The organism is Paraburkholderia adhaesiva (genome assembly GCF_021390575.1).
GTDB classification, from domain to species: domain Bacteria; phylum Pseudomonadota; class Gammaproteobacteria; order Burkholderiales; family Burkholderiaceae; genus Paraburkholderia; species Paraburkholderia adhaesiva.
Window position 1 is genome coordinate 2,118,496 of the sequence record NZ_JAJEJQ010000001.1, and the last position, 115,343, is coordinate 2,233,838.

Sequence of the window (115,343 nt, forward strand, 5' to 3'; positions counted from 1 at the left end):
ATCCGAAGACGCAATGCCTTTCTCGTCTCATGGATCATTTTATGGCGTGAATTCGGAAGACGTAACCCGTCTGCGCTCAGTACGACACCGGTCACAATTTTGGGTTTATGTGCCGAAAAGGTCTTGGATTTATCATCCTTCGTCGAAAGACCATGCTTTCGAACTACCCCACGCACCTGGTACAGCAATGCCTTAGTAGCACGCTCACCCGAGATTACAATGTCGTCGACATAGCATGTCATCTGGCAACCGTGAGACACCGCAAGATCATGAATTTGCTGGAACATCTCTTCGTGCGAGAAAAATGCCAGTGATCCACTCAGGTAACTTCCAGTCGGAAGATGTTTTCCTTTGAAGCAGGACAACGTCGCGAGCAGGTACGCGACATCGGGCGAGCATTCGAAGCGCCGGTGGAACAGGTCATACACCGCGCTGAACTTGGTGCTCGGATAGAACTTAGAAATATCCGTCTTGATGAGAGGAACCCGACCGCAGTGAGCCCCTGTATTCGAGATATACGACTCGCCCTTGACGGATCGGACGTACGAGGGGGCAGCCAATCGGGCCAGCAGCGTGGCGATTTTTTTATGTACAACGCTAAGTGCCCCCTGCGGATGCTGAATAGTCCGCCCCTTGTCGTTGACGAATACATGGTAGCTACCCTCACCGACAAGCGAATCAACGTCAGCAAGATCAAAAGCCAATAACTCAGCAGCCCGCTTCCTCGACGAAAGTCGAAAAAAAGGGGACTGCCGAAAGTCATATCTCTCCTTAGTTGCCATGCGTGAGAGCTTCCTTGTCAGCGACCCATTCAAGCAGTCGCAGTATCTTGTCCGCCGCCTTGACTCTGAGTCTCCCGCCAGGCCCTTGAGCTTCCAGATGTTCGGAAAAAAGCATGATGGACGAAACCGGGATCTTGAAAATCTCCGAATACTGCTTCAGTAGCTCAACGCTCGGCGCCTTCAGCCCTGACTCGATCTCGCTGAGGTAGGAGTTCGATATCCCTAGCCGCTTGGCAAGCTCGGTCTGCGATAACTGATGGAATGCGCGAATGAGCTTTAGCGCGCGATTCAACATGCCATAGCTCCTTCTAAAAATAGGGGGCGCTAGCTACGCCAGTGATCATAGACGCGCGCTGCCAAGTCAATCACCCGTAGGACTGCTACGGCGAACCGTAGCGTCTTCGGGTTGATCAGCGCGGACGCGATCCGACCAGCTAGCCCCCGCCGTTTGGAGGTCTTGATGCCCATGGATCGGCTCCTTCAGTTACGCCATCGCACCACGCAATGGCTCTCGCACGTAACTGAAACGGAACAAACGGCGGTACTACCCCCTACCCAAGAAGAGTGCACGCTGCTCGCAGGCGTGCACTCTCGCGCCACACGGGACACAGTACGACGTGCCGGACACATGCGCCGCGAAACAGCAGAACCTTTCGGCTCCACGACCCGTTGGGCCAAAACAGCAACGAGATTATTCCGAACCCTCAATCGCCAGCATAGCACAGCCTTCGCATAGCGCAACATATTTTCGCAAATAGCGAAATTCAGGCTCGTAAGCGTAAGCACTAAGTTGTTTGTTTGGTAGATTCTTGACTGCCTCACCTCATCATGCCCCTATATAGGGGCATGATGAGGTGAGGCAGTCAAGGGCTGCATAGATTTATGCAAATTTTTCTCGTGTATCGTGAAGATGGATGATTTTTGTATTCCGTCTTGTAGAAGATGTCGTCGAGTTAAGGTCCTGCATTCCTCTTGGAAAGAGCATAAATTTATCCGTATAATTCTCCTCATATGGGAACTTCGCCAAATTTTCTATTCAGAAAACTTCTGCCTGAGCTTCCGCGCGGCACTCCGCTCGGAACAGCCTGGCTGCTTGAGCATGGGCTAACGGCGAAGCAAACTGCCCGCCTGGCAGAGGACGGGTGGCTCACCCGTCTCGGGCATGGTGTGTATTTGCTGCCCGGCGACAAACTGGATCGCGATGCGTCTCTAGCCTGGCTCGCAAAAGATGTCCCTGGCTTGCATGTGGCGGCCAAGACCGCATTGGCATGGCGTGGCGTGCGGCATAACCTCCCGGCCCGTGAAACGCTGACGCTGTGGGGTAATCATCCTGCAAAGCTACCCATATGGTTTACAGCGGCGTTTCCGGCCCATTACCAGAGTACCCATATATTCGACGACGCAATGCCGCCGGATCTTGGCCTAGCTCCGCTACCTGCTGGTCGTAGCGATGTCCTTGTATCTACCACTGAACGTGCCATGCTCGAGCTCCTTAACGACGTGGGCAAGCGTCAGGGGCTGGAGGAGACGGGGCATCTCGTCGAAAGCATCCGTTCTCCACGCCTGCAGATCCTGGAAGAACTGTTTACCCACCTGAACCGCATCAAGGTCGTTCGCCTGGCCTGCCAGCTTGCAGACGAACTGGATCTGCCATGGAAGTCGCTGGCGTTGCATCACAGCGAGCGCCTAGGGGGCGGGCGGCGCTGGGTATCGGTTGGCAAAAGCGGTGAGCGCCTTAATTTAAAGCGTCCAACATGAACAACGAGTACATCAATACAGTGCAGCTTCTGCTGCTCGTCGCACCGGCAATTTTTGAGTCGCCGTGCTTTGCCATGAAGGGCGGCACGGCCCTCAATCTATTTGTGCAAAGCATGCCCAGACTGTCGGTCGATATCGATGTCGTTTTTGTGCCGTACCAACTGCCACGCGACGAGGCGCTACAGCGCATTGCGGATGAGCTGGCCGCCGCGAAGGCGAGACTGGAAGCGCTTGGCCTGCGGGCTGATCTGCGGAAGACCAAAGACGGAAACGAAGCCAAGTTGTTCGTCTCAAACGGCGAGCACGAAGTTAAGATCGAGGTGAACTTTGTCTTCCGGGGTACGGCACTGCCACCGGTTCGTACGTCGCTGACTGAAGATGCTCAGAAGATGTTCGCGGCCAATATCGACGTGCCAATACTGGCAACCCCGGAGTTGTACGGTAGCAAGTTAGTCGCCGCGTTGGATCGCCAGCATCCACGAGACCTGTTCGACGTTCAGTTGATGTTCGCGCGGTTCGGGTTGCCGCCTGAATTCCTCGACTGCTTTGTCATCTATTTGGCAGGCCATAACCGGCCCGCGCATGAGGTGCTGTTTCCCAACGAGCAGGACATTGACGCCGTGTTTGAAGCGGAGTTCGTCGGCATGACGAATGTGCCAGTGACGCTGGACGAGCTGAAGGCGACCAGAAAGAAACTGATGGCCGAATTGCCGAGAGCCTTGTCCGAGCAACAGCGGGGTTTCCTGTTGTCGTTGGTTCAGGCGAAGCCGGACTGGGACCTGCTGCCGTTCGGGCATGTCAGAGAGCTGCCAGCAATCCAGTGGAAATTGATGAATCTGGCCCGGTTGCAGAAGAACCGGGTGAAGTTCCAGCAGCAGCACGACGAACTGTTCGAGCGCCTCGCGCGCCTCGGCTGATGGCCATGTGTCCGGCCAACGTCGCGTGGACTGGGCGGGCTCCGCCTGAATTCCGCCCGAGATGACAAATTCCCGAAAAATGTTACCTGTTACCTACAGTGTTACCTAAACCGGAAAAATCCAAGGAAGCGGGCAAATCGATCTAAAAACAAAAAACCCGCACAGCCTTACGCCATGCGGGTTTCCGTTTTTTCATGCGTGGTCGGAGCGATAGGATTCGAACCTACGACCCTCTGATCCCAAATCAGATGCGCTACCAGGCTGCGCTACGCTCCGACGAATCAGTGATTATATTGGGTGACACCCACTTCCGTCAAATCGGGCCACCGCGCCTTGCTGCGAACAGCCCGCGCGTGCACCATGCGAGGACCCGCCGTCCCCATTGAAGGAGTCATAGATGGACCTCATCCTCTGGCGCCACGCCGAAGCCGAAGAGATGGCCGCCAGCGACCTCGCCCGCCAGCTCACCACACGCGGCCGCAAGCAGGCGCAGAACGTCGCGAAATGGCTGCGCGCGCGCCTGCCCGATGACGCCCTCATCCTCGCAAGCCCGGCCACCCGTACGATCCAGACCGTCGAAACACTCACCGACCAGTACCGCGTCGTGCGCGAACTCGCCCCCAACGCGAGCGTCGACGACGTTCTCAAAGCCGCCGGCTGGCCCGGCGGCCTCGCACCGACGGTGGTAATTGTCGGCCACCAGCCCGTGCTCGGCGAAATCGCCGCGCAGCTCCTCTCGAGTGGCCAGGATCAGCGCAGTTGGGCGCTGAAGAAAGGCGCGCTGGTCTGGATCGCCAGCCGCGATCGCAACGGCAACGGACAGGCCGTACTCCACGCCGCGATCACACCCGATCTCGCCTGATACCTTCTGCTCCGGCGTGCGCCCGAACCACGCCCCTCTGGGGCGCCCATGTGCGCAACCTGGTCCTACGTACGCCTTACGTCGCGTCATCGAATCGTCATTGCGTTGCCATGGTGATGTAACGAGCCGTTACTACATTGGCCGGAAAAGTTTCATTACCATCCGACCAGGACGCACCATGCGAGATCTGCCGACGCACACCCTGCCGCTCGCCTCGACGTTGTTCGAGTCGAACCGGCGTCTGCCGCGCGCCGAAGAAACGATCACCGCGCAGCATCGCCTGCAGGTGACCTGGGCGCGCAGCGACGAAGAGCTGCGCGAAGCGCAGCGCCTGCGCCACCGTGTGTTCGCCGAAGAAATGGGCGCGCGCCTCTCCGGCCCCGCGGGCCTCGATGTCGACGCGTTCGACGGCTACTGCGATCACTTGCTCGTCCGCGACCTCGACACGCTCAAGGTCGTCGGTACCTATCGCGTGCTGCCGCCGCACGAGGCACTGCGCATCGGCCGCCTCTACGCCGAGAGCGAATTCGACGTCTCGCGCCTCGCGCATCTGCGTCCGAAGATGGTCGAAGTGGGCCGTTCGTGTGTGCATCCCGATTTCCGCAGTGGCTCGGTGATCATGTCTCTGTGGGGTGGCCTCGGTTCGTACATGACGTACAACGGCTACGAAACGATGCTCGGCTGCGCGAGCGTGTCGATGGCCGACGGCGGCCACTACGCGGCGAACCTCTACGCATCGCTCGGCGCGAATGCGCTCACGGCGCCCGAATATCGTGCGTTCCCGCACACGCCTCTGCCCGTCGAAGAACTGCGCACGGGCGCTAGCGCCGTGCCGCCGCCACTCGTCAAGGGCTATCTGCGTCTCGGCGCAAAGATTTGCGGCGCGCCCGCCTGGGACCCCGATTTCAATACCGCCGATTTCCTCACGCTGTTCCGCCTCTCCGAAATCAACGAGCGCTACGCGCGTCACTTCCTCGGCGACGCCGTCGCGCGTTAAGTCCCGCGACGAAGTACGTAAAACAAAACGCCCGGCGAACAGCCGGGCGTTTTGTTTTGAAGTTTTGAACTACCGAGGCAACTCCACCTTCATTCAGTCATCCGAATAAACCACACGATACGGAATGCCGACTTTCCCCCACTCCGCCGCTTCCTGAATGAGGTTGTAGTCGGTGAGCGGATTGTTCTGGACCCACGCGTTGGGCAGGCGCACCTCGTAGCCGCTACCCTCGTGCGCGACCGAAATCTCGGGCAGGCCGATGTCGGCGCGGCGGCGGCTAAGCAGTCCCGCGAGGCGCAGGCAGAACAGTAGCGGCCATTCAACGTCGCGCGCCTGCGAGAGCTTCCCGAGTTTGCCCACGTGACCGAGCACGAGCGCGGCGAGCCGCGACTGGTCGGTGCGCGAGAAACCCGGCATGTCGGCGTTGCTCGCGATATAGGCCGAATGCTTGTGATACGCGCTATGCGAGATCGAAAGCCCGATTTCATGCAGCGACGCCGCCCAGCCGAGGAACATGCGGTTTTCCTCGCGGCGTTCTTCGTCGCTCTCTTCCCCGGACGCGCAGAGCTGGTCGTAGAACCCCATGGCCAGCTCGCCGATCCGCCCTGCCTGCGCACGATCGACGCCGTAGCGGCGCATGAAGCCCTCGACGGTCACCGTGCGCATGTCCTCGTGCTGCGAACGCCCGAGCAGGTCGTACAGGACGCCGAGGCGCAGCGCGGCGTCGGTGGTGTCGGCATAGTCGACGCCCAGCTCGTCGAACACCGCGATCATGATCGCGAGGCCGCCCGCGAGCACCGGCACGCGGTCCGGCTTGAGCGCGATGAGCTTCAGGCGATTCACGTTCTCGGCCTTGATCAGGGCCCGCTTGAGCCGCTCGAGCCCGCCGCGCGTAATGCCGTGCGTGACGCCCGAATCGTTGAACCCGTTCGCCTCGACGAGCTCCGCAAGCGCGCGCGCCGTGCCCGACGAACCGATCACCTGCTCCCAGCCGGTTTTGCGGTAGTCGGAGGAAATAATCTGGATTTCGCGCGTGGCCGCGAGTTCGGCCTGGCGCATCGTGTACTCATCGACGTTGCCGGCGGGAAAGAACTGGCGGCTGTGGCTCACACAGCCGATATAGAGGCTTTCCATACGGATCGGCGTGTAGTGCGCGCCGATGATGAACTCCGTCGAGCCACCACCGATATCGACGACGAGCCGCTTGCCAGCGCTCGCCGGCACCGAATGAGCCGCGCCCGCGTAAATGAGGCGCGCCTCTTCGCGGCCCGCGATGACTTCGATCGGAAAACCAAGCGAGGCTTCGGCCTCGCCGAGAAATTCGCGCGCATTCTTCGCGACACGCAGCGCGTTCGTCGCGACCGCGCGCACATGATCGGGATGGAAATCGCGAAGGCGTTCGCCGAATCGTTTGAGCGCGTCCCAGCCGCGCACCTGCGAAGCGCGGTCGAGCATTTTGTCTTTCGAAAGCCCTGCGGCGAGGCGTACCGGTTCGCGCAGCGCGTCAACCGGATAGATCTGGCTACCGGCTTCGGTTTCTTCGACCCGGCCAACGATAAGACGAAAGCTGTTCGAACCGAGATCGACGGCGGCAATCAGGTGCGGATTGGTGAGCATCGAGGGAGCAGGCTCCATGCGAGCGAGCGCTGCCATCCGGGCGGCGGCCGCGCTGTTGAAATGTGTCATTTTAAGCGCTCCCGCTTTCACGATGTCGCTCCTCGCGCGCGTCACCTTGAACCACTGTGCATGATCGCCACGAGAGTTGTCGTTTTCGTGATAATGGAGCGTAGAATTAATGACACACCGAATGTCACAATAATTTCATACTACTGTGCGAATTTCCGAGCGTCCGTTCGAAATACATCCTGACATTCAGTTTTCATCACCGATGTCCATCCGCTACCCTTTACTCAATCGCGAGCTGGGCATTCTGGGATTCAACGAGCGCGTGCTCGCGCAGGCGGCTGACCCCGCCGTCCCGCTGCTCGAACGTTTGCGCTTCATTTGCATTACCAGCAGCAATCTCGACGAGTTCTTTGAAATCCGCATGGCCGGGCTTCAGGAGCAGATGCGTGATAACCCTGGCGCGCTCTCGCCCGATGGCATGTCGCTACAGCACGTCTACGACCTCGTGGTCGAGCGTGCGCAGCGTCTCGTGCATCGCCAGTACGTCATGCTGCACGAGACCGTGCTGCCCGCCCTCGAACAGGAAGACATTTTTTTCCACGGTACCGACGACTGGAACGAGGCCCAGACCGCCTGGGCGCGCAAGTACTTCGTCGACGAACTGCTGCCCGTCCTCACGCCAATCGGACTCGATCCCGCGCACCCATTTCCGCGCGTGCTTAACAAGAGCCTGAATTTTGTCGTCGAGCTCGAGGGCAAGGATGCCTTCGGCCGGCAGGCCGTCATGGGCATCGTCCAGGCTCCGCGCGCGCTGCCGCGACTCGTGCGCATGCCGCAGGAGTTGTCAGGCTTCCAGTATGGCTTCGTGCTGCTGGGGGCGCTGTTGCAGCGCTTCGTCGGCGAGCTGTTTCCCAACCTCGTCGTGCGCAGCTGCAACCAGTTCCGTATCACGCGAAACAGCGAACTCTTCGTCGATGAGGACGAAATCACGAATCTGCGCGTTGCGCTGCAAGGTGAATTGCCGGCGCGACACCTCGGCAACGCGGTGCGGCTCGAAGTGTCCGCCGCGACGCCGGCGCATATCGTGAAGCGTCTGCTCGACGAGAGCGGGCTCAGCGAAAAGGACTGCTATTACGTCGACGGCCCCGTGAATCTCGTGCGCCTCATGCACTTGCCCGAGCTGGTGGACCGCCCCGAGCTGAAATTCGTGCCGCACGTTCCGACCATTCCGGCACGCGTTGCAGCGGGCAGCAACATGTTCGACGTGATCGATCAGGGCGATGTTCTGCTGCACCATCCGTACGAAAGCTTCCAGCCTGTGCTGGAACTGCTCCTGCAGGCTGCGAATGATCCGAGCGTCGTCGCGATCAAGCAGACCATCTACCGCACGGGCACCGACTCACCGCTGATGGACGCGCTCATGCAGGCCGCGCGCAACGGCAAGGAAGTCACCGTGGTGGTGGAACTGCTCGCGCGCTTCGACGAAGAAACGAACATCAACTGGGCCTCACAACTGGAAGCAGTGGGCGCGCACGTGGTCTACGGCGTGGTCGGCCACAAGTGCCACGCGAAGATGATGCTGATCGTGCGCCGCGTGCCGGTGAACGGCCGCACGGTGCTGCGCCGCTACGTCCACCTCGGCACGGGCAACTATCACCCGCGTACCGCACGTCTCTACAGCGACTTCGGGTTGATGACGTCCAAGCCGACGATCTGCGAAGACGTGCATCACGTGTTCCAGCAATTGACCGGCATCGGCGGCGAACTGCAACTTCACGAACTGTGGCAGTCGCCGTTCACGCTGCACCCGAAGGTCATCGAGTCGATCCGGGCCGAAGCCGAAGCTGCGCGCGCTGGCAAGAAGGCGCGCATCGTCGCGAAGATGAACGCGCTGCTCGAACCCACCGTGATCGACGAGCTTTACGAGGCGTCACAGGCTGGCGTGAAGATCGACCTGATCGTGCGCGGCGTCTGCTCGCTGCAGCCGGGCGTGCCAGGGCTCTCCGAGAACATCACGGTGCGCTCGATCGTCGGCCGCTTCCTCGAGCATCACCGGATCTACTACTTCTACGCGGGCGGCGAGGAAAAAGTCTATCTGTCGAGCGCCGACTGGATGGATCGCAACCTGTTCCGGCGCGTCGAGGTGGCCTTCCCGATCGACGACCGGCGCCTCAAGCGTCGCGTGATCGCCGAAGGCCTTTCGACCTTCCTCGGCGACAATCAGGCGGCGTGGCTCATGCAGAGCGACGGCCACTATCGCCGCCGCCGCGCGGGCAAGGCGATACGCAATGCACAGATGAGCCTGCTGTCGAAGTTCTGTCCGTGATTGCGCCGCGCCGCTTCGCGCGGCGATCGAAGCTCGAAGCTCGAAGCAAACAAAAAGGCCGCGCAGATTTGCGCGGCCTTTTTCTTGCCCTCGCCGTCCGTCGACGATTAAGCCGGCGTCGGCTGCCGGCGCGCCGTGCGCGCGGCCGGGAATCGCACCGTGAACGTGCTGCCCCGCCCTTCCTCGCTCTTCACGTCGAGCACCGCGTCGTGGCGCTGCAGCACGTGCTTGACGATCGCGAGGCCGAGGCCCGTTCCACCCGTGTCGCGCGAACGGCTGCGATCGACGCGATAGAAGCGCTCCGTGAGGCGCGGTATGTCGGCCGCCGGAATACCCAGCCCGCTGTCCGTCACCGAGAACACCGCGCAATTGTTTTCGGCGCGCCACGACAGATGCACGGTCCCGCCTTCGGGGGTGTAGCGCACTGCGTTGGTCGCAAGATTGCCGAGCGCGCTCAACACCTCCGTCTCCGAGCCAGTCACGCTCAGGCTGTCGTCAAAGTCCGCCGTGATGCGATGATGTCCGCCGGAGAGATTCTCGGCGTCTTCGCGCACGTGACACAGCACCGCCCGCATATCGACCATCTGGTTGCTCTGGACTCGCGCCTCGCCTTCGAGCTGCGCGAGCACCAGCAGATCCGTCACGATGTGGCGCATGCGTGAGGCCTGCTGCTCCATCAGTTCGAGGTAGCGTGCGCGCTCGCTTTCGGACAGCGGCAGTTCCCGCATCGTCTCCAGAAAACCCGATAGCACCGTGAGCGGCGTCTTCAGTTCGTGCGAGACGTTCGCGACGAAGTCGCGGCGCATGGCGTCGGTTCGCTCGAGTTCGGTGATGTCCTGAGTCAGCACGAGCTTGCGGTTGTCGCCGTACGGAAACACCTGGACCGAAATGACGTTCTGCCGGCTGCTGCCCATGCCACGCATGATCAGCATCTCTTCGTAACGGTTCGAATTCAGGTAGCGCACGAAGTCGGGCTGGCGCACGAGGTGCGTGATGTGCTGGCGCAAATCGCGCCTCGCGTCGAGCCCGAAGTGCTGTTCGGAAATCGCGTTGCACCACTCGATCTGGTCGTGATCGTCGAGCATGGCGACGCCGTTGGGCGACGCCTGGATCGCCTGGATGAAACGCGAGTGCTGCTGCTCGACCTGGCGCACCTGGGCGTGCCAGCGCTTCGCAAGCTTGTGCAGACGATAGTAGATTTCGCCCCATACGCCGGGGGCGCTCGGCACCTCGCCGTAGACCGGCGCATCAAGCAGATGCCATAGGCGCTGCTTGTGAAACGTACTGAAGAAGAGCTGCACGAGCAGTATGCAGACAGCCAGCGCCAGCGCAAACTTCACGCCGAACAGCGCACCGATTCCCGCGCACACGAGCGCGAGCAGTACAAGCGAAACAATGGAGCGCGCCCAGATGATGTTCATGTTCCTGCTTGTCGAAGATAACCCGTCCGAACCAGGCGCGACATGGACCTGTTAGCGACGCGCGGGCGGCCCGGAATCCACCCGGAGGCGCGCCGCGGCATGCGGCGCGCTTGAGTGCAACGGTGCGTCAGGCGCTCTTGGCGAGACGATAGCCGCTACCGCGCACGGTCTCGATCATAGCATCGCACCCCGCCGGCTTAAGCGCGGCACGCAGACGCTTGATGTGCACATCCACAGTCCGCTCTTCGACGAACACGTGGTCTCCCCAGACCTGATCGAGCAGTTGCGTGCGGCTGTGCACGCGCTCCGGGTGAGTCATGAAGAAGTGCAGCAGGCGGAACTCGGTCGGACCGAGGTCGAGCTTGATCTCATTTCCCTGCGCATGCGCGGCCACGCGGTGCGTGGCGGGATCGAGCTTGAGACCGTTGATTGCGACGACGTCCTCGGTGAGCTGCGGCGCGCGGCGACGCAACACCGCCTTGATGCGCGCCATCAGCTCCTTCGGCGAAAACGGCTTCGTCACGTAATCGTCCGCGCCGATTTCGAGGCCGAGCACCTTGTCCTGCTCGTCGCCGCGGGCGGTCAGCATGATGATCGGAATATGCTTCGTGCGCTCGTTGTTGCGCAGATCGCGCGCGAACGAAACACCCGACTTGCCCGGCAGCATCCAGTCGAGCAGGATGAGATCGGGCAGCACGTCGCTGATGAGATTCTGCGCCTGCTCCGCGTTATACGCGCGGATCGGACAATGACCCGCGTGCTGCAGATTCACCGAAATCAGCTCGGAGATGGCGGGCTCGTCTTCGATGACAAGAATGCTGCTAGGCATCGGCACCTCTTGATCTTATAAGCGGGTAATTAGCTCAGCGCTTCGCGTTCGAGCGCGTCGCGCGACTTGTGGCGCACGTCGGTGCCCTTCACGATGTAAATGATGAACTCGGCGATGTTCTTCGAATGATCGCCGATCCGCTCGATCGCCTTCGCGATGAACAGATAGTCGAGCCCGACCGAAATCGTGCGCGGATCTTCCATCATGTACGTCACGAGCTTGCGAACGAATGCGCGGAATTCTTCGTCGATCGCCTTGTCGTCGCGCACGATCTGCGCGGCGGCCACGGTGTCGAGACGCGCGAATGCATCGAGCGCGCGGCGCAGGATCGAGACGGCCATCTCGCCGGAGACCTTGATCTCGGCGATGTTCACACTGCGCGACGCGCCGTCTTCCATCAGGCGCTTCGTGCGCTTGGCGATTTTTTCGGCTTCGTCGCCGGCGCGCTCCAGGTTCGTGATGGTCTTCGAAATCGCGAGCAGGAGGCGCAGGTCACGCGCGGCCGGCTGGCGACGCGCGATGATGTTGCTGCACTCCTCATCGATCTCGACTTCCATCGTGTTGAGGCGGTCTTCGGTCACGATCACGCGATCGGCGGCAGCTGCGTCGAAATCGTTCAACGCCTGCATCGCCGTGATGATCTGCGATTCGACGACGCCCCCCATTTCGAGGACCTTCGACGACACGAGGTTCAGATCGGCGTCGAACTGGCTGGACAGATGTTTGTCGGACATGTCGGGCTCCCTGCAACAATCAGCCGAAGCGGCCAGTGATGTAGTCTTCCGTTTCCTTGCGGACCGGCTTGATGAAGATCTTCTCGGTATCGCCGAATTCGATCAGCTCGCCGAGGTACATATATGCAGTGTAGTCCGAGCAACGCGCAGCCTGCTGCATGTTGTGGGTAACGATCACCACCGTGTAGTCGCTCTTGAGTTCCGCGATCAGCTCTTCGATTCGGCCCGTCGAAATCGGGTCGAGCGCCGAGCACGGCTCGTCGAGCAGCAGCACTTCCGGACGGATCGCGATGCCGCGCGCAATGCACAGACGTTGCTGCTGGCCGCCCGAGAGGCCGTAGCCGCTCTGGCCGAGCTTGTCCTTCACCTCGTTCCAGAGCGCCGCCTTCGTGAGCGCCCACTCGACGCGGTCATCCATTTCCGGCCGCGACAGCTTCTCGAACATTTTCACACCGAACGCGATGTTGTCATAAATCGACATCGGGAACGGGGTCGGCTTCTGGAACACCATGCCGATGCGCGCGCGCAACAGCGAAATATCGCGCTTCGAGGTCAGCAGGTTTTCGCCGTCCATGACAATCTGGCCCTCGGCGCGCTGCTCCGGATAGAGCGCGTACATCTGGTTGAACGTACGCAGCAGCGTGGACTTGCCACAGCCCGACGGGCCGATGAAGGCCGTCACCTTGCCTTCGGGAATGTGCAGGTTGATGTTCTTCAGGGCGTGGTACTTGCCGTAGAAGAAGTTCAGATCCTTCACCTCGATCTTCGGCGTGCCGAGCGCCTGCACGTTGGCACTCTGGGCGGGATCCACAGGTTGAAAACCCGGGGCGGACGATGCCCGGCCGGCCGGGTTGATTTGACTTTCTGCCATGTTCATCGGATGACTCCGCCCTTACTTATTCGAAAATACCGTGCGCGCGAGGATGTTCAACCCCAGCACGCCCAGCGTAATCAGGAAAACACCGGCCCACGCGAGCGACTGCCACTGCGCAAACGGGCTCATCGCGAACTTGAAGATCGTGACCGGGAGGTTCCCGATCGGTTGATTCATGTCCACCGTGAAGAACTGGTTCGACAGCGCCGTGAAAAGCAGCGGTGCCGTCTCGCCTGCGATACGGGCAATCGCGAGCAGCACACCCGTCACGATGCCCGCGACCGACGCCTTCAGCGTGATCGACAGGATCATCTTCCATTTCGGCGTGCCGAGCGCAATGGCCGCTTCGCGCAGCGCATTCGGCACGAGCTTCAGCATGTTTTCGGTCGTGCGGATCACGATCGGAATCTGCAGGAGCGCGAGTGCAATTGCGCCCGCCCACCCGCTGAAGTGCCCCATATGGGCGACGATGAGCGCGTAGACGAACAAGCCCACGACGATCGACGGCGCCGACAGCAGGATGTCGTTGATAAAACGCGTCACGGATGCGAGCCAGCTGCGCTGGCCGTATTCCGCGAGATAGATGCCCGCCATGATGCCGATCGGCGTCCCGACGAACGTCGCGACACCGACGAGCATCAGGCTGCCGACGATCGCGTTGGCTAGACCGCCGCCGTCGGTATTGGGCGGCGGCGTCGACTGCGTGAACAGCTCCACCGAGAGACCACCGATACCGAGCGAAAGCGTCGTATAGAGAATCCACACGAGCCAGAGGAGGCCGAACGCCATCGCGGCGAGCGACAACGTCAGGGCAATCGCGTTGGTCACGCGGCGGCGGTGCTGCAGCCTGCCGCGCATCTTTTCCAGTTCTGGGCCGTAAATGGCGCCCGGAATCTTCATCAGCGGCTCGCTCATCGTGCGCCCTCCGATTTTTCGAGGCGCAGCAGAAGCAGCTTCGAGATCGAGAGCACGATGAACGTGATCACGAACAGGATGAGGCCGAGTTCCATCAGCGCGGCGGTGTGCAGGCCAGGACTTGCTTCGGCGAACTCGTTTGCGAGCGCCGAAGTAATGCTGTTGCCGGGCGAGAAGAGCGATACGTTGTCGAGCAGGTTCGTATTGCCGATCACGAACGTGACGGCCATCGTCTCACCGAGCGCGCGACCCAGACCGAGCATGATGCCGCCGATCACACCGGTCTTCGTGAACGGCAGAACGATTTTCCACATGACTTCCCACGTCGTGCAGCCAATGCCGTAGGCCGACTCCTTGAGCAGCACGGGCGTGACTTCGAACACGTCGCGCATGACCGAAGCGATGTACGGAATGATCATGATCGCGAGAATCACGCCCGCGCACAGGATGCCGATACCGATCGGCGGCCCCGCCACCAGCGCGCCGATGATCGGCATACCGCCGAGCACCGCCTGCAACGGCTTCTGGAACCACTGCGCGAAGATGGGCGCGAACACGAGCAAGCCCCACATGCCGTACACGATCGACGGAATGGCGGCCAGCAATTCAATGGCGATGCCGAGCGGACGACGCAGCCACGCCGGCGAAAGCTCGGTGAGAAAGAGCGCAATGCCGAAGCTCACAGGCACAGCGATGATGAGTGCGATGATCGAGGTGGCGACCGTGCCATAGATGGGCACGAGCGCGCCGAACTGATCGCTGGGCGGATCCCAGTCGGCAGTCCAGAGGAATGCGAGGCCGAACTTCTGGATCGACGGCATCGACTCGACGATCAGCGACACGATGATGCCGCCGAGCAGCAGCAACGTGACGATGGCGGCAAGGCGCGTAAGGCTGCCGAAAATGACGTCGCCTGCCGGACTCGGCGCTTTCTGCTGCGCTTCGCTGCCGGGCGGATTCGATACGAGCGGGGCGTCGGACATGGTGACCAGTTTCAAGATGCCGTTCGCCCAAAGGGCTCGCGGCGGTCATGCAGTCTGAGACTGCAAACCGCCCGCCTGCCGGTCTTGCAACCGAACGACGGGCGGCGGATCTCACACTAACGAACGAACGGGCCGCGCGCTCAACGCGCGACGGCCCCGTTTTGCCAGCTTCAGCCTTTCTTATTCTGCGAGAGACTTACCAGCGGCGTCCTTCACCTTCTCTTTCCACTGCGTCTTGATTTCGCTCACGACAGCCGGCGGCAGCGTGATGTAGTCGAGATTGTCAGCTGCAGCGGAGCCGTTCTTGAACGCCCAGTCGAAGAACTTCAGCGTTTCCTTGCCCTCATCCGCCTTGTCCTGCGCGGTGTGCAGCAACACGAAGGTCGCACCGACGACCGGCCATGCCTGCTTGCCCGGCTCGTTGGTCAGGATCTGGTAGAACGACTTCTTCCAGTCTGCGCCGGCAGCGGCGGCCTTGAACGTGTCGGTATCCGGCTGAACGACAGTGCCCGACTCATTCTTCATGGCAGTGTAGACCATGTGGTTTTGCTTGGCGTATGCCCATTCGACATAGCCGATCGCGCCCGGCAGACGCTGCACGAAGGCTGCGACGCCGTCGTTGCCCTTACCACCCGTGCCGGTCGGCCAGTTCACGGTCGTGCCTTCGCCAACCTTGGTCTTCCACTCGGGGTTGACCTTCGAGAGGTAGTTCGTCCAGATGAAGCTGGTGCCCGAACCATCGGCGCGGCGAACCACGGCGATGTCGAGATCCGGCAGCTTGACCTTCGGGTTCAGGGCGACGATGGCCGGATCATTCCACTTCTTGATCTTGCCGAGATAGATGTCGCCGAGCACTTCGCCCGACAGCACGAGTTCACCAGCCTTCACGCCCGGCACGTTGATTGCCGGCACCACACCACCGACCACCGTCGGGAACTGGAAAAGACCTTGCTTGGCCAGTTCGTCGTCCTTCAGCGGAGCGTCGGAGCCCGCGAAGTCAACCGTCTTGGCGACGATCTGCTTGATACCGCCCGACGAGCCGATACCTTGATAGTTCACCTTGCCGCCGCCCGACTTTTGATAGGCGTCCGCCCATTTCGTGTAGATCGGTGCTGCGAAGGTGCTGCCCGCTCCAGTGATGTCGGCGGCTTGCGCTGCGATCGCGAAGAGCGCGCCAGCAACGCCAGCGAACACGGTGTGCATCAATTTCATGTGGCCTCCAGGTCCAGGGTGTATGCCGTTAAACGACACCGCGAAGCTTAGGGGCTCTCTGTGACAGTACCGTGACTATTCATGAAACAGCTGTGACAGTCTGATTACGGCTGAAAGGCTTGGAGGAATGAATGAACGATACGCTTGCTTCATAGCCGTTGCGGCGCGCGTGGCAAGCGTTTGCGAAACGTTCGGAAGGGCGTGACGGGATTCGGGCGGCGTGAAAAAGCGCGGCCCAGGCGGACCGCGCTTTGCCATTTTCGAAAGCGTGCGGAAAGGAACCTGAGGATCCCCTCGAATCGCAGGGCGATTCAGTTCAACGCAGGCGAAACCCGCACGCCAGGGGCGCACCGCCGCGCCCGCAGGGCTCGCCTTTCGGCTGACTCAGGCGATCGAGCGTGTGACGGTCTCGGCGATCGCTTCTGCGTGGTGAACGGCATCGCGCTCCTCGCGGGCCTCGACCATTACGCGCAGCACCGGCTCCGTGCCCGAGGCACGAATCAGCACGCGGCCCTTGCCCTCGAGTTCCGCCTCGGCCTTGGCGATCGCCTGTTGAATGGCCGGTTGGCCCTTCCAGTCGGCGCCCTGCGCGATACGCACGTTGATCAACTTCTGCGGGAACAGCGTCACGCCGTCGAGCAGTTCGGCAAGCGTGAGTCCGCTGCGCTTCATCGCCGCGAGCACGAGCAGCGCCGAGACAATGCCGTCGCCGGTCGTGTGCCGGTCGAGCGAGAGGATGTGCCCGGAGCCCTCGGCGCCGAGCGCCCAGCCGTGCTCGCGCAGCCGTTCGAGCACATAACGGTCGCCAACGGCCGCGCGCACGAACTTCACGCCGAGACGCTCGATGGCCTGTTCGACCGCGAGGTTCGTCATCAGCGTACCGACCGCGCCTTCCACCTTCCCCTCGGTCGCGATACGGTCCTTCACGAGGATGTAAAGCAGTTGGTCACCGTTGAAGAGGCGGCCTTTCGCGTCGACTACCTGAAGGCGGTCGGCGTCGCCGTCCAGCGCGATGCCGACATCGGCATGATTCGCCCGCACGGCGCGCACGAGCGCGTCCGGCGCGGTCGCGCCGACACCGTCGTTGATGTTGAAGCCGTTCGGCGAAACGCCGATTGGAATCACGTCCGCGCCCAGCTCATGAAACACATGCGGCGCGATATCGTAAGCAGCGCCATTGGCGCAATCAACGACGAGCTTCAACCCACGCAGGTTGTAGGGCTGCGGGAACGTGCTTTTGCAGAACTCGATGTAGCGGCCGCGCGCGTCATCGAGACGCCGCGCCCGGCCGAGTTGCTCGGACGGCGCGCAGTCGAGCGCCAGTTCCAACTGTTCCTCGATCTGTGATTCGACCTCGTCGGGCAGCTTGTTGCCGTCGGCTGAAAAGAATTTGATCCCGTTGTCGTAGAACGGATTGTGCGACGCGCTGATCACGACGCCCGCAGCAAGCCGCAACGCGCGCGTGAGGTAGGCGATGCCGGGCGTGGTCATCGGGCCCGCCAGCATGACGTCGATACCGGCCGCCGAAAGCCCGGCTTCCAGCGACGCTTCCAGCATGTAGCCGGAGATGCGCGTGTCCTTGCCGATGAGCACCGCGGGACGCGGGCCCGAATCCGTTGCGGAACCCGCAAGGACCTTGCCGGCCGCGTAGCCGAGGCGCAGCACGAAATCCGGCGTGATCGGCGCCGAGCCAACCTTGCCGCGAACCCCATCCGTTCCGAAATAACGACGGCCCATCTTCCGATTCCTTTCCTGGAGTGTTCTGTTCAGTTCTGCGCTGAAGCCGCCTCGCCGCGCCCAGCGTCGCGCACGGCGGCCCATATTTTCAGTGCATCCACGGTCTGTGCAACATCGTGCACGCGAATGATTGCGGCGCCCCGCTCCGCCGCGCACACAGCGGCAGCCAGGCTCGCTGCGACGCGCTCCGGCGCGGGCCGGTTCACGAGCGCACCGAGCATCGACTTGCGCGACATGCCGGCCAGCACCGGATACGGCGCGGCGCCTTGCGGTACGTGCGGCGCCGTCTCGGCCAGATGGGCGAGCAGCGCATAGTTATGCTCGATCACGGCCTTGCCGAAGCCAAAACCCGGATCGACGCTAATGCGCGCACGCGCCACGCCTGCCGCTTCGAGTTCCGCAACGCGCGCATCGAGAAATGCCCTGACTTCGCCCACCACGTCCGTGTAATCCGGTGTGCCTACCTGCATCGTCTGCGGCTCGCCGTGCATATGCATCACGCACAACCCGCAATTGCTCGAGCGCACAGCGTCGATGGCACCCGGCATCCGGAAGCCCCAGATGTCGTTGACCATGTCCGCGCCGGCAGCAATCGCCTGACGCATGACCTCCGGCTTGTACGTATCGACCGACAACGGGACGTTCGCCTCGCGCAACTGCTCGATTAGCGGAATCACGCGCGCCAGTTCTTCGTCGACAGGCACCGGCGGCGCACCAGGCCGCGTAGACTCGCCGCCGATATCGAGGATGTCCGCGCCGTCGAGCAGCATCTGCTCGGCGCGCCGCAGCGCATCGCCAAACTCGGCATAACGACCGCCGTCCGAAAACGAATCGGGCGTGATGTTCAGGATGCCCATGACCAGCGGGCGCTCGAACGTCAGCGTGAAACGACCGCACTGTAGCGGCTCTGGAAGCAGATTACCCTGCGAGATCAAATTGGGCACGTGAAACAAGGTCAGAAGTGTAACGAAAAACCGTCGCCAGAAATGGAGGCGGGCCGATGTGAACTCACACCGGCCCGCAACTTGATTTGATTCAGGACAAAGGCGTTCAGGCCGGCGCAGTCGCGCTGCCAGGTTTCACCTCAGTACCCGCGCTGCCCCCCGACGACGACGCGTCACCCGCCGACGGCGTGCTCTTGGGCGAACGAGGCGGACGACCCTCCATGATGTCGTTGATCTGGTCGGCGTCGATCGTTTCCCACTCCATCAGAGCAGCGGTCATCGCCTCGACCTTGTCGCGATTCTCGTCGAGCATGCGCTTAGCGAGGCTGTACTGCTCGTCTAGCACGCGGCGGATTTCCGCATCGACCTTCTGCTGCGTCGCTTCCGAAATGGCGCGCGTGAAGCCCTTGCCAAACGGACTGCTGCCATCGTCGTCTTCCACGTAGACCATCGGCCCGAGCGCGTCGGTCATGCCGAATCGTGCCACCATCGCGCGGGCCGTCTGCGTCGCCTTGTTGAAGTCGTCCGAAGCGCCAGTGCTGATGAGATTCAGGAACAGCTCTTCTGCAACGCGGCCGCCGAACAGGATGGCCAGACGGTCAAGCAGATAATCCTTCGAATACGTTTCGTTGTCGTGCTCCGGCAACTGCCAGGTCACGCCCAGCGCGCGACCGCGCGGAATGATCGTAACCTTGTGGACCGGATCGGCCTTCGGCAACAGCTTCGCGATCACGGCGTGGCCCGACTCGTGGTACGCCGTGGCGCGCTTCGCTTCTTCGCGGATGACCGCCGACTTGCGCTCCGGACCCATGAAGATCTTGTCCTTCGCGTCCTCGAAATCCTGCATCTCGACGATGCGCTTGCCGCGACGTGCTGCGAACAGCGCCGCTTCGTTCACGAGGTTCGCCAGATCGGCGCCCGAGAAACCAGGCGTGCCACGCGCGATCACCGCTGCGTCGACGTCGTTGGCGATCGGCACCTTGCGCAGGTGCACCTTCATGATCTGTTCGCGGCCGCGGATGTCCGGCAAGCCCACATAGACCTGGCGGTCGAAACGGCCCGGGCGCAGCAGCGCCTTGTCCAGCACGTCCGAACGGTTCGTCGCAGCGATCACGATCACACCCGAGTTCGCCTCGAAGCCGTCCATCTCGACAAGCATCTGATTCAGCGTCTGCTCGCGCTCGTCGTTGCCGCCGCCCATGCCGGCGCCGCGATGGCGGCCGACAGCGTCGATTTCGTCGATGAACACGATGCACGGCGCATGCTTCTTGGCCTGTTCGAACATGTCGCGCACGCGGGCCGCGCCCACGCCGACGAACATTTCAACGAAGTCCGAACCCGAGATGCTGAAGAAAGGCACCTTCGCTTCGCCCGCGATCGCACGCGCGAGCAGCGTCTTGCCGGTACCCGGAGGGCCGACGAGCAGCACGCCGCGCGGGATACGCCCGCCGAGCTTCTGGAATTTTTGCGGATCGCGCAGGAAGTCGACGAGTTCGGAGACCTCTTCCTTGGCTTCGTCGCAGCCTGCGACGTCGGAGAAGTTGACCGCGTTGTTATTCTCGTCGATCAGGCGGGCGCGCGATTTACCAAAGGAGAACGCCCCGCCTTTGCCGCCCCCCTGCATCTGCCTCATCATGTAGAACCAGAACACGATGATGAGTATCGTCGGTCCGAGGTAGTACAGCGCCGAGACGAGCGCGTTCGGTTCTTCGTCAGCCTTGCCGCTCACCTGCACGCCGTATTTCATCAGGTCGCCGACCATCCAGATGTCGCCGGGCGACACGATCTGGTATTTCTGGCCATCCGCTGGAGTGACCGTGAGGTTCCGCCCCTGCACCACGACGCTCTTGACCTTGCCGTTCCGCGCGTCGTCCATGAACTGCGAATACGAGACGCCTTCCTGGACACGGGGCTTGTCGAACTGCTTGAACACCGTAAACAGCACCAGTGCGATAACCAGCCACACTGCTGCCTTCGAAAACATGTTGTTGTTCAAAGCACCACTCCTTCACTCATAGACGGGCGCCTACATTTGCCTTGCGACACCACCAAAGCATTCTAATCCAGTACGCAGGCACCCGCCATAATCAATCTCTACCGCGGGAATAGCCTCGGGGCCTTATCAGGTGGCCCTTCCAGCGGCCTTTCAACACCCTCTGCCGGCAGTTTTCTACCCTGCCCTGCGTACACCGGAACCGATCACCGCTTCAACGCGGCCGCTTCAGTTGTTTACCCAATATAAACGTTTCGGCCGATTTGTCCCGCGAAGCCTTCGGCTTGCGGGCAGCCACAACTTTGAACTGATTCTTGAATTTCTCGACGATCTGGCTGTAACCACTACCGTGAAAACATTTTACTAAAAGGGCGCCATCTGGTTTCAGATGATTCTGCGAGAACTCGAGTGCGAGATCGCACACGTGTTCGATCCGCGCGGCATCGGCTGACGCCACGCCCGACAGATTGGGAGCCATGTCCGAAATTACAAGATCGACCGGACGTCCGCCAACACGTTCTTCGAGTTGCGCAAGCACGTCGTCCTCGCGGAAGTCGCCCTGGATGAACTGAACGTCGGCGATCGGCTCCATGGGCAGCAGGTCGAGGGCAATGACCGTGCCGTCGATGCCACCCTCCCGCTCGGCGTCGCGTTTCGTGCCCTGCGCGAGCTTATTGCGCACGTACTGGCTCCAGCTGCCCGGCGCCGCGCCGAGATCGACGATCACCATGCCAGGGCGGATCAGCTTGTCCTGCTCGTCGATTTCCTTCAGCTTGTACGCAGCGCGGGCGCGATACCCCTCCCGCTGCGCCATTTTCACGTACGGATCGTTAATATGGTCGTGCAGCCACGACTGGTTGAAGCGGTTTTTTGCCATTAAAGGTGAACTCTTGCTGCGTCATTGCGCGCTTTTAGCGGATAATACGCGCTTTATTCGTGCGGCCGTCGCGGCCCGTCCGGCTCATCTACGCCGGTTCGCGCCTCGCGTTTTGCCGTTCTCCACGGTTTTTTCCGTTGTTCCGATGCGCTATGCGACGGGTGAGCTGTCAAAAACGCTCATTCCGGCCCGCTGGGCGCCGTCATTCTAGTCGACTCTTCATACTCCATGCCCGCCCTTACTCTTACTGCCGAACAGCGCTCCGAACTCCGCTCCGCCGCTCATGCGCTCAAGCCAGTTGTGCTCATCGGCGCAGAGGGCTTGACCGACGCCGTCCTCAAGGAAATCAAGGTTCACCTTGCCGCGCACCAACTCATCAAGGTTCGCGTGTTCGGTGACGAGCGCGAGGAACGGATCGCCATCTATGAAGACATCTGCGACCGCCTGAATGCCGCGCCGATTCAGCACATCGGCAAACTGCTCGTGATCTGGAAGCCCGAAGAAGACGCGCCGAAGACCACGACTGCACGCGCCGGTGCGCGCGGCACGGTCAAGCGTCCGGCCGGCGACGTGCCGAGCGCGGGCGAAGCCGGCAAGCGCGGCGCGTCACCCCGCGTCGTCAGGGTCGTCAAGCCGAGCGAAAACCCGATGCGCCGTCCGAAGCCGCAAGCGCTGGTCGTCAAGGGTAACGAGCGTGTCACGCAAGGCGGCAACATCAAGCGCGCCAAAAAGCGCCAGACGAGCAGCAAGCGCGCCCATCAAGGCTCGAAGTAAGCGCCACTATCGTGCGCCGCCCGGCCCTGCCTGCGGCGCACACTTCCGGTTTCAACTGGAAAAATAGCGGATGCGCGGCAGACGGGCCCGCGCTTCAGCGCGGTGCGCCCTGCGACGCTACGCCGCGCGCGGCGGCCATGCGGTGGACAGCACCCACACGAGCGCGATGCCCAGCGAACTCCCAATCAGATAAAACACGCTCGACACGCCGTGCAGCATGCCAAAACGGCTCGCGTACGGCGAAGTCGCAATGTCCATGCCGGCGCTCATGGCCTGCATGCGTAGTGCGTTCATGGACGGCTGCAGGGCGAAATAGCCGATCAGCACGCACAACACCATCCCGAGCACCAGCCAGCGCAGCCGTCGATATTGCGCGGCGCCGCTCCGCGCGAGCACGTTAGACAGAACGAGCATCAACACACCGCACGCGAGACCGCCCCATCCAACGATGTGAAAGAGCCGCGCGGCAATCGAACCAGCCGTTGTGCGTTCAAGCGAGGCAAACAGCACCGGCGCGACCACGTAGCCGACCGTCAGCTGGCTACCCACCCACAGCATGGCCAGCAGGCTGAAAAGTCGGTGTGCAAGCGGGGAGACTGGATTCACGTCGGCGTACCCGTCAAACGTACCGAACTTCGATGACTTCGTACTCGCGCACGCCGCTCGGTGCCTGCACCGCGGCGACGTCGCCTTCCGACTTGCCGATCAGCGCGCGCGCAATCGGCGAGCTGACCGAAATCAGACCGTGTTCGAGATCGGCCTCGTCGTCGCCGACGATCTGATAAGTGACCGTCTTGCCCGATTCAAGATCTTCGAGGTCGACTGTCGTGCCAAACACGATGCGACCGTCCGCTTCCAGCGTGGCGGGATCGATAACCTGCGCCGCTGCGAGCTTCGACTCGATTTCTGCGATGCGGCCTTCGATAAAGCCCTGCTTTTCCTTCGCGGCGTCGTATTCCGCGTTTTCCGACAGGTCACCCTGCGCACGCGCTTCGGAGATGGAATTGATGACCGCCGGCCGCTCGACGGATTTCAGGCGCTGCAGTTCTTCACGCAATTGATCTGCGCCACGCCGGGTCAGGGGGATCGTGCTCATAGACAACTCAATTAGCCCAAATGGCCACGGAGGCCATAAAAAAAATCACCGCGGTTAAGTGCATCCCTGGAGGGCGCCGGCGCTGATAAATGCGCCGGACTTCGAACCCTGTGGGACGCCGCTCAACCGCGGCAGCTAGCGGGGAATTCCCGCCTCGTGAGGGGTTAGACAGCTAGTCGAACCCTTAGTTTAGGCGAGCGTGGAGGCCTTGTAAATCATAGACTTCCAGGTTCTTCAGGTAGCGCAGACCCTCGACGGCGGCCCGCGCACCCGACATCGTCGTGTAGTAAGTGACCTTGTTAGCCTGTGCGCTCATGCGGATCGAACGCGAATCGGCGATCGCCGCGCGCGTTTCGTCCACGGTCGTGAAAACGAGCGAAATTTCGCCGTTCTTGATCATGTCGACGACGTGCGGACGGCCGTCTTTCACCTTGTTGACGACCTTCACCGGCACACCGGCCGCCTCGATCGCGGCGGCCGTGCCGCGCGTCGCGACAAGGCCGTAACCGAGTTCGTGCAGCATGCGTGCGACTTCAACGGCCTTCGGCTTGTCGGCGTCCATCACGGTGATGAACACGGTGCCCGATTCCGGCAGGCGCGAGCCGGCAGCAAGCTGCGACTTGAAGAGCGCTTCGCCGAATGTCTGCCCCACACCCATCACTTCGCCGGTCGAACGCATTTCGGGTCCGAGCACCGGATCGACGGTCGGGAACTTGATGAACGGGAACACCGCTTCCTTCACGCTGAAGTACGGCGGCTCGACTTCCTTCGTCACGCCCTGCTGTGCGAGCTTCTGACCGACCATTGCGCGCGCCGCGATTTTCGCGAGCGGCAGGCTCGTGGCCTTCGACACGTACGGCACCGTACGCGAAGCACGCGGATTCACTTCAAGCACGTAGATGACGTCCTTCTTCGAGCCATCATCCTGCGGAACCTGCTGGATCGCGAACTGCACGTTCATCAGGCCGACCACGTTCAGCGCCTTGGCCATCGCGCCGGTCTGACGCTTGAGCTCGGCGATGGTTTCCTTCGACAGCGAGTACGGCGGCAGCGAACACGCCGAGTCGCCCGAGTGCACGCCCGCCTGCTCGATGTGCTCCATCACGCCGCCGATGAACACCGCTTCACCGTCGGAGATGCAGTCCACGTCGCATTCGATTGCGTCGTTCAGGAAGCGGTCGAGCAGCACCGGCGAATCGTTGCTGACCTTCACGGCTTCGCGCATGTAGCGCTCGAGGTCGCGCGGCTCGTGGACGATCTCCATCGCGCGACCGCCCAGCACGTACGACGGACGCACGACCAGCGGGTAGCCGATTTCGTCGGCGAGCTTGAGCGCTTCGTCTTCGGCGCGCGCGGTGCGGTTCGGCGGCTGGCGCAGGCCGAGGTCCTGCAGCAGCTTCTGGAAGCGCTCGCGGTCTTCGGCTGCGTCGATCATGTCCGGCGACGTACCGACGATCGGCACACCGTTCGCTTCGAGGTCGAGCGCGAGCTTCAGCGGCGTCTGGCCGCCGTACTGCACGATCACGCCCACCGGCTTTTCGAGGTCGACGATTTCGAGCACGTCTTCGAGCGTGACCGGCTCAAAGTACAGACGATCGGACGTGTCGTAGTCGGTCGAAACGGTTTCGGGGTTGCAGTTGACCATGATCGTTTCGTAGCCGTCTTCGCGCATCGCGAGAGCAGCGTGCACGCAGCAGTAGTCGAATTCGATACCCTGGCCGATCCGGTTCGGGCCACCGCCCAGCACCATGATCTTCTTGTTGTTCGTCGGATTCGCCTCGCACTCGTCCTCATAAGTCGAGTACATGTAGGCGGTCTTCGTCGCGAACTCGGCCGCGCAAGTGTCCACACGCTTGTAGACCGGGCGAACGTTCAGTTCGATACGACGCTTGCGGACATCGGCGGCGTTGCTGCCGAGCAGCTTCGCGAGACGACGGTCCGAGAAGCCGCTCTGCTTCAGGTAGCGCAGCTCGTCCTTCGACAGGCTTGCGAGCGTGCGGCCCTTCATAGCCGCTTCCTTCTTGATGATCTCTTCGATCTGCGCGAGGAACCACGGGTCGATCGCCGTTTCCTCGAAGATCTCTTCGCGCGTCATGCCGACGCGGAATGCATCGCCCACGTACCAGATGCGGTCCGGACCGGCTTCGCCGATCTCGCGGATGATCTCGTCGCGGCTCGTGGTCTTCTCGTCGAGACCGTCAACGCCGACTTCGAGGCCGCGCAGCGCCTTCTGGAACGATTCCTGGAACGTACGGCCGATCGCCATGACCTCGCCCACCGACTTCATCTGCGTGGTGAGGCGCGGGTCGGCTTCGCGGAACTTCTCGAACGCGAAACGCGGGATCTTCGTGACGACGTAATCGATCGTCGGCTCGAACGACGCCGGGGTCTGGCCGCCGGTGATTTCGTTCTTCAGCTCGTCGAGCGTGTAGCCGACGGCGAGCTTCGCCGCGACCTTCGCGATCGGGAAGCCAGTGGCCTTCGACGCTAGCGCCGACGAACGCGACACACGCGGATTCATCTCGATCACGATCATGCGGCCCGTGCGCGGATCGATCGAAAACTGCACGTTCGAACCGCCGGTATCGACGCCGATCTCGCGCAGCACGGCGAGCGATGCGTCACGCAGGATCTGGTATTCCTTGTCGGTCAGGGTCTGCGCGGGCGCCACGGTAATCGAGTCACCGGTGTGGATGCCCATCGGGTCGAGGTTTTCGATCGAGCAGACGATGATGCAGTTGTCCGCCTTGTCGCGGACCACTTCCATCTCGTACTCCTTCCAGCCGAGCAGCGATTCTTCAATCAGCAGCTCGCGCGTGGGCGAGAGGTCGAGACCGCGCTTGCAGATCTCTTCGAATTCTTCGCGGTTATACGCGATGCCGCCACCCGAGCCGCCGAGCGTGAATGACGGACGGATCACGACCGGATAACCGCCCGTGCCGACGGCCGCTGCGATTTCGGCGTGGACCTTGGTCGCCTCTTCCATCGAGTGCGCGACACCCGATTTCGCCGAGCCCAGGCCGATCTTCGTCATCGCGTCCTTGAACTTCTGGCGGTCTTCGGCCTTGTCGATCGCTTCCGGCGATGCCCCGATCAGCTCGACGTTGTACTTCGTCAGCACGCCGTGGTGATGCAGATCGAGCGCGCAGTTCAGCGCGGTCTGTCCGCCCATCGTCGGCAGGATCGCGTCGGGGCGCTCCTTCTCGATGATGCGCTCCACCACTTCCCACGTGATCGGCTCGATGTAGGTGACGTCGGCCGTGTTCGGGTCGGTCATGATCGTCGCCGGATTACTGTTGACGAGGATGACCTTGTAGCCTTCTTCGCGCAGCGCCTTGCATGCCTGCGCGCCCGAATAATCGAACTCGCACGCCTGGCCGATGATGATCGGACCCGCGCCGATGATGAGAATGCTCTTGATGTCTGTCCGCTTGGGCATAACGCTCTCGCTAAATATTCCTGTGTCTTGTGTCCGGTGGGCGACGGGGTGATCACTAACCGCGCCAGTTGCGCACTTCACCCGTTCACCGCTCACCGCCGGACGCGCGCGTGGGCCGTTGTTCCTGCACCCTCGCGGCTCGCTGCGCGTCCTTTCCTGCTCGTCCCTGCTGTTCTGCGCCGCGCCCTTACGCCGCCGCGCTGCGCTTGCCGCCCTTCGCGCTGTCCATGAGCGCGGTGAAGCGGTCGAACAGATAGCCGATGTCGTGCGGACCCGGCGATGCTTCCGGGTGACCCTGGAAGCAGAATGCGGGCTTGTCGGTCAACTCGAAGCCCTGAAGCGTGCCGTCGAAGAGCGAGACGTGCGTGACGCGCGCATTGGCGGGCAGCGTGGCGGCATCGACTGCAAAACCGTGGTTCTGCGACGTGATGACCACGCGGCCGTCGCCGAGGTCCTTCACCGGATGGTTCGCGCCGTGATGGCCGGTCTTCATCTTCATGGTCTTCGCGCCGACCGCGAGGCCCATGATCTGGTGACCAAGGCAGATACCGAACGTCGGGATGCCGCGCGCGATGAATTCCTGCGCCGCCTTGATCGCGTAGTCGCACGGCTCGGGGTCGCCGGGGCCGTTCGAGAGAAACACGCCGTCCGGGTTCAGCGCGAGCGCGTCCGCAGCCGTGGCCTGTGCGGGTAGCACGGTGACGTGGCAGCCGCGCTCGGCCAGCATGCGCAGGATGTTCTGCTTCACGCCGTAGTCGAACGCGACGACCTTGTACTTCGGCGCGGTCTGCTTGCCGTAGCCGTCGCCGAGACGCCATTCGGTGGTCGTCCACTCGTACGACTTGTCCGTCGAAACGACCTTCGCGAGGTCCATGCCCGCGAGACCCGGGAACGAGCGGGCGAGTTCGATTGCCTTCGCTTCGTCATCGGAGCCTGCGAGAATTGCGCCGTTCTGCGCACCCTTGTCGCGCAGGATACGCGTGAGCTTGCGCGTGTCGATGCCGGCGATGGCCACGACGCCTTCGTCGCGCAGATAGTCGCCGAGCGTGCGCTCCATGCGGAAATTCGACGCGAGCACCGGCAGATCGCGGATGATCAGCCCGGCGGCATGGACTTTCGTGGCTTCGACGTCTTCGGCGTTGACGCCGACGTTGCCGATGTGCGGATACGTCAGGGTGACGATCTGGCGAGCGTAGCTCGGGTCTGTCAGAATTTCCTGATAGCCGGTGATGGCCGTGTTGAACACGACTTCACCAATCGTATGACCCGGCGCGCCGATGGAATAGCCACGAAAGACCGTGCCGTCGGCGAGCGCGAGCAGAGCGGGAGAGAAAGACGGCAACACGGGAGACTCCTTGGGGGAACACCCAGTGCCGACCTGTTTATCCGACCTGTATCCTGCGGCGGCTGCTGCGTCGGCATCACGCCTTTTCAGGGCAAGATGCGCGCGCGGCTCGCTCGCTGTCGTCGCATTTTGCGGCGGGTTCTATCTGCGGCGTGCCGGACTGGTTTCGCACACCGCACACAAGGTGTCGGGGCGGGATTCAGTCGGCGCCGGCGTCCAGAAGCGCAATGCGCGGGCGGCGGATGAACGGATGGGGGAAGGTAGGCGCTAGGGTGCGGGTTGATAAGCTCAAACCTTGAAATTATAGCCCGAAAGTGCCCTTTTCTTCAAATTTCACGACAACTTATCCGGGCTGGCGCCCGCCGGCTCGCCTCAACCAACCGGCGCAACGCCCTTTCCACTATAGCCGCAAGCCATCAGACCACAAGGCATTGGCCTGGCCCCGAGACCCTCACGACCGCTCCCCTGGCGAGCCCGGTTAGCGCGTCGTTGCCGGGAGGTGAACGCAAATGAAAACGCCGCCACCCGGTGGGCGACGGCGTATGAAGTAAAACGACGAGTGATCGGAGCGAACTGCCACGCGCTGCCCCCGCAACGCATGTTGTCACCCTTCGCAAGCCGCTATTTTGTTTTCTGCTTTTGCGTTTGGGTGACGGCCTTCTGGCGGCTTGCCGTCACCTTCAACGCCTTGGTGGGCGCGGCGCTCGACGATTTTGCCTTGACCGGATCGGAAACCTTGACAACCTCGGCGCGCACACGACCATGCTTCTTATCGTAGCGCGACTTTGAACCCGTGTCTGCAACGTGGGTGCCAATGCGCTGGACGGTGCCACCTGAAGCATTCGTCGCGATCCGTTCAGCCGCTGGTTCGCTCGGCATCGCCTTGCCCACCGGCACATGCAGCACAAGAACCTGTCCCGGCGTGACGAGATCGCGATGCGTCTTGTTCCACGCCTTCAACTGGCCAACCGATACGCCGTAACGGCTCGCCACCACTTCCATCGACTGCTTGCGGCGCACGCGGATCAGCATCTTGCGCGTGTCGGGCACGTCCGGCTCCATCGCGAGCACCGCGCTTTCTGCAACGTTGGCGCTGATGTCTTCGTCGTCATCGTCCTCTGTGCGCGGCACCACGAGCGTCGAGCCAGCCTTCAGGCGCATACCCACCGGAATCTTGTTCACCGACATCAGCGTGTCCGCGTCCACGCCGATCTTCTGGGCGATCGCCGCGGGCGTCGTACGGGCGTCCGTCGTGTATACCGTCCACGACGACAGTTGCCCGTTGAACGACTTCAGGTTGCGCTCGAACGCGCTGGCGTTGTCGAACGGCAGCAGGATCTGCGGCTGCGTCGCGCCGAGAATCACCGGCTTCTTGAACGACGGATTGAGTGAACGGAACTCGTCGGAGGTCATATTCGCGAGTTTCGCGGCGACGTCCACGTCGATATCGCGCGAGGTGGTGACCGTGACGAAATACGGGTGATTCGGGATCGTCGGCAACGTGAGACCGTACTGCGTCGGATTCATCACGATGTTCTTGACGGCCTGCAGCTTGGGCACGTAGTTACGTGTCTCGTTGGGCATGCGCAGGCTCTGGTAGTCGGTCGGCAGACCAGCAGCCTGGTTGCGCGCGATCGCGCGCTGCACGTTACCCTCGCCCCAGTTATACGCAGCCAGCGCGAGATACCAGTCGCCGAACATATCGTGCAGACGCGAGAGGTAGTCGAGCGCGGCGCTCGTCGAGGCGAGCACGTCGCGGCGCTCGTCCTGCCACATGTTCTGCTTGAGCTTGTAGGTGCGCCCCGTGCCCGGCACGAACTGCCACATGCCCGCCGCCTTCGCGACGGACAGTGCCTGCGGGTTGTACGCGGATTCGATGAACGGCAGCAGCGCCAACTCGGTCGGCATGTGGCGCGCTTCGAGTTCTTCGACGATGTGGTACAGGTACTTCTGCGAACGCTCCGTCATGCGCGCGACGTAGTCGGGACGCTGGGCGTACCAGTTGGCGTTCATGTCGACGAGGTCGGTCTGCAGATCGGGCATCTGGAAGCCGCGGCGGATACGGCCCCACAGGTCGGCGTCCTGGCTGGTGAGCTGACTGACCGAGCCGTTGTCGATGTCGATCGTTTCCTTTGCGGCGGAAGTCCTGCGGAGTTGGTCGGCTGCTGCCTGAGGATCTGCTGGGGCGAGGGAACTGGCAGGATTACTCGCAGATGGTCCCCCGCCCGCGCATGCGGCGAGCATCAGGACCAGCAGCGTACTAAAGATAAATCGCATGAACGTCTACTTCCGCAAGGCTGGAATTTGCAGCCGATGGTACGGAAGCTGCGTGTTCCCGTCAATCTAAAAAAATCGAAAAAGTCATGAAAATCCGCAAGTTGGGTGCGGTTCCATACTTTTGGGATGAGCTTGCCCCTTGACCGGGTTGGGTTAGCGAAACCTGTTCTTCCATTCGCGCATCAGCGTAAAGGCTGCCAGCCGGTCCGGCACTGTTTCGTGCAACTGCTCAGCAAGCGTCGCCTGGACGGACGGGTCGCCCGCGCGCAAGAATGGATTCACGGCGCGTTCGTGCGCAATCGTGGTCGGCAGCGTCGGCACTCCGCGCTCGCGAAGCGCCGCAGCGTCGCGGCTCCAGTCGTGCAACGCGGCGTTGCCCGGATCGCAGGCCAGCGCGAAGCGGATATTCGATAGCGTGTACTCGTGCGCGCAATGGACTTGCGTGTTGCCTGGCAGCGCCGCGAGCGAGTCGAGCGACGCCAGCATCTGCGCAGGCGTGCCCTCGAAGAGGCGGCCGCAGCCGCACGCGAATAGCGTGTCGCCGCAGAAGATGTGTGGCGTGCCGGCGGAATCGGCGGCCTGGAAGTAAGCGATATGCCCGCGCGTGTGGCCGGGCACGTCGATGACAGTGAAGTCGAGCGCGGGCGCGTCCAGATGCACACGCTCGCCGCCCGCAACGCGCGTGACGAACGGGTCGAGCGGCCCGAGCGCTTCACTGGCGGGGCCGTACACCGGCACGCCCTGGCCGTTCAGCAGATCGGCCACTCCGCCGACGTGGTCCTTGTGGTGATGGGTGAGTAAAATAGCGGCAAGCCGCCAGCCGCGCTTCGCCAGATACGCACGTACCGGCGCGGCGTCGCCCGGATCAACGGCGATTGCATTACGGCCATCCGACACGACCCAGATGTAGTTGTCGTCAAAAGCCGGAACGGGTACGTATTCGTACGAAAGCGGACTATTCATTGGGGCGTCGTATTCTTCGACATGTCTGACCGAACGATTATAGACTGGCCCGCCTGGACCGATTCGCCGACCGGCAAGTACGTCCTCGAGTGGGAACAGGAGCAGCTCGACCGCGTGGTGTCGAATATATTCGGTTACCACGCGCTGCAGCTCGGCATGCCGCAGCTCGACGCGCTGCGCGAGAACCGCATGTCGTGCCGCGGCCTCGTGCTCGATGCCGCCAGCGCCGCGAGCGCGCCGTACACGGTGCCGTCCGCCCACGCGGATGACGTCCGCCGCTTCGCGGCGACGAATAGCATCGCGAACCCCGCGCGTCATGCACCCGAGGGCCGCAGCACTGTCTGGTGCGACCTGCTCGACCTGCCGTTCGAGGCACAGAGCGTCGACCTTATCGTGATGCCGCACACGCTCGAATTCACGAGCGACCCCCACCGGCTCCTGCGTGAAGCCGAGCGCGTGCTGATGCCCGAGGGGCAATTGCTGATCGTCGGCTTCAATTCGCTGTCGCTCTGGGGCGCACGGCAGTCAGCGAGCAAGCTGATTGGCCAGCCGTTCCTGCCGGCGCGTCAGGACCTCATCGCGTTCACGCGATTGAAGGACTGGATCAAGCTGCTTGGTTTCGAGCTTGAACGCGGACGTTTCGGCTGCTATCGTCCGCCGCTCGCCACCGACAAGTGGCTCGCGCGTTCCGCTTTTATGGAGGCCGCCGGCGACCGCTGGTGGCCAATCTTCGGCGCCGTCTATATGGTTACGGCGATCAAACGCGTCCAGGGCATGCGCCTCGTGGGCCCGCTGAAGGTCAAAAAACCCGTGCTGGCGCCAAGCTTGAAAGCCGCCGCCACCACACCCTCCCCTACACGCAACAAGGACACATGACTGCTCCCGACTACGTCGAAATCTTTACTGACGGCGCCTGCAAGGGCAATCCGGGCCCCGGCGGCTGGGGCGCACTGCTGCGCTTTGGCGCACAGGAAAAAGAACTGTTCGGCGGCGAGGCCGTCACGACCAACAACCGCATGGAACTGATGGGCGTGATCGCCGCGCTGGAGGCGCTCAAGCGCCCGTGCCGCGTGGTCGTCCATACCGATTCGCAATACGTTCAGAAAGGCATCAGCGAGTGGATCCACGGCTGGAAGAAAAAAAACTGGATGACGGCCGCGAAGACGCCAGTCAAGAACGATGACCTGTGGAAGCGACTCGACGCGCTCGTCGCGCAGCACGACGTCGAATGGCGCTGGGTGAAAGGCCACGCAGGACACCCGGAGAACGAGCGCGCCGACGCACTCGCGAACCGTGGCGTCGCCTCGCTCGCCGAACTTTGAGCACGCCGCGCCTTCTTTTTGTAGCAACCTGATTTATCCGACATGCGCCAGATCATTCTCGATACCGAAACTACCGGCCTGAACGCCCGCACCGGCGACCGCATCATCGAAATCGGCTGCGTCGAGCTAGTGAACCGCCGGCTCACTGGCAACAACCTGCACTTCTACGTGAATCCGGAACGCGACAGCGATCCAGGCGCGCTTGCCGTGCACGGCCTCACGACCGAGTTCCTCTCGGACAAGCCGAAGTTCGCTGAAATCGCCAACGAGATCCTGGACTTCGTCACGGGCGCGGACATCATCATTCACAACGCGCCGTTCGACATCGGCTTCCTCGACGCCGAGCTTGCGCTGCTCGGCAAGCCGTCGTTCAAGGAGCACTGCGGCGAGGTCATCGACACGCTGGTGCAGGCCAAGCAGATCTTCCCGGGCAAGCGCAATTCACTCGACGCGCTGTGCGATCGCTTCGGTATTAGCAACGCGCACCGCACGCTGCACGGCGCGCTGCTCGACTCGGAACTGCTCGCGGAGGTGTATCTCGCGATGACGCGCGGCCAGGAAAGCCTCGTCATCGACATGCTTGGAGAGACTGCCGCAACGGGCGACGTCACCGCGCCGCGCATGCAGATCGAGACGCTCGCCCTGCCCGTGATCACAGCTAACGCAGAAGAACTCGCCGCGCACGACGCGGTGCTCGACGGCCTCGACAAGGCGGTCAAGGGCACGAGCGTGTGGCGCGCGCAGCCGACAGCGGAAGGCACGTAAGCATTCGTCGCAGCAGTTGGTACGCAAACCACTTAAAAAGGGCTTTACAAGCCTCGAAAAGTCAGTCATAATTCAAAGCTCTTCGGGTGGTTAGCTCAGCGGTAGAGCACTGCCTTCACACGGCAGGGGTCACTGGTTCGATCCCAGTACTACCCACCAGATTTATGGTGTTGGTAAAGACAAGCACCGAAGCGGAAAATCAAAGGCTTACGTTGAAAGACGTAAGCCTTTTTCCGTTTACGCGCGCCGCTACCGGACCTGCACTTTATCGTACGGACGGCCCGGTACGAAAAACCGTCGCGCCCGGAACCCTGGTGCAAGGAACGCGCCGCGCCTACTCGCCCACCTACGGTCGCGAGCACGGCCTAGATTCCATGCCCGGAACCCTCCGAACACGAAGCCGCGCCCACTACTATCACCCGCGTATTCGCCACGCGTGTTGATCGACTCGTTCGCCTTGTACAATTTGAGACAATTCCCAAACACAAGAAGGAATTGCGATGAACGTAGATACGTGGGCTGTTGTCCTTGCTACATTCTTCGGGCCTATCACCGCCCTGCTCATGACACGTTGGCGCGATGGGATTGCGGCGAAATACAACCGCCGCATGTTCGTGTTTCGCGCGCTTATGGCTACTCGAAAGCTCGGCATATCCCCTGACCATGTGAACGCGCTAAACCTGATAGAAGTCGATTTCTACAAGTGCGAGGAAGTGGAGAAGGCATGGAAGACGTATCTCGACCATCTGAACACACGCTTCCCGCAAGACGATGAACCCGCAGCCCAAGTGTGGGGAAAGACAAAGGAGCGGCGCTTGGCCCAACTTCTATTCCAAATATCGAAGGTTTTGAAATTCGACATGTCTGAACTCGATCTGTTCGAGGGCGGCTATGCTCCGGAAGGATGGGCGCACAGAGATTCGCTTTCCAATGATGTGTTGGAATACTTTCGCGCTATGTCGAGAGGTAAGAAAGAGTTTCCGCTTTGGATAAATGGCATCACGCCGCAAGCTCAACAAGCCAAGCTGAACGTAGAGCCGAACGTCCCAGCGCCACAGCAATAGCCTAGTGCAAGGAAAAGCCGCGCCTACTCCCGGTCGAGAGTCCAGCGCGGCCCATAAGAAGTCGTGCGCAGCGGCCTATCCAGCATTGAACATCTTGCCCAGCGCCATTCCCCGGCAATCATCTGCAAGCCGCCATTGCGGATCGCTCGGCCGTTTCAGCCACAAGTCGCGCCACGCGTTACGGCTGCTGTTCGCGATGGTGTTGGCGAGGCTCCCAGGTGTGGTCGGCTCGCCTTGCACAGCGTCGCCCCCCTTCACTGACACGCAGGGGATTCCCCCTTTGGGGAATCCAGCAGCACTCACGCAGTGATTCGTTACACCATGGATGATGGTCGTCGATCGACCAGCCAGCGAAGTCAGCGGTTGCGTCGGCATCAGCCCGCAGCACCTCCCATGCGATCCCGGTGCCCGCAACGACCGGCGACCTGGCGTGAGAGATCGTCTCGATGATCGGAGCGACCGCGTCGCGGTACGCGCTACCCGCACACCCAAGCGTCGTGACCGCATCGAGCGAAAGCCCCCCGCTCTGACAGACTGCCGGCCCCACGGCCCGCCAACGGCGTCCACCACAAATTCGCGAAATGTTGTAGTCAGGCGACAACTGCGCGAATTCTTAACAGATTTTTATTCACCGGAAATATCATCGCCGCGTTACCCAGCGCGCGTGTCCTTACCGACCGAGCGGGTTCCAGACCCAAGCCGTCGCATAACGACGGCTATAACTAATCTTGGGGATACCATGAAAAAGACCACCGTCGCCATCGGCGCCGCCCTGCTTGCCCTTTCGGCCCAGTCTGCCTTCGCGCAGAGCTCGGTCACGCTGTACGGCATCGTTGACACTGCCGTGCGCTTCCAGACGAACGCTGACCCCGAAAACAACAACCTGGTGTCAATGCTCGAAGGTCCGATCACCGGCAGCCGCTGGGGCCTCAAGGGTACGGAAGATCTGGGTGGCGGCCTGGCAGCAGTCTTCCGCCTCGAGAATGGTTTCAACTTGTTCAATGGCGCGATGAGTAGCGCGAACACGCTGTTCAACCGGATGGCTTATGTCGGTCTGAAGAGCCAGTACGGTACGGTGACGCTCGGTAACCAGAATTCGCCGTTCTTCGACGAAATGGGTGACACGTTTGACCCGCTGACGGTTGCCAATTACTGGCAGGATAGCTGGATGTACAACGGGATCGGCAGCCACCTGCGTGTCCAGAACTCGGTCAAGTACGCGAACTCGTTCGGCGGCCTGAACGTGAAAGCGATTTACGGCTTCGGCAACCAGGCCGGCAGCGTCGGTTCGCTGAGCACGTACGGCTTCACCGCGTCGTATGCGTTCGGTCCGCTGCAAGCTCTGGTCGGCTGGCAGCAGAGCGACATCGCAAGCCAGATCCTGGGCCAAAACAAGGAAGGCAGGAAGCAGAATCAGGTAAACGTGGGCGTGGTTTACACGGTCGTACCGACGGTTCGCCTGCTCGCCGGCTGGATGCGTACGCAGGATAATTCCGGCACGACTGATGTAAACATGCAGCAACTCAGCACCCTGACGTCGTCTGATCTGAGCACGAATCGTATCGACAACTTCTTCTACATCGGCTCGACCTGGCAAGCCACCGCCCCGCTCTTGATCACCGCCGCTGGCTACTACGGCCGCGCGACCAACGCAGCACTGGGCAACGCCACGTTCGGCGGCGGCCACAACTATTCGGCCACGCTGCTGGCCGAGTACTCGCTGTCCAAGCGCACCGAAGTCTATGGTACGGTCGACTACACGCGCGGTACGGGCGCATACACCATCGACTATCCGGGTCGCAACAACCAGACCGGCGTTGCTGTCGGCCTGCGCAACATCTTCTGATGATGCTGCCCGGCCACGTGCCGGGACCGCTAATTCAGCACAAAACCGCATGCGTGAAAGCGCATGCGGTTTTTTTGTCTTCAGCAGCAACACCGATTCGCGAAGGCCTGGTGCCGCGAACGTGTCTAACGTCGGGACGCCGCGCCCCGAAACGCCTTGAGCGCTACTTCTGCACGGCCGCAGGACGCTGCGCGCTCATCCAGCCGTCGATATCATCGAGCACCTGCTTTTCAATACCGAAAAATCCATGCGGTGAGCGCCCGCCACAGTTGTCGGTACCATCGTTCGAATCCTCGGCGATGAACGTCATGCCGTAACGATGGGCCAGGTGCTCTCCGCCTGAAAATAGCGCCACCGGGCAGCTGTCATTGCGATTCGAAACGACCAGTGCCTTCTTCGGATCGGCGTTGCCAAAGCTGAGCACGGATATGCCCGGCTGACTTCTACTCGCGATAGTGACTGGAGAAGTGAGCACATAAAGATCGGCAAGGCCCGCGTCGTTTGCGAGTACGCTGCCGACCGTCACCGTTCCACGGCTCGTTCCGGTCAACACCACCAGGGCTCGCGGAAAACGCTTGCGCAGTTCAGCGACGACAGCTCGCTGATCGGCGAGGCTGTCACGGCTCAGGCGGTATTGGTCGTCCCCTCCGTCGGCGTGGTCGGAAGGCATGTCGACAAGCGCCACGGCGTAGCCCTTGTCGATCCAGTAGCGCGCCGTCCGGATCAGGAAGTTGCCGCCATAGGCGGTGGCACCCGTCGAGTCGAGCTTGAGCGCCCCACTACCGCCGCTATATAGCGCCACGGCGAACGGCGGATTCTCAACCGGCGATTCGATGAAGATGCCCTGCGTCACGCCTGCCCGCGTTGGGAGCGTCACGAAGGCGCCATGTTCGAGTGGAGCCGCGTATGCGTGCGCGGCGATGAACATCGCCGCCATCGCGCAGCAGATGCGTTTCATTAGTGACGCTCCGTGAAATGGTGGGCAGCAGACGTACAGCGATACCCGATGCGAACGCCGACCCGTATTCGCATGATCCGAAACCGAGGTGCGTGAACGTGTCCGAATGGCCCGTAGAATTCCGGCCCCGCACCGCACGATATTTCAACACACATCGATTCGCTGCGCCGAGTTACTCATGTCGGCTTGCCATCGTTCCGCCGAACCGCGTCTTGTCTTTCTGAACCCGTCACTACGGGGTATCCAGATGAGCCTGCATGCGGCGCCGCCCCGTCGGCAAGTCATATTTCATCGGCGTGCAAAGTGTGAATACCGTCAATCAACTGACGACCCCGATCGTCGATCGTTTCGTCATGGAAGACCAGCAGATCGCGCAGCGCGGCCGAAAGTGTCGCGACGGCATGCGGCGTCGAGGGTAGAAATGGCCACACGTGCAGGAGATACACGAGAGGAATGAGTTCGCGGCGCTCACACCAGTGGTCGAACAACGCGATGCAAAGATCATCGACTTGCCGACGCACGCGGAAATCGACGGCAATACAAAGCGAATTCGCGTCACCTCGGGCGTATGTGACTTCGTGGCCGTTTCGGCTGCTGGGGATGATTTTCATTTTTTTCGCCTCAAGGTAGCTATCTGATCCACGCATGCAGGCACTCCAGGGTCGACGTCATCGCGCGTTCCGGCGGGGCGATACTCGCCTGACACTACGCCACACCGAACACATTTATCTCCTCGTACAAACTCTCCTTCGCAGCAGCCGATTGTTCGATCAGCGACGTATCGCGTTGCATCGTTCGGTCGAGTTTCGCGGTTGCGACGTTGACCTCATCAGGTGCATCGGACTGCTTATGCATCGCAGATCAGTTCGGTCCTGTCGAAGCCGCAGACCTCGACGCTTGCCGCGTTGCCAGAAGCCATGCAGCCTCGCTCGTCGGCCACCAAGATGATCGTCGTGCCAACCTTGCATTCAAGCTCACGCTACGCATGTGGCAGATTGTCACGCATGGTTGAGTCATTGCCGTCCGGACGGTCATCGACGTAACTACCGCTCGCTATTTAATAGCCTATAAATGCGGATTAAGTTAAGGGAAAAGTCAGACGAAAACGTTTGTCTTTTTGAACGCGTGATGTCCATCAATCGAGAGCGAGCGGTTCTCATCGCGGAAACGCTCGTTTAACGAAGTGGCAACGCCCGCACGCTGACGATTGCTGCTGGAAGCTGAAATGCATACAGCATCAAGCACGATGGTCGAATGGCCGAGCTATGAACCGCACTGCGGCGCCGGTTATACGCGCGTGCGGCCTTTAAGAAGCGGCGGTGATTTAACCGCCAGGAGCCCCAAGTCGTGTTGATGTCCGGTGGCTCCAGCGTCACGAGGCGTTCAATACGACATTCGCTTGCGGTATCGCTTCACAGCGCGACGACACTTTCCAGCACGCGGAGCCACCAACAAGAGTGCGGCAGGAATAAAGCGGCTCCGGTCGCAATACGCACACGAGTCAATTTCGCCTCAGCGGAATTGCTCCCGCGTTCTTGTATTTGTTCCGACGGCATTCACATAACAGGCCGCGTCACACGGGCGCGTCCAGCCCGATCCCGCGTGCCATCCCGGAGGCCGCGAACACCATCACGATCAGCAACACGGTCTGCCACGCCCCGATCCGCGCGTACTTCGTGGCCCCAGTCAGATCAGGAACGTCGCCGCGTCGCACAGCGAGCCGCCAGCGCAGCAGCGCCATCATCGGCGCGATTTCCAGTAGCAGGATCAGCACAAGCGCGGCCATCTTCACGTGAAAGAACGGCTCGTGAAAGTAGTACGTCGCCCCCTTCTCGAAGCCACCGAACGCGCGCATCACCCCTGTCACGATCAGCACGAGCGCAGAGAGACCCCAGCCGCTGTCAGCGCTGAAGATGCTGGGAAGGTCTTCGGTGGACGTGCAGCGGCGCAGGCCGCGAGAGCGTCGCAGGATCGACGCGAGCGCGAAACCGAACGCGAGCAGGTGAACGGAGGCAAGCAACCAGCTGGAAACCATCGCGACTCCTTCGGTTGAGCGACGGGATCGGCCAGGCGTCGCGCGACGCGCCACGCGACGACCCGTTACTACGCCATCATGCCTGCTTGAGCGCAGCGTCGAGTGCGCGAGCGGCCACGCGATCGCCATCGGTGGCGAGCCGGACACTGAACACCGTGTGGCGGTTATGACCAGCCGCGGCGGGCGAATCCCACAGCAAGTCGATCTTCGTCCACCGCATAGTGGCGCCCTTCTCCGACTTCCAGTCCGCGGTACCACCGGGACGTGCCGGTTCCTCGACAGGCGACCGCCCGACGTTGTCGGTACTTACACCGACGTCGGTCTGCAACGGCGGCGGCAGGAGCGCCGCCGGCGCAGCCGCAACCGGGTGCGCGTCCTGCGGCCAACGCACGGACAGTTCGCGCGCGTCGTACTGGCCGACCTTGCGGCTTTCCAGCCAGACGATGGTGGTGCGCGTGGCCGAATCGAGCGAAACCGCATAGCGGCCGATCGCAAAACGCCGGGCAGCGATGTTGGTCCGCCAGAGAGCGCGCGGACGGCAGATCCAGATGACAGCGCCGTAGAGCGCCGGCGCGACGACGAGCCATCCGTTGGTCGCCACGACGGCGTGGGCCGCCCGCCGCCAGCCCGCGGACCAGACAAACACCCCGATAGACCAGAGCGCGAACAGGCAGCCGAGCAGGCCGAAAAAGCGCAGCGCCTGGCGCAGCCACTGCGGTAACGGATGGAACGGCCGCTCCACGCGCGCCCGGGCGCCTGGCAGGACGATCAGCAGAAACAGGAAGACGAGATTGATGCACGCCCAGGGCGACGAAGCCATGCCGGTAAGCGCGGAGATGAAGTTCATCTCCGCCATCGAATAGAGCCACCGCGCGAGGAGCACCAGACCGATCGCGCGCAAGGCGAACATCGTCCCGGCGCCGGGTACGGCGGCCGTGGGCGTCGGTCGGGTTCTTGCCAAGGCTCTTCTCCTCACGTCGTGGGCGCCGCCGGATTTGCGGCACGGCCATTATAGGGACATTGCCGCCCGCCCTCACGCTGATCCGCAAAGCCGCACGCACATAAGACAACGCCCCGGTGCGCAGGCACCGGGGCGTTGCAGGGAAACCGAACGGGCAGCCTGAGGTGCCCGACGTCAGACGGACTTAGCCGGCCGCAACTTCACGCAGCACAGTGCGGCGCTTCTGACGCAGCAGTTCCTCATAGACCGCAACGTAATTCGTCGCCATCACCTTCGACGTGAAGCGCGCTTCGAACGCTGCGCGGACCTTCTCGCGCGGCAGCGACGACAGACGCTTGATCGCGGCGACCGCGCTGATTTCGTCTTCGACGACGAAGCCCGACACGCCATTCTCGATGACTTCCGGCACCGAGCCGCGGTTGAACGCGACAACCGGCGTGCCGCAGGCCATCGCCTCGATCATCACGAGGCCGAACGGCTCCGGCCAGTCGATCGGGAACACCAGCGCGTGCGCGTTGCCGAGGAATTCGGCCTTCTCGCTTTCGCCGATTTCGCCGATGTACTCGACGTGCGGCAGCGCCATCAGCGGACGGATGACTTCTTCGTAATAGGCGCGGTCAGCCTTGTCGATCTTGGCCGCGACCTTGAGCTTCATGCCAGCCTGACCAGCGATGCGGATCGCTTTGTCGAGGCCCTTCTCCGGCGAAACACGGCCGAGGAATGCGAGGTACTCGGGCTTGACGTTCGGAATCGGCTTGAGCACGTTTTCCGGCAGACCGTGGTAGACGGTCTTCAGCCAGTTGGCCTGCTGGAGCGGGAGGCGCTGGTTGTCCGAAATCGAGACGACCGGCACGTCGCTGAACGCGTTGAAAATCGGCTGCAGTTCCGGCAGGTCGAGACGGCCGTGCATCGTCGTGACGAACGGCACTTCCTGACGCTGGAACAGCGAGAACGGGTAGTAGTCGATGTGGAAGTGCAGCACGTCGAATTCGTCCGCGCGGCGGCGAACTTCTTCGAGCAGCAGCATGTGCGGAGCCATCACATCGCGGATCGTCGGGTCGAGACGCAGGGCCTGCGGCCAGAACGCTTCGAGCTTCGCCGAGGTAATCGAATCGCCGCTCGCGAACAGCGTGACATCGTGGCCCTGCGCGACCAGCGCTTCGGTCAGGTTGGAGACCACCCGTTCCGTGCCGCCGTACAGCTTGGGAGGAACCGCCTCGTGCAAGGGAGCGATTTGAGCGATTCGCATAGTGGTGAACTCCTTCCTCGTAATAAATCGGGCAAAGTACTGCAGGTTTGACAATCGACCCTCACCGGCGCCGGCACCCTTGCCGTTCGCCTCCAGAGGCTCTGTTACCGCAAATCACGCCGGCTTTGCCGGCGCGCTAGCCGTCGCTGGGTCAGATTGACGAAACGGCACTAGCGAGTAAACGCGCAGGGTTCGCGGTCGTTGACACAAAAGCTGTCAGATTCCCTACGTTTTCCGAGACGGCATTATCCGGGCCCACAGCCTCTACCGGTCAGAACATTTCAAATGCTTTACGTTGTTACAAGCCGGTAACACTCGGCAACCCTCTGTTTTAAAACGCAGTTTTAAATTAGGGGATCGAACGCGGGTCCGGCAGTCCGGCCACGGCACATCAATTGCGAGCGCAGCCGTCGCCCCAATCACCCCGGGCCGGCCATGCGTGGCACCGCAATGAATGGAACCTGTAATTGTATCTCTAAAACAGTCGCTGTATGGCGTTTACCCTTGGCTGCAACAGCTTGTCGCCTATGCCTGTCTAGCGCGGTGGTGTCGCGATATGATGCGCGTCCCATGGCCCTGGGCGATGCGCCTTACGCAAGGGGTGTTTACAATGCGTGATAGTTCTCCTTTGTTGGCGTTTGCTCGCCTGCTCTCTACTTTTTTCACCCTGGACGGATTCGTTCCGTCAGACCGACCACCGATCAATTGGAACATCTGACCATCGCCCAGCGTAACGCCCACAACGCAAAGCTCGCGAGCTATGCGCGGCGGCCGCTTGCGTTCCTGTTTCGTTACATCCGGCGCCACCCGCTTGCGCACTCCATCGTGCTCGCGAGCGTGTTCGCGGCCGTCGGCTGCGCGCTCGCTTCGCAGTACGCCATCAAGCACCTGATCGACGTGCTCGGCGAGGGACGCCACCACCCCGGGCCGCTGTGGACCGCGTTCGCGCTGCTCGTCGGCCTGATCGCCGCCGATAACCTCCTCTGGCGGGTGGGCGGCTGGTTCGCTGCGCACACGTTCGTGGCCGTGACAGGCGATCTTCGGCGCGACCTGTTCCAGTACCTGAGCGGCCACTCGCCCAGCTACTACGCGGAAAAACAGCCTGGCACGCTCGCCAGTCGCATCACCGCAACCTCGAACGCCGTCTACACCGCCGAGAACACCACGGCGTGGAACGTGCTACCGCCATGTATCGCCGTGGCGGGCGCAATCGTCATGATCATCACCGTGAACCCGATGATGGCGGGGGGCCTCCTGCTCTGTTCGGCGATCCTCTCGGTGATCCTCTTCAAGCTCGCCGGGCGCGGCTCGTCGCGCCACCACACGTTCGCGACGAAGGCCGCTTCCGTGGACGGCGAGCTGGTCGACGTGATCGGCAACATGGCGCTGGTGCGCGCGTTCGGCATGACGTTCCGGGAGCAGAAGCGCTTTCGCGCGACCGTGAAGGCAGAGATGGACGCCCGCCGCGACAGCCTGCTCTACCTCGAAAGGCTGCGTCTCCTGCACGCCGTGATTACCGCGATGCTTTCGGCGGGACTGCTCGGCTGGGCGCTCTGGCTCTGGGACCAGGGCCGCGCCACTTCCGGTGACATCGTGCTCGTCAGCTCGCTCGGCTTCACGATCCTGCACGGCACGCGCGACCTCGCTGTCGCGCTCGTGGACGTCACGCAGCACGTCGCGCGTCTCGCGGAAGCCGTCCAGACGCTGCTCGAACCGCACGGGATGCCCGACCGCGACGACGCAACCCAACTCATCCCCCAGGGCGGCCGCGTCGACTTCGAGGGCGTGACCTTCGCCTATCCGCACCGCAAGGCGATCCTCGACCATTTCGACCTCCGTATCGAAGCCGGTCAGCGCGTGGGCCTGATCGGCAAGTCGGGCGCGGGCAAGACGACCGTCCTCGCGTTGCTGCAACGTTTCTACGAGACCCAGGGCGGCGCGATCAAGATCGACGGCCAGAATATCGCGACGGTCACGCAGGAGAGCCTGCGTAACGCGATTGCCCTCGTGCCGCAGGACATCTCGCTCCTGCACCGTTCGATCTACGAGAACATCGCCTACGGCCGCCCCGACGCGACCCGCGAGGAAGTGCTCGCCGCCGCCCGCGAGGCGCGCTGCTCCGACTTCATCGAGGCCATGCCGGAAACCTATGACACGATCGTCGGCGACCGCGGCGTGAAGCTCTCGGGCGGCCAGCGCCAGCGCATCGCGATCGCGCGCGCGATCCTGAAGAACGCGCCGATCCTGCTGCTCGACGAAGCGACCTCGGCACTCGATAGCGCCTCCGAAGAAGCGATCCAGCTCGCGCTCGACCGGCTGATGGTCGGCCGCACCGTGATCGCCATCGCGCACCGTCTCTCCACGCTGCAGAATTTCGACCGCATCATCGTGATGAGTACGGGCAAGGTGATCGACGACGGTAGCCCGGAAGAACTGCGCGAGCGTGCGGGGCTCTACCGCGAACTGCTCGCCAAGCAGTACGGCAAGCATTCCACGCTGCATCTGGGCAGCAAGAAGGCCGACGAGAAACACGTCGCCTGACGCGAGCGCCGCACCGGCGCATCAAACGCAACAGCCACAAAAAAAGCCGCTTCGATCGAAGCGGCTTTTTTTTGCGTGCGATCCGGCGGGCCGCACTAATGGCAAACGGTCAGCCCTGCTGCCCCTGCGCCTCACCGTGCGCCGTCGTCGCAAACGGCAGCGCGACGCCGCGACGCGCGACGATCTGCGTGAGGTCGCGCATGAAGCGGTCGCGCCAGACCGACACGTTGTTCTCGCGCAGCTGGCTCATCATGTCGCGGTAACGCGCCTCGCGCTCGGCAAGCGGCATCGCGAGCGCCGTGGCGAGCGCGTCTGCCATGCCGTCGATGTCGAGCGGATTGACGATCAGCGCGCCAGTCAGTTCCTGCGCAGCGCCCGCGAAACGCGACAGTACAAGCACACCCGGATTTTCAGGGTCCTGCGCCGATACGTACTCCTTGGCGACCAGGTTCATGCCGTCACGCAGCGGCGTCACGTAACCGACGTGCGATGCGCGGAACAGCGCCGCCAGCACCGCGCGCTCGTACTGGCGATGGATATACAGAATCGGCGTCCAGTCGAGTTCGGCGAAACGGCCGTTGATGCGCCCCGATTCCGACTCCAGACGCAGCCGGATGTCCTGGTAAGCATGCAGATCGGCGCGTGTGGGCGGTGCGATCTGCACGAACGAGACATTGTTGCGTGCTGTCGCATGATGGTCGAGCAGCCGCTCGAACGCGCGAAAGCGCTCGACGAGCCCCTTCGAATAGTCGAGCCGGTCGACGCTCATGATGACCTTGCGGCCGTGCAGCGTCTCCTTGAGCGTGCGCACGGCCTTGCCGCGTTCGCCCGCCTTCGCGAGTTCGGCGACTTCGTCGGGATAGACGCCGATCGGATAGTCGCCCGCGAACAGGGTCTGCCCGAACGCCTCGATGCGCGTCAGGCCGTCCGGCTGGTGCGCCACCGCCCCGCCCGCCTCGTTGATAACGTAGTCGCAGAATGCGCGCAGGTCGGGCTTCGTCTGGAAGCCGAGCAGATCGAACGAGCACAGCGCCTGAATCAGCTCGCGGTGTGGCGGCACGGCGAGCAGCACCTGCGAAGCCGGAAACGGAATATGCAGGAAGAAGCCGATGCGGTTCTTCACGCCCGCCGCGCGCAACGCCTGCGCGAACGGGATCAGATGGTAGTCGTGGACCCAGATGACGTCGTCGTCGCGCAGGAGCGGCACGAGCTGCTGCGCGAGCCACGTGTTCACCCGGCAGTAGCCTTCGAAGTCGTGACGGTCGTACTGGACGAGATCGGCGCGATAGTGGAATGCCGGCCACAGCGTCGCGTTCGAAAAGCCGCGGTAGTACTGGTCGTAGTCGCGGCGCAAAAGGCCGATCGTGGCGAACGTGACCGGGCCGTGTTCCTCGAGCTTGATCTGCGGCTGCCCCGACGTGAGGACGTCGCCGCTCCAGCCGAACCACATGCCGCCCGTCTCTTTCAGCGCATCATAGACGCCCACCGCGAGGCCGCCAGCAGCCGGGAGGCCTTCGGAGATTGGCGCGACCCGGTTCGACACGATAATCAATCGGCTCATGAGGTGCGGGGTCCGTTCAGGAATAAGTGGGAGAGCGCCGCGATTGTGCGAATGAGCGGCGCGATTGCCATCAGGCGGGGGCTCACGCGTCGCGCATCGCTGCAATGAGCGACGCGAGCCAGCCAAGCAGCGCATCGACCGAATCGACGCGCGTCTGCGCGATCGTATCGCCGCCGCCCACCTTGATCGAAAGCCCGCGCTGCGTGTTGACGACCGCGAAGCCCTTCTCGTCGGTCAGGTCGTCGCCGGCGAATACCGGACGGCGGCCCGCGAACGGCGGCTCGTCGAGAAAGGCGCGCAGCGCGCGGCCCTTGTCGACATCCTTTGGCTTGATCTCGTAGACCATCTTGCCGGGCTGCAACACGTAGGCATCGGCGAATTCGCCCGCGAGACGCGTGGTCACTTCGCGCGCGGCACCCTCGAAATCGGGCGCGTTGCGGTAGTGCAGCGCCACCGCCGCCCCCTTGATCTCGAGCAGCATGCCCGGATGCACGCGCACCACTTCCGCGAGCACCTGCTCCATGTGCAGGAGCCGCTGATCGTTGAATCCCACGCGCTGTGTGTCGCCATTGGCGTCGCGCCGTTCTGCGCCGTGCAGGCCTGCTACCGGCAGGTCCGGCATGCCGAGGAACGCGTCGATGCTGTCGATGCCGCGCCCCGACAGGATCGCAACTGCGCCGTGCGTCACACGCCGCAACTCGGCGAGTAGCGCGAGCATGTCGGGACGCACCAGCACGCCATCGGGCGTCGGTGCGAGATCGACGAGCGTGCCGTCGAAATCGAAGAAGAAAGCCGTCTGATCAGGCGGCAATACAGCCGGTAGTGCTTGCATTCCGTGTTTTTCGCCCATCGGCGCTTGCCGGATAAGGTTCCGGCGGCGCATTGAGCCGGCGGAGAAAGTGTGCGCATCTTACCGCGCCTTCAACGGATTTTCGAGAACGTAAGGTTCGAACCCCAGCTTTCGCGCCGTCGCGGCCGGCAATTTGACTCCAGTCGACAACGCATCCGGCCTCACACGGCAGTCCGGCTCCAATTTTGCTAAAGTCGCAGCGACCTGCCGCGCGACGTGCGCCGCCGCTCGAAGCGCCCTCGCGTCGCCATTCACGTAGTCTCGCATTCGTCGGCCGTATAACGCGCCAGTCCGGCTTTCGCCTTACCCGTAACAGGAAATGTGATGAAGAAGAAACTGCACTCCCTCACCGCCACGTTGATCTGCTCGCTCGGCTTCGCTTGCGCCACGTTCGTGCCGACTGCGCAAGCCGCCGGCACGGCGATCACCGCCCAGAACGCATGGGTGCGCTGGCTGCCCAACAACCTGCCCGCGGGAGGTTACGTCACACTCAAGAACGAGGGCGACCGGAACATCGATGTCGTGGACGTTTCAAGCGACGACTATGGCAGCGTGATGATGCATCAGACCGTCTCGAACGGATCGACGAAGAAGATGATGATGGTGGACAAGGTGACGGTGCCGGCGCACGGGTCGGTGTCGTTCGAGCCGGGTGGCTATCACCTGATGCTTGAGGAAGCGAAGCACAAGATCGCGCCGGGTGACACGGTACACGTCAAGCTGCACTTCTCGGACGGCCAAGCGCTCGACACGCCCTTCACTGTGAAAGCGCCCGCACAGCAGTAACGCAGGCAAGCAACTCGCGATAAAGCCGCGCGTCCGCCGGACCGCGTTCCGGTCCGGACGCCGCGCACCGATGTCTTCCTGCGTGGGTTCTTCATGCGTCGCGCAGCACGTGGCCCCGGGAACGCTCTACATCGCGATGGCGGCCCGGGGTGCGGCGCTCATTCCGAACGCATCCAGACGTGCGGGATGCCGTCTTCGTCGTGAATATCAGAGACCGGCCCGAAGCCGAACGCGCCGTAGAACTTCTGCAGATGGGCCTGCGCGTGCAGTCGCATCGGCACGCGTGGCCATTGCTGACCGATCAGGTGTATCACCCGTTCGAGCAGCGCATTGCCGAGCTTGATGCCGCGATAGCCCGCCGTGGTCAGCACACGGCCGATGCGCACGTCGGGGTCGCTCGAATCGGGTAGCAATACGCGTAGATAGCCCGCAATCGCAGGACGCTCCCCCGCCGTATCCCAGGCGAAGAGGTGCCAGGCGGCGGCATCGAGGCCGTCGATGTCGCCGTAGACGCAGTTCTGCTCGACAACGAAAACGTCCGAGCGCACCTTGAGCATCTCGTAGACCTCACGGGTGTCGAGCGCATCGAAAGCCTTCCAGCGCCAGTCGAACTGCGGGAGCGGCAATGCGGGGGACGGCGTAGTCATCGTTGATTTCCGGCAAGTGTCGTGTCAATCCACGATTATGCCGTGCCATGTGGACGCCCCACAACGCGCCACCTGGCTTGCAGCGCGCTGGTCAAGCGCACGTGCGCCATTACTGGAATGGCGCTTCGTGCAAATCGATGAAGCGACGAACTGACGTCCGATTAACCGCCGCTGCAACCGCAGCCCGAACCCGCTCCGCCGCCGCAGGCACCGGTTTCGCGCTCCTGCGGTGCCGAGCCACCGGCGGCAGGCACAACCAGGAAGTCGATCACGACTTGCGCAGGTTGACGCTCCACGTAGTGGATTTCCACCTGGTCGCCGTAGCGCGACTGGATCTGGTTCAAGAGCGGAAGCGGGTCGTGATCGTTCACGAAGCGCATCGTTTCGCCGCGATCGAGCGACTCCAGTGCGCCGAAAATCGCGGCGTGGCGAAAACGCTTGGAGATGCCGCGTGCGTCGAAAACAAATGCGTTGCGGTTAATGGTTTCGGTCATGTGAAGCTCCATCTAAAAGTTCAAGCAAGTCCACGTCGTAACGTTAGACAGTCAAGGTGGCGTTGTTGCGCCGGTTTCGCGTGCAACTGACGAATCGGTTCGAACGCATTGTTTATCGCCTGCCCCGGCGTGCAGACCAGATTGCCGTTAGCAAAACGAAGATAAAAATCGCGAGGGCTGCGGCAGCGGCTTCGCTGCCGAAACGTCTCAGGCCAAAATCACCGTACAGAACACCGACCACGCGCGCCGCCACGGCACCGTGCAAGAGCACGAGCGGCACATAAAAGAGCGGACTGTACTTGACGCGCAAGCGGGTGACGGCGGGGAGAATGATCGGTGCGTGGCCGAACACCATTGAGAACACAAAGCCGAGCGTGAGTGCATGCAGCGCCGCGTCGTGCCACGGATGTCCTGCGACGAGTGCACCGTCGAGTCCGAGCAGGCCGCTTGCGCCAAACCAGCCGTAGCCGACCAGCAACGCAACGGCAATGAAACGTGTGAGACCGCGCTGACGTACCGTGTAGCGCGCGATGTCGTACTTCGCGAGCCACAACGCCAGCAGCAAGTAGCTCGCCGAAAAAACACGGCTGCCAAAGTCGGGCTGCCAAAGCGCGATGGCGAGCCCCGTCAGCAAGAGCGTGACGCAACCGCCGAACAGATAGGGTGCCATGGGCCGCATAGGGCGCATGCGCATCAATTCGAGCCGTTCGGCGACGATCGTCAAAACGAGAAATGCGAGCCAGGCAGGCACCGCAGAAAACGGATCGCCCGATACGATCCAGACCAGATTGCCGAAGGTCCAGCAGGCTGCGGCAATGGCAAGCGTAATCAAATAGAGCGCGAACTGTCGGCGCATCACGAAGATGCTACCGACAAGCAGCGGAATGGACGCAACAAGCAGAGCCACCTGCGCAAGCGGGACGGGTGCGCCGGCCAGCAGTAACACGCTGGCGAGCGCCGCGCCGACAGGCGCAGCAAAACACCATGCACGACCAATCGCGACGGCACGCTCGAGGCTGATGACCGCGCCGAAGAATACCGGAACCATCAGCACACCGTGCCACCCTGCTCTGGCAACGGCGTGCGCCGGCAGCGCCACGCCAAAGCGGGCAAGACCGGTGCCGAGACCACACAGCAGCGTCGCGACAATGACCGCGCCAAGCAACACGCGGGGCGCGAGCCGAAGGGGAGATCCCCTCTTCATCGGATCTGCCTGCCGGTTCGCAGCCCTGGTGGCCGGCTGGTTCGTTACTCGTCCGACCATCCCAGCACCCGGCGAGCCGCGTCGGTCATCATCGAGGGATCCCATGGCGGCTCCCATACGAGTTTGATATTGATAGCCATGCTTGCAGGTGTAAGAGCGTCGACGACCTCACGCGCGTCGTCGAGAATCACCTCGCCCATCGGGCAGGCGGGCGATGTCGGCGCGATGTCGATTTCCAGCATCTCCGGACTCACATCGACGCGAAAGACGAGACCAAGGTCAACGATGTTGACGCCGACCTCGGGATCGATCACATAACGCAGGGCCTCGCGGATTTCACTTTCGCTCGGCAGTGCTGCATTGTCGGCCGGGGACATCATGGCGCTCTCTCCTGTTCATCATCGGGGCGAGGTGCCGGCCAGCACAGGCCGGCCGCCCCCCCTCACGCCCACTGCTTAGACGCGTTGCGAGACGCGTTTGGCGGTTGCTTCCTGCGGTGCGGTCGGACCACGACCGAGCAGACGCAGTGCGAACCAGCCGAGGTACAACACGCCCATGGCGAACACGATGTCGCCCGGCACACGCACCCAGACGAGCGTCTGCATGATCGCCGAATGGATCACTTCAGGCGAACGTGCATACCAGAGGCCCTTGCTGACGCATGCCCATGCTTCGTAGATCCCCGACGGCAGGATCGAGAAGAACACCATCATGAACAGGCCGATGTTGAGCATCCAGAAGGCCGGCTTGAGCAGCGAGTCGTCCCAGGCTTGCCGTGCGGACATTCCGCGCAGGCAGAACAGCATCAGGCCGATGCCCAGCATACCGTACACACCAAAGAGTGCTGCGTGGCCGTGTGCGGGCGTCATGTTCAGGCCCTGCACGTAGTACAGCGAGATCGGCGGATTGATCGAGAAGCCGAGCAGACCGGCGCCCACCGTATTCCAGACACTGACTGCGACGAAGCAGAGAATCACCCACTTGTAGTTCTGCACCCACGGAGCAGCTTGCGAGCGGCGATAGGTTTGCCAGCCTTCCATGCCCATGATGGCGAGCGGCACCACTTCGAATGCAGAGAACACTGCGCCGAACGCGATGATGGACGTCGAGGTACCCGTGAAGTAGAGGTGATGCAGCGTGCCGAGAATGCCACCGAACAGGAAGATGATCGTTTCCATGACAATCGCGCGGTTCGCGGTTGCGGCACGAATCAGACCCAGGCGCGAGAAGATGAGCGCGATGACAGCCGTCGCGAACACTTCAAAGAAGCCTTCCACCCAGAGGTGGACAAGCCACCAACGCCAGTACTCGATCATCGAGTAGTGCGTGTTTTGGCCCCACGCGAGCGAGGACGCATAGAACAAGCCGATGCAGGTAGCCGACAGGAACATCATCGTGATGATGCCGCGGCCGCTGGTCTTCGGATCCTTGAGCGCGGGCATCAACGCACGGCCAAGGAGGAATGCCCAGAACAGGAGGCCGACGAAGAGCAGCAATTGCCAGACCCGGCCCATGCTCGTGTAAGCGAGACCTTGATTGCCGAGCCAGAAAGCGAACGACGTGCCGCGATGCTGCAGCGAGCCGAGCCAGCCGCAAACGGTCGAACCCACCACGATGAAGAGCAGTGCATAGAACAGCAGGTCCACACCGAGCTTCTGCAACTTCGGTTCACGCCCGGACAGAAGCGGCGCGATGTAGAGACCGGTTGCAAGCCATGCCGTGGCAATCCAGAGGACGCCGAACTGGGTGTGAATCGTGCGGCTCACGACCCAGGGGAGGAAATCAGCGATGGGCATCCCGAAGACACTGTGTCCTTCCACTGCGTAGTGCGCCGTCAGCGAGCCCATGGCGACCTGCGTCAGCATCAGGCCGATCACGACGTAGAAGTACTTCTTCGTCGCGCGCATGGACGGCGTCGTCTTGACGTTGAACAGCGGATCTTCGGCCGGTGCAGCGGGGACCTCTTCTTCGCTGTCATGGTGCGACGCGTGGTACCAGATCAGACCGGCGATACCCGCGAGCAGGAGGATCACACTCGCGATCGACCACATGCCGTTGGCAACCGTCGGCGTATTGGCGACGAGCGGCTCATGCGGCCAGTTGTTCGTGTAGGTGACGTCCGTTTCGCCCGGACGGTCGGTCGTGGCTGACCAGGACGACCAGAAGAAGAACGCTGCCAGTGCAGCCTGGTCGGCAGCTCCCGGCACGGAGCCGGCGTTCATCGCGTATTGATCGCGCAGCTTGTCGAAAGCCGGATCCGTTCCGAACAGCGACTCATAGTGCTTCGCGACATCGAGAATCGCGGTCGCACGCTGATCGGTCACCGCGACGTGCCCGCTCGCGGCGTCATAGCGGTTCTGGCGCATTTCGCGCTTCAGACGAGCGTCGAGCGTGCCTTGCTGCTCCGGCGTCAGCGCGTCATACGACTTGCCGAACTCTTTTTGCGCCCACAGGTCGCGCAGCGTGACGGCTTCACGATGCAGCCAGTCTGCCGACCAGTCGGGGGCGACGTAGCTGCCGTGGCCCCAGACCGTACCTACCTGCTGACCGCCGGCGGCCAGCCACACCTTCTGACCGCGCTGGACCTGTTCGCCCGTGAACAGGAGGCTGCCGCTATCGCTAACGACTGCGCTTGGGATCGGCGGCGCGACGAGGTAGATCTCGCGGCCAAGCCAGAGTAGAACGGCAAATGACGCGAGGCAGATGAGCCCCAGCCATTTCCATAACCGATTTGTTGATTGCATATTCCTCTCTCCTTCTCCAGAAAGGGATGAGTTGCGGAGACAATGTCTGCGTCAGTAGCCCGTTTTCACTGCGTTTAAAGATGCATCATTGATGCATGTTATCGGCATCATAGTTGGTGCCGAAGCCGCGTGTAAAGATGCGATTGGTCGGCGCTTGCGGCTACACAAGTTCAAAAAAAGCTAGTCGAATTAACGGTTTATGGCGTTTCGGGGGAGTGGCCGCGCTCTTTCCGTGCCAATTCGCCGCAGCGTTGAACACAATCCTCGACCTTGAAATTCGCGGGCGCGTTTGCCTCGAAGGCGCAACAAGCTCCGCCCCTGCCGTAGCCGGACTTGGGTTTTTTTCAGGCACAGGTAAAGGGAAGGCAAACGCCGTACAAGGCAGTCAGGCGGCTCAGGCGTGCGAGGAGGTGCTCCAGAACGCGGCCCGGTTCGAACGACGCCAACCCCGACACGCGGGGCGCGGAGCCTTGTCAGAATTCCAGTGACTCGTGCAAGCGCGCGCCGAGCGCGAGAGGTCGCTCACCGTCAACGTCACGGCACTCAACGTTTAGATCAATGCGGTTGTCTCGTCCGTGCCCATTTGCTTTTCCGTTGCACGTTATAGCTGTCATTGACTTCGCGCGTGCGCGCAAGGTGGTGCGGCGGCCGATCGGCCAATCGCCCGGGCACGCGCGTCAAGAAAAAAGGCTGAGCCCATCAGAGCACGGGGCTCAGCCGTTGGCCGTCTCACAGGTTACCGACCATCACCACTGCTGCTTCACGCCTTCTCCTGGTCCGTATTGCCGGTTCCTGACCCATCAGCACCACTACCTGACGTGTTCTCCTGGCCCGTCTTACCGGTTCCCGAACCATCACCACCACTGCCTGACGCCGTCCCCTGCTGGTCCGTCTTACCGGTTCCCGAACCACCACCACTGCCTGACAGGTTGTCCTGGGCATCCGAAAAGCCCTTTCGCCGCGTATCCGTGATATCGCTGTCCCAGAGCGGGTTGAGCGGGAAGTTATAACCACGGTCCTTCGCTGCCTGAATCATTTCTTTCAATTCAGCCTTGTCGTGAATAACGCAGATTTCGTCAAAGCGCCCCATTTTGTAGGGAAGAAAGAACGTTGCCGGGTAGTTCGCATCCTGATCCGTCACAGGGTTGGTCGAGTCATCGGCGTGGTGCGCAACGTTTGCACGCTCACGGCTGTCATTCGCCTTGATCTCGTCGTTGATGGCAGGGACCAGATTGGCGACGCGCTGCGACGAATTACCGAGATCCGGATCGTCGTTCTTGTGGAATTCCTTTTTATCGTCATAGGCCGGTTTCAGATTGGGATTGATGCCGTCCTTGTTCTGGTAGTTGTCCACTCGCTTCTTGAATACGTCCTGGTGCACATCGGGCGTGGGCACCCTGTCCTGTGGACCGACGTCAGCGAGATGTGGCGCGACAGCAAAAAGATCGTAATCCGCGGTGAACGGTTTCGCGCCCTTCGTAGTCGGGGCCAGGACTTCAATGGGCTGGTTGTTGCTGGTGATGGTGAAGTTCCCGTTTTTCGTCGGGGTCGCTTCGAAATAATATAGCTTCCCACTTGGCGCGACGGCACCAAAGGTGCGCACACCCTTCGAATTGGGTTCCGATACTACCGTTATGGTTCCCATATCCGAGAGCTTCTGGAGCCGGTCCCACGACAACTCGAGCGGGATTTTCGTGGCATCGCCTCCGTTGATGCTCTTTGTGATTTCCTGATTGAATTTGTCGATGCGCGCGGAATCGGTGTTTTCAAGCTTGCTGAACTTCTGGTCCGAACAGATAAGCCCCGCCTGCGGCCCCCACGATGCGCTCTTCCCTTTGATATGGAAGCCCTTCGTTTCATAACCCTCTTCGATCAAGCCGGTGGCGTATTTATCGACGGGCCGGATACTGATGATCGTGTTGTATTTGTAGGCCATCTTCTGCAGCACCGGCAAATCGACCTTGACGACGCCCGTTTCGCCCGATGTCTTCGAGACCACATCGTCGATATGCGCCGAATAATCGGGTGATGCGGGATCGGGTATGTGATTCTGCTCGACCTCTTTTTTGACCTGCAGATCGCGCTCGTGGAGACTGCCCGCGCTCGGCGTAATCACTTCCGGATTCGGGACGGTGCTCGTCGACTGGCTCGTTTGCGTCGCTGGCGCGGCCGTTGTATTCGTCGAGGTCGATGAACCCTGGCTCGCTGCGGCATTTGTCGAGGTCGATGGACCCTGACTCGCTTCGGAATTTGCCGAGGTCGACGGACCCTCGCTCGCAGCGGCATTTGTCGAGCTCGATTGACCCTGCCTCACAGCGTCACCAGTTCCCGACCCAGACGGCTGGGATTGCCCGGCAACCGTTTCCGGGCTCTGGCGTCGTGGCCCAGATGGGCCCGCGCTGGCCGGGTCGCCACCCGGCAGTCCGGGTCTGCTCCTGCCTTCGTTGAAGAACGCCGTGACATTGTCGATGTCCCGCTGGTTTTGCAGGACCGGGACAGGGTTGCGCGCTGCTGGCGCCAGGTAGTTCATCGCGTTTTGCTGGCCCTGCGGCGTGAGTCCGGGCAGTTCGCGAATGACATTATCGGTGGTCAGCTGGAGGTTCAGATTCGTCACGCCTCCCGAGCCCGATGGACCCGGCGCGGCGTCCTGCTTTTGTGCTGCGAGCATTTCTGTTCTTGCGCGGTCGATCTCCGCGTCGAATTCGTCCTGCGGAAGTTTCTCGATACGTTTCATTTCCTCCGGTGTGCGGTGGTTCTGAAGCCAGGTGATCACCGCGTCGGCATCGGGCGGAGGCGTCGGTGACGAGGCCACTCTATTCTCGAGCTCTGCCCGTTGCTGCTCACGGGCCGGTGACTGCGGCGCATCGGCACTGCCCTGCGTGGACGGAGTTGAAGACCCCGACGAGGTTGAAGACGGGGACCCGGACGGCGTTGCCACCGGCGTCAGGGGTGCGCCTTCCTCAGGCATATTCGCGCGCCGCCTGATCATCCCGAGTTCCCCTTCGACCTGGGGATCGGGCAGATCGGCAAGCCGATGAAGCTCTTCCGGAGGAAGGTTCTTCGATATCCAGCGCATTAAGTCCGGATTGGTGGGCTCATCCGGATTGACCCACCCCAGTTCGTTCCAGACTTGCTGAAGGTCACGTTCACGTAACTCGGGCAGCGGCGCATCGGCATCGACATTCTGCGCGAACGCAGACGGAGAGGATGACTGGGCGGGCGCGGATGAACCACCCGATGTGCCCGGCTGGGGGCTGGGAAGCGTGCTATCCAGACCGGCCTTGATCTCGTCGACCTTCTTCTGGCTGTTCGGAGACAACGGGGCGTTGAGGTCGAGCCCTGCCGGCAACGGAGACGGTACTGGCAGCGGCGCTTCGACATAACCGGGATCATTGCGGATCCGGCTCACGGTCGTGATGCTGACTTCGAAACGAGTGCCGATCTGGGCATTGATCAGGTGCGGGTTCTTCTGCATGTAGTCGCGGATTTCCATCTTCCGTTCGGTAGTCAGGGGAACGCCCATACCGCTGGACTTTTGCAGGCCGTTATCATGGCGCAGCCTGGAGATTGTCATTCCCGAGACGCCGCACGCCTTGCCGATATCGTCGTTGGAGTCACCGATGTTCTTGCGGATGTACTCGACGATCTCCGCCTTGCGTTGATCGGATATACCGGTGACCTTGGGGAGGCCGACTTCCTGGCGAATGGTCTCGACCAGCGACTTGGGGACATCGAACCGCGTCGCGATATCGATATCGGTCGCACCGCCAGGCTGGTTAATGGCGTTTTTGATCTGGGTTCTTGTGTCGTCCGCGAGGCTAATGGCACGGCCTGAGGTTCTCCTCAAGTTAAAGCTGTCGCGCAGGTCAGTGACTACTCTGGTCGGGATTTTGTGGATCGTGGCGACCGTGCTGTCCGCCAGACGCTGATTCCCGCGGACGGTGGCGAGAATTCTGCTCTTTAGCTGATCCGAAACGTAGAAGCCACCGTAAATACCCCCCCCCGTAAAACTCGGAGCCGCCGGCTGTTGCCCGTCGTTCGCGTTGGTCGTCGAAGTCGATGGCTGTTGCCCGTCGTTGGCATGGGTCGTCGAAGTCGACGGCTGTTGCCCGTCGTTGGCATTGGTCGTCGAAGTCGACGGCTGTTGCCCGTCGTTGGCATCAGTCCGCGAAGTCGATGGCTGCTGCCCGTCGTTGGCATGGGTCGTCGAAGTCGATGGCTGTTGCCCGTCGTTGGCTTCGGTCCGCGTGCGCTTGGGCTGCGATGGACCATCGCCGCCCGGCGCGCCGCCCAAAAGTCTGAGCCTGCCGCCTTCTTCGTTAAAGAACCGCGTGAGGGCGGCTACGTCCTGCTTGTCCTGTATGACCAGCGGCGGGTTCCCGTTTTCGGTGAAGTAGCGCGCCGCATTCAGGTGGCCCTGCGCCGTGAGCCCGGGTAGTTCGCTGGTAACATTCCCCGCGTTCAGCCGGACCTCGGGAACGGTGCTGCCGCTGGCTGGCGATGAAGCGGGCGTGCCTGAAGGTGTCGCCGGTTGATCCGTGGCGGGCTTGCCCGTGCTCGTCTGCGACGTGGCGGGTTTCGGTTCGGATGCCTTATCGGTCCGGACGTCGGGGCCGGTGCTGCCGCCGTCAGGCGATGAGGCGGGCGTGCCTGCCGGTGTCGCCGGTTGATCCGTGGCGGGCTTGCCCGTGCCCGATTGCGGCGTGGCCGGTTTCGGCCCGGACGCGTCATCGGCATCGGCGTACGGGAAGTCGTAGTTCTCGCCGAACGGCTTTTGTCCGTCCGGTGCTTCGGGCGCCTTGGTCTTGTCTTTCGCCGCTGCGGCATCGGCTTTGTACAGCGTGAAGGAATCCGGAGCCATGACGCCCTTGTCCGAATAGGCCGTGTCGAAGTACGGTTCCAGACCTTTGCTCAACGTGTCTTCGTTTCCGTACTTGAAAACGCCATTGTTCGAATCGAATAACTGGTATTGCTGATCTTTGGTCCGCTGGACCACCAGCATGTGACCCGTATCCAGCATCTCACCGTGCTTGCCCCGGATCTTCGTTCTCAGCAGGGCAACGTCGCCTGGCGCCATGCCCCGGATATCGTTTTCCAGCGCATTGATCGACATCTGCCGGTCCGCGTCATAGCGCTTCGTCGGCTGCTGGTTAAGATTCTGGAACGCCGTCAGCTTCGGATTCCACTGCTGGCCCACTATGCTGACCATCAGCGCCTTCCGCTCGGGACCGTGTTTCCCCAAACCCCGCCTGATATCCAGCACCGCGGACGATAGATCCTGTCCCGATGCCGAACCACGGTCAATACGCTTTATGGCTTCGAGAGAAAGCCCCTGGCACACCCCATCCGGATTGGAAGGCTTGAATGCTGAATAATTGTCTTGGTCGAACTTCTTGTACGAAAGCGCCGTTGTCTTGAGCGCATCGCCCCCTCTGTTCGCCCGGAAGTTTTTCCAGCCGGCCTGTGTCGGCGACTCCACGGTCTTGCGCGGTTGGGTCGCGGGCGCATCGGCCGTGGTCGCCTTCGGGGCGTCTTGCGTTCCCCCTTTCTGGTCGACCTTCGGCTTGCCCGGGTCGCCGGCTCCCTCTTGCGAGATTTTATTCGGGCGAGCGGTCGGCTTTGAACCCGTTGGCGCTTTCGAAGTCCTGGTCGACGTAACCTTGGGAATTCTTATGGTCAGGTTAACGGGTTTGGTGCTTTTAGGAAATGCAATTCTAAAGGACATTGTTTTGCCGCCGAGCCCGTCAGTCTTGACTGGCCCTGCGGAAACAATATCCTTCAACGTATCGAGCATGGATGTCGCGTCTTCAAGCTTCGGACGCTGGGCTTTAAGAGAAGTGGCAGTCATGCCTCCAAACGCTTGCGCAGCACCTCTGGCCGGTCCCCAAATCGGGATAAAATATTCAAGCGCGCGGCCCAGGTGTTCCATAAACGCCTGGGCAAATTCTGACCTGCCCCCGGTATTAGTACGAAGCGCCGTTAGAGTCCGAGGTTAATAATTCCTTCGTTTCGTGCGCCTGCGCGAACTGCGCTGGCGCCAGATACCCGAGCGAACTGTGAGGGCGCTCGGTGTTGTACTCGATACGCCAATCTTCAATCAACCGCCTGGCGTGACGCATGGAAACGAACCAGTGCTCGTTCAGGCATTCGTCCCGGAATCGCCCGTTGAAGCTCTCGATGTAGGCGTTTTCCACCGGCCTGCCGGGCCGGATGAACGACAGCGTTACGCCCACTTCGTAAGCCCATGCATCCAGCACCTTACCAGCGAACTCCGGGCCGTTGTCCACCGTGATGGACCCGGGCAAGCCGCGCATCTCGCTTAACCGTTCAAGCACCTGCTTGACCCGTTGACCCGGCAATGAGGTATCGACCTCGATAGCCAGGCACTCACGCGTGTAATCGTCGACCACGTTCAGGCAGCGAAAGCGCCGACCATAAGCCAGCCCGTCGCTGACGAAGTCCATCGACCAGCTCTGGTTCGGCCCCGTTGGCACCGGCAGCGGTTTGCGCTCGACAGCGGCTATGCGCTTGCGTCGCCGCTTGCGCACGCTCAGTCCAGCCTTGCTATACAGCCGCCAGATGCGTTTATGGTTTGCCAGCCAGCCCTCGCGCTGCAACAGAACATGAATCCGGCGATAGCCGTAGCGACGCTTTTGCGCGGCGATGGCCATCATCCGGCCAGTCAGCACTTCGTCGTCGACCCGGCGGCGCGACTCATACTGAAACAGCGAGCGCGAAATCCCTACCAGCCCGCAGGCCCGGGTGACACCCATGGCGCGTTCGGTCATCAATATCTGGACCGCTTCGCGTTTGGCCTGCGGGCTTGCTATTTTCGCGACAGAAGGTCCTTCAACGCAGAATTGTCGAGCATCGACTCGGCCAGCAGACGCTTGAGCTTGCTGTTCTCCTGCTCCAGCTCCTTCAGGCGCTGCGCATCGGAAACCGTCATGCCGCCGAATTTCGCCTTCCAGTTGTAGTAGGTCGCTTCCGAGATGCCGTGCTTGCGGCACAGCTCTGCTGGCTTCAGGCCCGCCTCGCCTTCCTTCAGCACGCCAATAATCTGTTCTTCGGTGAATCGCTTCTTCATGACCGCTCCTTGTCGGAACGGACTCTACACCGTCAGCGTACTAATCTCGGGGGGCAGGTCAATTCCCCCCCGCCCATCTTCTTCGTCATGCCCACCAACGTCTTGCCGATTGGGTTATCGCCCCATTCGTTCAGTACCTTTCGCCTTTCGGGGGTAGCATTGGGTTCGGTAAGTTGCAGAGCAGAGCCAAGCGGATTGCCCAATTGCTCGGCGACATATACTGCGATGATATGGTTTGAAAAAGCCTCGGCAGAAGCCTCCGTCTTGAAGCTGTGCACCTTGCCTTCGAAATCCTCAACGCTCCAGATCCGAGGCTTCGGTACATAATGGCCGCTGTATTCGGACCATTCCTTGAAGTCGTGCCTGACGCCAGTATTGAAATCCTCGATGGCACGACGTTTTATCGCGATTCCGCCAAAACCTTCCGGAGCATTTTTCCTTGCCCGCTCAAGGAAATAATCGAACCCCGGCGGCCAGTTGTAGTCTCGCCATCCGCCGATGTCACGAAGATAAAGCGCTGCCGTATCGGCATTCGAGGTCAGGATGTCCGCCCGGGCCACATCGTCGTTCAGCAGTTTATTGCGGGCTTCCTGCCTGTCCTTGTCGTTATATATCCAGTTGATATGGCTCGCGTATTTTTCCTTGTTTGCCGAAGTCCAGCCGTTGTATACCTTTACTGCTTCCGAATGCGTGTGATCGTCGACAGCGACGTCGGATCCATAGCCCAGAACGTACCGGACCGAGTCGTCGTCGAGCCTGGTCGGCTCCCTGCCGAGCACCTGCCGGCAGGTGGCGTCGTTCGGTACGCTGAGCTTGAGCTGATGCAGGGCGGTTCTGGCCGAGGTCAGGGCAAATCCATCGTGCGTCGGCTCCACCATGGTGGTCATGAAATCCTGCGTATTGGCCGACATGCGCGTGAGCTGGTTCATGATGGAATCCACCAGATCCGCGTTATATCTTTTTCCTGCTTCAGCGTCTGAAAGCTTGCTGCGTCCCATATCGGACGCTTCGAGGTTGATCGCCATCTTGCGGCGATCCTTGAGGTTGCTGAACGCCTGGACAGGCCACCGCCTTTCATTTTCCGGAACCGGTTTGCTCTTGTCGCCTCGTTCGAAGAATTCAATGTCCCGGTAATCGCTCTCCTTCATGAGCTTGAATCGCTCGAATGCATCCGAAGCCAGATGCCCGAGGCGCTCATAGGCCTGATTCACTGCATTTTCGTCAACCGTGTCGAGCGACTGGATCAGCGACGCAAGAATGTCGACTTTCTTGTTCGGGTCGTGGAGCCGCTTGTTGGCATCGTCCAGTCGCCGGTACACCTCGTCGAGCGAATTCTGGAGTCGCTGGAAACCCGTTTTGTCCTTCCCGGTAGCCGACACGTCCCTGACTGCGCTGAGCGACGTATACAACGTCGGAGTCGTCTGACCCGTGATCTCCTGGATCTTTCCGGTGAATTCGTTCATGGCCTCCGCCGCGTTGCCGGGCGGAAACGGGGTCGTGCTGAAATCCTTCTGCCGCGGGCCGTCGTAAGACGAAGTCGAGGGGGGTTGTGCTTTCACTGCGGCCGCCGACGATTCAGGCGCCAGCAGCAACGTGGCCGCGACACTCATTCCCGGCGCCTCGTTGATGGCCTGGCGCCGGAAGTCCGTGTCAGCGGCGAAGGCACCCCCGCCCTCGCTGCCCACGAGTTCCGCAAAGCTTCCTGCCGACAGCGTGCGCGAAATCGGTTTGGTCAGCGAGTCGGTGTGGCCGCTGATCATATTCTTCAGCCAGATGTCATGTGTCTCGTGCTTGAGGCTGATTTGAGTGAGATCCTCATCGTTGCGGTTCCGGATACGGTCTGCCATATCCGAAAACGCATCGCCACTGATCTCCTCATTCGCCATGTTGATGCTGCCCGAATCCCATGCGCCGGAGGCCAGATTCTCAAGCGCCTCATTGATGCCGGATTTTGATAAGGCACCCCAGTTTCCGCTGCTGCGATCGTAGGCGGAGAAATGGCTCGCCAGTTCCTGCCGCGCAGCGGGATCCTTCGTCTGGGCAATCACCCATTTGTCCAGGGCGGCTTCGTTCTTGAATTCATAGAACGACTGCTTCGATCCGGGAATATAGAGTACGGTGCGGCCGTCCTTGCCCACCATGCGAATAATGTCGGTGGCCGTATATTTGTCGATATCGAAGCGCCGTACCTTCACGGATGCGTCCGGCGTGGCCTCGGCTTCCATGTCCTTCATTTTGGCGGGCTTGTCCAGCGCAACGTTGCTCGCGGCGCCCTTCATCGCGATTTCGTAGCCTTGCCTGGAAAGCTGGCCGTCGACGGACGCCTTTTTCGCCAGCGCCGAAAATTCGAATTTCGCCATCTCCCGCCACTGCGGCTTCTGCGCCTCCCAGAACGATTTCTGCTTCTCGTTCAGGTGTTGCTCGAGCTTTTCACCCTGGAACATCGACCTTAAATCTGTTGGCAGGATTTTGACCTCGTTGTTCGCGCCGTAGGTCGTCGCATTACTTGATGTGTACAGGCCGTGATAGGAGTTCAATGTGCCCGCATAGCTGTTTGCCCATTGGTCATCTGCGCCCTTGAGGAGAAAATCGGTCAACGACATGAACTGTTCCACCTGGCTGGCCTTGTGCTGCCAGCCGGTAACGCTTTTATTGCCCTCCGGAGACGCCTCTCCGCCGGAAAAACGCACAAGGTAGGTCTGGTTGGGATCGATGTCGAGACCGGTCTTTGCCTTGATCGTGTCGCGGATGAAGTTGCTGGCCTGGACCATGACATCGGATGGGGCCTTTTCCTTGAATACCTTGGTCCGGTCAAACAAGTCCTGGAATTCATCCTGTACGTCCGACGTGATTGATTCCGGATCGACATGGATCTTGTCGATGTCCTGTGAATCCGCATCCGCATCTCCGTCGGCACTCAAGGCGGAGACCGTCGGCTCAGGGTTTTCCGGCGGGGCGTCGCGTCTGACGATGTGATGGGTCGACGACACCGACGCAACCGGTGCGGACGATTTCGACTGCGCAACGGAACCCCCGTTTTTTTTCGCCGAACCATCGCCTTTCTGATTTTTCGTTCCTTTATCGGAATCCTGCGATGATATGGTAATGCCCCCGTTTTCCACGGTGGGCAGAAGTAGAAACTAAGCGGCCATGGCCAGCCGCTGCTTCGGGGTAAAACCGCCCAATGCCATATTCGGGCGCTCGTGATTGTAAATCCACATCCAGTCGGCCGCCGCTTCGCGAACCTGCTCCAGGTCTTCCCACAGATACTGCGACAACCATTCGTACCGAGCAGTCCGGTTGAACCGTTCGATATACGCATTCTGCTGCGGCTTGCCCGGCTCGATGTATTCCAACCGGATGCCTTGCTTCTGCGTCCACGTCACGATGGCCGCGCTCAGATATTCCGGGCCGTTGTCGCACCGGATGACCTTCGGCTTGCCTCGCCATTCCATATGCTGCTTCAGCGTGCGAATCACCCGCTCGGATGGCAACGAGAAATCCACCTCGATGCCCAGCGCCTCGCGGTTGAAATCATCAATCACGTTCAGCGTCCGGATACTGCGCCCGTCAACCAGCTGGTCATGCATGAAGTCCATCGACCACACTTCATTGATGGCCTCCGGTACCGATAGCGGCTGCGGCGTTTCCCGCACCAGCCGCTTTTTCGGCTTGATGCGCAGGTTCAGCTCCAGCTCGCGGTAAATCCGGTAAATGCGCTTATGGTTCCAGCCGAATCCCTTCACGTTACGCAGGTAGAAGTAGCACAGCAGAAAACCCCAGTTGCGATGGCAACCCGTGATACGCAGCAGCCAGTTGGCAATCTCTTCGTTCTCCGTGTTCAACTTCGCCTCGTACCGGTAGCACGACTCGCTGATGCCAAACGCCGCGCACGCCACACGAATTGACACGCGCCGCTGTTGCACAACCCGCTTTGCCATCTCGCGCCGACGAGATGGCTTCAGAACTTTTTTTGCAGTGCCTCCGAGGCAATCTCAGCCTTGAGCTTCTCCTCGATGTACATCTTGCGAAGCCGGGCATTCTCCGCCTCCAGTTCCTTCATGCGCGACATCATCGACGCGTCCATGCCGCCGTACTTCGAGCGCCATTTATAAAACGTCGCCGAACTGATGCCCAGCTCCCGGCACAGCTCCGGCACCGCCAGTCCGGCCTCCGCGCGCTTGAGCGCCTCCAGTATCTGGCTGTCCGTGAATCTCGACTTCTTCATCTGCAGAACTCCCTCTTAACGAGAAAATTCTACTTCTCCCGACGATGGATTTGCGGGGGCATTACCATATCCGCTGCTGTTTTGCATTGGCGGGGAGTAGTACGGAGGCATTTTCCTTCGCGGTGTTATCTTTTTGAGCGGAGTCTTTGTATTGGTCCTGGGTATAAAGCTGGATAGGTGAAACATTTTGATTAACTTGCATCGTGTTCTCCAATGATTCGAAAGCGCGTTGTTCGAGCGAGGCGGATCCAGACATGCATCCGCCACTTTCCGGGCTATTGAGAGACGCTCACGACCCATCATCCTGAGTCATGCGCTGCCGCATCCCTTCTTTTTCTTTTATTAATTCGTTATCCGAATGTTTTCAGATCCGGGTTTTCTCTTCGAGGGGCAGATTTTCCCGAATCCACTGCAACTTCGCGTCGATTACGGCCTGAGCCCTCAACCTTCCCGTGTGTTCGTTCTGGATAGACCAGGATTCGCGCCGGCACTCTCGATCTGGTCGAGAGGCAGGGTCTCCAGAATCCAATCGATTATTGTTTCGTTATCCATGGCATTGTCGGCGGCCTCGTCCGGTGAGATCCGGGCAGATGGTGTTCGCCGATCCTGCGTCTGAAACGGCACGGCAACCGAGGTAGAGGTGCGCTGCACCTCATAGTGTTGCTCGCGAATCCGTTGGCACATTTGCCTGATAAGCCGCTTCGCCCCCGAAAACGCCTGCTTATCTCATGGGTTGACTCGTCTGCGTGCCCGCGACGGTACGCATTGATTTCAGCCTTGCACTCCGGCGTCAAGGCGACACCGGCGCCACGGGTGCTGCGCAGGCCGAAAATGTTGTGAAAGGCGCTGATCGTCGCCCGGGAGACGCCGAACAGCGCGGCGATTCGCACACCCTGTTGTACCGGATGTCCGCCGAGAGGCGAGACCGAAGCGGCTAGCGCAGACTTCGGTGAAGACTCGTTGCGCTGGGGATTTTTGTTCTGGATGTGCGCGGGCTGTTGAATGGAAGGATTGGTTTGCATATCTCGATCTCCGTGGATAGGCGAGATCAGTTTCGATGCGCGCGAACACGCTGCGGCAATACAGGCGCATAGACAACACAAGCGAAACGAGCATTTTTGCCGCCCCACCGGCACCGACTCTCAACCGCGCCGTCCCCGAACTCTCCTGACTCGGTGTCTCAGCGATCCGCGCTCATCGCGCAACTGCGGCTGGCGCAAACAGGGAAGACCTTCATGACTCGCCGCCAGCAAGCCGGTGGAGAACGGGTATAGCGAGGCGAGGGCTTCGACAGACGCTTTCGGGATCAATGCCTGAACGAGCACGGGTTCGTATCGATGCGTCACACCCGGCGCTTGATTGAATTCGGACTATGGCCGCGGGTAAGTGAGTACGATTCCAGGTACCCCAAAATTCAATAGGGACGAAACGCAAAAAAAAAACGCAAAAAAAGAAAAAGCCACCCGAAGGTGGCTTTTTCTTTTCTTACCTGGAGGCGCGAGCCGGAGTCGAACCGGCCTACACGGCTTTGCAGGCCGCTGCATAACCGCTTTGCTATCGCGCCAGAAGCGGACTGCCGATACTGGGACGCTTGCTTGCGCCCGCTACGACCGGACAGATTTCTTCGACGGCCCGATGCACGAACATGGTCCGCCAAACAAAAGGGGAAGCGTTGCTTCCCCGGTATAGCTGGAGCGGGAGACGAGTCTCGAACTCGCGACCTCAACCTTGGCAAGGTTGCGCTCTACCAACTGAGCTACTCCCGCGTTGTACTGCTGGATCCTGCTTTACGGCTCTGACTACACAGTCGCCAGAACCTGAATTCTGGAGCGGGAGACGAGTCTCGAACTCGCGACCTCAACCTTGGCAAGGTTGCGCTCTACCAACTGAGCTACTCCCGCATTCTGCTGCTGATCTACCAACTATCTTCAGCTATCTCCACCGCATCTTCTTGCTTGTTGCTGCTTCGCCAGAGTGTCGTGCAGCGGAGAAGTGAGATTATGTATAAGCCGCTGAATCGTGTCAACCCCTGCGCGTAATCTTTTTCAGGCGTGTGACTAAACGAATGCGTGCAAACTCGCCTAAAGACTCCCGCGCTCGCGGATTTGCGGCCATGCGAGCTTCATGTAGTACAGCATCGACCAGATCGTCAGGAACGCTGCAACGTAGATGAGCCAGGTGCCCCACACGCGCGAATCGAAAAGCGTTACGCCGCCGATCGTGAGCGGCGCGTAGAAGAGCAGCATCGGAATCGCCACCATCTGACATGCGGTCTTGAACTTGCCGAGCGAATTCACGGCGACACTCTTCGACGCTCCGATCTGCGCCATCCATTCGCGCAGCGCCGAGATCGCGATCTCGCGGCCGACGATCACCAGAGCGATCGCCGCATCAAGCCGCCCGAGGTGCACGAGCATCAGGAGGGCCGCGGTGACCATCAGCTTGTCCGCGACGGGATCGAGGAACGCGCCAAACGACGACGTCTGGTTCCACTTGCGCGCGAGGTAGCCGTCGAACCAGTCGGTCAGCGCCGCCAGCACGAAGATCAGCATCGCCGCGATGTTCTGGTGCATCGGGGTCAGCACCGTCGGCGGCAGATAGAACACGCCAACGACGAGCGGGATCAGCACGATCCGCAGCCACGTCAGGAGAATCGGAATATTGAACGGCATCGGCGGGCGCTGTCTGTCGAGGGAGATGCAATTGTGCCGTGTCGTCGCACCTGCCACAAGCAACTGTAAGGTCGCGCCGGTCAGACGCGTCCCGGGTTCAGTGAAGCTGCTGGTATATCTGTTCAGCGAGAGCGCGCGAAATGCCCTCGACGCTCTCCAGATCCTCGACGCTCGCCGCCATCACGCCGCGCAGCCCGCCGAAGCGCGCGAGCAGGCGCTGGCGGCGCTTCGCGCCTACGCCTTCGAGTTCTTCGAGGCGCGAAGTCTGGCGCGTTTTGCCGCGCTTCGCACGCATGCCGGTGATGGCGAAACGGTGCGCCTCGTCGCGGATCTGCGCGACCAGCATCAGCGCCGCACTCTCCTTGCCGAGTTCGAGCGGCGCGCGGCCGTCGGCGAACACGAGCGTCTCGAGACCCACCTTGCGGCCCTCGCCCTTCGCCACGCCCACGAGCATCGCAGGGTCAAGACCCAGTTCGGTAAACACCTGCCGCGCGACTTCCACCTGCCCCTTGCCGCCATCGATCAGCACGATATTCGGCAGCAGGGCGCCCGCCGCGACCGCCCCTTCGGGGCTCGCCGTGGGATCGGCAGGGTCGGCGCCTGGCTGCGACTGCGCCTCACCGGTCTCGTTACTCGCGGCCTGCTCGACCATCTTCTCGTAGCGGCGCGTGAGGACCTGGCGCATCGCTGCGTAATCGTCGCCGGGCGTGATGCCCGTGATGTTGTAGCGACGGTACTCGCTCGACTGCATCTTGTGATGGTGAAAGACCACACACGACGCCTGGGTCGCCTCGCCCATCGTGTGACTGATGTCGAAGCATTCAATGCGCAGTTGCGCTAGATCATCGAGTTCGAGTGTGAGCAGTCCCGCGAGCGAGCGTGTGCGTGCCTGCTGGGAACCCTGCTCCGAAAGCAGCCGTGCGAGCGCGAGCCGCGCATTCTGCTCGGCCATGGCGAGCCACGCTCGCTTTTGCCCCTGCGGCTGACGCAGCAGCGTGATCTTGTGACCGGCTTGTTCGGTGAGCACATCGACGAGTTCGCGGTTCGCCGGCGGGTGGCTCACGACGAGCACCGGCGGCACGCGATGGCCGAAGTAATGCTGCGCGATGAAGGCGTCGAGCACTTCGGATTCGATGCCGACTTCGCCCTTCTTGCGGCCTGCCGCTGGCGGCGTTGCCGCGTCGCCTTCGTCCTCTTCGCTGCCTTCCCCGGCGTTTGCTTCGGAGTCGGCCGTTTCAGGCTCCGGCGGCAGCTCCGCTGCTATCGCGAGCGGATCGGCCACCGCGCCCGCCTCCTCGTCATCGGTATCCTGTTGCGCCGACAGCCCCGCCGCCGCTTCGAGCGCCCTGCGCGCAAGCGACGGCAATGACGTCAAGGCCGTTGCTGCCAGGACCGCCTCGCTATCGACGTCCTCGGCTACACCACCCTCTTCGTCCGTCAACGCGCGTTCGACGTGCGCCGGGAAATACGCCTTGTCACCGAGATGCCGCCCGCCGCGCACCATCGCGAGATTCACACAGACACGCCCGCCGAGCGCCACGACGGCGAGGATATCGACGTCGCTCTCGCTGCCCGTCTCGATCGCCTGCTGATGCAGCACCGTCGCAAGCGAACTCATCTGGTTACGCACGCCCGCCGCCTGCTCGAACTTGAGCTCGGCTGCGAACGCGTGCATCTTCGTTTCGAGTTCCTTCAACACCTCGTTCTGCCGCCCGAGCAGGAATCGCGACGCGTTGCTCACATCGCGCGCGTAGTCCTCCTCGCTGATCGCGCCGACGCACGGCGCCGTGCAGCGCCCGATCTGATGGAGCAGGCACGGCCGCGTCCGGTTGCTGAACACCGAGTCCTCGCAGGTGCGCAGCTGGAAAACACGCTGCAGGATCTGGATGCTCTCGCGCACCGCCGACGCACTCGGAAACGGGCCGAAGTACTGATTATTGCGATCGACGGCGCCGCGGTAGTACGCCATGCGAGGAAACCTGTGACCCGTGAGCTTGAGGAACGGATACGACTTGTCGTCGCGAAACAGGATGTTGTAGCGCGGCGTGAGCGCCTTGATGAGGTTGTTTTCGAGCAGCAGCGCTTCGGCCTCGGACCGCGTGACCGTGGTCTCGATCCGCACGATGCGCGTCACCATCATCGCGATGCGCGGCGAAAGTTGCGTCTTCGTGAAGTAGCTCGAAACGCGCTTCTTCAGATCGCGCGCCTTGCCGACGTAGAGCACCGTGCCCTGGGCGTCGTAATAGCGATAGACGCCGGGCAGATGCGGCAACTGCGCCAGCGTCTTCTTCGGGTCGAAAACTTCGGAATCGGTCATCCAGTTTCGGGGTCTCGGGGGACAGGTCGTGTCGTCGTTCGCGACGCGCTCACCTGGTCACCTATGTAACGGGTGTGTCCCGGGGATATCTTAGAATCGCCAGTTTAGATCATTCCGCTCCGGGCCGAACCGGCTACAACGGCTGCCGCGTGGACACACCGACCACGCGCCAGGTCGTCCGGCCTGCAACCGCCCGCGCATGCAAGTCATGACCGACACACCCAAGCCCACCGTATCCGGCACCGCACCGCCCGGCATCGCCTGCGACATCTTCTGCGCCGTGATCGACAACTTCGGCGATATCGGCGTGTGCTGGCGCCTCGCGCGCCAACTTGCGCACGAGCACGGCTGGCAGGTGCGGCTGTTCGTCGACGATCTGCATGCGTTCACGAAGCTCTGCCCGTCGCTCGACGCGACTCACGTGAAGCAGTCCGTCGAGGGCATTGTTGTCGAGCATTGGCATGAGCCCGCGCATGCGGGCGAAACACTCGAAATCGCCGATGTCGTGATCGAGGCCTTTGCGTGCGAACTGCCGCCGGTCTACGTCACGGGGATGGCCCAGCGCGCGCAGCGCCCCGTATGGCTCAACCTCGAATACCTGAGCGCCGAAGACTGGGTCGCCGACTTCCATCTGCGGCCGTCGCCGCACCCGCGCTATCCGCTCGTCAAACGCTTCTTCTTTCCCGGCCTCGTGCCCCGCACGGGTGGTGTAGTCAAAGAGCGCGACCTCGATGCACAGCGCGCGGCCTTCGAGCAATCGCCTCAGGCGCACGCCGCCTGGTGGCAGCGTGCGACCGGCGGCCCGCCGCCCGCGCCGGGCGCGACCGTGATCTCGCTTTTCGCCTACGAGAACCCCGCACTCGACAGCCTGCTCGCGCAATGGCGCGACAATGCGTCGCCCGTGGTGCTGCTGGTGCCGCAGGGCCGCGTCTCGGGCGCCGTCGCGCGCTTCTTCGGCCTCCCGGCGTTCGAGGCCGGAGCGCATGCCACGCGCGGCAATCTGCACGTGCACGGCCTCGCGTTCACGGAGCAGCGCGGCTACGACCCGCTGCTGTGGGCGAGCGACCTGAACTTCGTGCGCGGCGAAGACTCGTTCGTCCGCGCGCAGTGGGCCGCGCGTCCGTTCGTGTGGCACATCTACCCGCAGGCCGACGACGCCCATTTGCCAAAGCTCGACGCCGCCCTCGCGCACTACGCGCGACCGCTCTCCGCTCAAGCGCGCGCCGCGCTCGAACGCTTCTGGCACGCGTGGAACGGGAACGGCACGCCCGATTGGGCCGATTTCGCGCGACATCTGCCGGAATTCAAGGCCCGCGCGGCATCCTGGGCCACCGAACTCGCGCAAGCCGGCGACCTCGCCGGAAATCTCGCCGTGTTCGCAAAAACTCAGTTAAAATAAGCGGTTATCCGACGGCAGCCGTTCCAAGCGGATTTGTGGCAGGTACGGCAGCACGCGGGCGGGGTGAACTGCAGCTTCATGGCTGCAGCGATCTCCCGCCACGATGGCGAGAACACGGTAGCGGTCGCGAAAGCAGTAGAAGCGGCAGTAGAAGCGGCAGCAGAGCGGCAGTAAGACGCAGGCGGCTGCAAAACGCAGTGCTACCGAGCCCTTATTTCGTGGGCAACACCATCTGAACCCGTTTGCGACGTTTGCCGTCGAGCACACTCGAAGCTATTTAATCTGGACAGGACAGTTTTTTATTATGAAGACCGCACAGGAACTCCGCACCGGCAACGTCGTGATGATCGGTAGCGATGCCATGGTCGTGCAAAAGGCCGAGTACAACAAATCGGGCCGCAACGCCGCCGTCGTGAAGATGAAGTTCAAGAACCTGCTGACCGGCGCCGGTATGGAAACCGTGTACAAGGCGGACGACAAGTTCGACGTCGTCGTGCTGGACCGCAAGGAAGTGTCGTTCTCGTACTTCGCTGACCCGATGTACGTGTTCATGGACGCCGACTACAACCAGTTCGAAGTCGAAGGCGAGATGATGGGCGACGCCCTGAACTACCTCCAGGACGGCATGGCTTGTGAAGTCGTGTTCTACAACGAAAAGGCGATTTCGGTCGAACTGCCGACCACGCTGGTCCGCGAGATCATCTACACGGAACCGGCCGTCAAGGGCGATACGTCGTCGGGCAAGGTCATGAAGCAGGCCAAGCTGAACACCGGCTTCGAACTGCAAGTGCCGCTCTTCTGCAACATCGGCGACAAGATCGAAATCGACACGCGCACGAACGAATATCGCAGCCGCGCGTAAGCATCCCGCACGGGCCGCCGCGCGCATGCGCGGCGGGCGAATCAGGAAAAAAGGCGCCCGCTGGGCGCTTTTTCTTTTTTTTCCGAGCGTGTATGTTTGTGAAACAGACAGGAAATCTTTACGCTGTGCGTTGGTGCGCAAACGTTTTGCATTGCTCTTCGTCAACGCTCGACCCATGGCACGGTTTCTGCTGCCAGAGGAAAGGCGACGAGCGATCCTGCTTCCCGTGAGGACGGAGTTCGATCCCCAGTGACAACGCCACGGGCCGATGGACGCAACTGATCACTCAGGCCAAGGCGACATGGCGCGAGTTGATGGACAACGAACTGATCGATATCGAGCCACGCAGCGGTCGCCTCGCCGGTTAATCGAGCAACGCCATGGCAAAACGCGCGATGACGCGGAACAGAAAGCGTGAGGGTGGATCGAAGTGCATCGTCGGTGGCGATGATGCGATGGACAAGGTCCGCAGCCAGGCATAAGGCGTGGGCAGCATGAAGCAACCGCGCGGCACGACCATCGGCCAGCGCATGACCGGCACCCCGCGGCTACGCCGCGGCCAAACAGGAGGAGCGGATCTGAATTGCCTGCATCGACAACGCCCACTGGCCCCAGTCGTCACGCACCGAGCCTTTGCGCGGTGCGACGCGTCGCATCCGGACTGCGCCGCGCAATTTCCAGCCTTCAATCATCCGTAAAGCCGTACACGCCATGCCACACGCACTGATTGTCGAAGACGATCCCAACAGCCTGTCCGGCCTGTCCGCGATACTGGTCGCCGACGGCTTCACGGTCGACACCGCCGCCACGCTCGCCGACGCGCGGGCCGCGCTCGCCCGCTTCATCCCCGATGTGGTGCTCGTCGACCTGAACCTGCCGGATGGCGGCGGACTCGAGCTGCTTCATCACCTGCCGGCCCAACCGCCCGGCGGCGCGCTGCCCGTGATCGTGATGACCGGCAACGCGACCGTCGAAAGCGCGATCGAGGGCCTGCGCCACGGCATCTGGGACTATCTCCTCAAGCCGGTCAACATTCCGCGCCTGCGCAGCCTGCTCGCGCGCATCCCGCGACCGTATGAACTTACCGAAGAGGTCCGCACACTCCGCGCCATGCTGCGCGAAATCGGCCGCTTCGGTCCGATGCTCGGCCGCAGCAGCGCGATCCAGCACGTCTACGACTCAGTCGAACAGCTTGCACCCACCGAATCCGCGATCCTCGTCCACGGCGAAGCCGGCACGGGTAAGGACGTGGCTGCGCACACGCTGCATCAGCTGAGCCGTCGCCGCAAGGGACCGTTCATCGTGTGGAACGCGCGCGCCGCGAGCACCGACGCCGCGAACGGCCGGCCGCTAGCGAGCGTGCTGTTCGGCCACGAGCGCGGCACGTTCAGTGGCGCGGACCAGCACGAACCGGGGCTCGTCGATCTGGCGAGCGGCGGCACGCTCTTCATCGACGAAATCACCGACCTGCCGCACGACCAGCAGGAGATGCTGCTGCGCGCGCTCGATTCGCAGACGTTCATGCGGCCCGGCGGCAGCAACGAAGTTGGTACGGACTTCCGGTTGATCGCCGCCACACGCGCCGTGCCCCGCGATGCGGTCGCGCACGGCGTGCTCAACGAGGAACTGTGGCTGCGCCTCGATGCGGCGGCACTCCCGCTGCCGCCGCTTCGCGAACGCGGCGACGACGCCGCACTGCTCGCGTGTGCGTGGGTCGACGAACTGAACCAGGAAGCGCATGCGCGTGGGGACGGTGGGACGCGGCTGGTTGCGCCGTCGTTTATCCACGAATGCCTCGCCTATAACTGGCCGGGCAACGTGCGCGAATTGCGAGAACGCGTGCGTGGCGCGTTCGACGCCTCTGGCGAGGTGCTCGAAACGCTCCAGGCGGTAGAAAGCAGCGGCACTTTCCCACGCGACATGAGCGGCGGCCGCGTGCAGGTGACCGTCGGCACGCCGCTCGCCGACGTCGAGGAAATGCTGATTCGTGCGACGCTTGACGCCGTGGGCGGCACGCGGCATCGCGCGGCATCGCTGCTCGGTATCAGTCCGAAAACGCTCTACAACAAGCTGCAGCGCATGCGTCTGAATTGAGCGCGACACTGGGCTCAAAAGCGGAAGGCCGCCCCTTGGGGCGGCCTTCCGCCGTAAACGCGCATCGAAGTATTAATGTCCTTATCGCTCATCAATCCATCGCACCGGGACGTCTGTAAGCTGACTGCCGGCTACACAAGCCGATAGATAGCGCGTCACGCCGCTCCCATTTTCATCCTTCCCGGCGCCCTATATGCCATTTCCTCCCGAAGAACGTAAGGCTCTTCTTGGCGTAAAGGGTGTCGGCCCGACAGTGGTTACGAGGCTGGAGCAAATGGGCTTCGAATCGCTGGCGCATTTGAGCAAGGCGAACGCGCTGGACATCGTTGCGCGCGCATCGAAAATGCTGGGCGCCACCTGCTGGAAGAACAGTCCGCAAGCCCGCGCCGCCATCCAGGGCGCCATTACGCTCGCGCAATCCCGGCATTCCGGTTAGAGACGCTCCACCTCGCGAACCACTCAACCGTCACGTCAAGGCAGCACACTGCGCAACAAGGCCTGCGCAGCGAGATACGCCGGCTCCGCGACGAGCTTGTCCCAGCGCATCGCCTTGCCGCGCGGCTGCAAGCGACGAATGCGCTTCGCCGAATCCTGTGCGCGGCGCGTCGACCTCACGATGTTCAGCGCATCCAGCACCTTCTCGGCCTCGTCCGGCTGGTTGCAGATCAGCACCATGTCGCAACCCGCGTCGAGTGCGGCGCGCGCGCCTTCGGTCGGCGTCCCGCCCTGTCGCGCGGCTTCCATCGAAAGATCGTCGCTGAAGATCGCGCCCGTGAAACGCAGCTTGCCGCGCAGGATCTCCTGTACCCAGACACGCGAGAAACCGGCAGGCTTCGAATCGACCTTCGGATAGATCACGTGCCCCGGCATCGTCGCGGCAAGCGAAAGTCCGAGCCAGTCGTATGGCATCGCATCTTCGCCGAGGATCGCGTCGAGCGGCCTGTCGTCGACGGGTACCGCAACGTGCGAGTCCGCCTGCGCCCAGCCGTGCCCGGGGAAATGCTTGCCGCAGTTCGCCATGCCCGCCAGCGCGAGGCCATGGTTCAGGCTCTTCGCGAGCATCGTGACCACACGCGGATCGCGATGGAACGCACGGTCACCCACCACGCTCGAGTGCCCATAGCCGAGGTCGAGCACGGGCGTAAACGACAGGTCGATGCCGCACGCGCGCAACTCGCTCGCGAGGATATAACCGACCGCCGTCGCGAGCTTGGTCGCGAGCAGCACGTCCTTGTCCCACAGGTCGCCGAGGCGCCCCATCGCAGGCAGCACAGTGAACCCATCGGTGCGAAAGCGCTGCACGCGCCCGCCTTCGTGATCGACGGCAATCAGCAGGTCGTCGCGTACATCGCGGATCGCGTCGGTCAGCGCGACGAGTTGTGCGCGGCTCTCGTAGTGACGCGCGAACAGGATCACGCCGCCCGTCATCGGGTGGGCAAGGCGACGCACGTCGTCTTCGGTCAGCGTCTTGCCGACCACGTCGAGCATCACCGGTCCGGGAAGTTTCTTCATCGTTATGTCTTCTATAAAAACGGCACGGTGGTGAATCACCGGGCCGCTGCGCGTCCGGGCGCTTCACCGGGTTCGCAGACTTCCGCTATGACGAACGAGACGGCATAGTCGTGCTCGTCGCTGATCGTCACGCGCATCGTAATGCCGCGCTCGTCGAGCCATTGTGCGAGCGGCCCCGACGCAACCATCACCGGCTTGCCGCCCGGCTCGTTGAGCGTCTGCACGGCACGCCAGGTCATCGGCATGTGCATGCCGAGTCCGATTGCCTTCGAGAACGCCTCTTTCGCCGAAAATCGCGTGGAGAGATAGGCGAGCCCACGCACCGCCGAGCGCGCCTTGCGCGCCTCGTACACTGCCAGTTCGTCCGGTCCGAGCACGCGCGATGCGAAGCGCCCGTTCGTGCGCTCCATGACCGCCGCGACGCGGCTCACCTGGACGACGTCGGTGCCGATGCCGTAGATCGCCATATGCCCCTCTTCGATGTGCAGCCGATTCACAATCCGCGCCGCGCGCGTGGCGGACGCGGTCGACGCCGCGACGCGCTGTGATAACGCTGTGATGTTTAAGCGCGAGCGCCGAGGCGCGCCGCGACCATGATCGCCTTCATCTCGCGGACCGCATTCTCCCAGCCCGCGAAGATGGCATGCGCAACGATTGCATGGCCGATGTTCAGCTCGTCGATGCCGTCGATCGCCGCGATCTGCTGCACGTTCGTGTAGTGCAGACCGTGGCCGGCGTTGACCTTCAGCCCGAGGCCGATGCCACAGTTCACGCCGAGCACGACGCGCTCGTACTCGCGCTCCTGCTCCCCTGCGTCATGCGCTTCGGCATAGCGTCCGGTGTGCAGTTCGATGACGGGCGCGCCAGTCTCGTGCGCTGCGCGGATCTGCGTTTCATCCGGGTCGATGAAGAGCGACACGCGCACGCCCGCATCTGCGAGCTGGCGGCATGCGGCGGCGACAGCGTCGAAATGCCCGGCAACGTCGAGACCGCCTTCGGTCGTCAGTTCCTGACGCTTCTCAGGCACGAGGCAGACGTCCTGCGGCTTGATCTCGCACGCGATGTCGAGCATCTCGGCCGTCACGGCACATTCGAGATTCATGCGCGTTTTCAGAAGCGGGCGCAGCGCGCGCACGTCCGCGTCGACGATGTGTCGGCGGTCCTCACGCAGATGCAGCGTGATGACGTCGGCACCCGCCTCTTCGGCCATGAGCGCCGCGCGGATCGGATCGGGATAAGTCGTGCCGCGTGCGTTGCGCAACGTGGCGACGTGATCGATGTTCACACCGAGGTCGATCACTCGAGGCGAAGTCAGGAAGAAGCTCATAGGTTCTGCAGGTCGATCAGGATCTGGCGCGTCGCAAGCGGCGTGCCGCCAAGGTAAGTGTTCAGCAGGAAACGCATCAGCGCCTTGCTCTGCGCGACGGTCTGGGGTCGATGGTAATCGTCCTCCTCCATGTCGAGCAACGTCTGGCCTGATAGGACGGGCCACTGCGCCGGCCATTCATCCCGCTGGTCCGATAGCTCGCGCACGCCGCGCTCGGGATCGAACACGTAGCGCCCATCGGCAACCACGGTTTTACGGTTCACCGTGCGGTTCAACGCGAGCGCATAGCCGGTCTCGCGCAGAAGCACGCGCTCGAACGAGCGCAGCACCTGCACGGGCGGCTCGTCGTGCGCAAGGCGCGTAAGCGTGACGACGTAGTGACGGAACAATTCGGGATGTGGATCTTCGCGCGCGATGAACTTCACGAGCAGTTCGTTCACGTAGAAGCCGCAGAGCAGCGCATCACCGGTAAGCGGCAGCATGCCGCCGACCCATTCGGCACCCGTGAGCGTGCGCACTTCGCCCTTGCCGGTCCAGGCGAGCGCAAGCGGCTGGAAGGTCTGCAGCACGCCGCGCAGCGCGGAATGCGGCCGCTTCGCGCCCTTTGCGACGAGCGCGACGCGGCCGTGATCGCGCGAAAGCACGTCGATGATGAGACTGGTTTCGCGGTACGGATAACTGTGCAGCACGAAGGCTGGCTGCTCGGAGATGCGCGAGTCGACGGACGAGCCGCGCGGCGCGCGCGGAGCCGAAGCGCGGCGCGGGGCCTGTGCGGCCTCGCCCTCGGTGTCGCTCGTTGAAGACTGCGCCTTGGCGCGCTTGCGTCGTGGCGCAGCAGGCGCGGACGGTGCCGGCGACCGAGCCGGCTCATCGCCTTGAGCGTCGGGCGGCGTCCACGCGTCTTGAGTGCTTACGGCCTCGCCGTCACTCATACCCATAGGCACGCAGCCCGGCTTCATTGTCGGCCCAGCCGCTCTTCACCTTCACGAAGGTTTCGAGGTAAACGGGGCCGTCGAACAGCTTTTCCATATCGAGCCGCGCCTCGGTGCTGATCTGCTTGAGCTTCGCGCCCTTCTGGCCAATGACCATGGCCTTCTGGGTGTCGCGCTCGACGAGGATCGTCGCGAAGACGCGGCGCAGGCGCCCTTCCTGCTCGAACTTGTCGATGAGCACGGTGCTCGTGTAGGGCAGCTCGTCGCCGGTCCAGCGGAACACTTTCTCGCGCAGGATTTCGGCGGCGAGGAAGCGTTCGCTGCGGTCGGTGAGGTCGTCCTCGCCGTAGATCGGCTCACCTTCAGGCAGATACGGTTTGAGCGTTGCGAGCAGACGTTTGATGTCGTCGGAATTCTTCGCCGACAGCGGAACGATCTCGCGGAACTCACGAAGCTTCTGCACGCCTTCGATGAACGGATAGAGCGTCGCCTTGTCGTTCACGCGGTCGATCTTGTTGGCGATCAGGATCGTCGGCGCATTCGGCGGAATCAGATCGAGCACCTTCTGGTCGTCCGGTCCGAACCGGCCCGCCTCAATGACGAACAGCACGGCATCGACGGAACTGAGCGTCGACGTCACAGCGCGGTTCAGCGAGCGGTTCAGCGCCGTGCTGTGGCGCGTCTGGAAACCGGGCGTGTCGACGAAGATGTACTGCGCGTCGTCGATCGTGTTAATGCCCGTGATGCGGTGACGCGTGGTCTGCGCCTTGCGCGACGTGATGCTGATCTTCTGACCGACCAGAGCGTTCATGAGCGTCGATTTGCCGACGTTCGGCCGGCCGACGATCGCGACCATGCCGCAGCGAAAACCAGCTGGAGTTGAGGTGGGAGCGTTCATGATCGGACCGGGCAAGAAATACGTTAAATGCGACGTTGAATGCAACGTTAAGGCAACATTGGGTGCGGCGCTCGCAGGCGCGGCGCGCACGGGATGAATCAGTGGCTGGCGTCGGCCGCGCGCACAGGCAACGCGGCGGTGGTACCCGCCTCGGCAGCGGACTCGGCTGGGTTGCCGGAAGACGACGTTTCGGCGCCGTCGCGACCGCGCACGGCTGCGCGCGGTTCGGCGGCCTGCGTGCCGGTTTCAGCGCGGTCAGCGGTGCGCAAGGCCGTGTCGGCCTTCGTGGCGCTCACGCGATGCAATGTATGCCCCGAAGTGGCCCCGCGCTCGGCAGTGACAGGCTTGTCCGCGGATTTGTCGGGTGCGTGCTCGGCACGTCCGGTACCTCGCTCGCCGGGCTTTTCGCCCGAGTGCGGTCGCGGCACAAGCCCTTCGGCCCTCTCCGCGGGACGTTCCTGAACATGCGCCGCACGAATGACAGCGAGCGGCGCGGCTTGCGGCGGCGGCACGTCGTCGCTGAACCCCGCTGGCACGCTCAGGCGATCGCCACGCGCCTGACGCTCGCGGCGCTCAGGCGTTCGCAGATCCAGCGCGCCCTGCACGCCCGTCACACCCGGCACGACTTCGGGCTCCGCCTTGGCAGCGCGCGCGCCTTTCGAACGGCGCGGCTTGGTGACGACAGCGGGAGCCGCCGCCATCACCTCGTCGAGCGCCTTTTTGGCCGCGGCCTGCTCGGCCGCCCGGCGGCTCGCGCCGGAACCCGACACCTTCACGTCGAGTTTCGGTACCGTGCACTCGACCTCGAACTGCTGATTGTGCGCCGCACCATGGGTCGCGACGACCGTATAGGTCGGCAGTGCAATCTTGTGCCCCTGCAGGTACTCCTGCAGCAGCGTCTTCGAGTCTTTGCCGAGCGTGCGCGGATCGATGTGATCGAGAATCGGAACGTACAGCCGCTTGATGACCGTCTGGGCTGCGTCGAAACCGCCGTCGAGGAAAATCGCGCCGAAGATCGCCTCCAGCGCGTCGGCGAGAATCGACGGACGGCGGAAACCGCCGCTGCGCAGTTCGCCCTCGCCGAGGCGCAGGCCATCGGCAATATTAAGGGCCTGAGCAATTTCGTAGAGCGATTGCTGCTTGACCAGATTCGCGCGCACGCGCGAAAGATCGCCTTCGTCCAGCTTGCTAAAACGCTGGAACAATAGGGCCGCCACCGCGCAATTCAGAACCGAATCGCCGAGGAACTCGAGGCGTTCGTTATGCGTGGCACTGTGACTGCGGTGGGTCAAAGCCTGGCGCAGCAATTCCGCATTGCGAAATTCGTAGCGCAACCGGCTTTCCAACGGAGATTGGGGCATGGGCAGAGTATAACGCGCCGGACCGCCCCGACGGAAACGCGGGACGGTCGGTGAAATGGCGTGGATGTTGCGAAGTTACCGCGGGTTCTTCAAGTAGCGTGCGAACACGCCGTGCGCATCGCGACGCTTGTCGTCGATGCGCGATGGCCGAATCGGCACAGGTGTCGCTCGTGCGTGTTCATGCCGCGTTTGTTCTATTGGTGCTGCTGGCGCGCCGTTAATGGAATGAACCAATGCGTCGCAGATTGCCGAAGTTCATCCAGATGAAGAACGCACGACCCACGACGTTCGCTTCGGGCACAAAGCCCCAATAGCGGCTGTCAGCACTGTTGTCGCGGTTATCGCCCATCATGAAATAGTTGCCCTGCGGCACCTTGCAGATCACGCCGTGCTCGTTGTACTGGCAGTTATCGCGATAGGGAAAGTCTTCCGCACCGATGACGAACGGCGGCACAGCGGGATTGTTCAGGATGTTGTTCTTGCGACCGAAGAGATCCTGGGTGAACTGCTTCGCATAACCGATGCGCTCTTCGTCGAAGTAGTCCTGCTGCGGCGTCTGGGGAACCAGCTTGCCGTTGATCGTGAGCCGCTTGTCCTGATACGCCACGACATCGCCCGGCAGGCCGATCACACGCTTGATGTAGTCAACCGACTCGTCTTTCGGATAGCGGAACACGACCACGTCGCCACGCTCGAGCGGGCGGCCCTGGGTGACCCTCGTGTTGGTGATCGGCAAACGGATGCCGTAGTCGAACTTGTTCACGAGGATGAAATCACCGACGAGCAGCGTCGGCACCATCGAGCCCGACGGGATCTTGAACGGCTCCACGACGAACGAGCGCACGAGGAACACGGCCAGGATCACAGGGAAGAAGCTTGCCGTGTACTCGAGCCACCACTGCTGGCGCAACTTCTCGTTGCGCAGCGTCTGACGCGTGGCGGGAGCATTCTCGTCAGCGAAGCGCTCGCCGATGCGCTCCTGCTGGCGGTCGAACTCAACGACGGCAGCGTCGGCGGCAAGGCGGCGACGCGGCAAGAACACGAGCTTGTCCGCAACCCAGGCGACGCCCGTAACAACCACGAGCACAAAAAGGATCAGCGCAAAATTCATGTAGTTATCCGTTTTTCAACGTTATACGGCAAAAAGCGCGGCGCAAAGCGCGGCGAAAAACGCCGCGCGTCACAGCAGTCTTATTTGTCCTCGACGCGCAGGATCGCGAGGAAGGCTTCCTGCGGAATTTCGACGGAGCCGACCTGCTTCATCCGTTTCTTGCCTTCCTTCTGCTTTTCGAGCAGCTTCTTCTTTCGCGTGATGTCGCCGCCATAACACTTGGCGAGCACGTTCTTGCGCAGCGCCTTGATGTTCTCGCGCGCGATGATGTGCGCGCCGATCGCGGCCTGGATCGCGACGTCGTACATCTGGCGCGGAATGATTTCGCGCATCTTCGCCGCCACTTCGCGGCCGCGGTACTGCGACTGCGAGCGGTGCACGATGATGGACAGCGCATCGACCTTGTCGCCGTTGATCAGCATGTCGACCTTCACGACGTCGGAACTGCGATATTCCTTGAACTCGTAGTCCATCGATGCATAACCGCGCGACACCGACTTCAGACGGTCGAAGAAGTCGAGCACGATTTCGGCCATCGGGATTTCGTAGGTCAACTGCACCTGACGGCCGTGGTACTGCATGTTGATCTGGTTACCCCGCTTCTGTGTACAGAGCGTGATGACCGAGCCCACGTAGTCCTGCGGCATGTACAGGTTCACAGTGACGATCGGCTCGCGGATCTCTTCGATCTTCGACGGGTCCGGCATCTTCGCCGGGTTCTCGACCGTCAACGTCGTGCCGTCGCGCTGCACGACCTCGTAGACCACGGTAGGTGCCGTGGTGATGAGGTCCATGTCGAATTCGCGCTCGAGGCGCTCCTGCACGATCTCCATGTGCAGGAGACCGAGGAAGCCGCAGCGGAAACCGAAGCCGAGCGCCTGCGAAACTTCCGGCTCGTACTGCAGCGACGCATCGTTGAGCTTGAGCTTTTCGAGCGACTCGCGCAGCGCGTCGTACTGGTTTGCCTCGACGGGATACAGGCCCGCGAACACCTGCGGCTTCACTTCCTTGAAGCCAGGCAACGGTTCCGTAGCGCCGTTCGCCGCGTGCGTGACCGTGTCACCCACCTTGGTCGCGGCGAGTTCCTTGATGCCCGCGATGATGAAGCCCACCTGCCCCGCCGACAGCGACTCCAGATTGCGCGACTTCGGCGTGAACACGCCGATGTGCTCGACCGGATACTGCGCGCCGGTGGCCATCAGGCGAATCTTGTCCTTCGGACGCAGCGTGCCGTTGACGATACGCACGAGCATCACGACGCCGACGTAGTTGTCGAACCACGAGTCGATGATGAGCGCCTGCAGCGGCGCTTCGGGGTCGCCCTTCGGCGCCGGTATCTTCGCGATCACCGCTTCGAGCACTTCGTCCACGCCGAGGCCGGTCTTCGCGCTGCAGCGCGTGGCGTCGGTGGCGTCGATGCCGATCACATCCTCGATCTCGGAGATTGCGTTCTCCGGATTCGCGGCAGGCAGGTCGATCTTGTTGAGCACCGGCACGACCTCGACGCCGAGTTCGATCGCCGTGTAGCAGTTCGCCACCGTCTGAGCCTCGACGCCTTGACTCGCGTCGACGACAAGCAATGCGCCCTCGCACGCGGAAAGCGAGCGGCTCACCTCGTAGGAGAAGTCGACGTGGCCCGGCGTGTCGATGAGGTTCAGGTTGTAGACCTGGCCATCCTTCGCCTTGTAAGTCAGCGCGGCGGTCTGTGCCTTGATCGTGATGCCACGCTCGCGCTCGAGATCCATCGAGTCGAGCACCTGGGCTTCCATTTCGCGGTCGGACAAGCCGCCGCACAGCTGGATGATGCGATCGGCGAGCGTCGACTTGCCATGGTCGATGTGCGCGATGATCGAGAAGTTACGAATATGATCCATTCAGTGCCGATCAAGCAAAAAAGGCGCGCCCGGACGAAAAGCAGAGCACGCCTCGTAAACAGATGAAAAACCGGACTATTTTAGCCGAAAAGGGGGGCGGCCGGCAGAGTCCGGGAGTATGAGGTCTGTACAACACCGCGCGACACCACGAACTCGGCGACACGGCACGGTACGGTGAGCGCGTGTGTCGCTGCGCTGACGTGCATTCAGGCGCCGAGCCCTAGCGCTTCGCGCACGCGCGCCTCGTCGAGCCAGTAGTGGCACAACTCGACGCCATCGCACACGAGCACGGGCACGAGTTCGTCGTAGCGGGCCTCCAATGCGGGGTCAGAATCGACGTCGATGACATCGAGTCGCGCCCCCGCTGCGGCGGCAAACGGCTCGAGCGCCGCGCGCATGTCGTCGCACAGATGACACCATGCGCGACCATACAGCACCAGGTGCGGCGCGCCCACGCTTGTCTGCGTGGGCATCGGCGTTGTGGTTTGCGTCGACGTTTGCGTCATTTCTGTGCCGGGCTGCGCGGCCGGATCGGCACGAATTGCGTGTTGTCGCCGCGCCGTACGAGGACGGCCACCATCTTCTGCGGATCGAGGCGCGAGGTCACTTCCTGGAACTGCTTCACGCCCGTGATATCGGTGTCGCCCAGTCGCAGGATGATGTCGCCCTTCTGCAGACCGGCGCGTGCCGCCGGGCCATCGACCGAATCCACCAGCACGCCGCCCTTGATCTTCAATTGCGTCAACTGGTCGGCCGGAATGTCGGACACCGAGAGGCCAAGCACATTCGATGCGCGCGGCTTCGGCTCGGGCGCCTTCTTGGGGTCGCCCTTCGCCGACTTCTCGGTTTGCATTTCGGCAATCGTGATCGGCAGTTCGCGCGTCTGTCCCTTGCGCCAGACCGTGATCGTCGCCTTGGTGCCCGGCTTCGTGTCGCCCACCATGCGCGGCAGGTCGGTCGCGGCTTCGACGGACTGACCGTTGAACTTCGTGATGATGTCGCCCGGCTGGACGCCGGCCTTATCGGCCGGGCCACCCGGCTCGACGCTCGACACCAGCGCGCCCTGCGCCTTCGGCAACCCGAGCGAGTCGGCGACATCCTTCGTCACCTCGCCGATCGCCACCGCGATGCGACCGCGCGTGACCTTGCCGGACCGCTGCAGCTGATCGGCGACGCGCATCGCTTCGTCGATCGGAATCGCGAACGAGATGCCCATGAAGCCGCCGGTCCGACTGTAGATCTGCGAGTTGATGCCGATGACCTCGCCCTGCATGTTGATGAGCGGACCACCCGAATTGCCCGGGTTCACGGCCACGTCGGTCTGGATGAACGGCAGATAGTCGCCCGTGTCGCGCCCCTTGGCGCTGACGATGCCCGCCGTGACGGTGTTTTCGAGCCCGAACGGCGAGCCGATCGCGACAACCCACTCGCCCACGCGCAGCTTCTTCGAATCGCCGATGGTCACGGCCGGCAGATTGCTCGCCTGAATCTTGACGACGGCGACGTCCGTGCGCTCGTCGACGCCAATCAGCTTTGCCTTGAACTCGCGCTTGTCGGTGAGCGTGACGTAGATGGTGTCAGCGTCGTCGATGACGTGCGCATTGGTCATCACGTAGCCGTCACTCGACAGGATGAAGCCCGAGCCGACACCGCTGCTCTGCTCGGGGTCGTTACCGCCGTTATCGGGCGACGGCTGATCCTGGTCACCCTGCTGCCCGCCACGCGGCAACTGGCCCTGGGGACTCTGAGGCAGCGGAATGCCGAAGAAACGGCGGAAAAACTCCGACATGTCGCCGTTGTCCACGCCCGGCGGCAGGCCGCGCTGCGCGGAACTCACGCGCGTCGTGGTGCGGATGTTGACGACGGAGGGTCCGACCTTGTCGACCAGATCGGTGAAATCGGGCAAGTTGGCGGCCGGTGCCGCCGACGCCACATGCGGTGCAAACGGCAGGCACGCCGCAAGCACCGCGGCCGCGAACAATTTGCGCAGCGGAAGAATCGTCATTTTGTAGTCAGCCGAAGGATTTTACCTAGGAGCCTTATATTCTATGGCAGACGCGAACTGCTGCAACGTGGTCTGGGGCACTTCGCCGAGCAGCGTAATCCAGTAGTCGCCACTACGCTTCACGAGGACGTGGGTAGCACCGTCGCTGCCCGAGCCTTCCTTGCGATTGTTGTGCGCGACCGGCTCAACAAAAATTGAGATAGCGGCGAGTCCGTCGGAAAACACGGCCTGATCGACGGGAATGGGCGGATCGCTCGAGTCGCTCGCGGCCATCGGGCGGCGCAGTTCGCGAATTTTGCGGAAACCCGGCACTGTCGTGCCGAAACGCCAACCCTGCGCCTCCATATCAACCGGTTCGAGCGGCGGGTGCACGACGTTCCAGCCAGCCGTATTGCGCATGCCGTTGATGATTGCGGTGTTGTCCAGCGGGACGCCTATACGAACCTGTGTGAACGAAAGCTGTTCCAGCACCTGCCCGGTCGCGGGATCGAGCGTCTGCGCGCGCAACAGGAGACCCGTTTTGGCGTCGGCCCAGAACTTGTAAGCGAAGCGGTAGCCGTCCTTCGGATCGAGCTGGATGACCTTGCTGTCGACGCCCGCGACACGGTCGGCGCCGAGCATCTTCGGCGTATAGACGGACAGCACCTGGTCGCCGCTGGTGGAGAGCAGTGCCGGGAAGGCATCCTTGTTCTGGCGCTTCTCGATGACGAGAAGTTTGCGCTCGGGTACGAACGTATAGACGTCGTCGTTGTGGCGCAGGAGCTTGCGCGGCTTGCCGTCGAGGCTTTCCAGCTGCTCGTATTCACCGTCGGTCTTCGTCGCGTAGTGCGCGATTCGCGACGACTGCACGAACGCGCCGCGCTGATAGACGAACGTACCTTCGTAATTTTGCTGCTGGGCGGCCTGGTGGATGCGGTCGAGCCATTGACCCGCGCCTTGCTGCGCCGCAACATCTGGAGCCGACGCGCCCTGCGACGTGCTCGCGACCGCAGGCAGAGCGGTTAGCAATACGGCCGCACAGCACAGGAATGCCGGCAGCCGCCCCCAATTCGTCGTTTTATTGAACCGCAATGTCTGCATCAGACTCACTGGTGTTGCGTGGGTTGCGCCGGAATTGCGGCAGCCCGGATCAGCGGCATGGAATCCAGCATCACCGGTTGTTGGGCAAACTGCTGATGGGCTTCCAGATACGCGTCGAGACGTGCGTCGCGAATGAAGTTGCCGTCCTGGGTCGCGGCGGTCTGCACCGGCGCCGCATTCATCGCGACACGCTGGACTCCATTAGCCTGCGACGAGGCCACCGACGCAACCTGCGTGCCGCCGCCAACGCCAACGCCGTGCATTTGCGGCACGACGATCCACGTGAGCGTAGCAGCCGCAGCGGCAACCGCGAGCGTGGGGACAACGCGGTGACGCAGCGCGAGGATGCGCCTCGCGCGGCTGGCCGGCAGCGCCGCGGGCGCCAGCACATGCGGCTCGGCCTCGAAGCGTGCGGCGAATCCCGCCATGAACGACTGGCTCGCGGCCGGTTTGACCGCGAGGTCGTCCGAACGCATCACATCGCCGATCAAGTGATACACCGACCACGCCGCGTAATCGGCTTGATCGAGTTCAGCAAAAACACCGTTCGGATGCTCGCCGGCTGGCAATTCCCCGTCGACGAACGCGGACAGACGCTCGCCGCGCGAGCCTGACACCGATTGCATCGAGACCGATCCCATGATGCTCCCCATTTCCTGACTAACTGCCCCATAGAGACAGCAACCCGACACCAACCCCGTGAATCGTATCCGCGCCCGAAGGACACGCTGGGCGGATTACCCGCTACCAGCGCTTGCCCTCCGGAGTGTCCAGCAACGGACGCAATTTTGCCGCAATGGCCTCGCGCGCACGAAAAATTCTCGATCTGACAGTGCCGATCGGGCAACCCATCATCTCAGCAATTTCCTCGTAGCTCAAACCTTCAATTTCCCGAAGTGTAATGGCGGTGCGCAGTTCTTCCGGCAAAACCGCCATGGCAGCATTCACCGTCTCGGCGATCTGCTTGCTCATCAACAACGACTCGGGCGTATTGATATCCCTTAGTTGATCGGCGTCCGAGAAAGTTTCAGCTTCTTCTGCATCTGCTTCGGTAGATGTGGGGGCACGTCTTCCCTGGGTTGCAAGGTAGTTCTTCGCCGTGTTGACGGCAATACGGTACAACCAGGTATAGAAAGCCGATTCGCCGCGAAACTGCGGCAACGCCCGGTACGCCTTGATAAAGGCGTCCTGCGCCACGTCCTCGACCTCCGCGGGATCCCGCACGAGGCGCGAGATCAGACGGATGATCTTGCGGTGGTATTTCGAGACCAGAAGCTCGAACGCGGCCTTGTCGCCTTTCTGCACACGTTCAACAAGTACCTGATCGATTTCTTTTTCACTCACCTGAAAAATCCGTTAGCTCATGGTAGACGCGGGGCGACCATTGTAGCGCCCCTCGCACACCCGTCACGTTACGCGAATATCACCGGTTACAGTCTTTACAGCGAGTGTCGTGGCTCACTGTCGGAGCAGGATGGGCGCTCACCGTCCGGCGGCGCAACGCGCCCGGACGGCCAGCGCGCGAAAAGCGTCGGCGTCGAGCGAATCGGCGGCAATCAGTACAGTTGCGCGCCGCTTGCCGCTTCGCAGGTCCAGCGCGAGGAGGCTGGTGCCCCATTGGGATGCGCCGGTCAAACGTCCTTGCGCAATTCGGGCCCCATGGCGCGAACAGGCCGCGATCGAATCCGGCCCGATTTCGATGACAGCGGGTTGCTCGCGACGCCAGGCCGCGGCTGCCAGCCCGCAGACGGCAAGGAAAGCCAATGTAGGTGGAACGGCACGCACGGCGCCAAGCCAGGGCGCCAGTGTCGTATACAAGGCCGCCACTGCCAAGCCGATAGCCGTCGCAAGAACGAGATGAAGCGCCACGGACGGGCGCAACATGATGCGCGGCACGTCAACGCGCCGCGAGAGGAAAGCGGAATCGCGGCTGGCCGGGAAGTCCGGCGCAGCCGCTTGATCGTCGCTGTGGGTCAAACGTGGCGCTTGATGACCAGCGTGCCGTTCGTGCCACCGAACCCGAACGAGTTCTTCAGCGCGACGTCGATCTTCATCTCCCGCGCGGTGTTCGCGCAGTAGTCCAGGTCGCATTCGGGGTCCTGGTTGAAGATGTTGATCGTCGGAGGCGAGATCTGGTTGTGCACGGCAAGCACCGAGAACACCGATTCGAGACCGCCAGCGCCACCGAGCAGGTGCCCGGTCATCGACTTCGTCGAATTCACGACGATGTCCTTCGCGTGGTCACCGAATGCGCGCTTGATCGCGATGGTTTCCGCGAGGTCGCCAAGCGGCGTCGACGTGCCGTGCGCGTTCACCCAGTTCACCTGGTCGGCGTTGATGCCCGCGTTACGCAGTGCCGCCAGCATGCAGCGGCGTGCGCCGTCGCCGTCTTCGAGCGGCGCGGTCATGTGATACGCGTCGCCGCTCATGCCATAGCCGCTGATTTCCGCGTAAATCTTCGCGCCGCGCTTCTTCGCGTGCTCGTACTCTTCGAGGACCATCACACCCGCGCCCTCGCCCAGCACAAAGCCGTCGCGGTCCTTGTCCCACGGACGGCTCGCCGTCGCAGGATCGTCGTTGCGCTGCGAGAGCGCACGCGCTGCCGCGAAACCACCGACACCGAGCGGCGAAACGGTCGATTCTGCACCGCCTGCGATCATCACGTCGGCGTCGCCGTACTCGATGAGGCGCGATGCTTCGCCGATGCAGTGCAGGCCGGTCGTGCAGGCCGTGACCATCGAGAGATTCGGGCCCTTGAGGCCATACTTGATCGACAGATGGCCGGAGATCATGTTGATGATCGACGCGGGCACGAAGAACGGCGAAATACGGCGCGGGCCGCGGTTCAGCAGTTCGGTCTGCGTGACTTCGATCATCGGCAGGCCGCCGATACCCGAGCCCACCACGACGCCGACGCGTTCGGCATTCTCTTCGGTGATCTCGATGCCGCTATCCTGCATTGCCTGGATGCCCGCGGCGATGCCGAAATGGATGAACGTATCCATGTGCCGGGCTTCTTTCGCCGGCATGTAATCCTCGACGTTGAAGTCCTTGACCTCACCGGCGAAGCGGGTCGAAAAGTTCGTGGCATCGAACTTCGTGATATTGGCAATGCCGGACTTGCCGGCGACCACATTGGCCCAGCCGTCGGCAACATTATTGCCAACAGGCGAAATCAGTCCGAGGCCTGTAACGACGACTCGACGGCGGCTCACGGTAACCCCTTTTCCATAGATGACAAAAACAAAAGCCACAGTGGCCACAGGAAATGCTCCTGTGAGCCCTGTGGCTGTTTGACCGGCAAGAGCGCGCCAGCAAGTGCGGCGCTCGTTTGCGGGTTCACTGGCGAAAGTCCTGGCGGGTCGCTTGCGCGACGCAGGCGCAGCCCCTTAAGTGACAACTGCAGAAGCGACTGCAGGGGAAACTGTAGGGCTAACTGCGCAACCGCGGACAATTGGCGCCTGAATGCCCTTAGGCCTTGACGTTCGCGCGAGCGTAGTCGATGGCTTGCTGGACCGTCGTGATCTTCTCGGCTTCTTCGTCAGGAATTTCCATGCCGAATTCGTCTTCGAGGGCCATCACGAGTTCGACGGTGTCGAGCGAGTCGGCGCCCAGGTCGTTAACGAACGAAGCTTCGTTCTTGATTTCGGCTTCGGCGACGCCCAGTTGTTCGGCGACGATCTTCTTGACGCGCTGTTCGATGTTATCCATTACCCCTCCAAGGGAAAAAGTCAGTTCATGAATGCGAGTGCGCGCATTTTAGCAGGTTTAACCTGGCAGAAAAGCGGCACTCGAGGTTCCAGATGTGCTATACGCGACGGCGTTTGAGAAAGCGATCCAGCAAACGCATCAAGGCGCGGATAGTACCCGAATCTCGTTACGACATATACATGCCACCGTTCACGTGCAGCGTCGTGCCGGTGATGTAGCCCGCCTGCGCGGATGCGAGGAACGCAACCGCGTGAGCGATGTCCTCCGGGCTGCCAAGGCGGCCCAGCGGAATCTGCTGTTTGAGCGCTGCCTGCTGTTCGGCAGGCAGATCTTTCGTCATATCGGTGTCGATGAAGCCCGGCGCGACGCAATTCACGGTGATGCCACGGCTACCGATCTCGCGGGCCAGTGCGCGCGTCATGCCCGCCACGCCAGCCTTCGCGGCGGCATAGTTCGCCTGACCGGGATTGCCCGACGAGCCCACCACCGACGTAATGTTGATGATGCGGCCGGTACGCGCCTTCATCATCGGACGCAGCACGGCGCGAGAGAGACGGAACACCGACTTCAGGTTCGTGTCGATGACGGCGTCCCACTCGTCGTCCTTCATCCGCATCGCGAGGTTGTCCTGCGTGATGCCCGCGTTGTTCACGAGAATCGCGAGACCGCCGAATTCCTTCACGGTCGCGTCGATCAGCGCTTCGGCCGCCGCCGCGTCATTGACGTTGAGCACCGCACCGCGGCCCTTCACGCCCGCTTCTTCGAACGCCGCCGTGATGGCCTGTGCGCCCGCTTCGCTCGTCGCGGTGCCGATCACTGTCGCGCCCTGGCGCGCCAGTTCGAGTGCAATCGCCCGACCGATGCCGCGCGAGGCACCCGTCACGATCGCTGCTTGATTATCGAGAGTCTTTTCCATCGCTTGTATCCGTTGCCAGTGTGACCCGGGTAACTGCTCCGCTAACTACTCAGGCGGTCGCGAGCTTGAGCGCTTCTTCGAGCGACTTCGGGTCCGCCACCGAGGCGCCCACGAGGTTGCCGTCGATGCGCTTCGTGAGACCCGCGAGCACCTTGCCGGGGCCGCACTCTATCACGTGCGTGACGCCTTGAGCCGCGATTGCCTGTACGCACTCGACCCAGCGCACCGGACCCGCGGCCTGGCGAACCAGCGCGTCGCGGATCTTCGCGGGATCGGTTTCGAACGCCACGTCGACGTTATTCACGATGGGAATCACCGGTGCGTTGAGCGTCACGTTCGCGAGGTATTCGCGCAACTGGTCCGACGCAGGCTTGAGCAGCGACGAGTGGAACGGCGCCGAAACCGGCAGCGGCAGCGCACGCTTCGCGCCCTTCGCCTTGGCAATCTCGCACGCTTTTTCGACCGCGGCCTTGTGGCCCGCGATCACGACCTGCGCCGGCGCGTTGAAGTTCACGGCTTCGACTACGCCACCCGCGGCCGAGGCTTCTGCACAGACTGCGCGCACGGTGTCATCGTCGAGGCCGAGCACGGCGGCCATGCCGCCCTCGCCTACCGGCACCGCACTCTGCATCGCCTGCGCACGGAAGCGCACGAGCGGCACAGCGTCGCGAAACGCGAGCACGCCGGCAGCGACGAGCGCTGTGTATTCGCCGAGGCTGTGGCCAGCGACGATCGCCGGCTGCGGGCCACCCGCCTGCTGCCAGGCACGATAGACCGCATAAGCGGCGCTCAGCATCACCGGCTGTGTGTTGGTGGTGAGGTTCAGTTCATCGGCCGGGCCTTCGGCGATCAACTTGCCGAGATCCTGGTTCAGGGCATCGGAGGCTTCCTGCAGCGTTTCACGCACGATGGCGCTATCGGCAAAAACATCCAGCATGCCGACTGCCTGTGAGCCCTGGCCGGGAAAGACAAATGCGAATTTCATAACGACCCCAAATTCGTTCAATACAGACGGGCGGCGCGCCGCAGCGAACCGCGCGCATTACGCGCGCTGGCAAGCAGGCGTGGCGCTACGCGCCCAGTCGAAATCAATAACGGATGACAGAAGCGCCCCAGGTAAACCCACCGCCGACGCCTTCGATCAGCACGTTGTCGCCGCGCTTGACACGGCCGTCGCGCACTGCGACGTCCAATGCGAGCGGGATGGACGCCGCCGACGTGTTGCCGTGTTCGCCGACCGTGACGACCATGCGCTCGGCGGGGAGGCCGAGCTTGCGGCAGGTGCCCTGCATGATGCGGATGTTTGCCTGGTGCGGAATCAGCCAGTCGATCTGCTCGGGTTTGAGTTGTGCCTTTTCCAGCGCCTCGATGGCGACCTTCTCCAGCACGTTCACCGCAAGCTTGAACACGGCCTGACCGTCCATGTGCAGGAACGCGTTGCCAGCGACCACGCCACCACTCACATGGCCCGGCGTGCAGAGAATATGCGCGTAGCTGCCGTCTGCGTGGAGCGCGCTCGACAGCACGCCCGGCTTGTCGGATGCCTGCAGTACGATCGCGCCCGCGCCGTCGCCGAACAGCACGCACGTGGTGCGATCGTTGAAATCGAGGATGCGCGAGAACGTCTCCGCGCCGACGATGAGCGCCGTGCGATGCTGTCCGCTGCGGATCAGACTGTCGGCGATCGAAACGGCGTAGGCAAAGCCCGCGCACACAGCCTGGACGTCGAACGCCGCACCGTGATTGCGAATGCCAAGCTTGTTCTGCAGAAGGCAGGCAGTGCTCGGAAACACGAAATCGGGCGTGGACGTCGCGACGATGATCAGGTCGATCGACTGCGGGTCGACGTCGGCAGCCGCGATCGCGCGCTGCGAAGCGGCGAATGCGAGATCGCTCGTGGTGACGTCGGGCGCGGCAAAGTGGCGCGCGTGAATGCCCGTGCGGGCGACGATCCACTCATCGCTCGTCTCGACACCCTTCGCGGCGAGACGTTCAGCCAGCGCCTGATTGGTGACGCGATCAGGCGGAAGATAGCTGCCCGTGCCGAGTACGCGGGAAAATAGAGTCGGTTGAGTCATTATGCCTTCGGGGAAGATGCGGTTCCGGGCGGAATTCCTCCCGGAAGCGGGTCGCCGGAATGGCTGCTGGGAGACGCGGCGGCCGCCCGTTCGAGCGATCCTGAGTTCTCGTCCATAGCGTGCGCGAGGCGTTCCAGCACGCCATTTTTGACGGCATCATACCCGCGTTTGATCGCCCACTCAAACGCGTAGGCGTCTGCGGAGCCGTGGCTTTTGATCACGACACTTTTCAGGCCGAGCAGCGCCGCGCCGTTGTACCGGCGATGGTCGAAACGTTTCCCGAAGCGCTTGAGCACGCGCATCGCTGCGAGCGCCATCAGCTTCGTGAGCCACGAGCGGCTGAACTCTTCCCTGAGCGCATTGCTGAGCATCTGCGCGAGCCCCTCGGATGTCTTCAGCGCGACATTCCCAACGAAACCGTCACAGACGATAACGTCGACGGTGCCCTTGTAAATGTCGTTGCCTTCCACATTACCGTAGAAGTTCAGCGTGCTTGCGCGCAGCAATTCACCCGCGCGCTTGATGGTGTCGTTGCCCTTGATGACCTCTTCGCCGATATTCAGGAGCCCGATGCTCGGGCGCTCCTTGCCTTCGAGCGCGGCGACGAGCGCATGGCCCATCTCCGCGAACTGGAGCAGGTGCTGCGGCTCGCAGTCGACGTTGGCGCCGAGATCGAGGACGGTGGTGTAACCAGTGGGCGTGGGCATCGCGGATGCGATGGCCGGGCGTTCGATACCGGGCAGCGTCTTGAGCACGTAGCGCGACACGGCCATCAGCGCGCCGGTGTTGCCGGCGGACACGCAGGCCTGCGCCTCGCCGTCCTTCACGCGATTGAGCGCGACGCGCATCGACGAGTCTTTCTTCTTGCGCAGTGCGATCTCGACCGGGTCGTCCATTTCGACGACCTCGGTGGCGGGAACGATGGAGAGCGCAGGATTGTCCAGCGCCTTCAGCTTTTTCAACTGGGCGCGGATCGCCGTTTCGATACCGACGAGCATAAGACGCACATCGGGATGCAGACGGACGAAATTGACTGCGGCAGGCACCGTCACGGACGGACCGTGGTCGCCTCCCATGCAATCAATCGTGAGCGTAACAGTCATGGAATGCGACGAATTTCAGGCACAAAAAAGCGGCAGATAAATGCCGCCTTTTTTGCCGAGCCAGAAGATTGTCAAGCGAACAGAATCGCCATGCACAGCACCGCGCGGTTCCCCACCTGGCGCCGCACAATGCAACGATTAATCGTTCTTGGTCTTGACGACTTTCTTGCCGCGGTAGTAGCCGTTCGGGCTGACGTGGTGACGCAGGTGCACTTCACCCGTGCTCGGCTCGACAGCCAGCGGAGCGCCCGTGAGGAAGTCGTGCGAGCGGTGCATGCCGCGCTTCGACGGCGACTTCTTGTTTTGTTGAACTGCCATGATAACTCCTGAGAAATTTTGCGAATTCTATCACAGCCCGGTCCAGCGGCCGCCACCCTGGGGATGACCCGACGCCGGGACGAGGCCCACGTATCTATAACTGCGCAAAACCGCGCTAAAACTGCGCGACTACTGCGCCAAACTACTGCGTCAATACTGTCCGCCACCTGCGGCTGCTTCAGTGCTTGCCGCCGGGACTGTCCTTCTTCAGCGATTCGAGCGCCGCAAACGGGTTGACGCGCTCCTCCGCTTCGATTTCCTGCTCCGGCACATCGTCCACGGAATCCACGCCGTCCGCGCCGTCGGCACCCGAGGCAAGACTTTCGTGGACTTCCGGACAGACTTCGTGCTTCGGCACGAGCGGCAGCGCAAGCAACAGCTCCTCTTCGATCAAGTCGATGAGATCGAAATGGCGTGAGCCTACGATCACTTCGACTTCATCGTCGTCGAGCGGAAACTCGTCCGCCTCTTCTTCCGTCTGGACGATACGGAAGATAGGGTCAGCGTTGAACGCCTGCTCACTGGGAGTGAGGCAACGCTGACACGTCAGCCATGCGGTACCGTGAATCGCGAGCCGCAGATATGGCTGCTGCCCCTCGGCGCCGTCGTCCTGCAATTCCGGCTGCGTGAAACCTGCCGCCTGCCACGTGAACACGGTGTCACGATCTGGCGCGTCGGCCGGAACTTCGTTTAACATGCGCGGCAGTTGCGACAGACGCACTGCCCCTGCGGCCTCGCGACCGCTGCGCGCAAATTCGAAAATGTCGAGATCGCGCGGATTCAGCGACTCGATGGGGCCTGCGGGCTTGCCCGCCGGCTCAGTCCGCGCTGGTTCAGTCCGCGCTGGTTCAGTCCGTTCGGTCATGTGCGCTCCTGCTTCGAGGCGTTCAGTCGGCACGTGTCGCTACCACTTTCGCTTGCACAGTCGTCGCATAGAAGCAGACAAGGCCTGTAAGCTCCTGCGCCAGCGTGCTGGTTCGTTGCGGGTCCGTGCTGGTCGTGTGCACTGCGATTTTGCGGACACACGGGGCAGCACGCGAAACGAGCGTACCGATGAAAAGCCTAAAATCATATCGCCTTTGTCTTTACGAGTCAAACACTTAACTGCACCGATGCAAGTGCCTGTGCAGCTTCACTTTTCGGCTATCCGCCCCCGCTTTTTCTAACCGATCGACCATGCAGGATTCCTCGCTCCCAAGTCCGGCCACGCCAGCCACTGCCGCCACAAGCCGGCCCGCCCTGATTCTCGCCTCCAGCTCGCGCTACCGCCGCGAACTGCTGGAGCGGCTACGCATTCCGTTTCAGACCACTGTGCCCGCCATCGACGAAACGCCGCTTGCCGGCGAGACGCCCGAAGCCACCGCGCTGCGTCTTGCCGCGGCAAAGGCCCGTGCCGTAGCCGCCGCCCTTCCGGCGACGGCAGGCCGCACGCTCGTGATCGGCTCGGATCAGGTCGCCACCTTCGACGGGCACCAGATCGGCAAGCCCGGCACGCACGAACGCGCCCTGGCCCAGTTGCAGTCGATGCGCGGCCGCGAGGTGTTGTTCCATAGTGCACTCAGTCTGCTCGATACCGCTACTGGCCAAACGGATACCGTCGACGTCGTGACGAAGGTGCGCTTTCGCGACCTGCCCGACGCGGCCCTCGACGCCTATCTGCGCGCCGAAGAACCCTATGACTGCGCGGGCAGCGCGAAATCGGAGGGACTCGGCATTGCACTGCTCGAAGCGATCGAGTCGGACGACCCCACCGCGCTGATCGGCTTGCCGCTGATCGCGCTCACGCGCATGCTGCTCGCCGCGGGCTATCCGCTGCTGGAGGCGCAATGACCGGCACGCTTTATCTGATTCCGAATACGCTCGGTGACGGCGACGAAGCCGCGCTCGCCGCCGTCCTGCCCGCGCCGGTGCGCGAGCGCGCGGGGACGCTCGCCAGCTATATCGGCGAAAACGCGAAGACGACGCGTGCGTTTCTGAAGCGCGTCGGTACCACGCGGCCGATCCAGGAAATCGAGATTCGCGAACTGAACGTCAACACGCCGGCCGGCGAGATCGACAAGCTGCTCGCGCCGCTTCTCGCCGGTATCGACACCGGACTCGTTTCCGAGGCGGGCGTGCCCGCCGTGGCCGACCCAGGCGCCCTGCTCGTGCGGCGCGCACACGAGCGCGGCATCAAGGTCGTGCCGCTCGTCGGGCCGAGTTCGATCCTGCTCGCGCTGATGGCTTCGGGCCTGAACGGCCAGAGCTTCGCGTTCCACGGCTATCTGCCCGTCGACGCCAACGAGCGTGCGAAAAAGCTGCGCGAACTGGAACAGCACTCGCGTAAGGCAAAGCAGACGCAGATCTTCATCGAGACGCCGTATCGCAATCGCACGATGCTCGACGCACTGCTCAGCGCCTGCGCGCCTTCGACGCTCGTGTGCGTCGCCGCCGACCTCACGCTGCCCACCGAGACGATTCAGAGCCGCACCGTGTCCGACTGGAAGAGGCACACCGGGCCGGATCTGCACAAGCGGCCAGCGATCTTCCTGCTGCTCGCCGTCTGAGGGCGTGCATCCGCGGCCCGAAAACGGCCCCACACTGCAGCCTCAAAAACACAACGGCCGCTTGCGCAATGCGTAAGCGGCCGTTCGTGGCACCACACGCGCGTTAGCGGACGACCTTCGTCCCGCCCAGAATCAACGCATGAACCGCCGCCGTACCCACGGCCGTGCCAAAGCGCTTCGCGATCCGGTCGGTCAAGCTCTGCTTGACGGTGTAATCGACCACATCGGGCGCCTTGATGATTTCGCGCGCGACGTAATCGGTATCGCCGTAGCCGTCCGCCAGCCCCAGTTCCACGCTCTTTTCGCCAGTCCAGAAAAGGCCCGAGAAGAGGTCGGGCGTCTCGTGCAGACGCTTGCCGCGGCCGGCCTTCACGGCGTCGATGAACTGCTGGTGGATCTGGTCGAGCATGGCCTGCGCGTGGGCGTCCATCTTCGGCGTATCCGGCGAGAACGGGTCGAAGAAGCCCTTGTTCTCGCCCGACGTGCGAAGCCGGCGCTGGACACCGAGCTTGTCCATCAGGCCGGTGAAGCCGAAACCGTCCATCAGCACGCCGATCGAGCCGACGATGCTCGCCTTGTTCACATAGATCTTGTCGGCGGCGGCCGCGACGAAATAGCCGCCCGACGCGCACATGTCGCCGACCACGACGTAGAGGGGGATGGCCGGATACTTCGCGCGCAGTCGCTGGATCTCGCCGTTGATGATGCTCGCCTGGACCGGGCTGCCTCCCGGGCTGTCGATGTGCAGGATGACGCCGGCCGTGCCGTCGTCGTCGAACGCGCTCCGGAGTGCGGTGTCGATGTCCTCCGAATTCGCGTTCGTGTCGGCCCCGATTTCGCCATCAAGCGTCACGAGTGCCGTATGGCGCCCACCGTTTTCGACGCGTGCGCCGGACAGGTCCACCACGCTCCACGCGATCACCAGCAACACGAACAGAAACGCAAAGCGGAAAAAGATCTTCCAGCGCCGTGCGGCGCGCTGCTCGTTTACCGCGGCGAGCGCAATACGCTCCAGCGCGTCGCGCTCCCAGCCGGGCGCAGGCGCGTTGCGGTCCACCGAGACCGGACGGGCCGGCTCGTTCGATTCAGGGGTCGGATTGTCGGACATGCGTGTGGTGGTTTGTCAGGTTTGTTGCGGACGCAGATCTTCGTCTGGCAGCCAGAATACCGCACGGCCATCGGGCGTGTCCCGTTCTTCAACACGCACGGGCCGCAGCCGCCCTCCGCGGCACGGACCGCCCACGCATTTGCCGGTGTCGGGCTCATAAATCGCGCCGTGTGTCGCACACATCAGGTAGAGGCCCGAAGATTCGAAGAACTGCCCCTCCACCCAGTCAAGCTCCATGGGTACGTGGGCGCAGCGGTTCAGATAACCGAAGACCTCGCCGCCGTAACGCACGAAGAACACCACGGCATCGCCGCCCGAGTAGGTGACGTTCAGGCGGTGACCCATACCGCCTTCGAGCAATTCTTCCGCCGCGCAGACGCGCACCGGATCGATGGCCGTCGCGCTCACGCGTGTTCCCGTAGCCAGAGCGCGAGCGACGCGACGTCCGACGCGACGTAACGCGGCGAGAGCGCTTCGAGCGAATCCGGCGAATGCGCTCCGTACCCCACGCCGACGCCTGCGACGCCAGCATTGATCGCCATCTGCAGGTCGTGCGTCGTATCGCCGATCATGAGCGTGCGGCCGTTATCCTGCCCGAGTTCGCGCGTCAGTTCGTGGAGCATTGCCGGATGCGGCTTCGAGAAGGTTTCGTCGGCGCAGCGCGTCCCGTCGAAGACGCTCGTCAGGCGCGCCTCGTCAAGTGCACGGTTCAGACCGACGCGGCTCTTGCCCGTCGCCACGGCCAGCAGGTAGCCGCGGTCGCGCAGCTCGGCCAGCATCTCGCGCACGCCGACGAAAAGCTCCGTCACCTCGCCCTTGGTGAGGTAGTGAAAGCGATACCGTTCGGCGAGGCGGGAATAGTCGGCCGGATCGAGCGTCGGCGCGGCAATCTGCAGCGCTTCGCGCAAGCCGAGGCCGATCACGTAACTCGCAGCCTCGTCGCCGGGCACGGGCAAACCCAGGTCGCGGCAGGCGGCCTGGATGCTGCGCGTGATATGGACGGTCGAATCCATCAGCGTGCCATCCCAATCGAACACGATCAGGTCAAATTGCTCTCGGGCCATGCGGTCCTTCTCCAATGCAATGTCGTTCTAGTCGGGCTGCGCGGCGGGCCTGCCGACGCCTTCGGCTCCCTCGCGCTGGGCCCGCAGTTCGTCGATGAAACGACGGCACTCCGCGGGCAGCGGCGCTTCGAACTGGAGCGTCTCGCGCGTGATCGGGTGCGTAATCTTCAGCCGGTGCGCGTGCAGGAACATGCGCTTGATGCCCGGATTCGCCCCCTGACGCGCCAGCGCCTTATTGAGCGCGAAGTCGCCATATTTGGCGTCGCCGACGATCGGCAACCCGAGGTGCGCGAGGTGCACGCGGATCTGGTGCGTGCGCCCGGTTTTCAGTTCGGCTTCGAGGAGCGCGTATTCGGGCCAGCGCTCGACGAGATTGAACACCGTATGCGACGCCAGACCGTCCGGCTGCACGCGCACGCGGCGCTCGCCTTCCGGGGTCAGATACTTGTGCAACGGCTCCTTCACCGCACGGCGGCGGCCCCAATCGCTGGCCCAGTCGCCGTGGACACACGCGTAATAGCGCTTGTCCATGCTGTTTTCGCGAATCTGCTCGTGCAGGCCGACCAGCGCCGCGCGCTTCTTGGCCAGCATGAGGATACCGGAGGTCTCGCGGTCCAGCCGATGCACCAGTTCGAGGAACTTGCCGTGCGGCCGCGCCTCGCGCAACTGTTCGATCACGCCGAACGCCACGCCACTGCCGCCGTGAACGGCCACGCCCGCGGGCTTGTCGATCACGAGCAGGCCCTCGTCTTCGTAGAGCACCGAGAAGTGTCCGGCGGGCACGGGCGCGGCGCTCGCGCCGGGTTGAGCGGTGCGAATGGGCGGCACGCGCACGACATCGCCTTCCGACAGCCGATACTGGGCGTCGACCCGACCCTTATTAACGCGGACTTCCCCGCTGCGCAGGATCCGGTAGATGTGGCTTTTCGGCACGCCTTTGCAGACGCGCACAAGGAAATTGTCGATGCGCTGACCGGCCGCGCCCTCGTCGATTTCGACGAACGAAACCTGGTCGCTTGCGACCTGATTCTGGGATGTTTTGCCTAACCCTTTCATTCTGAATATAATTTGCCCAGCGCTCACGCGACGACGGTTGACTAGACGGCAATTCCGCCAGGTCCTCGATCCGTGCCGACAGCGCAGGCTGCAAGCGATAAACGGTTATTTTACTTGCGCCCGGGGTTAGTTGCTCACCCCGTACGATGAGAAGCAACGAGTTGCACGCACGGAAATCCGCACCGGCAGGGACGGCGCCCACAGGCACGTTCGGTCAGGCACGGCTCCGACGGTAACGGAACATTGGTATAAAGAATTCATCCGGTGAGTCCCGGCGCACGGTCGAAGTGACCGGCGAGAGGACGCGCCGGTGGCGAAATACGGCGAGCGCCCGAAGCGTCCCGGCAACGTGCGGGACATGGCGACGTCAAAAGGTGGCAAGACACCCCGAGGGGGAAGACGGGCGTTCCTCGAAAACTTCCCGTGCGCGGCGCAGGTATTGCAGGTATCGACTGCAGCAGCCGCAAACCCGTTTCTGCCGGCAGCGTGCGCAGTTCGCCGCGGCGGCAGAGGCCTGTACCGCCTGTCGCGCGTGCTGATGCCTCGCATCGTGCGCCCAGCGGGAAAGCCGGAAGTTGAGGAATGGTGCGCCGTCGCGCTCCCGCGGCAAGTCACGCCGCTTGTTGAAGCCGTATTCGCATGTGCCCCCGCGGCCCATCCGGGACATCGCATCCGTTGCGTATGACCCGGCCGGGCGCCCTGAAGGCAATTCTCCCCGCCATCGTTCCCGCTCCAGCGTGCTTGTGAAAACACCCTAAGGCGCGGCCTGCCGCTGCCCGTCCTGTGCCGCCAGGCTTGACGCATGGCGCCGGCACGGGCCGCGCGCGAAGCCGCTCTGGAGCCGTTCAATGAAACGAATGCTGTTCAACGCGACGCAACAGGAAGAACTGCGCGTCGCCATCGTCGATGGACAGAAGCTGATCGACATCGACATCGAAACCGCCGGGCGCGAACAGCGCAAAGGCAATATCTACAAGGGCGTCATCACCCGCATCGAGCCGTCGCTCGAAGCGTGTTTCGTCAATTACGGCGAAGACCGCCACGGCTTCCTGCCGTTCAAGGAAGTCGCCCGCCAGTACTTCCGCGACGGCGTCGACATGCGCTCCGCGCGCATCCAGGACGCACTCAAGGAAGGTCAGGAACTGATCGTCCAGGTCGAAAAGGAAGAGCGCGGCAACAAGGGCGCAGCCCTCACCACGTTCATCTCGCTCGCCGGCCGCTATCTGGTCCTGATGCCGAACAACCCGCGCGGCGGTGGCGTGTCGCGCCGCATCGAGGGCGACGACCGTCAGGAACTGCGCGAAACCATGGCGCAGCTGCAACTGCCGGACGGCATGAGCATCATCGCGCGTACGGCCGGCATCGGCCGTTCGGCGGAAGAGCTCCAGTGGGATCTGAACTACCTGCTGCAACTGTGGCGCGCCATCGAAGCCGCGTCGCAGGCCGGCCAGAGCGGCAATCCGATGCTGATCTATCTGGAATCGAGCCTCGTGATCCGCGCGATCCGCGACTATTTCCAGCCGGACATCGGCGAAATCCTCATCGACACCACCGAGATCCATGACCAGGCGCGCGCCTTCATGGACATCGTGATGCCGGACAACGTCAACAAGGTGAAGCGCTACCACGACGACGTCCCGCTCTTCTCGCGTTTCCAGATCGAACACCAGATCGAAACCGCGTACTCGCGCACGGTGCCGCTGCCGTCCGGCGGTGCAATCGTTATCGACCACACGGAAGCGCTTGTCGCTATCGACGTGAACTCGGCGCGCGCCACCAAGGGCGCCGACATCGAGGAAACCGCCGCGCGCACCAACCTCGAAGCCGCCGACGAAGTCGCGCGCCAGTTGCGTCTGCGCGACCTGGGCGGCCTGATCGTGATCGACTTCATCGACATGGAGTCGGCCAAGAGCCAGCGCGAAGTCGAGCAGCGCCTGAAGGACGCGCTGCGCCACGACCGCGCGCGCGTGCAGATGGGCAAGATCTCGCGCTTCGGCCTGATGGAGCTGTCGCGCCAGCGTCTGCGCCCCGCCCTGTCGGAAGGCAGCCACGTCACCTGCCCGCGCTGTAACGGCACGGGTCACATCCGCGATACGGAATCGTCGGCGCTCCAGGTCCTGCGCATCATCCAGGAAGAGGCGATGAAGGAAAACACCGCGGCGATCCACTGCCAGGTGCCGGTCGAAGTGACCGCCTTCCTGCTCAACGAGAAGCGCTCGGAAATCAACAAGATCGAGTCGCGATTCAAGGTTGCCGTCGTTCTGATTCCGAACAAGCACCTCGAAACGCCGCACTACAAGCTCGAGCGCCTGCGCCACGACGACGCGCGCCTCGACGATCCGCGCGCCTCGTGGAAGATGGCCGAGGAAGCGGCTCGCGAACTCGAATCGGAAACCGGCTACAGCAAGCGCAGCGCCGAAGCCAAGCCCAAGCAGGAAGCCGCGGTGAAGGGCATTACGCCTGAGCGTCCTGCCCCGACTTCGACGGCAAAGCCCGCCGAGGCAGCACCCGCTGCCGCGCAGGCCGCCGTGACGGCTGCAGGTGGCGGTTTCTTCGGCTGGATCAAGCGCCTCTTCGGTGGCGCACCGGCTGCAACGCCCGCACCGGCTCCGGTCGAACAGCAGGACAAGGCCGCCCGCCCGGCTCGCGAAGCACGCGGTGAACGCACCGAGCGCGGCGATAAGGGTGGCGATCGTAATCGCAATCGCCGCGGTGGCGGTCGTGACGCAGCAGGCCGCGGCGAAGCCGCAGGCGGCGCGCGCACTGGCCAGCCGTCGCAGCGCCGTGAAGAACGTGAGCCGCGTGAAGGGCGTGAAGGGCGTGAGGGACGCGAAGGCCGCGAAGGCCGGGCTACCCGGGAACCGCGTGAAGGCCGCGAAGGCCGTGAGGGCCGGGACAATCGCGAAACCCGTACCGAACGCGAGCCGCGCGAACAGCGCGAGCAGCGAATCGAACGCGTCGAACGCGGTCAGGACCGTAGCGAGACGGCGGAAGCCAGCTCACCGCGCGGTGAGCGCCAGGAGCGTGGCGAGCGTCAGGAACGTGGCGAGCGCCGTGAGCGCGGCGAGCGTGGCGAGCAACGCCGTCGTCCGCAACAGGCGGAGGCCGCCGAAGCCCAGGAAGCACGTCTCGAAGCAGCCGCCATCGACACCGCTGGCGCTGTGCAGACCGAAGGCGTCCCGGCTGGCGTCACCGACGAGGACGCGGGCACTCCGCGTGACGGCGAGGAACGTCGTCGTCGCCGTCGCGGCCGCCGCGGTGGCCGTCGCGAGCGTGAAGTCGAAGGTGCAGCAGGCCTGACCGCCGAAGGCTCGCAGGAAGGCGACGCGGATGTCGCGGAATCGGTAACGGAGCATGATGCCGATATCGCGCCGGTTGCTGCCCCCGTCGTTGCGGCCGCTGTTGCGCCTGTTGTTGCACCGGTTGTTGCACCGGTTGTTGCCCCGATCGTTGCCCCCGTCGTTGCGCAGCCGGAAGTCCAGGCCGAAGCGAAATCGTCGGAAGCGACCGTGCATGCTGTCGTCGCCGAAACGGTGATCGTGACGGCATTGCCGGAAGCGGCGCAGCCCGTCGAGTCGAAGATCGAAGCGCAGGCCGAACAGGCTGCCGCGCCGATCGAGCACGTCGCCCCGGCTGTGGCTGAACCCGTCGCACCGGTTGAACCGGTGGCGCCGCCCGAAGTGGCTGTTGCACCCGTCGCAGTGCAGGCACCGGTCGAAGTGCCGGCTCACGAAGCCCGCGTGGAAGCCCCGGCTGTTGCCGAACCCGCCCCGCAGCCGGTCGAGTCCGTGGCACAAGCGGAAGCCGCTCCGGTCGCCGCTGCACCCGCGCCGCAAGCCGTTACGCGTGCGACCGCAGCAAGCGCACTGTCAGCCGAGGCGCTGGCCCCGATGCTCGCCTCTGCGGGCCTCGTCTGGGTCAACACCGACGCCGACAAGCTGAACGCCGCCCATGCCGCGGCCGCGCAGATCGTCAAGCCGGCACGCGTGCCGCGCGAGCGCAAGCCGCTGCCACCGGTCGATTCGGCACCGATGCAGCAAGTCGAAACGGACCGCCAGGCGCAGTAAGGCCCACGGTGAACCAGTCGGGGGACGTCGTGCACTGCACACCGTCCCCCCGCAAAAAGCCCGCCTTCTTCGGCGGGCTTTTTTTTGGTACAACAGCGTCGCACCCCATCCGCCGGTACCCTTGTGTTCGGCTAAAATCGACATAACGTTTGATACGAAACAATCATGTCCCGACGCGTGATCCCGGTTGCCGATTTCCGCTCGCTGCCGCCCCCGACAGCTGGCGTGGCCGTGCCTTCGCCCAGCGGCGAGCTTCTCGATACGCTCGCGCGGCCGTTGAAGGATCTGCGCATCTCCGTCACGGACCGGTGCAACTTCCGCTGCGTCTACTGCATGCCGCGCGAAGTTTTCGACAAGAACTATCAATTCCTGCCGCATTCCGCGCTCCTTTCGCTCGAAGAAATCGAGCGTGTTGCGCGGCTTTTCGTCGCTCAAGGCGTGACCAAGATTCGCCTGACCGGCGGTGAGCCCCTGCTGCGCAAGAACGTCGAATTTCTGATCGAGCGTCTCGCTGCACTCCGCACGCCCCAGGGCGAGCCACTGGATGTCACGCTCACCACCAACGGATCGATCCTCGCCCGCAAGGCGCGCGCGCTGAAAGACGCGGGCCTTACGCGCGTCACGGTAAGTCTCGATGCCCTCGACGACGCACTCTTTCGCCGCATGAATGACGCCGACTTTGCCGTCGCGGACGTGCTCGACGGCATCGAGGCGGCGCACGCCGTGGGACTCGCACCGCTGAAGATCAACATGGTGGTCAAGCGCGGCACCAACGACCACGAAATCGTGCCGATGGCGCGTCACTTCCGTGGGTCGGGCACTACGCTGCGTTTCATCGAATACATGGACGTCGGCACATCGAACGGCTGGAACATGGCTGAGGTGTTGCCGTCCGCCGACGTTGTCGCGCGCATCGCCGAGCACTTCCCGCTCGTGCCGCTCGAAGCGCACACCGCGGCCGAAACCGCACAGCGCTGGGGCTATGCGGACGGCGCGGGCGAGATCGGCGTGATTTCGAGCGTGACGCGCGCGTTCTGCGGCGACTGCACGCGCGCACGGCTGTCGACCGAGGGCAAGGTGTATCTGTGCCTGTTCGCGTCGATGGGCTATGACCTGCGCGCACTCGTGCGCAATGGCGCGAGCGACGAGACGATTTCGGCCGCCATTGCCCGGATCTGGACGGGTCGCACCGACCGTTACTCGCAACTGCGCGGCAGTGCCACCGGGACGGCCACCCGTGCCGAACGGCGCATCGAAATGTCCTACATCGGTGGCTGACGCATCGATGGAATCAATCCTGGATGCTGCTTCCATCACGGGCCTCGTGCTCGCGGGAGGACGCGGCCAGCGCATGGGCGGCGCCGACAAAGGCCTGCAAGTGCTGCGTGGCCAGCCGCTCGCGGCACATGTGCTCGCGCGGCTCGCACCGCAGGTCGGTGAGCTCGCAATCAGCGCAAACCGGCACACCGACACCTACGCGGCGCTCGGCGCACCGTGGCACGCGGCCGTTCTAGCCGATACGCTGCCCGACTTTCCCGGCCCGCTCGCCGGTCTGCTCGCCGGGTTGCAGGCCAGCCACACGAACTGGCTGCTCGCCGTACCGTGCGACTCGCCGTGGCTGCCCGCCGATCTCGCAGCGCACCTCGCCGCAGCCGCGCTCGCGCAGGATGCCGACATCGCCACGGTCACCACGACGAACGCCGCAGGCGATGTCTCGCTGCACCCGGTGTTCGCGCTCGTTCGCACGTCGCTCGCGGACGATCTCGCCGCCTTTCTGCACGCGGGTGAGCGCAAGGTTCGCGCGTGGTACGCGCGCCACAAGACGGTGGAAGTGCCGTTTGCCGACGAGCGTGCGTTTTACAATATCAATTCCTTACAGGAACTCGCCGACTTCGACCGTGCCTGAAGCACGCGACCGGCCAGCAGCCTGTCGCCGCCCACCATCCTCCGGCATGCCCATCAGGACGATCGCCGCACTCGCAGTGCGCCCGCGCCGCTGCTCCACCCGATGACCACGCTTAACACTCTGTCCGGTTGCGTCACTCGCTACGATCCTCAAGCCATGCCCGTCAGCGCCGCTCAGGCGATCGTGCTTCAGTGGGTGACGCCACTGGCGGCCAGTGAGCGCGTGCCGCTGCGCGACGCGCTTGCGCGCGTGCTCGCAGCGGACGTCATTTCGCCGATCGACGTGCCCGCGCACGACAATTCCGCGATGGACGGCTACGCATTCGACGGTACGGCGCTGGAAGGGGCAACGGATCCGCTCACGCTGAATATCGTCGGCAAGGCGTTCGCCGGGCACCCGTACACGGGCGAAATCGGCGAGCGCGCCTGCGTGCGCATCATGACCGGCGCGGCGATGCCCGCCGGCTGCGACACGGTCGTGCCACAGGAACAGACGCAGCCGGACGGCGACAGCGTCACGTTCGCGGCGAAGGCTCTCGCGCGCGGAGCGAACCGGCGCCGCCAGGGCGAAGACCTCGCGAAGGGTCGCGCCGCGCTTCGCGCGGGCCGCGTGCTGCGCGCGTCCGACATCGGTTTGCTGGCGTCGCTCGGGCTCGTCGACGTCGAGGTGAAACAGCGTCTGCGCGTTGCGTACTTCTCGACCGGCGACGAATTGCGTGCGCCGGGCGATTCACTCGATGCGGGCTGCATCTACGACAGCAACCGCTACACGCTCGGCGCCATGCTCAAGCGGCTCGACGTCGAGGCGATCGATCTCGGCATGGTGCGCGACGACCCGGCCGCGCTGGGCGCCACGCTCAGACAGGCAGCGGAATGCGCCGATGTCGTACTGACCTCGGGCGGCGTCTCGGTCGGCGACGCCGACTTCACGCGAGAACAGGTGGAAACACTCGGCGACGTCACGTTCTGGGGACTCGCGATGCGTCCGGGTCGCCCGCTCGCGTTCGGGCGCATCTGGTCGGGCGGCCGGCCCGGCGCAGGGCATCCCGCGCTCCTCTTTGGATTGCCAGGCAACCCGGTGGCAACCATGGTCACCTTCTACCAGATCGTGCGCCCCGCCCTGCTCGCCATGGCGGGCGCGACGCCCCATCCGGTGCCGCTGATCCCCGCCCGCTGCGACGCGCCCATCCGGAAACGCCCGGGCCGCACCGAATTCCAGCGCGGCGTCGCCACGCGCGACAGCACAGGCCAGTGGCGCGTCGCGCCCACGGGTTCGCAAAGTTCCGGCGCATTAAGCACCATGAGCGAGGCAAATTGCTTTATTGTGCTTGCCCATGAAGCTTCCGATCTCGACGCCGGCGACGTCGTCGACGTCATGCTTTTCGATGGCCTCGTCTAACGCGGGCCGCCCATTACCCGCAATCGTCAAATTCGGCACGTCCACCACGTCATACGGACCGACTAACATGAAAAAACAGATTTCGTTCATCGCTCCGGGGCAGACCGCCAAGGCGCTCATCCTCGTCTACCTGACGTTCAGCGTGCCGATCGTGCTGCTTGGCGTGCTCGTCGCCTTCTTCCGGTACGGCTCGGTTGAACTGTCGACGATTTTCAGCGCACTGCTGCTCAACGCGATTCTCGGCTTCGTCCTGCTCTGGATCGCCTGCCACGCGTACAACTGGGTCGCGTCGCGCTTTGGCGGCATCGAGATCCATCTCTCCGACGTACCAGAGGAAGCGTAATGACGGCAACGATCCGCGCGGCCACCCCCGCCGACGTCAGCGCGATGCACGCGCTGATGTACGAACTGGCCGAGTTCGAGAAGCTCACGCATCTTTTCGTCGCGACGACAGACGCCCTCGCCGACGCGCTCTTCGGCGCACGTCCGGCGGCCGAGGCGCTCGTCGCCGAGGATGCGGGGCGAGTCGTCGGCTATGCGCTCTTCTTCCATAACTACTCGACGTTTCTTGGCCGCCGCGGGCTCTATCTCGAAGACCTCTACGTGCAGCCGTCGCAGCGCGGCACGGGCCTCGGCACGGCGATGCTGCGTGCGCTCGCGGCAATCGCCCTTGAGCGCCAGTGCGCCCGCTTCGAGTGGACCGTGCTCGACTGGAACCAGCCGGCCATCAGCTTCTACGAAAAAATGGGCGCGACCGTGCTGCCCGACTGGCGCGTCGTGCGCGTGACCGGCGAGGCGCTCGAACAACTCGCCGCGCCCGCGGAGCAACCCGCCGGCTAAGCACGGTTCACGGCCTTCGAACGCACAAAAAAAAACGGGCCGCCTGCGTATAAGCGCAGGCGGCCCGTTCACATTGATGCGGACGCAACGTCCTTTATTCGTCCGACGCCCCGTTGCGCAGCGCATCGCCGAGCAGGTTCGTCGCCTCCTCGCCCGGCAACGCCTCCACATCGCGCAGCTTGCGGTTCATCGCGCGTGTGCGCACCTCTGCCGCCTCGATCGAGCGCGTCACCGTTTCCAGTTGCGACTTCGTTTTCGCGAGCACGTCGCCGAACTTGCCGAACTCCGTCTTCACCGCGCCCAGCACCTGCCAGACCTCACTCGATCGCCGCTCGATGGCGAGCGTGCGGAAGCCCATCTGCAGACTGTTGAGCAGCGCCGTGAGCGTCGTCGGCCCCGCGACCGTCACGCGGAAGTCGCGCTGCAACAGGTCGGTCAGGCCCGGTCGGCGCAGAATTTCCGCGTAGAGCCCTTCGGTCGGCAGGAACAGCAGCGCGAAGTCAGTCGTGTGCGGCGGCGCGACGTATTTTTCGGCGATCGTGCGCGCCTCCGCCTTCACGCGCGCCTCCAGCGCCCGACCCGCTTCCTCGATGGCCGCGACGTCGGCGCGCTCCTGCGCGTCGATCAGGCGCTCGTAGTCCTCGCGCGGGAATTTCGCGTCGACGGGCAGCCAGACCGGCTCGGCCGAGCCCCCTGTGTCGCCTGTGTCGCCGCGACCCGGCAGGCGAATCGCGAACTCGACGCGCTCCGTGCTCTTCGGCACCGTCGCAACGTTCTTCGCGTACTGGTCGGGCGTGAGCATCTGTTCGAGCAGTGCTTCGAGCTGTACTTCGCCCCACGTGCCGCGCGTCTTCACGTTCGTGAGCACCTTTTTCAGGTCGCCGACGCCAGCCGCAAGCGTCTGCATTTCGCCGAGCCCGCGATGCACCTGCTCAAGGCGATCGGAAACGAGCTTGAACGATTCGCCGAGGCGTTGTTCGAGCGTCGCGTGCAGCTTTTCGTCGACGGTGCGGCGCATCTCTTCGAGCTTCGCCGCGTTGTTCGCCTCGATGTCCTTCAGGCGCTGCTCCAGCGTCGCGCGCACTTCGGCGAAGCGGCGGTCGTTCGCCTCCGTAAGCTGCGCGAGCTGCTGCCCGAGCACGTTGCCGAAATGTCGCAACGCCGCGCCCTGCTCTTCGCGGGCCTGCTGCGCCTGCTGCTGCAGGTTCTGGCGCACGGCATCGAGCTGCTGCGCGTTGGTCTCGGTGAGCTTGACGAGTTGCTGCGCGAAGCCGTCGATCTGGTTGTTCTGCACCGTCGCGATGCTCGTGAGATGCGACGCAAGCGCCTGCTGCACCTGCGCGAAGCCGCCACCAAACTCGCTGCGCGAGACCTGCGCGGTGTGCGCGATCTCGTTGCGCAGTTCACGCTCGATGCGCTCGGCGGCGCGCGCCTGCGTCTCGGTCGAGGCCGCCAGACGGCCGGAGAGCGCGTCGAGCGAGTCGTGGACGGCGTCGGCTTCGTTGCCACCGCGCGCACGCATGAGCGCGACCACCGCCACGACAAGCGCAACGGCGATCAGCAGCGTCGCGACGGACATCAACAGCAATGGGCTCATGAACGGGCTTTCCCGAGAACGTCAGGATTGATCGGATTGGCCGGATGGCCGGCACGCGGGCCCTCGCCCAGTGCCGCGATGAGGTTGTCGGCGGCGAGATTCGCCATCGCGCGGCGCGTCGCTTCGCTCGCGCTCGCGATGTGCGGCGTGAGCACGACGTTCGGCACGGTGAGCAGCCCCGGATGCACATTCGGCTCGCCCTCGAACACGTCGAGGCCCGCCGCCGCAATGCGGCGAGAACGCAGCGCCTCGGCGAGCGCCGCGTCATCGACGATGCCGCCGCGCGCGACGTTGGTGAGCGTCGCGGTGGGCTTCATCAGCGCGAGTTCGGCCGCGCCGATCGTGTGGTGATTTTCCGAGGTGTACGGCAGCACGAGCACGACGTGATCCGCTTCGCGCAAGAGCGCTTCCTTCGATCGGTATTCGGCGTTCAGTTCGGCTTCGATTCCGTGCGCAACGCGCGAACGATTGTGATAGACGACGCGCATGTTGAAGCCCTTCGCGCGGCGCGCGATCGCCTGGCCGATGCGGCCCATGCCGACGATACCGAGCGTCGAACCGTACACGTCCGCGCCGAGGAACGCGTCGTGCTGCCACTTCTCCCACTTGCCCGCACGCAGGAAGTGCTCAGATTCGGTGATACGGCGCGCCGTGGCCATCATCAGCGCCCAGCCGAAATCCGCCGTGGTTTCGTTGAGCACGTCGGGCGTATTGGTGCCGAGCACGTTGGCGGCGTTGAACGCGGCCATGTCGAAGTTGTTGTAGCCCACGGCCATGTTCGCGACGACGCGCAGACGCGGCGCGGCGGCAAGCGTTGCGGCGCCGACGGGATCGCCCGCAGTCAGCGCGCCATCCTTGTCGGCAAGACGGCGCGTGAGTTCGTCGGCGGGCAGTGCGTCGCCGTTGTTCCACTCGACGTCGAAATATTGTTTGAGCCGGTCGATTACTTCCGGAAAAATCGGCCGCGCCACAAGGATCTTTTGCATCGTTACTCTCCACTTCAGGTTGTTCGGTCGCGCACGCGTTCGCTGCATGCGTCATTGTCAGGCGTGACGGGCCGCGCGGCTAGGCGAAAAAGAGCCAGGTCGCCATCAGGAAGACCGGCACGAGTATCGCGCACGACCAGCCGAGATAGCCAAAGAAGCCCGGCATGCGCACGCCGCGCGACTCGGAGATCGACTTCACCATGAAATTCGGCGCGTTGCCGATGTAGGTGAGCGCGCCCATCAGCACTGCACCCGCCGAAATCGCGGCGAGCGTCTTCGCGCCGGTCGTCATCAGAGCCGGGGCATCGCCGCCTGCCAGGTTGAAAAACACGAGCCAGGTCGGCGCATTGTCGAGGAACGACGACAGGAGGCCCGTCGCCCAGAAGTACATGACGGTGCCGGGACGGCCCGGCGTCGCGTTCACGAGATGAATCAGGCCCCCGAATGCGCCCGACTCCCCCGCGCGCAGAATCGCGATAACCGGCGCAATCGTCACGAAGATGCCGAGGAAGAGCTTCGCGACTTCGGCGATGGGCGCCCAGTTGAAGTCGTTGGCGGCGCGCACCGAACGCGGCGTGAAGGCGAGCGAAACGAGCGCGAGCGCGATTAGCCCCGCATCGCGCAGAAGGTTTTGCAGTTCGACGTGCGCGCCGGGAACGGCGAATGTGATGCCCGGCTTCCAGACTCCGCTCATCAGCACGAGGCCAATCACGAGTGCGAGCAGCACGAAGTTGAACTTGCCGAGGATGCCGAGCCGGCCCGTGTCAGGCGTCGGATCGAGGATTGCGGCACGCGCCTCGCCTGCGCGGCGGAAGAACCACGAATCGAGCGCGTAGAACACGGCGAGCAGCACCCCGCAGACAAACAGCCAGGGCCATACGAGATGCTGCGTAGTCCAGAAGAAACTGATGCCGTTCAGGAAACCGAGGAAAAGCGGCGGATCGCCGAGCGGCGTCAGCAGCCCGCCCGCATTCGCGACGAGAAAGATGAAGAACACGACGACGTGGACATTGTGGCGCCGGTTGTCGTTGGCGCGCAGGAGCGGCCGGATCAGCAGCATCGCCGCGCCGGTCGTGCCCATGATGCTCGCGAGCAGCGTGCCGAGCCCGAGGATCGTCGTGTTCGTGCGCGGCGAGCCACGCAGGTTGCCCACAACGCAGATGCCACCCGCGATCGTGAAAAGCGCGCCGAGCAGCACGATGAACGGAAGATACTCGTCGATCACCGCGTGCAGGAACATCGGGTACGTGGCGGCAAAGCCGTGCGTCGCGGCGAACGGCAGCAGGAACGCGAGCGCCCAAAACGCAGCGATCTTGCCGAAGTGCCGATGCCAGAGCACAGGCGCAAACATCGGAAAGAGCGCGATCGAAAGCAGCATGCCCGCGAAGGGAAGGCCCCAGGCTGGTGAGAGCGTGGCGCCGTCGACGCCTTCGGCATGCGCCCACGCGGGCATCAGCGTCAACGCCGCGCACAGGCCCGGCGCGACGCGGGTCATTTCACGCGCGGGTTGTCCGCTACAGCGGCCCGCGCCGGCGCGTTGCCGGGGTACGGGTGCCGTGCCCTTACGCGCCATGCACGACGATGACATGCACGCGATACGGCCCGTGCGCGCCGAGGATGATCGTCTGTTCGATATCGCCGGTGCGCGACGGCCCCGATACGAAGTTGACCGCGCGCGGCAGTTCCCCGCGTTCGGCGCGGATCAGCGCGAAGGCGTCCTCATGACCGGCGACGATGCGCGATGCAGGCACAACGGCGATGTGCGTCTCAGGCAGGAGCGCGCCCGAAGCCCAGGTCTGCGGGCTTGAAAGCAAGACGAGCGTGCCGGTCTCTGCGGTCGCGCAAAAACAGCCGGTGAAGCCGACCAGATCGCGGTCTTCGGGTGTGCGGAATTCGACGGAAAGTCCTGCGGCGGCCCAATCGAATGAATCGAGCGTCTGCCAGGCGACGGCCTGCATCGACAATCCGCCTTCCGCGAGATAGCGCTGCGCGGCGGCGGGTACGGCAGCCAGGCTCTCGACTTCATCGACCGTCGTGGACATCTTGCGCGCCTCGCGCACGAAGCGTGCAACGAGATCGTCCTCCAGTGGCGGACGTGGGCCTTCGGGATGGCGGGCGAGATAGTCGGCGACGGCCTCGCGTTCGGACGCGTCGGGAGTCGCGCCGCGCCCCTGGGCCGCGCGAATGCGCGCGAGTATGCTGCGGCGTGCGGCCGTGGTGTCCATGTGCGGTCCTCTTACCGTGGGGTGGTCGGGCGTCGTGGCAATTACTCGTGCCGATTATACCGATGCGAGCGATGTCCATTGCGCGCACGCGGGCCGCCCAGGCGAAGTGTCGACCGACTGCGCAGACCTCACGCGGCGACGCTCCGTCGTGCCGGACGAAGGCGCGCAAATCACGCGGCGTACACCGCCTTGACTGCCGGTCTACTTGCCCGCGCTTTCCTCATCGGCGGGAATGCCGAACACCTGGCGCAGATACGCGATATAGGCCTTGTCATCGCACATGTTCTTGCCCGGCGAATCAGACAGTTTGGCGACGGGCTGGCCGTTGCAGCGAACCATCTTGATGACGATCTGCAGCGGCTGATAGCCGAGGTCGTTGGTGAGGTTCGTGCCGACGCCGAATGCGAGCCGGCAGCGTCCGCGAAAACGCTCGTAGAGACGCAGGACCTTGGGAATATCGAGCGCGTCCGAGAAGATCATCGTCTTCGTGCGCGGATCGCACCGGTTGTCCTCGTAGTGCTTGAGCAGACGCTCGCCCCAGTCGAACGGATCACCGGAATCGTGGCGCGCGCCGTCGAAGAGCTTGCAGAAGTACATGTCGAAATCGCGCAGGAATGCCTGCATGCCGTAGACATCCGAGAGCGCAATGCCGAGGTCGCCGCGATACTCCTTCGCCCACATCTCGAAGCCGAAAATCTGCGAATCGCGCAGACGCGGGCCGAGTGCCTGGCACGCCTGCAGATACTCGTGAGCCATCGTGCCGAGCGGTGTGAGGTGGTGCTTCATTGCGTAGTACACGTTGCTCGTACCCGCGAACTGCTCGCAGAGATTCTCCTTGAGCTTGAGGATCACCTCCTCGTGCCACTGCTTCGAGAAGCGGCGGCGCGTGCCGTAGTCGGCGATCTTGCAGTCGGCGAACTCGGGCTTCGCGCCGAGCATCTCGATCTTGCGGCGCAGGCGCTCGCGGCCTTCCTCGTACTGCGGCTGGCGCTGCGTGTTGCGGAAGTAGACCTCGTTGACGATCGCGAGCACGGGAATCTCGAAGAGGATCGTGTGCAGCCACGGCCCCTTGATCTCGATGTCGATTTCGCCATTGTTCTTCGGTGACGGCGTGACCGAAATGTACTTCTCGTTCAGATGAAAGAGCGCGAGGAAATCGAGGAAATCGCTCTTCATGAAGCGCAGGCGGCGCAGGTAGTCGAGTTCGCCTTCGGAGAAGTGCAGACGGCAGAGCTTCTGGATCTCGCTTTTGATTTCGTCGATGTACGGCACGAGATCGACGTCCGGCGTGCGGCAGCGGAACCGGTACTCCACGCTCGCAGCCGGGAAGTGATGCAGCACCACCTGCATCATCGTGAACTTGTAGAGGTCGGTATCGAGCAGCGAAGTAATGATCATGGTGAGCCAGCCGGACTGCATTCTGAGGACGCGCGTCTGCGGGAGGACCGGGCCTGTGACGTGACGTCGCGCATCGGCTGCTCCCGGCTTGCCCCCTGCGAGGCCGGGCGTCAGCGATGTGCCCATGTTACCCGAATGCGCGTGCGCCCCGCCGCGCCGCCAGCACGCCCGCGCGGCCAGGAGGGGGATTCGACACGCGGTCCCGGGAGCGCCATAAACTAATCACGAAACGATCTAAGAACCCATGCGGGCCGCCCGCAGGGGAATATCACGTTAAGTTACAATAGCTTTTTTGGCCCTGAGCCATCCCCCGATACAAAGCATGCAGGAGTTGCCTGAATGACCCACGTTGTGACCGAAAGCTGTATCAAGTGCCGCTATACCGACTGCGTCGACGTGTGCCCGGTGGACTGCTTTCGCGAAGGTCCCAACTTCCTCGCGATCGATCCGGACGAGTGCATTGACTGCGCCGTGTGCGTAGCCGAGTGCCCCGTCAATGCCATCTACGCCGAAGAGGACGTGCCGGGCGACCAGCAGGATTTCATCCCGCTGAACGCCGAGCTGGCCAAGGGCTGGCCGAGCATCACCAAGACGAAGGCCGCGCTGCCCGAAGCCGAAGAGTTCAAGGACGTGAAGGACAAGCTCGCGATGCTCGTGCGCTAAGCGCCCTAAGTGCACCAAAGCGCACGATCAGTGCGACGGGCGCCGGCTGCGGCTGCCGTTGCGTCGTCCCGGAAGAGAATTATTTGCTGAATTGTTTCCAGGATGGCGCACAGGTGTTGACAGATCCAGCCGTGCCCCATAGAATCTCGTTCTCTGCTTTTGTTGATCCCCGATAGCTCAGTCGGTAGAGCGCCGGACTGTTAATCCGTAGGTCCCTGGTTCGAGCCCAGGTCGGGGAGCCAAATAAAAATTTGGCACAAACGAATTTGCAAACCAGATTGCAAGTCACAAAGAATCACAAAAGCCCGCTAACCATAACGGGCTTTTTTATGTAGTGAAAAGTTGCTGTACTGCTGTTCCCCGATAGCTCAGTCGGTAGAGCGCCGGACTGTTAATCCGTAGGTCCCTGGTTCGAGCCCAGGTCGGGGAGCCAAAAATCGAAGGCGTTGCGCGAATCTCGTGCAACGCCTTTTTCTTTTTGCGGCGTCGAAGCTTGCGCTGCGACTGCTGCACAGCCATCGCACTGCCCGATAATGGCGCGTCGTCATCTTTGGGAATCCCCATGAAAGCATTTCGTTTCCTGTCGTTCGTATCGCGCGCGGCCGTCGCCAGCGCCTGCCTCGGCGCGCTCGCTTCCGCGCACGCCGAAGAGATCGGCAGCGTGAACACCAATTTCCACATCACCGGATCGGACCGCGTGGTCGTAGAGGCCTACGACGATCCGCAGGTGACCGGTGTCACGTGCTACGTCTCTCGCGCGCGCAAGGGTGGCGTGAAGGGCACGCTCGGCCTCGCTGAGGACCCCACCGAAGCGTCCATCGCCTGTCGCCAGATCGGGCCGATGTCCTTCACCGGGCCGCTCAAACCGCAAACCGACGTCTTCAGCGAACGCATGT

The 115,343-nt window shown here is 62.7% G+C and carries 99 protein-coding genes, 7 tRNA genes and 1 pseudogene (2 of these 107 only partly in view); 31 read left to right on the forward strand and 76 right to left on the reverse strand.

Features of this window, described 5'->3' with window-relative positions; genetic code table 11:
• Together L0U80_RS09580 and L0U80_RS09585 are read right to left on the reverse strand one after the other, a co-directional pair.
• Nucleotides 1-782, reverse strand: the 5' portion of a protein-coding gene (locus L0U80_RS09580; RefSeq protein ID WP_233863700.1) for a reverse transcriptase family protein. 118 nt of this gene lie to the left of the window's left edge; 782 of the gene's 900 nt are visible here — the first part of the coding sequence; its start codon is at nucleotides 780-782; its stop codon lies off the left edge, out of view.
• On the reverse strand, nucleotides 772-1,077 hold the full coding sequence (locus tag L0U80_RS09585; protein ID WP_233863701.1) for a helix-turn-helix transcriptional regulator: 306 nt from the start codon (nucleotides 1,075-1,077) through the stop codon (nucleotides 772-774). Before L0U80_RS09585 ends, L0U80_RS09580 begins: the two co-directional genes overlap by 11 nt.
• A gap of 716 nt (nucleotides 1,078-1,793) precedes the next feature.
• Here L0U80_RS09585 and L0U80_RS09590 point away from each other — a divergent pair.
• On the forward strand, nucleotides 1,794-2,540 hold the full coding sequence (locus L0U80_RS09590; RefSeq protein WP_233863702.1) for a type IV toxin-antitoxin system AbiEi family antitoxin domain-containing protein: 747 nt from the start codon (nucleotides 1,794-1,796) through the stop codon (nucleotides 2,538-2,540).
• Nucleotides 2,537-3,457: a nucleotidyl transferase AbiEii/AbiGii toxin family protein gene (locus L0U80_RS09595; RefSeq protein WP_233863703.1), complete on the forward strand. Its 921-nt coding sequence runs from the start codon at nucleotides 2,537-2,539 to the stop codon at nucleotides 3,455-3,457. Before L0U80_RS09590 ends, L0U80_RS09595 begins: the two co-directional genes overlap by 4 nt.
• Nucleotides 3,458-3,656: 199 nt before the next feature.
• Here L0U80_RS09595 and L0U80_RS09600 read toward each other — a convergent pair.
• Nucleotides 3,657-3,733: transfer RNA gene (locus tag L0U80_RS09600), tRNA-Pro, on the reverse strand.
• Between the two features lie 121 nt (nucleotides 3,734-3,854).
• On the opposite strand from L0U80_RS09600, the gene sixA reads away from it, so the two are divergent.
• On the forward strand, nucleotides 3,855-4,319 hold the full coding sequence (sixA, locus tag L0U80_RS09605) for a phosphohistidine phosphatase SixA (protein ID WP_233863704.1): 465 nt from the start codon (nucleotides 3,855-3,857) through the stop codon (nucleotides 4,317-4,319).
• A 178-nt stretch (nucleotides 4,320-4,497) separates the two neighbouring features.
• On the forward strand, nucleotides 4,498-5,316 hold the full coding sequence (locus L0U80_RS09610; RefSeq protein WP_233863705.1) for a GNAT family N-acetyltransferase: 819 nt from the start codon (nucleotides 4,498-4,500) through the stop codon (nucleotides 5,314-5,316).
• A gap of 93 nt (nucleotides 5,317-5,409) precedes the next feature.
• Here the strand turns inward: L0U80_RS09610 and ppx are convergent, their stop codons facing one another.
• Nucleotides 5,410-7,002: an exopolyphosphatase gene (gene ppx / locus L0U80_RS09615; RefSeq protein WP_233863706.1), complete on the reverse strand. Its 1,593-nt coding sequence runs from the start codon at nucleotides 7,000-7,002 to the stop codon at nucleotides 5,410-5,412.
• Between the two features lie 202 nt (nucleotides 7,003-7,204).
• Here ppx and ppk1 point away from each other — a divergent pair, with 202 nt between their 5' ends.
• Complete coding sequence (gene ppk1 / locus L0U80_RS09620; protein ID WP_233863707.1) at nucleotides 7,205-9,268, forward strand: polyphosphate kinase 1; 2,064 nt, start codon at nucleotides 7,205-7,207, stop codon at nucleotides 9,266-9,268.
• 107 nt (nucleotides 9,269-9,375) lie between these two features.
• On the opposite strand, the gene phoR is transcribed toward ppk1, so the two are convergent.
• The 11 genes from phoR to L0U80_RS09675 all read right to left on the reverse strand — a co-directional run bounded on the left by phoR (nucleotide 9,376) and on the right by L0U80_RS09675 (nucleotide 21,787).
• Nucleotides 9,376-10,689 (reverse strand): phosphate regulon sensor histidine kinase PhoR, encoded by a 1,314-nt coding sequence (gene phoR, locus L0U80_RS09625; RefSeq protein ID WP_233863708.1) that lies wholly within the window; start codon nucleotides 10,687-10,689, stop codon nucleotides 9,376-9,378.
• A 127-nt stretch (nucleotides 10,690-10,816) separates the two neighbouring features.
• Nucleotides 10,817-11,518, reverse strand: a complete 702-nt coding sequence (gene phoB, locus L0U80_RS09630; RefSeq protein WP_233863709.1) for a phosphate regulon transcriptional regulator PhoB — start codon at nucleotides 11,516-11,518, stop codon at nucleotides 10,817-10,819.
• 29 nt (nucleotides 11,519-11,547) lie between these two features.
• Entirely contained in the window at nucleotides 11,548-12,252 is a 705-nt protein-coding gene (gene phoU / locus L0U80_RS09635; RefSeq protein WP_233863710.1) for a phosphate signaling complex protein PhoU, read from the reverse strand.
• A gap of 19 nt (nucleotides 12,253-12,271) precedes the next feature.
• Nucleotides 12,272-13,123 carry a phosphate ABC transporter ATP-binding protein PstB gene (gene pstB / locus L0U80_RS09640; RefSeq protein WP_373322134.1) on the reverse strand — a complete coding sequence of 284 codons (852 nt, stop codon included), beginning with the start codon at nucleotides 13,121-13,123 and terminating at the stop codon, nucleotides 12,272-12,274.
• A 21-nt stretch (nucleotides 13,124-13,144) separates the two neighbouring features.
• On the reverse strand, nucleotides 13,145-14,041 hold the full coding sequence (gene pstA, locus L0U80_RS09645; protein ID WP_233863712.1) for a phosphate ABC transporter permease PstA: 897 nt from the start codon (nucleotides 14,039-14,041) through the stop codon (nucleotides 13,145-13,147).
• On the reverse strand, nucleotides 14,038-15,024 hold the full coding sequence (pstC, locus tag L0U80_RS09650; protein ID WP_124153838.1) for a phosphate ABC transporter permease PstC: 987 nt from the start codon (nucleotides 15,022-15,024) through the stop codon (nucleotides 14,038-14,040). Before pstC ends, pstA begins: the two co-directional genes overlap by 4 nt.
• Nucleotides 15,025-15,204: 180 nt before the next feature.
• On the reverse strand, nucleotides 15,205-16,236 hold the full coding sequence (pstS, locus tag L0U80_RS09655) for a phosphate ABC transporter substrate-binding protein PstS (protein WP_233863713.1): 1,032 nt from the start codon (nucleotides 16,234-16,236) through the stop codon (nucleotides 15,205-15,207).
• A gap of 384 nt (nucleotides 16,237-16,620) precedes the next feature.
• Complete coding sequence (glmM, locus tag L0U80_RS09660; RefSeq protein WP_233863714.1) at nucleotides 16,621-17,973, reverse strand: phosphoglucosamine mutase; 1,353 nt, start codon at nucleotides 17,971-17,973, stop codon at nucleotides 16,621-16,623.
• 29 nt (nucleotides 17,974-18,002) lie between these two features.
• Nucleotides 18,003-18,830, reverse strand: a complete 828-nt coding sequence (gene folP, locus L0U80_RS09665) for a dihydropteroate synthase (protein WP_233865837.1) — start codon at nucleotides 18,828-18,830, stop codon at nucleotides 18,003-18,005.
• Nucleotides 18,831-19,023: 193 nt separating this feature from the next.
• Nucleotides 19,024-20,913: an ATP-dependent zinc metalloprotease FtsH gene (ftsH, locus tag L0U80_RS09670; protein ID WP_233863715.1), complete on the reverse strand. Its 1,890-nt coding sequence runs from the start codon at nucleotides 20,911-20,913 to the stop codon at nucleotides 19,024-19,026.
• 211 nt (nucleotides 20,914-21,124) lie between these two features.
• Nucleotides 21,125-21,787, reverse strand: coding sequence for an RlmE family RNA methyltransferase (locus L0U80_RS09675; RefSeq protein ID WP_233863716.1), 663 nt, complete (start codon nucleotides 21,785-21,787; stop codon nucleotides 21,125-21,127).
• A gap of 228 nt (nucleotides 21,788-22,015) precedes the next feature.
• Here L0U80_RS09675 and L0U80_RS09680 point away from each other — a divergent pair, with 228 nt between their 5' ends.
• Nucleotides 22,016-22,561: a YhbY family RNA-binding protein gene (locus L0U80_RS09680; protein ID WP_233863717.1), complete on the forward strand. Its 546-nt coding sequence runs from the start codon at nucleotides 22,016-22,018 to the stop codon at nucleotides 22,559-22,561.
• Between the two features lie 117 nt (nucleotides 22,562-22,678).
• On the opposite strand, the gene L0U80_RS09685 is transcribed toward L0U80_RS09680, so the two are convergent.
• From L0U80_RS09685 to gloB, 6 genes are all read right to left on the reverse strand, one after another.
• Complete coding sequence (locus tag L0U80_RS09685; protein WP_233865839.1) at nucleotides 22,679-23,119, reverse strand: DUF4149 domain-containing protein; 441 nt, start codon at nucleotides 23,117-23,119, stop codon at nucleotides 22,679-22,681.
• 61 nt (nucleotides 23,120-23,180) lie between these two features.
• The gene (gene greA, locus L0U80_RS09690; RefSeq protein ID WP_233863718.1) at nucleotides 23,181-23,657 is read right to left on the reverse strand and encodes a transcription elongation factor GreA; all 477 of its coding nucleotides are present in this window, start codon (nucleotides 23,655-23,657) and stop codon (nucleotides 23,181-23,183) included.
• Nucleotides 23,658-23,841: 184 nt separating this feature from the next.
• Nucleotides 23,842-27,096: a carbamoyl-phosphate synthase large subunit gene (gene carB, locus L0U80_RS09695; protein WP_233863719.1), complete on the reverse strand. Its 3,255-nt coding sequence runs from the start codon at nucleotides 27,094-27,096 to the stop codon at nucleotides 23,842-23,844.
• A gap of 187 nt (nucleotides 27,097-27,283) precedes the next feature.
• On the reverse strand, nucleotides 27,284-28,441 hold the full coding sequence (gene carA, locus L0U80_RS09700) for a glutamine-hydrolyzing carbamoyl-phosphate synthase small subunit (RefSeq protein ID WP_233863720.1): 1,158 nt from the start codon (nucleotides 28,439-28,441) through the stop codon (nucleotides 27,284-27,286).
• Nucleotides 28,442-29,062: 621 nt separating this feature from the next.
• Entirely contained in the window at nucleotides 29,063-30,718 is a 1,656-nt protein-coding gene (locus tag L0U80_RS09705; protein ID WP_233863721.1) for a transglycosylase SLT domain-containing protein, read from the reverse strand.
• A gap of 153 nt (nucleotides 30,719-30,871) precedes the next feature.
• Nucleotides 30,872-31,681, reverse strand: coding sequence for a hydroxyacylglutathione hydrolase (gloB, locus tag L0U80_RS09710; protein ID WP_233863722.1), 810 nt, complete (start codon nucleotides 31,679-31,681; stop codon nucleotides 30,872-30,874).
• Between the two features lie 21 nt (nucleotides 31,682-31,702).
• On the opposite strand from gloB, the gene L0U80_RS09715 reads away from it, so the two are divergent.
• The 6 genes from L0U80_RS09715 (at nucleotide 31,703) to L0U80_RS09740 (ending at nucleotide 36,678) form a co-directional block, all read left to right on the forward strand.
• Nucleotides 31,703-32,557, forward strand: coding sequence for a class I SAM-dependent methyltransferase (locus L0U80_RS09715; protein ID WP_233863723.1), 855 nt, complete (start codon nucleotides 31,703-31,705; stop codon nucleotides 32,555-32,557).
• Nucleotides 32,554-33,003: a ribonuclease HI gene (gene rnhA / locus L0U80_RS09720; protein ID WP_124153850.1), complete on the forward strand. Its 450-nt coding sequence runs from the start codon at nucleotides 32,554-32,556 to the stop codon at nucleotides 33,001-33,003. The genes L0U80_RS09715 and rnhA overlap by 4 nt, the downstream gene beginning before the upstream one ends.
• Nucleotides 33,004-33,045: 42 nt before the next feature.
• Nucleotides 33,046-33,768 carry a DNA polymerase III subunit epsilon gene (gene dnaQ / locus L0U80_RS09725; protein WP_233863724.1) on the forward strand — a complete coding sequence of 241 codons (723 nt, stop codon included), beginning with the start codon at nucleotides 33,046-33,048 and terminating at the stop codon, nucleotides 33,766-33,768.
• An 84-nt stretch (nucleotides 33,769-33,852) separates the two neighbouring features.
• Nucleotides 33,853-33,927, forward strand: a tRNA-Val gene (locus L0U80_RS09730).
• Nucleotides 33,928-34,268: 341 nt separating this feature from the next.
• Entirely contained in the window at nucleotides 34,269-34,832 is a 564-nt protein-coding gene (locus L0U80_RS09735) for a DUF6680 family protein (RefSeq protein ID WP_233863725.1), read from the forward strand.
• Nucleotides 34,833-35,571: 739 nt separating this feature from the next.
• Nucleotides 35,572-36,678, forward strand: a complete 1,107-nt coding sequence (locus L0U80_RS09740; protein ID WP_233863726.1) for a porin — start codon at nucleotides 35,572-35,574, stop codon at nucleotides 36,676-36,678.
• A 163-nt stretch (nucleotides 36,679-36,841) separates the two neighbouring features.
• Here L0U80_RS09740 and L0U80_RS09745 read toward each other — a convergent pair whose 3' ends face one another.
• The 6 genes from L0U80_RS09745 to L0U80_RS09770 all read right to left on the reverse strand — a co-directional run bounded on the left by L0U80_RS09745 (nucleotide 36,842) and on the right by L0U80_RS09770 (nucleotide 41,881).
• Nucleotides 36,842-37,636 carry an alpha/beta fold hydrolase gene (locus L0U80_RS09745; protein ID WP_233863727.1) on the reverse strand — a complete coding sequence of 265 codons (795 nt, stop codon included), beginning with the start codon at nucleotides 37,634-37,636 and terminating at the stop codon, nucleotides 36,842-36,844.
• A 281-nt stretch (nucleotides 37,637-37,917) separates the two neighbouring features.
• Complete coding sequence (locus L0U80_RS09750; RefSeq protein ID WP_233863728.1) at nucleotides 37,918-38,247, reverse strand: hypothetical protein; 330 nt, start codon at nucleotides 38,245-38,247, stop codon at nucleotides 37,918-37,920.
• Between the two features lie 94 nt (nucleotides 38,248-38,341).
• Complete coding sequence (locus L0U80_RS09755; protein WP_233863729.1) at nucleotides 38,342-38,491, reverse strand: hypothetical protein; 150 nt, start codon at nucleotides 38,489-38,491, stop codon at nucleotides 38,342-38,344.
• A gap of 718 nt (nucleotides 38,492-39,209) precedes the next feature.
• Nucleotides 39,210-39,671 (reverse strand): DUF2214 family protein, encoded by a 462-nt coding sequence (locus L0U80_RS09760; RefSeq protein WP_233863730.1) that lies wholly within the window; start codon nucleotides 39,669-39,671, stop codon nucleotides 39,210-39,212.
• A 76-nt stretch (nucleotides 39,672-39,747) separates the two neighbouring features.
• The gene (locus L0U80_RS09765; protein ID WP_233863731.1) at nucleotides 39,748-40,632 is read right to left on the reverse strand and encodes a hypothetical protein; all 885 of its coding nucleotides are present in this window, start codon (nucleotides 40,630-40,632) and stop codon (nucleotides 39,748-39,750) included.
• A gap of 184 nt (nucleotides 40,633-40,816) precedes the next feature.
• A complete protein-coding gene (locus L0U80_RS09770) occupies nucleotides 40,817-41,881 on the reverse strand; it encodes a glycosyltransferase family 4 protein (RefSeq protein WP_233863732.1) in 1,065 nt (354 codons plus the stop codon).
• Between the two features lie 705 nt (nucleotides 41,882-42,586).
• On the opposite strand from L0U80_RS09770, the gene L0U80_RS09775 reads away from it, so the two are divergent.
• Nucleotides 42,587-44,422, forward strand: a complete 1,836-nt coding sequence (locus L0U80_RS09775) for an ABC transporter ATP-binding protein (RefSeq protein ID WP_233863733.1) — start codon at nucleotides 42,587-42,589, stop codon at nucleotides 44,420-44,422.
• A 109-nt stretch (nucleotides 44,423-44,531) separates the two neighbouring features.
• Here the strand turns inward: L0U80_RS09775 and otsA are convergent, their stop codons facing one another.
• Together otsA and otsB are read right to left on the reverse strand one after the other, a co-directional pair.
• Nucleotides 44,532-45,983, reverse strand: coding sequence for an alpha,alpha-trehalose-phosphate synthase (UDP-forming) (gene otsA / locus L0U80_RS09780; RefSeq protein WP_233863734.1), 1,452 nt, complete (start codon nucleotides 45,981-45,983; stop codon nucleotides 44,532-44,534).
• Nucleotides 45,984-46,065: 82 nt separating this feature from the next.
• Nucleotides 46,066-46,815 carry a trehalose-phosphatase gene (gene otsB, locus L0U80_RS09785; protein ID WP_233863735.1) on the reverse strand — a complete coding sequence of 250 codons (750 nt, stop codon included), beginning with the start codon at nucleotides 46,813-46,815 and terminating at the stop codon, nucleotides 46,066-46,068.
• A 342-nt stretch (nucleotides 46,816-47,157) separates the two neighbouring features.
• On the opposite strand from otsB, the gene L0U80_RS09790 reads away from it, so the two are divergent.
• Nucleotides 47,158-47,619, forward strand: coding sequence for a copper chaperone PCu(A)C (locus L0U80_RS09790; RefSeq protein ID WP_233863736.1), 462 nt, complete (start codon nucleotides 47,158-47,160; stop codon nucleotides 47,617-47,619).
• A gap of 158 nt (nucleotides 47,620-47,777) precedes the next feature.
• Here L0U80_RS09790 and L0U80_RS09795 read toward each other — a convergent pair whose 3' ends face one another.
• From L0U80_RS09795 to uvrC, 15 genes and pseudogenes are all read right to left on the reverse strand, one after another.
• Nucleotides 47,778-48,266, reverse strand: coding sequence for a GNAT family N-acetyltransferase (locus L0U80_RS09795; RefSeq protein WP_233863737.1), 489 nt, complete (start codon nucleotides 48,264-48,266; stop codon nucleotides 47,778-47,780).
• Between the two features lie 254 nt (nucleotides 48,267-48,520).
• Nucleotides 48,521-48,772: pseudogene (locus tag L0U80_RS09800) on the reverse strand (DUF2249 domain-containing protein); the annotation flags it as partial.
• A 100-nt stretch (nucleotides 48,773-48,872) separates the two neighbouring features.
• Nucleotides 48,873-49,964 (reverse strand): DUF8744 domain-containing protein, encoded by a 1,092-nt coding sequence (locus L0U80_RS09805; protein WP_233863738.1) that lies wholly within the window; start codon nucleotides 49,962-49,964, stop codon nucleotides 48,873-48,875.
• Between the two features lie 44 nt (nucleotides 49,965-50,008).
• Entirely contained in the window at nucleotides 50,009-50,344 is a 336-nt protein-coding gene (locus tag L0U80_RS09810; protein WP_233863739.1) for a metal-sulfur cluster assembly factor, read from the reverse strand.
• A gap of 75 nt (nucleotides 50,345-50,419) precedes the next feature.
• Nucleotides 50,420-52,708 carry a nitric-oxide reductase large subunit gene (locus L0U80_RS09815; protein ID WP_233863740.1) on the reverse strand — a complete coding sequence of 763 codons (2,289 nt, stop codon included), beginning with the start codon at nucleotides 52,706-52,708 and terminating at the stop codon, nucleotides 50,420-50,422.
• A 760-nt stretch (nucleotides 52,709-53,468) separates the two neighbouring features.
• Nucleotides 53,469-58,637, reverse strand: coding sequence for an anthrax toxin-like adenylyl cyclase domain-containing protein (locus L0U80_RS09820; RefSeq protein ID WP_233863741.1), 5,169 nt, complete (start codon nucleotides 58,635-58,637; stop codon nucleotides 53,469-53,471).
• Between the two features lie 34 nt (nucleotides 58,638-58,671).
• Nucleotides 58,672-59,795, reverse strand: a protein-coding gene (locus L0U80_RS09825; protein WP_373322135.1) for an IS3 family transposase whose coding sequence is annotated in 2 segments (ribosomal slippage) — nucleotides 58,672-59,537 and nucleotides 59,537-59,795 — 1,125 coding nt in all. Because the reading frame shifts where the segments join, the coding sequence is not laid out codon by codon here.
• Nucleotides 59,796-59,827: 32 nt separating this feature from the next.
• Entirely contained in the window at nucleotides 59,828-62,917 is a 3,090-nt protein-coding gene (locus L0U80_RS09830) for a dermonecrotic toxin domain-containing protein (RefSeq protein WP_233863743.1), read from the reverse strand.
• 18 nt (nucleotides 62,918-62,935) lie between these two features.
• Nucleotides 62,936-64,023, reverse strand: a protein-coding gene (locus L0U80_RS09835; RefSeq protein WP_233862864.1) for an IS3 family transposase whose coding sequence is annotated in 2 segments (ribosomal slippage) — nucleotides 62,936-63,774 and nucleotides 63,774-64,023 — 1,089 coding nt in all. Because the reading frame shifts where the segments join, the coding sequence is not laid out codon by codon here.
• A gap of 61 nt (nucleotides 64,024-64,084) precedes the next feature.
• Nucleotides 64,085-64,225, reverse strand: a complete 141-nt coding sequence (locus L0U80_RS09840; protein ID WP_233863744.1) for a hypothetical protein — start codon at nucleotides 64,223-64,225, stop codon at nucleotides 64,085-64,087.
• A 1,288-nt stretch (nucleotides 64,226-65,513) separates the two neighbouring features.
• Nucleotides 65,514-65,587: transfer RNA gene (locus L0U80_RS09845), tRNA-Cys, on the reverse strand.
• A 126-nt stretch (nucleotides 65,588-65,713) separates the two neighbouring features.
• A tRNA-Gly gene (locus tag L0U80_RS09850) sits at nucleotides 65,714-65,789 on the reverse strand.
• 59 nt (nucleotides 65,790-65,848) lie between these two features.
• Nucleotides 65,849-65,924, reverse strand: a tRNA-Gly gene (locus tag L0U80_RS09855).
• Between the two features lie 180 nt (nucleotides 65,925-66,104).
• On the reverse strand, nucleotides 66,105-66,695 hold the full coding sequence (gene pgsA, locus L0U80_RS09860; RefSeq protein ID WP_233863745.1) for a CDP-diacylglycerol--glycerol-3-phosphate 3-phosphatidyltransferase: 591 nt from the start codon (nucleotides 66,693-66,695) through the stop codon (nucleotides 66,105-66,107).
• Between the two features lie 97 nt (nucleotides 66,696-66,792).
• Nucleotides 66,793-69,012 carry an excinuclease ABC subunit UvrC gene (uvrC, locus tag L0U80_RS09865; protein ID WP_233863747.1) on the reverse strand — a complete coding sequence of 740 codons (2,220 nt, stop codon included), beginning with the start codon at nucleotides 69,010-69,012 and terminating at the stop codon, nucleotides 66,793-66,795.
• Between the two features lie 208 nt (nucleotides 69,013-69,220).
• On the opposite strand from uvrC, the gene earP reads away from it, so the two are divergent.
• Entirely contained in the window at nucleotides 69,221-70,411 is a 1,191-nt protein-coding gene (gene earP, locus L0U80_RS09870) for an elongation factor P maturation arginine rhamnosyltransferase EarP (protein ID WP_233863752.1), read from the forward strand.
• A 304-nt stretch (nucleotides 70,412-70,715) separates the two neighbouring features.
• Complete coding sequence (efp, locus tag L0U80_RS09875) at nucleotides 70,716-71,273, forward strand: elongation factor P (RefSeq protein ID WP_233863754.1); 558 nt, start codon at nucleotides 70,716-70,718, stop codon at nucleotides 71,271-71,273.
• Between the two features lie 364 nt (nucleotides 71,274-71,637).
• Here efp and L0U80_RS09880 read toward each other — a convergent pair whose 3' ends face one another.
• Nucleotides 71,638-71,805: a hypothetical protein gene (locus tag L0U80_RS09880; protein ID WP_233863756.1), complete on the reverse strand. Its 168-nt coding sequence runs from the start codon at nucleotides 71,803-71,805 to the stop codon at nucleotides 71,638-71,640.
• Nucleotides 71,806-71,984: 179 nt separating this feature from the next.
• On the opposite strand from L0U80_RS09880, the gene L0U80_RS09885 reads away from it, so the two are divergent.
• Both L0U80_RS09885 and L0U80_RS09890 read left to right on the forward strand, forming a co-directional pair.
• A complete protein-coding gene (locus tag L0U80_RS09885; RefSeq protein WP_233863757.1) occupies nucleotides 71,985-73,367 on the forward strand; it encodes a sigma-54-dependent transcriptional regulator in 1,383 nt (460 codons plus the stop codon).
• A gap of 274 nt (nucleotides 73,368-73,641) precedes the next feature.
• The gene (locus L0U80_RS09890; protein ID WP_233863758.1) at nucleotides 73,642-73,803 is read left to right on the forward strand and encodes a hypothetical protein; all 162 of its coding nucleotides are present in this window, start codon (nucleotides 73,642-73,644) and stop codon (nucleotides 73,801-73,803) included.
• Nucleotides 73,804-73,838: 35 nt separating this feature from the next.
• Here the strand turns inward: L0U80_RS09890 and nagZ are convergent, their stop codons facing one another.
• The 5 genes from nagZ to era form a co-directional block, all read right to left on the reverse strand.
• A complete protein-coding gene (nagZ, locus tag L0U80_RS09895; RefSeq protein ID WP_233863759.1) occupies nucleotides 73,839-74,879 on the reverse strand; it encodes a beta-N-acetylhexosaminidase in 1,041 nt (346 codons plus the stop codon).
• A 35-nt stretch (nucleotides 74,880-74,914) separates the two neighbouring features.
• Entirely contained in the window at nucleotides 74,915-75,346 is a 432-nt protein-coding gene (gene acpS / locus L0U80_RS09900) for a holo-ACP synthase (protein WP_233865841.1), read from the reverse strand.
• A gap of 95 nt (nucleotides 75,347-75,441) precedes the next feature.
• On the reverse strand, nucleotides 75,442-76,206 hold the full coding sequence (gene pdxJ, locus L0U80_RS09905; protein WP_233863761.1) for a pyridoxine 5'-phosphate synthase: 765 nt from the start codon (nucleotides 76,204-76,206) through the stop codon (nucleotides 75,442-75,444).
• Entirely contained in the window at nucleotides 76,203-77,144 is a 942-nt protein-coding gene (gene recO, locus L0U80_RS09910) for a DNA repair protein RecO (RefSeq protein ID WP_373322136.1), read from the reverse strand. Before recO ends, pdxJ begins: the two co-directional genes overlap by 4 nt.
• Nucleotides 77,131-78,036 (reverse strand): GTPase Era, encoded by a 906-nt coding sequence (gene era / locus L0U80_RS09915; RefSeq protein WP_233863769.1) that lies wholly within the window; start codon nucleotides 78,034-78,036, stop codon nucleotides 77,131-77,133. The genes recO and era overlap by 14 nt, the downstream gene beginning before the upstream one ends.
• On the opposite strand from era, the gene L0U80_RS09920 reads away from it, so the two are divergent.
• Nucleotides 77,948-78,133, forward strand: coding sequence for a hypothetical protein (locus L0U80_RS09920; RefSeq protein WP_233866003.1), 186 nt, complete (start codon nucleotides 77,948-77,950; stop codon nucleotides 78,131-78,133). The two genes, era and L0U80_RS09920, sit on opposite strands and share 89 nt — an antisense overlap.
• Before the next feature lies 1 nt (nucleotide 78,134).
• Here L0U80_RS09920 and rnc read toward each other — a convergent pair whose 3' ends face one another.
• The 17 genes from rnc to L0U80_RS10005 form a co-directional block, all read right to left on the reverse strand.
• Nucleotides 78,135-79,397, reverse strand: a complete 1,263-nt coding sequence (gene rnc, locus L0U80_RS09925; protein WP_233863778.1) for a ribonuclease III — start codon at nucleotides 79,395-79,397, stop codon at nucleotides 78,135-78,137.
• Between the two features lie 217 nt (nucleotides 79,398-79,614).
• Complete coding sequence (lepB, locus tag L0U80_RS09930) at nucleotides 79,615-80,508, reverse strand: signal peptidase I (RefSeq protein ID WP_233863779.1); 894 nt, start codon at nucleotides 80,506-80,508, stop codon at nucleotides 79,615-79,617.
• Nucleotides 80,509-80,588: 80 nt separating this feature from the next.
• The gene (lepA, locus tag L0U80_RS09935) at nucleotides 80,589-82,382 is read right to left on the reverse strand and encodes a translation elongation factor 4 (protein ID WP_233863782.1); all 1,794 of its coding nucleotides are present in this window, start codon (nucleotides 82,380-82,382) and stop codon (nucleotides 80,589-80,591) included.
• 206 nt (nucleotides 82,383-82,588) lie between these two features.
• Nucleotides 82,589-82,855, reverse strand: a complete 267-nt coding sequence (locus tag L0U80_RS09940; RefSeq protein ID WP_233863783.1) for a glutaredoxin family protein — start codon at nucleotides 82,853-82,855, stop codon at nucleotides 82,589-82,591.
• Between the two features lie 29 nt (nucleotides 82,856-82,884).
• Nucleotides 82,885-84,387: a DegQ family serine endoprotease gene (locus tag L0U80_RS09945; RefSeq protein ID WP_233863785.1), complete on the reverse strand. Its 1,503-nt coding sequence runs from the start codon at nucleotides 84,385-84,387 to the stop codon at nucleotides 82,885-82,887.
• Between the two features lie 21 nt (nucleotides 84,388-84,408).
• Entirely contained in the window at nucleotides 84,409-85,467 is a 1,059-nt protein-coding gene (locus L0U80_RS09950; protein WP_233863786.1) for a MucB/RseB C-terminal domain-containing protein, read from the reverse strand.
• 5 nt (nucleotides 85,468-85,472) lie between these two features.
• Nucleotides 85,473-86,108, reverse strand: a complete 636-nt coding sequence (locus L0U80_RS09955) for a sigma-E factor negative regulatory protein (protein ID WP_233863787.1) — start codon at nucleotides 86,106-86,108, stop codon at nucleotides 85,473-85,475.
• 103 nt (nucleotides 86,109-86,211) lie between these two features.
• Nucleotides 86,212-86,811 carry an RNA polymerase sigma factor RpoE gene (gene rpoE / locus L0U80_RS09960; protein WP_233863788.1) on the reverse strand — a complete coding sequence of 200 codons (600 nt, stop codon included), beginning with the start codon at nucleotides 86,809-86,811 and terminating at the stop codon, nucleotides 86,212-86,214.
• 138 nt (nucleotides 86,812-86,949) lie between these two features.
• Complete coding sequence (locus tag L0U80_RS09965) at nucleotides 86,950-87,444, reverse strand: protein YgfX (RefSeq protein WP_233863789.1); 495 nt, start codon at nucleotides 87,442-87,444, stop codon at nucleotides 86,950-86,952.
• On the reverse strand, nucleotides 87,441-88,682 hold the full coding sequence (gene fabF, locus L0U80_RS09970; RefSeq protein ID WP_233863790.1) for a beta-ketoacyl-ACP synthase II: 1,242 nt from the start codon (nucleotides 88,680-88,682) through the stop codon (nucleotides 87,441-87,443). The genes L0U80_RS09965 and fabF overlap by 4 nt, the downstream gene beginning before the upstream one ends.
• 256 nt (nucleotides 88,683-88,938) lie before the next feature.
• A complete protein-coding gene (acpP, locus tag L0U80_RS09975) occupies nucleotides 88,939-89,178 on the reverse strand; it encodes an acyl carrier protein (RefSeq protein ID WP_004197638.1) in 240 nt (79 codons plus the stop codon).
• Between the two features lie 166 nt (nucleotides 89,179-89,344).
• Nucleotides 89,345-90,094, reverse strand: coding sequence for a 3-oxoacyl-ACP reductase FabG (gene fabG / locus L0U80_RS09980; RefSeq protein ID WP_233863791.1), 750 nt, complete (start codon nucleotides 90,092-90,094; stop codon nucleotides 89,345-89,347).
• A gap of 49 nt (nucleotides 90,095-90,143) precedes the next feature.
• Nucleotides 90,144-91,079, reverse strand: coding sequence for an ACP S-malonyltransferase (gene fabD, locus L0U80_RS09985; RefSeq protein WP_233863792.1), 936 nt, complete (start codon nucleotides 91,077-91,079; stop codon nucleotides 90,144-90,146).
• Between the two features lie 103 nt (nucleotides 91,080-91,182).
• On the reverse strand, nucleotides 91,183-92,172 hold the full coding sequence (locus L0U80_RS09990) for a beta-ketoacyl-ACP synthase III (protein WP_233863793.1): 990 nt from the start codon (nucleotides 92,170-92,172) through the stop codon (nucleotides 91,183-91,185).
• On the reverse strand, nucleotides 92,172-93,275 hold the full coding sequence (gene plsX / locus L0U80_RS09995; protein ID WP_373322137.1) for a phosphate acyltransferase PlsX: 1,104 nt from the start codon (nucleotides 93,273-93,275) through the stop codon (nucleotides 92,172-92,174). Before plsX ends, L0U80_RS09990 begins: the two co-directional genes overlap by 1 nt.
• A gap of 138 nt (nucleotides 93,276-93,413) precedes the next feature.
• Nucleotides 93,414-93,593, reverse strand: a complete 180-nt coding sequence (rpmF, locus tag L0U80_RS10000) for a 50S ribosomal protein L32 (protein WP_014191965.1) — start codon at nucleotides 93,591-93,593, stop codon at nucleotides 93,414-93,416.
• A gap of 178 nt (nucleotides 93,594-93,771) precedes the next feature.
• Nucleotides 93,772-94,458, reverse strand: coding sequence for a DUF177 domain-containing protein (locus L0U80_RS10005; RefSeq protein WP_233863795.1), 687 nt, complete (start codon nucleotides 94,456-94,458; stop codon nucleotides 93,772-93,774).
• 311 nt (nucleotides 94,459-94,769) lie between these two features.
• Here L0U80_RS10005 and L0U80_RS10010 point away from each other — a divergent pair, with 311 nt between their 5' ends.
• Together L0U80_RS10010 and L0U80_RS10015 are read left to right on the forward strand one after the other, a co-directional pair.
• The gene (locus L0U80_RS10010) at nucleotides 94,770-95,423 is read left to right on the forward strand and encodes a Maf-like protein (RefSeq protein WP_233863796.1); all 654 of its coding nucleotides are present in this window, start codon (nucleotides 94,770-94,772) and stop codon (nucleotides 95,421-95,423) included.
• Nucleotides 95,420-96,139, forward strand: coding sequence for an SAM-dependent methyltransferase (locus L0U80_RS10015; protein ID WP_233863798.1), 720 nt, complete (start codon nucleotides 95,420-95,422; stop codon nucleotides 96,137-96,139). The genes L0U80_RS10010 and L0U80_RS10015 overlap by 4 nt, the downstream gene beginning before the upstream one ends.
• A 103-nt stretch (nucleotides 96,140-96,242) precedes the next feature.
• On the opposite strand, the gene L0U80_RS10020 is transcribed toward L0U80_RS10015, so the two are convergent.
• The 4 genes from L0U80_RS10020 to L0U80_RS10035 are packed head-to-tail and all read right to left on the reverse strand — an operon-like array spanning nucleotide 96,243 to nucleotide 99,367.
• Entirely contained in the window at nucleotides 96,243-97,247 is a 1,005-nt protein-coding gene (locus L0U80_RS10020) for a S49 family peptidase (RefSeq protein ID WP_233863800.1), read from the reverse strand.
• 15 nt (nucleotides 97,248-97,262) lie between these two features.
• Complete coding sequence (locus tag L0U80_RS10025; RefSeq protein ID WP_308444851.1) at nucleotides 97,263-97,655, reverse strand: Rieske (2Fe-2S) protein; 393 nt, start codon at nucleotides 97,653-97,655, stop codon at nucleotides 97,263-97,265.
• A complete protein-coding gene (locus L0U80_RS10030; protein ID WP_233863802.1) occupies nucleotides 97,652-98,311 on the reverse strand; it encodes an HAD-IA family hydrolase in 660 nt (219 codons plus the stop codon). The genes L0U80_RS10025 and L0U80_RS10030 overlap by 4 nt, the downstream gene beginning before the upstream one ends.
• Nucleotides 98,312-98,338: 27 nt before the next feature.
• The gene (locus L0U80_RS10035) at nucleotides 98,339-99,367 is read right to left on the reverse strand and encodes an RluA family pseudouridine synthase (RefSeq protein ID WP_233863805.1); all 1,029 of its coding nucleotides are present in this window, start codon (nucleotides 99,365-99,367) and stop codon (nucleotides 98,339-98,341) included.
• Nucleotides 99,368-100,215: 848 nt separating this feature from the next.
• Here L0U80_RS10035 and L0U80_RS10040 point away from each other — a divergent pair.
• The 6 genes from L0U80_RS10040 to L0U80_RS10065 all read left to right on the forward strand — a co-directional run bounded on the left by L0U80_RS10040 (nucleotide 100,216) and on the right by L0U80_RS10065 (nucleotide 107,578).
• Nucleotides 100,216-103,434 carry an Rne/Rng family ribonuclease gene (locus tag L0U80_RS10040; RefSeq protein ID WP_233863806.1) on the forward strand — a complete coding sequence of 1,073 codons (3,219 nt, stop codon included), beginning with the start codon at nucleotides 100,216-100,218 and terminating at the stop codon, nucleotides 103,432-103,434.
• A 165-nt stretch (nucleotides 103,435-103,599) separates the two neighbouring features.
• Nucleotides 103,600-104,712, forward strand: a complete 1,113-nt coding sequence (moaA, locus tag L0U80_RS10045) for a GTP 3',8-cyclase MoaA (RefSeq protein WP_233863808.1) — start codon at nucleotides 103,600-103,602, stop codon at nucleotides 104,710-104,712.
• 7 nt (nucleotides 104,713-104,719) lie between these two features.
• A complete protein-coding gene (mobA, locus tag L0U80_RS10050) occupies nucleotides 104,720-105,340 on the forward strand; it encodes a molybdenum cofactor guanylyltransferase MobA (protein ID WP_233863809.1) in 621 nt (206 codons plus the stop codon).
• Between the two features lie 102 nt (nucleotides 105,341-105,442).
• On the forward strand, nucleotides 105,443-106,738 hold the full coding sequence (gene moeA, locus L0U80_RS10055; protein WP_233863812.1) for a molybdopterin molybdotransferase MoeA: 1,296 nt from the start codon (nucleotides 105,443-105,445) through the stop codon (nucleotides 106,736-106,738).
• Nucleotides 106,739-106,805: 67 nt separating this feature from the next.
• Entirely contained in the window at nucleotides 106,806-107,081 is a 276-nt protein-coding gene (locus tag L0U80_RS10060) for a hypothetical protein (RefSeq protein ID WP_124149063.1), read from the forward strand.
• Nucleotides 107,081-107,578, forward strand: a complete 498-nt coding sequence (locus tag L0U80_RS10065; protein ID WP_233863814.1) for a GNAT family N-acetyltransferase — start codon at nucleotides 107,081-107,083, stop codon at nucleotides 107,576-107,578. Before L0U80_RS10060 ends, L0U80_RS10065 begins: the two co-directional genes overlap by 1 nt.
• 94 nt (nucleotides 107,579-107,672) lie before the next feature.
• On the opposite strand, the gene L0U80_RS10070 is transcribed toward L0U80_RS10065, so the two are convergent.
• The 5 genes from L0U80_RS10070 to pncB form a co-directional block, all read right to left on the reverse strand.
• Nucleotides 107,673-109,175: a DNA recombination protein RmuC gene (locus tag L0U80_RS10070; protein ID WP_233863816.1), complete on the reverse strand. Its 1,503-nt coding sequence runs from the start codon at nucleotides 109,173-109,175 to the stop codon at nucleotides 107,673-107,675.
• On the reverse strand, nucleotides 109,172-110,161 hold the full coding sequence (locus L0U80_RS10075) for a 2-hydroxyacid dehydrogenase (protein WP_233863817.1): 990 nt from the start codon (nucleotides 110,159-110,161) through the stop codon (nucleotides 109,172-109,174). Before L0U80_RS10075 ends, L0U80_RS10070 begins: the two co-directional genes overlap by 4 nt.
• 79 nt (nucleotides 110,162-110,240) lie before the next feature.
• On the reverse strand, nucleotides 110,241-111,656 hold the full coding sequence (locus L0U80_RS10080; protein ID WP_233863819.1) for a sodium:proton antiporter: 1,416 nt from the start codon (nucleotides 111,654-111,656) through the stop codon (nucleotides 110,241-110,243).
• Nucleotides 111,657-111,723: 67 nt separating this feature from the next.
• Entirely contained in the window at nucleotides 111,724-112,386 is a 663-nt protein-coding gene (locus L0U80_RS10085; protein ID WP_233863821.1) for a LutC/YkgG family protein, read from the reverse strand.
• Between the two features lie 201 nt (nucleotides 112,387-112,587).
• Nucleotides 112,588-113,784, reverse strand: coding sequence for a nicotinate phosphoribosyltransferase (gene pncB / locus L0U80_RS10090; protein ID WP_233865847.1), 1,197 nt, complete (start codon nucleotides 113,782-113,784; stop codon nucleotides 112,588-112,590).
• A gap of 339 nt (nucleotides 113,785-114,123) precedes the next feature.
• Here pncB and fdxA point away from each other — a divergent pair, with 339 nt between their 5' ends.
• The 4 genes from fdxA to L0U80_RS10110 form a co-directional block, all read left to right on the forward strand.
• Nucleotides 114,124-114,447, forward strand: a complete 324-nt coding sequence (gene fdxA, locus L0U80_RS10095; protein WP_233863822.1) for a ferredoxin FdxA — start codon at nucleotides 114,124-114,126, stop codon at nucleotides 114,445-114,447.
• 166 nt (nucleotides 114,448-114,613) lie between these two features.
• Nucleotides 114,614-114,689, forward strand: a tRNA-Asn gene (locus L0U80_RS10100).
• Between the two features lie 115 nt (nucleotides 114,690-114,804).
• Nucleotides 114,805-114,880, forward strand: a tRNA-Asn gene (locus L0U80_RS10105).
• 129 nt (nucleotides 114,881-115,009) lie between these two features.
• Nucleotides 115,010-115,343, forward strand: partial view of a CreA family protein gene (locus tag L0U80_RS10110; RefSeq protein ID WP_233863824.1) — the 5' portion only. Its footprint extends 158 nt past the window's final position; 334 of the gene's 492 nt are visible here — the first part of the coding sequence; its start codon is at nucleotides 115,010-115,012; its stop codon lies beyond the right edge, outside the window.

Coding starts and splice junctions, on each gene's coding strand:
- L0U80_RS09585 (WP_233863701.1), bottom strand. CDS start 1,077: ATGTTGAATCGCGCGCTAAAGCTCATTCGCGCATTCCATCAGTTATCG.
- L0U80_RS09590 (WP_233863702.1), top strand. CDS start 1,794: ATGGGAACTTCGCCAAATTTTCTATTCAGAAAACTTCTGCCTGAGCTT.
- L0U80_RS09595 (WP_233863703.1), top strand. CDS start 2,537: ATGAACAACGAGTACATCAATACAGTGCAGCTTCTGCTGCTCGTCGCA.
- sixA (WP_233863704.1), top strand. CDS start 3,855: ATGGACCTCATCCTCTGGCGCCACGCCGAAGCCGAAGAGATGGCCGCC.
- L0U80_RS09610 (WP_233863705.1), top strand. CDS start 4,498: ATGCGAGATCTGCCGACGCACACCCTGCCGCTCGCCTCGACGTTGTTC.
- ppx (WP_233863706.1), bottom strand. CDS start 7,002: ATGACACATTTCAACAGCGCGGCCGCCGCCCGGATGGCAGCGCTCGCT.
- ppk1 (WP_233863707.1), top strand. CDS start 7,205: ATGTCCATCCGCTACCCTTTACTCAATCGCGAGCTGGGCATTCTGGGA.
- phoR (WP_233863708.1), bottom strand. CDS start 10,689: ATGAACATCATCTGGGCGCGCTCCATTGTTTCGCTTGTACTGCTCGCG.
- phoB (WP_233863709.1), bottom strand. CDS start 11,518: ATGCCTAGCAGCATTCTTGTCATCGAAGACGAGCCCGCCATCTCCGAG.
- phoU (WP_233863710.1), bottom strand. CDS start 12,252: ATGTCCGACAAACATCTGTCCAGCCAGTTCGACGCCGATCTGAACCTC.
- pstB (WP_373322134.1), bottom strand. CDS start 13,123: ATGGCAGAAAGTCAAATCAACCCGGCCGGCCGGGCATCGTCCGCCCCG.
- pstA (WP_233863712.1), bottom strand. CDS start 14,041: ATGAGCGAGCCGCTGATGAAGATTCCGGGCGCCATTTACGGCCCAGAA.
- pstC (WP_124153838.1), bottom strand. CDS start 15,024: ATGTCCGACGCCCCGCTCGTATCGAATCCGCCCGGCAGCGAAGCGCAG.
- pstS (WP_233863713.1), bottom strand. CDS start 16,236: ATGAAATTGATGCACACCGTGTTCGCTGGCGTTGCTGGCGCGCTCTTC.
- glmM (WP_233863714.1), bottom strand. CDS start 17,973: ATGGGCCGTCGTTATTTCGGAACGGATGGGGTTCGCGGCAAGGTTGGC.
- folP (WP_233865837.1), bottom strand. CDS start 18,830: ATGGGCATCCTGAACATCACGCCCGATTCGTTTTCGGACGGCGGTCGT.
- L0U80_RS09675 (WP_233863716.1), bottom strand. CDS start 21,787: ATGGCAAAAAACCGCTTCAACCAGTCGTGGCTGCACGACCATATTAAC.
- L0U80_RS09680 (WP_233863717.1), top strand. CDS start 22,016: ATGCCCGCCCTTACTCTTACTGCCGAACAGCGCTCCGAACTCCGCTCC.
- L0U80_RS09685 (WP_233865839.1), bottom strand. CDS start 23,119: ATGCTGTGGGTGGGTAGCCAGCTGACGGTCGGCTACGTGGTCGCGCCG.
- greA (WP_233863718.1), bottom strand. CDS start 23,657: ATGAGCACGATCCCCCTGACCCGGCGTGGCGCAGATCAATTGCGTGAA.
- carB (WP_233863719.1), bottom strand. CDS start 27,096: ATGCCCAAGCGGACAGACATCAAGAGCATTCTCATCATCGGCGCGGGT.
- L0U80_RS09705 (WP_233863721.1), bottom strand. CDS start 30,718: ATGCGATTTATCTTTAGTACGCTGCTGGTCCTGATGCTCGCCGCATGC.
- gloB (WP_233863722.1), bottom strand. CDS start 31,681: ATGAATAGTCCGCTTTCGTACGAATACGTACCCGTTCCGGCTTTTGAC.
- L0U80_RS09715 (WP_233863723.1), top strand. CDS start 31,703: ATGTCTGACCGAACGATTATAGACTGGCCCGCCTGGACCGATTCGCCG.
- rnhA (WP_124153850.1), top strand. CDS start 32,554: ATGACTGCTCCCGACTACGTCGAAATCTTTACTGACGGCGCCTGCAAG.
- dnaQ (WP_233863724.1), top strand. CDS start 33,046: ATGCGCCAGATCATTCTCGATACCGAAACTACCGGCCTGAACGCCCGC.
- L0U80_RS09735 (WP_233863725.1), top strand. CDS start 34,269: ATGAACGTAGATACGTGGGCTGTTGTCCTTGCTACATTCTTCGGGCCT.
- L0U80_RS09740 (WP_233863726.1), top strand. CDS start 35,572: ATGAAAAAGACCACCGTCGCCATCGGCGCCGCCCTGCTTGCCCTTTCG.
- L0U80_RS09745 (WP_233863727.1), bottom strand. CDS start 37,636: ATGAAACGCATCTGCTGCGCGATGGCGGCGATGTTCATCGCCGCGCAC.
- L0U80_RS09750 (WP_233863728.1), bottom strand. CDS start 38,247: ATGAAAATCATCCCCAGCAGCCGAAACGGCCACGAAGTCACATACGCC.
- L0U80_RS09755 (WP_233863729.1), bottom strand. CDS start 38,491: ATGCATAAGCAGTCCGATGCACCTGATGAGGTCAACGTCGCAACCGCG.
- L0U80_RS09760 (WP_233863730.1), bottom strand. CDS start 39,671: ATGGTTTCCAGCTGGTTGCTTGCCTCCGTTCACCTGCTCGCGTTCGGT.
- L0U80_RS09770 (WP_233863732.1), bottom strand. CDS start 41,881: ATGCGAATCGCTCAAATCGCTCCCTTGCACGAGGCGGTTCCTCCCAAG.
- otsA (WP_233863734.1), bottom strand. CDS start 45,983: ATGAGCCGATTGATTATCGTGTCGAACCGGGTCGCGCCAATCTCCGAA.
- otsB (WP_233863735.1), bottom strand. CDS start 46,815: ATGCAAGCACTACCGGCTGTATTGCCGCCTGATCAGACGGCTTTCTTC.
- L0U80_RS09790 (WP_233863736.1), top strand. CDS start 47,158: ATGAAGAAGAAACTGCACTCCCTCACCGCCACGTTGATCTGCTCGCTC.
- L0U80_RS09795 (WP_233863737.1), bottom strand. CDS start 48,266: ATGACTACGCCGTCCCCCGCATTGCCGCTCCCGCAGTTCGACTGGCGC.
- L0U80_RS09805 (WP_233863738.1), bottom strand. CDS start 49,964: ATGAAGAGGGGATCTCCCCTTCGGCTCGCGCCCCGCGTGTTGCTTGGC.
- L0U80_RS09810 (WP_233863739.1), bottom strand. CDS start 50,344: ATGATGTCCCCGGCCGACAATGCAGCACTGCCGAGCGAAAGTGAAATC.
- L0U80_RS09815 (WP_233863740.1), bottom strand. CDS start 52,708: ATGCAATCAACAAATCGGTTATGGAAATGGCTGGGGCTCATCTGCCTC.
- L0U80_RS09820 (WP_233863741.1), bottom strand. CDS start 58,637: ATGGAACACCTGGGCCGCGCGCTTGAATATTTTATCCCGATTTGGGGA.
- L0U80_RS09840 (WP_233863744.1), bottom strand. CDS start 64,225: ATGCAAGTTAATCAAAATGTTTCACCTATCCAGCTTTATACCCAGGAC.
- pgsA (WP_233863745.1), bottom strand. CDS start 66,695: ATGCCGTTCAATATTCCGATTCTCCTGACGTGGCTGCGGATCGTGCTG.
- uvrC (WP_233863747.1), bottom strand. CDS start 69,012: ATGACCGATTCCGAAGTTTTCGACCCGAAGAAGACGCTGGCGCAGTTG.
- earP (WP_233863752.1), top strand. CDS start 69,221: ATGACCGACACACCCAAGCCCACCGTATCCGGCACCGCACCGCCCGGC.
- efp (WP_233863754.1), top strand. CDS start 70,716: ATGAAGACCGCACAGGAACTCCGCACCGGCAACGTCGTGATGATCGGT.
- L0U80_RS09880 (WP_233863756.1), bottom strand. CDS start 71,805: ATGCGCTGGCCGATGGTCGTGCCGCGCGGTTGCTTCATGCTGCCCACG.
- L0U80_RS09885 (WP_233863757.1), top strand. CDS start 71,985: ATGCCACACGCACTGATTGTCGAAGACGATCCCAACAGCCTGTCCGGC.
- L0U80_RS09890 (WP_233863758.1), top strand. CDS start 73,642: ATGGGCTTCGAATCGCTGGCGCATTTGAGCAAGGCGAACGCGCTGGAC.
- nagZ (WP_233863759.1), bottom strand. CDS start 74,879: ATGAAGAAACTTCCCGGACCGGTGATGCTCGACGTGGTCGGCAAGACG.
- acpS (WP_233865841.1), bottom strand. CDS start 75,346: ATGGCGATCTACGGCATCGGCACCGACGTCGTCCAGGTGAGCCGCGTC.
- pdxJ (WP_233863761.1), bottom strand. CDS start 76,206: ATGAGCTTCTTCCTGACTTCGCCTCGAGTGATCGACCTCGGTGTGAAC.
- recO (WP_373322136.1), bottom strand. CDS start 77,144: ATGGGTATGAGTGACGGCGAGGCCGTAAGCACTCAAGACGCGTGGACG.
- L0U80_RS09920 (WP_233866003.1), top strand. CDS start 77,948: ATGAGCGTCGATTTGCCGACGTTCGGCCGGCCGACGATCGCGACCATG.
- era (WP_233863769.1), bottom strand. CDS start 78,036: ATGAACGCTCCCACCTCAACTCCAGCTGGTTTTCGCTGCGGCATGGTC.
- rnc (WP_233863778.1), bottom strand. CDS start 79,397: ATGCCCCAATCTCCGTTGGAAAGCCGGTTGCGCTACGAATTTCGCAAT.
- lepB (WP_233863779.1), bottom strand. CDS start 80,508: ATGAATTTTGCGCTGATCCTTTTTGTGCTCGTGGTTGTTACGGGCGTC.
- lepA (WP_233863782.1), bottom strand. CDS start 82,382: ATGGATCATATTCGTAACTTCTCGATCATCGCGCACATCGACCATGGC.
- L0U80_RS09940 (WP_233863783.1), bottom strand. CDS start 82,855: ATGCCCACGCAGACAAGCGTGGGCGCGCCGCACCTGGTGCTGTATGGT.
- L0U80_RS09945 (WP_233863785.1), bottom strand. CDS start 84,387: ATGACGATTCTTCCGCTGCGCAAATTGTTCGCGGCCGCGGTGCTTGCG.
- L0U80_RS09950 (WP_233863786.1), bottom strand. CDS start 85,467: ATGCAGACATTGCGGTTCAATAAAACGACGAATTGGGGGCGGCTGCCG.
- L0U80_RS09955 (WP_233863787.1), bottom strand. CDS start 86,108: ATGGGATCGGTCTCGATGCAATCGGTGTCAGGCTCGCGCGGCGAGCGT.
- acpP (WP_004197638.1), bottom strand. CDS start 89,178: ATGGATAACATCGAACAGCGCGTCAAGAAGATCGTCGCCGAACAACTG.
- fabG (WP_233863791.1), bottom strand. CDS start 90,094: ATGGAAAAGACTCTCGATAATCAAGCAGCGATCGTGACGGGTGCCTCG.
- fabD (WP_233863792.1), bottom strand. CDS start 91,079: ATGAAATTCGCATTTGTCTTTCCCGGCCAGGGCTCACAGGCAGTCGGC.
- L0U80_RS09990 (WP_233863793.1), bottom strand. CDS start 92,172: ATGACTCAACCGACTCTATTTTCCCGCGTACTCGGCACGGGCAGCTAT.
- plsX (WP_373322137.1), bottom strand. CDS start 93,275: ATGACTGTTACGCTCACGATTGATTGCATGGGAGGCGACCACGGTCCG.
- rpmF (WP_014191965.1), bottom strand. CDS start 93,593: ATGGCAGTTCAACAAAACAAGAAGTCGCCGTCGAAGCGCGGCATGCAC.
- L0U80_RS10005 (WP_233863795.1), bottom strand. CDS start 94,458: ATGACCGAACGGACTGAACCAGCGCGGACTGAACCAGCGCGGACTGAG.
- L0U80_RS10010 (WP_233863796.1), top strand. CDS start 94,770: ATGCAGGATTCCTCGCTCCCAAGTCCGGCCACGCCAGCCACTGCCGCC.
- L0U80_RS10015 (WP_233863798.1), top strand. CDS start 95,420: ATGACCGGCACGCTTTATCTGATTCCGAATACGCTCGGTGACGGCGAC.
- L0U80_RS10020 (WP_233863800.1), bottom strand. CDS start 97,247: ATGTCCGACAATCCGACCCCTGAATCGAACGAGCCGGCCCGTCCGGTC.
- L0U80_RS10030 (WP_233863802.1), bottom strand. CDS start 98,311: ATGGCCCGAGAGCAATTTGACCTGATCGTGTTCGATTGGGATGGCACG.
- L0U80_RS10035 (WP_233863805.1), bottom strand. CDS start 99,367: ATGAAAGGGTTAGGCAAAACATCCCAGAATCAGGTCGCAAGCGACCAG.
- L0U80_RS10040 (WP_233863806.1), top strand. CDS start 100,216: ATGAAACGAATGCTGTTCAACGCGACGCAACAGGAAGAACTGCGCGTC.
- moaA (WP_233863808.1), top strand. CDS start 103,600: ATGTCCCGACGCGTGATCCCGGTTGCCGATTTCCGCTCGCTGCCGCCC.
- mobA (WP_233863809.1), top strand. CDS start 104,720: ATGGAATCAATCCTGGATGCTGCTTCCATCACGGGCCTCGTGCTCGCG.
- moeA (WP_233863812.1), top strand. CDS start 105,443: ATGACCACGCTTAACACTCTGTCCGGTTGCGTCACTCGCTACGATCCT.
- L0U80_RS10060 (WP_124149063.1), top strand. CDS start 106,806: ATGAAAAAACAGATTTCGTTCATCGCTCCGGGGCAGACCGCCAAGGCG.
- L0U80_RS10065 (WP_233863814.1), top strand. CDS start 107,081: ATGACGGCAACGATCCGCGCGGCCACCCCCGCCGACGTCAGCGCGATG.
- L0U80_RS10070 (WP_233863816.1), bottom strand. CDS start 109,175: ATGAGCCCATTGCTGTTGATGTCCGTCGCGACGCTGCTGATCGCCGTT.
- L0U80_RS10075 (WP_233863817.1), bottom strand. CDS start 110,161: ATGCAAAAGATCCTTGTGGCGCGGCCGATTTTTCCGGAAGTAATCGAC.
- L0U80_RS10080 (WP_233863819.1), bottom strand. CDS start 111,656: ATGACCCGCGTCGCGCCGGGCCTGTGCGCGGCGTTGACGCTGATGCCC.
- L0U80_RS10085 (WP_233863821.1), bottom strand. CDS start 112,386: ATGGACACCACGGCCGCACGCCGCAGCATACTCGCGCGCATTCGCGCG.
- pncB (WP_233865847.1), bottom strand. CDS start 113,784: ATGATCATTACTTCGCTGCTCGATACCGACCTCTACAAGTTCACGATG.
- fdxA (WP_233863822.1), top strand. CDS start 114,124: ATGACCCACGTTGTGACCGAAAGCTGTATCAAGTGCCGCTATACCGAC.